The organism is Brevibacillus panacihumi (assembly GCF_003710985.1).
Classification (GTDB): Bacteria; Bacillota; Bacilli; order Brevibacillales; family Brevibacillaceae; genus Brevibacillus; species Brevibacillus panacihumi.
Genome location: NZ_RHHT01000002.1, coordinates 1 through 115,343 on the forward strand (window position 1 = coordinate 1; position 115,343 = coordinate 115,343).

The 115,343-nt window shown below is 52.5% G+C and carries 108 protein-coding genes (1 of these 108 running past the window's edge); 74 read left to right on the plus strand and 34 right to left on the minus strand.

The genetic code is table 11. From position 1 onward, the window contains the following. Nucleotides 1-241 precede the first annotated feature (241 nt). Nucleotides 242-445 carry a hypothetical protein gene (locus EDM58_RS00075; protein ID WP_122911509.1) on the plus strand — a complete coding sequence of 68 codons (204 nt, stop codon included), beginning with the start codon at nt 242-244 and terminating at the stop codon, nt 443-445. 340 nt (nt 446-785) lie between these two features. Here the strand turns inward: EDM58_RS00075 and EDM58_RS00080 are convergent, their stop codons facing one another. Beyond that, entirely contained in the window at nt 786-1,121 is a 336-nt protein-coding gene (locus tag EDM58_RS00080) for a hypothetical protein (protein ID WP_122911510.1), read from the minus strand. 155 nt (nt 1,122-1,276) lie between these two features. On the opposite strand from EDM58_RS00080, the gene mscL reads away from it, so the two are divergent. Continuing rightward, a complete protein-coding gene (gene mscL, locus EDM58_RS00085; RefSeq protein ID WP_122911952.1) occupies nt 1,277-1,735 on the plus strand; it encodes a large conductance mechanosensitive channel protein MscL in 459 nt (152 codons plus the stop codon). 65 nt (nt 1,736-1,800) lie between these two features. Here mscL and EDM58_RS00090 read toward each other — a convergent pair whose 3' ends face one another. Then, complete coding sequence (locus EDM58_RS00090) at nt 1,801-2,400, minus strand: undecaprenyl-diphosphatase (RefSeq protein WP_122911511.1); 600 nt, start codon at nt 2,398-2,400, stop codon at nt 1,801-1,803. Nucleotides 2,401-2,651: 251 nt separating this feature from the next. Here EDM58_RS00090 and EDM58_RS00095 point away from each other — a divergent pair, with 251 nt between their 5' ends. The 11 genes from EDM58_RS00095 (at nt 2,652) to EDM58_RS00140 (ending at nt 14,221) form a co-directional block, all read left to right on the plus strand. Further along, nucleotides 2,652-3,872 (plus strand): anhydro-N-acetylmuramic acid kinase, encoded by a 1,221-nt coding sequence (locus tag EDM58_RS00095; RefSeq protein ID WP_122911512.1) that lies wholly within the window; start codon nt 2,652-2,654, stop codon nt 3,870-3,872. A gap of 23 nt (nt 3,873-3,895) precedes the next feature. Then, complete coding sequence (locus EDM58_RS00100) at nt 3,896-5,314, plus strand: ABC transporter substrate-binding protein (RefSeq protein ID WP_246000451.1); 1,419 nt, start codon at nt 3,896-3,898, stop codon at nt 5,312-5,314. 15 nt (nt 5,315-5,329) lie between these two features. Further along, nucleotides 5,330-5,464, plus strand: a complete 135-nt coding sequence (locus EDM58_RS26350) for a hypothetical protein (protein ID WP_281275072.1) — start codon at nt 5,330-5,332, stop codon at nt 5,462-5,464. A gap of 93 nt (nt 5,465-5,557) precedes the next feature. After that, a complete protein-coding gene (locus tag EDM58_RS00105) occupies nt 5,558-6,499 on the plus strand; it encodes an ABC transporter permease (protein WP_122911513.1) in 942 nt (313 codons plus the stop codon). A 16-nt stretch (nt 6,500-6,515) separates the two neighbouring features. Then, nucleotides 6,516-7,349 (plus strand): ABC transporter permease, encoded by an 834-nt coding sequence (locus tag EDM58_RS00110; RefSeq protein ID WP_122911514.1) that lies wholly within the window; start codon nt 6,516-6,518, stop codon nt 7,347-7,349. A 15-nt stretch (nt 7,350-7,364) separates the two neighbouring features. Beyond that, on the plus strand, nt 7,365-8,585 hold the full coding sequence (locus tag EDM58_RS00115) for a serine hydrolase domain-containing protein (RefSeq protein WP_122911515.1): 1,221 nt from the start codon (nt 7,365-7,367) through the stop codon (nt 8,583-8,585). Nucleotides 8,586-8,602: 17 nt separating this feature from the next. Beyond that, complete coding sequence (locus EDM58_RS00120) at nt 8,603-9,577, plus strand: ABC transporter ATP-binding protein (RefSeq protein WP_122911516.1); 975 nt, start codon at nt 8,603-8,605, stop codon at nt 9,575-9,577. After that, a complete protein-coding gene (locus tag EDM58_RS00125; protein WP_122911517.1) occupies nt 9,574-10,536 on the plus strand; it encodes an ABC transporter ATP-binding protein in 963 nt (320 codons plus the stop codon). Before EDM58_RS00120 ends, EDM58_RS00125 begins: the two co-directional genes overlap by 4 nt. 45 nt (nt 10,537-10,581) lie before the next feature. Next, nucleotides 10,582-11,487: an N-acetylmuramic acid 6-phosphate etherase gene (gene murQ, locus EDM58_RS00130; RefSeq protein ID WP_122911518.1), complete on the plus strand. Its 906-nt coding sequence runs from the start codon at nt 10,582-10,584 to the stop codon at nt 11,485-11,487. A 21-nt stretch (nt 11,488-11,508) separates the two neighbouring features. Next, nucleotides 11,509-12,924 (plus strand): FAD-binding oxidoreductase, encoded by a 1,416-nt coding sequence (locus tag EDM58_RS00135; protein ID WP_122911519.1) that lies wholly within the window; start codon nt 11,509-11,511, stop codon nt 12,922-12,924. Next, the gene (locus EDM58_RS00140) at nt 12,917-14,221 is read left to right on the plus strand and encodes a (Fe-S)-binding protein (RefSeq protein ID WP_122911520.1); all 1,305 of its coding nucleotides are present in this window, start codon (nt 12,917-12,919) and stop codon (nt 14,219-14,221) included. The genes EDM58_RS00135 and EDM58_RS00140 overlap by 8 nt, the downstream gene beginning before the upstream one ends. Nucleotides 14,222-14,296: 75 nt before the next feature. Here the strand turns inward: EDM58_RS00140 and EDM58_RS00145 are convergent, their stop codons facing one another. Then, entirely contained in the window at nt 14,297-15,532 is a 1,236-nt protein-coding gene (locus EDM58_RS00145; protein WP_122911521.1) for a pyridoxal-phosphate-dependent aminotransferase family protein, read from the minus strand. Nucleotides 15,533-15,784: 252 nt separating this feature from the next. Between EDM58_RS00145 and EDM58_RS00150 the strand changes: the two genes are divergently transcribed. Further along, complete coding sequence (locus tag EDM58_RS00150; RefSeq protein ID WP_122911522.1) at nt 15,785-17,053, plus strand: cation:dicarboxylate symporter family transporter; 1,269 nt, start codon at nt 15,785-15,787, stop codon at nt 17,051-17,053. Nucleotides 17,054-17,129: 76 nt separating this feature from the next. Here the strand turns inward: EDM58_RS00150 and EDM58_RS00155 are convergent, their stop codons facing one another. Both EDM58_RS00155 and EDM58_RS00160 read right to left on the minus strand, forming a co-directional pair. Beyond that, nucleotides 17,130-17,996, minus strand: coding sequence for a MurR/RpiR family transcriptional regulator (locus tag EDM58_RS00155; protein WP_122911523.1), 867 nt, complete (start codon nt 17,994-17,996; stop codon nt 17,130-17,132). Nucleotides 17,997-18,080: 84 nt separating this feature from the next. Beyond that, the gene (locus tag EDM58_RS00160; RefSeq protein ID WP_122911524.1) at nt 18,081-19,439 is read right to left on the minus strand and encodes an aspartate aminotransferase family protein; all 1,359 of its coding nucleotides are present in this window, start codon (nt 19,437-19,439) and stop codon (nt 18,081-18,083) included. 98 nt (nt 19,440-19,537) lie between these two features. Here EDM58_RS00160 and EDM58_RS00165 point away from each other — a divergent pair, with 98 nt between their 5' ends. Both EDM58_RS00165 and EDM58_RS00170 read left to right on the plus strand, forming a co-directional pair. Further along, on the plus strand, nt 19,538-20,776 hold the full coding sequence (locus tag EDM58_RS00165; RefSeq protein WP_031305452.1) for a dicarboxylate/amino acid:cation symporter: 1,239 nt from the start codon (nt 19,538-19,540) through the stop codon (nt 20,774-20,776). Nucleotides 20,777-20,905: 129 nt separating this feature from the next. After that, a complete protein-coding gene (locus EDM58_RS00170) occupies nt 20,906-21,862 on the plus strand; it encodes a Gfo/Idh/MocA family protein (protein WP_122911525.1) in 957 nt (318 codons plus the stop codon). A gap of 303 nt (nt 21,863-22,165) precedes the next feature. Here EDM58_RS00170 and EDM58_RS00175 read toward each other — a convergent pair whose 3' ends face one another. After that, nucleotides 22,166-23,056: a LysR family transcriptional regulator gene (locus EDM58_RS00175; protein ID WP_122911526.1), complete on the minus strand. Its 891-nt coding sequence runs from the start codon at nt 23,054-23,056 to the stop codon at nt 22,166-22,168. A gap of 139 nt (nt 23,057-23,195) precedes the next feature. Here EDM58_RS00175 and EDM58_RS00180 point away from each other — a divergent pair, with 139 nt between their 5' ends. Together EDM58_RS00180 and EDM58_RS00185 are read left to right on the plus strand one after the other, a co-directional pair. Beyond that, nucleotides 23,196-24,125 carry a dipeptidase gene (locus EDM58_RS00180; protein ID WP_122911527.1) on the plus strand — a complete coding sequence of 310 codons (930 nt, stop codon included), beginning with the start codon at nt 23,196-23,198 and terminating at the stop codon, nt 24,123-24,125. A gap of 42 nt (nt 24,126-24,167) precedes the next feature. Beyond that, nucleotides 24,168-25,232, plus strand: coding sequence for a DmpA family aminopeptidase (locus EDM58_RS00185; RefSeq protein ID WP_122911528.1), 1,065 nt, complete (start codon nt 24,168-24,170; stop codon nt 25,230-25,232). A gap of 65 nt (nt 25,233-25,297) precedes the next feature. On the opposite strand, the gene EDM58_RS00190 is transcribed toward EDM58_RS00185, so the two are convergent. The 3 genes from EDM58_RS00190 to EDM58_RS00200 all read right to left on the minus strand — a co-directional run bounded on the left by EDM58_RS00190 (nt 25,298) and on the right by EDM58_RS00200 (nt 27,490). Continuing rightward, complete coding sequence (locus tag EDM58_RS00190; RefSeq protein WP_122911529.1) at nt 25,298-26,062, minus strand: SDR family oxidoreductase; 765 nt, start codon at nt 26,060-26,062, stop codon at nt 25,298-25,300. A 101-nt stretch (nt 26,063-26,163) separates the two neighbouring features. Further along, nucleotides 26,164-27,000 (minus strand): MerR family transcriptional regulator, encoded by an 837-nt coding sequence (locus EDM58_RS00195; RefSeq protein WP_122911530.1) that lies wholly within the window; start codon nt 26,998-27,000, stop codon nt 26,164-26,166. 40 nt (nt 27,001-27,040) lie between these two features. Beyond that, the gene (locus EDM58_RS00200) at nt 27,041-27,490 is read right to left on the minus strand and encodes a hypothetical protein (RefSeq protein WP_122911531.1); all 450 of its coding nucleotides are present in this window, start codon (nt 27,488-27,490) and stop codon (nt 27,041-27,043) included. Nucleotides 27,491-27,733: 243 nt separating this feature from the next. On the opposite strand from EDM58_RS00200, the gene EDM58_RS00205 reads away from it, so the two are divergent. The 6 genes from EDM58_RS00205 (at nt 27,734) to EDM58_RS00230 (ending at nt 34,470) form a co-directional block, all read left to right on the plus strand. Beyond that, nucleotides 27,734-28,807 carry a branched-chain amino acid aminotransferase gene (locus EDM58_RS00205; protein WP_122911532.1) on the plus strand — a complete coding sequence of 358 codons (1,074 nt, stop codon included), beginning with the start codon at nt 27,734-27,736 and terminating at the stop codon, nt 28,805-28,807. 138 nt (nt 28,808-28,945) lie between these two features. Beyond that, nucleotides 28,946-29,575, plus strand: a complete 630-nt coding sequence (locus tag EDM58_RS00210; RefSeq protein ID WP_122911533.1) for an NUDIX hydrolase — start codon at nt 28,946-28,948, stop codon at nt 29,573-29,575. 42 nt (nt 29,576-29,617) lie between these two features. After that, nucleotides 29,618-31,060, plus strand: a complete 1,443-nt coding sequence (locus EDM58_RS00215; protein WP_122911534.1) for an MDR family MFS transporter — start codon at nt 29,618-29,620, stop codon at nt 31,058-31,060. A gap of 83 nt (nt 31,061-31,143) precedes the next feature. Continuing rightward, a complete protein-coding gene (locus EDM58_RS00220; RefSeq protein WP_122911535.1) occupies nt 31,144-32,397 on the plus strand; it encodes a GNAT family N-acetyltransferase in 1,254 nt (417 codons plus the stop codon). A 315-nt stretch (nt 32,398-32,712) separates the two neighbouring features. Next, nucleotides 32,713-33,192 (plus strand): PilZ domain-containing protein, encoded by a 480-nt coding sequence (locus EDM58_RS00225; RefSeq protein ID WP_122911536.1) that lies wholly within the window; start codon nt 32,713-32,715, stop codon nt 33,190-33,192. 147 nt (nt 33,193-33,339) lie between these two features. Continuing rightward, nucleotides 33,340-34,470, plus strand: a complete 1,131-nt coding sequence (locus tag EDM58_RS00230; RefSeq protein ID WP_122911537.1) for a DUF2087 domain-containing protein — start codon at nt 33,340-33,342, stop codon at nt 34,468-34,470. Nucleotides 34,471-34,551: 81 nt separating this feature from the next. Here EDM58_RS00230 and gerQ read toward each other — a convergent pair whose 3' ends face one another. From gerQ to EDM58_RS00245, 3 genes are all read right to left on the minus strand, one after another. Further along, nucleotides 34,552-34,992, minus strand: coding sequence for a spore coat protein GerQ (gene gerQ, locus EDM58_RS00235; protein ID WP_122911538.1), 441 nt, complete (start codon nt 34,990-34,992; stop codon nt 34,552-34,554). Nucleotides 34,993-35,022: 30 nt separating this feature from the next. Then, nucleotides 35,023-35,445, minus strand: coding sequence for a cell wall hydrolase (locus tag EDM58_RS00240; protein WP_122911539.1), 423 nt, complete (start codon nt 35,443-35,445; stop codon nt 35,023-35,025). A gap of 146 nt (nt 35,446-35,591) precedes the next feature. After that, complete coding sequence (locus tag EDM58_RS00245; RefSeq protein WP_122911540.1) at nt 35,592-36,158, minus strand: YqaA family protein; 567 nt, start codon at nt 36,156-36,158, stop codon at nt 35,592-35,594. Between the two features lie 257 nt (nt 36,159-36,415). Between EDM58_RS00245 and EDM58_RS00250 the strand changes: the two genes are divergently transcribed. The 3 genes from EDM58_RS00250 (at nt 36,416) to mqnC (ending at nt 38,872) form a co-directional block, all read left to right on the plus strand. Beyond that, complete coding sequence (locus EDM58_RS00250; RefSeq protein WP_122911541.1) at nt 36,416-37,312, plus strand: spore coat protein; 897 nt, start codon at nt 36,416-36,418, stop codon at nt 37,310-37,312. Between the two features lie 77 nt (nt 37,313-37,389). Continuing rightward, nucleotides 37,390-37,608 (plus strand): hypothetical protein, encoded by a 219-nt coding sequence (locus tag EDM58_RS00255; protein ID WP_122911542.1) that lies wholly within the window; start codon nt 37,390-37,392, stop codon nt 37,606-37,608. Between the two features lie 157 nt (nt 37,609-37,765). Then, nucleotides 37,766-38,872, plus strand: a complete 1,107-nt coding sequence (mqnC, locus tag EDM58_RS00260; protein ID WP_122911543.1) for a cyclic dehypoxanthinyl futalosine synthase — start codon at nt 37,766-37,768, stop codon at nt 38,870-38,872. A 75-nt stretch (nt 38,873-38,947) separates the two neighbouring features. Here mqnC and EDM58_RS00265 read toward each other — a convergent pair whose 3' ends face one another. The 3 genes from EDM58_RS00265 to EDM58_RS00275 are packed head-to-tail and all read right to left on the minus strand — an operon-like array spanning nt 38,948 to nt 41,314. Beyond that, nucleotides 38,948-40,354 (minus strand): nucleoside recognition domain-containing protein, encoded by a 1,407-nt coding sequence (locus tag EDM58_RS00265; RefSeq protein ID WP_122911544.1) that lies wholly within the window; start codon nt 40,352-40,354, stop codon nt 38,948-38,950. Further along, entirely contained in the window at nt 40,332-41,063 is a 732-nt protein-coding gene (locus EDM58_RS00270) for a FeoB small GTPase domain-containing protein (protein WP_122911545.1), read from the minus strand. Before EDM58_RS00270 ends, EDM58_RS00265 begins: the two co-directional genes overlap by 23 nt. Beyond that, a complete protein-coding gene (locus EDM58_RS00275; protein WP_122911546.1) occupies nt 41,060-41,314 on the minus strand; it encodes a FeoA family protein in 255 nt (84 codons plus the stop codon). Before EDM58_RS00275 ends, EDM58_RS00270 begins: the two co-directional genes overlap by 4 nt. A gap of 316 nt (nt 41,315-41,630) precedes the next feature. On the opposite strand from EDM58_RS00275, the gene ytxC reads away from it, so the two are divergent. The 3 genes from ytxC (at nt 41,631) to cdaS (ending at nt 45,543) form a co-directional block, all read left to right on the plus strand. Next, the gene (gene ytxC, locus EDM58_RS00280; RefSeq protein WP_122911547.1) at nt 41,631-42,548 is read left to right on the plus strand and encodes a putative sporulation protein YtxC; all 918 of its coding nucleotides are present in this window, start codon (nt 41,631-41,633) and stop codon (nt 42,546-42,548) included. 325 nt (nt 42,549-42,873) lie between these two features. Then, a complete protein-coding gene (gene thrS / locus EDM58_RS00285; protein WP_122911548.1) occupies nt 42,874-44,787 on the plus strand; it encodes a threonine--tRNA ligase in 1,914 nt (637 codons plus the stop codon). 141 nt (nt 44,788-44,928) lie between these two features. Further along, nucleotides 44,929-45,543, plus strand: coding sequence for a sporulation-specific diadenylate cyclase CdaS (cdaS, locus tag EDM58_RS00290; RefSeq protein WP_122911549.1), 615 nt, complete (start codon nt 44,929-44,931; stop codon nt 45,541-45,543). A gap of 11 nt (nt 45,544-45,554) precedes the next feature. On the opposite strand, the gene EDM58_RS00295 is transcribed toward cdaS, so the two are convergent. From EDM58_RS00295 to EDM58_RS00310, 4 genes are read right to left on the minus strand one after another with little or no spacing between them, the layout of a single operon-like run. Continuing rightward, the gene (locus EDM58_RS00295; RefSeq protein WP_122911550.1) at nt 45,555-46,295 is read right to left on the minus strand and encodes an ABC transporter ATP-binding protein; all 741 of its coding nucleotides are present in this window, start codon (nt 46,293-46,295) and stop codon (nt 45,555-45,557) included. Nucleotides 46,296-46,299: 4 nt separating this feature from the next. Next, a complete protein-coding gene (locus EDM58_RS00300) occupies nt 46,300-46,959 on the minus strand; it encodes an ABC transporter permease (RefSeq protein WP_122911551.1) in 660 nt (219 codons plus the stop codon). Between the two features lie 12 nt (nt 46,960-46,971). After that, the gene (locus EDM58_RS00305; RefSeq protein WP_221175395.1) at nt 46,972-47,850 is read right to left on the minus strand and encodes an ABC transporter substrate-binding protein; all 879 of its coding nucleotides are present in this window, start codon (nt 47,848-47,850) and stop codon (nt 46,972-46,974) included. A 40-nt stretch (nt 47,851-47,890) separates the two neighbouring features. Then, nucleotides 47,891-48,808: a helix-turn-helix transcriptional regulator gene (locus tag EDM58_RS00310; RefSeq protein WP_122911553.1), complete on the minus strand. Its 918-nt coding sequence runs from the start codon at nt 48,806-48,808 to the stop codon at nt 47,891-47,893. A 254-nt stretch (nt 48,809-49,062) separates the two neighbouring features. On the opposite strand from EDM58_RS00310, the gene EDM58_RS00315 reads away from it, so the two are divergent. Continuing rightward, nucleotides 49,063-50,874: an aldehyde ferredoxin oxidoreductase family protein gene (locus tag EDM58_RS00315; protein WP_122911554.1), complete on the plus strand. Its 1,812-nt coding sequence runs from the start codon at nt 49,063-49,065 to the stop codon at nt 50,872-50,874. Nucleotides 50,875-50,914: 40 nt separating this feature from the next. Here the strand turns inward: EDM58_RS00315 and EDM58_RS00320 are convergent, their stop codons facing one another. Both EDM58_RS00320 and EDM58_RS00325 read right to left on the minus strand, forming a co-directional pair. Continuing rightward, nucleotides 50,915-51,211, minus strand: a complete 297-nt coding sequence (locus EDM58_RS00320; protein WP_122911555.1) for a MoaD-like domain-containing protein — start codon at nt 51,209-51,211, stop codon at nt 50,915-50,917. Nucleotides 51,212-51,213: 2 nt separating this feature from the next. Next, nucleotides 51,214-51,489 (minus strand): ubiquitin-like small modifier protein 1, encoded by a 276-nt coding sequence (locus tag EDM58_RS00325; protein ID WP_122911556.1) that lies wholly within the window; start codon nt 51,487-51,489, stop codon nt 51,214-51,216. 100 nt (nt 51,490-51,589) lie between these two features. On the opposite strand from EDM58_RS00325, the gene EDM58_RS00330 reads away from it, so the two are divergent. The 16 genes from EDM58_RS00330 (at nt 51,590) to EDM58_RS00405 (ending at nt 69,592) form a co-directional block, all read left to right on the plus strand. Next, on the plus strand, nt 51,590-52,822 hold the full coding sequence (locus EDM58_RS00330) for a molybdopterin molybdotransferase MoeA (protein ID WP_122911557.1): 1,233 nt from the start codon (nt 51,590-51,592) through the stop codon (nt 52,820-52,822). Between the two features lie 43 nt (nt 52,823-52,865). Next, entirely contained in the window at nt 52,866-54,779 is a 1,914-nt protein-coding gene (locus tag EDM58_RS00335; protein WP_122911558.1) for a molybdopterin biosynthesis protein, read from the plus strand. A 51-nt stretch (nt 54,780-54,830) separates the two neighbouring features. Next, on the plus strand, nt 54,831-55,847 hold the full coding sequence (moaA, locus tag EDM58_RS00340) for a GTP 3',8-cyclase MoaA (protein WP_122911559.1): 1,017 nt from the start codon (nt 54,831-54,833) through the stop codon (nt 55,845-55,847). 347 nt (nt 55,848-56,194) lie between these two features. Beyond that, nucleotides 56,195-56,698, plus strand: coding sequence for a translation initiation factor IF-3 (infC, locus tag EDM58_RS00345; protein WP_122911953.1), 504 nt, complete (start codon nt 56,195-56,197; stop codon nt 56,696-56,698). Between the two features lie 30 nt (nt 56,699-56,728). After that, nucleotides 56,729-56,926, plus strand: a complete 198-nt coding sequence (rpmI, locus tag EDM58_RS00350; protein ID WP_023555667.1) for a 50S ribosomal protein L35 — start codon at nt 56,729-56,731, stop codon at nt 56,924-56,926. A gap of 90 nt (nt 56,927-57,016) precedes the next feature. Further along, nucleotides 57,017-57,376: a 50S ribosomal protein L20 gene (gene rplT, locus EDM58_RS00355; RefSeq protein WP_023555666.1), complete on the plus strand. Its 360-nt coding sequence runs from the start codon at nt 57,017-57,019 to the stop codon at nt 57,374-57,376. Between the two features lie 145 nt (nt 57,377-57,521). After that, nucleotides 57,522-57,881, plus strand: a complete 360-nt coding sequence (locus tag EDM58_RS00360) for a hypothetical protein (protein WP_122911560.1) — start codon at nt 57,522-57,524, stop codon at nt 57,879-57,881. A gap of 239 nt (nt 57,882-58,120) precedes the next feature. Continuing rightward, nucleotides 58,121-59,056: an alpha/beta hydrolase gene (locus EDM58_RS00365; RefSeq protein WP_122911561.1), complete on the plus strand. Its 936-nt coding sequence runs from the start codon at nt 58,121-58,123 to the stop codon at nt 59,054-59,056. Between the two features lie 153 nt (nt 59,057-59,209). Next, the gene (locus tag EDM58_RS00370; RefSeq protein WP_122911562.1) at nt 59,210-59,911 is read left to right on the plus strand and encodes a phosphoadenylyl-sulfate reductase; all 702 of its coding nucleotides are present in this window, start codon (nt 59,210-59,212) and stop codon (nt 59,909-59,911) included. Then, nucleotides 59,893-61,098 carry a sulfate adenylyltransferase gene (gene sat, locus EDM58_RS00375; RefSeq protein WP_425455591.1) on the plus strand — a complete coding sequence of 402 codons (1,206 nt, stop codon included), beginning with the start codon at nt 59,893-59,895 and terminating at the stop codon, nt 61,096-61,098. The genes EDM58_RS00370 and sat overlap by 19 nt, the downstream gene beginning before the upstream one ends. 693 nt (nt 61,099-61,791) lie before the next feature. After that, nucleotides 61,792-63,528 (plus strand): biosynthetic-type acetolactate synthase large subunit, encoded by a 1,737-nt coding sequence (ilvB, locus tag EDM58_RS00380; RefSeq protein WP_122911563.1) that lies wholly within the window; start codon nt 61,792-61,794, stop codon nt 63,526-63,528. Continuing rightward, nucleotides 63,529-64,035 carry an acetolactate synthase small subunit gene (gene ilvN / locus EDM58_RS00385; protein ID WP_122911564.1) on the plus strand — a complete coding sequence of 169 codons (507 nt, stop codon included), beginning with the start codon at nt 63,529-63,531 and terminating at the stop codon, nt 64,033-64,035. 58 nt (nt 64,036-64,093) lie between these two features. Next, a complete protein-coding gene (gene ilvC / locus EDM58_RS00390) occupies nt 64,094-65,086 on the plus strand; it encodes a ketol-acid reductoisomerase (RefSeq protein ID WP_122911565.1) in 993 nt (330 codons plus the stop codon). Between the two features lie 34 nt (nt 65,087-65,120). Beyond that, the gene (locus EDM58_RS00395; protein ID WP_122911566.1) at nt 65,121-66,653 is read left to right on the plus strand and encodes a 2-isopropylmalate synthase; all 1,533 of its coding nucleotides are present in this window, start codon (nt 65,121-65,123) and stop codon (nt 66,651-66,653) included. 52 nt (nt 66,654-66,705) lie between these two features. Next, nucleotides 66,706-67,794, plus strand: a complete 1,089-nt coding sequence (leuB, locus tag EDM58_RS00400) for a 3-isopropylmalate dehydrogenase (RefSeq protein WP_122911567.1) — start codon at nt 66,706-66,708, stop codon at nt 67,792-67,794. A gap of 553 nt (nt 67,795-68,347) precedes the next feature. Further along, nucleotides 68,348-69,592: an MDR family MFS transporter gene (locus EDM58_RS00405; protein ID WP_122911568.1), complete on the plus strand. Its 1,245-nt coding sequence runs from the start codon at nt 68,348-68,350 to the stop codon at nt 69,590-69,592. Here EDM58_RS00405 and EDM58_RS00410 read toward each other — a convergent pair. Continuing rightward, the gene (locus tag EDM58_RS00410) at nt 69,589-71,031 is read right to left on the minus strand and encodes an aminotransferase-like domain-containing protein (protein ID WP_122911569.1); all 1,443 of its coding nucleotides are present in this window, start codon (nt 71,029-71,031) and stop codon (nt 69,589-69,591) included. The genes EDM58_RS00405 and EDM58_RS00410 overlap by 4 nt on opposite strands. Nucleotides 71,032-71,211: 180 nt before the next feature. On the opposite strand from EDM58_RS00410, the gene EDM58_RS00420 reads away from it, so the two are divergent. The 7 genes from EDM58_RS00420 to EDM58_RS00450 all read left to right on the plus strand — a co-directional run bounded on the left by EDM58_RS00420 (nt 71,212) and on the right by EDM58_RS00450 (nt 78,694). Next, the gene (locus EDM58_RS00420; protein ID WP_122911571.1) at nt 71,212-71,718 is read left to right on the plus strand and encodes a MogA/MoaB family molybdenum cofactor biosynthesis protein; all 507 of its coding nucleotides are present in this window, start codon (nt 71,212-71,214) and stop codon (nt 71,716-71,718) included. A gap of 123 nt (nt 71,719-71,841) precedes the next feature. Then, nucleotides 71,842-73,623: a B12-binding domain-containing radical SAM protein gene (locus EDM58_RS00425; protein WP_122911572.1), complete on the plus strand. Its 1,782-nt coding sequence runs from the start codon at nt 71,842-71,844 to the stop codon at nt 73,621-73,623. Nucleotides 73,624-73,735: 112 nt separating this feature from the next. Continuing rightward, on the plus strand, nt 73,736-74,347 hold the full coding sequence (locus EDM58_RS00430) for a DedA family protein (protein ID WP_122911573.1): 612 nt from the start codon (nt 73,736-73,738) through the stop codon (nt 74,345-74,347). A gap of 3 nt (nt 74,348-74,350) precedes the next feature. Next, entirely contained in the window at nt 74,351-74,716 is a 366-nt protein-coding gene (locus EDM58_RS00435; protein ID WP_122911574.1) for a DUF1294 domain-containing protein, read from the plus strand. A gap of 138 nt (nt 74,717-74,854) precedes the next feature. Further along, the gene (locus tag EDM58_RS00440; RefSeq protein WP_122911575.1) at nt 74,855-76,390 is read left to right on the plus strand and encodes a spore germination protein; all 1,536 of its coding nucleotides are present in this window, start codon (nt 74,855-74,857) and stop codon (nt 76,388-76,390) included. Then, nucleotides 76,387-77,547 carry a GerAB/ArcD/ProY family transporter gene (locus tag EDM58_RS00445; protein WP_122911576.1) on the plus strand — a complete coding sequence of 387 codons (1,161 nt, stop codon included), beginning with the start codon at nt 76,387-76,389 and terminating at the stop codon, nt 77,545-77,547. Before EDM58_RS00440 ends, EDM58_RS00445 begins: the two co-directional genes overlap by 4 nt. Next, on the plus strand, nt 77,540-78,694 hold the full coding sequence (locus EDM58_RS00450) for a Ger(x)C family spore germination protein (RefSeq protein ID WP_122911577.1): 1,155 nt from the start codon (nt 77,540-77,542) through the stop codon (nt 78,692-78,694). The genes EDM58_RS00445 and EDM58_RS00450 overlap by 8 nt, the downstream gene beginning before the upstream one ends. A gap of 55 nt (nt 78,695-78,749) precedes the next feature. Here EDM58_RS00450 and sspI read toward each other — a convergent pair whose 3' ends face one another. Continuing rightward, nucleotides 78,750-78,986, minus strand: coding sequence for a small acid-soluble spore protein SspI (gene sspI / locus EDM58_RS00455; protein ID WP_122911578.1), 237 nt, complete (start codon nt 78,984-78,986; stop codon nt 78,750-78,752). A 177-nt stretch (nt 78,987-79,163) separates the two neighbouring features. On the opposite strand from sspI, the gene EDM58_RS00460 reads away from it, so the two are divergent. Together EDM58_RS00460 and EDM58_RS00465 are read left to right on the plus strand one after the other, a co-directional pair. Next, nucleotides 79,164-79,820 carry a potassium channel family protein gene (locus EDM58_RS00460; RefSeq protein WP_023555643.1) on the plus strand — a complete coding sequence of 219 codons (657 nt, stop codon included), beginning with the start codon at nt 79,164-79,166 and terminating at the stop codon, nt 79,818-79,820. Beyond that, nucleotides 79,821-80,645, plus strand: coding sequence for a TrmH family RNA methyltransferase (locus tag EDM58_RS00465; RefSeq protein WP_122911579.1), 825 nt, complete (start codon nt 79,821-79,823; stop codon nt 80,643-80,645). On the opposite strand, the gene EDM58_RS00470 is transcribed toward EDM58_RS00465, so the two are convergent. Then, nucleotides 80,642-81,367, minus strand: coding sequence for a DUF2225 domain-containing protein (locus EDM58_RS00470; RefSeq protein WP_122911580.1), 726 nt, complete (start codon nt 81,365-81,367; stop codon nt 80,642-80,644). The genes EDM58_RS00465 and EDM58_RS00470 overlap by 4 nt on opposite strands. A 476-nt stretch (nt 81,368-81,843) precedes the next feature. Here EDM58_RS00470 and pheS point away from each other — a divergent pair, with 476 nt between their 5' ends. From pheS to zapA, 3 genes are all read left to right on the plus strand, one after another. Beyond that, nucleotides 81,844-82,878 carry a phenylalanine--tRNA ligase subunit alpha gene (pheS, locus tag EDM58_RS00475; RefSeq protein WP_122911955.1) on the plus strand — a complete coding sequence of 345 codons (1,035 nt, stop codon included), beginning with the start codon at nt 81,844-81,846 and terminating at the stop codon, nt 82,876-82,878. 15 nt (nt 82,879-82,893) lie between these two features. Continuing rightward, nucleotides 82,894-85,317 (plus strand): phenylalanine--tRNA ligase subunit beta, encoded by a 2,424-nt coding sequence (pheT, locus tag EDM58_RS00480; RefSeq protein ID WP_122911581.1) that lies wholly within the window; start codon nt 82,894-82,896, stop codon nt 85,315-85,317. A gap of 96 nt (nt 85,318-85,413) precedes the next feature. Further along, nucleotides 85,414-85,683 (plus strand): cell division protein ZapA, encoded by a 270-nt coding sequence (zapA, locus tag EDM58_RS00485; RefSeq protein WP_023555638.1) that lies wholly within the window; start codon nt 85,414-85,416, stop codon nt 85,681-85,683. Nucleotides 85,684-85,756: 73 nt separating this feature from the next. Here zapA and EDM58_RS00490 read toward each other — a convergent pair whose 3' ends face one another. Then, on the minus strand, nt 85,757-86,119 hold the full coding sequence (locus EDM58_RS00490) for a phage holin family protein (RefSeq protein ID WP_122911582.1): 363 nt from the start codon (nt 86,117-86,119) through the stop codon (nt 85,757-85,759). 197 nt (nt 86,120-86,316) lie between these two features. Here EDM58_RS00490 and EDM58_RS00495 point away from each other — a divergent pair, with 197 nt between their 5' ends. From EDM58_RS00495 to EDM58_RS00505, 3 genes are all read left to right on the plus strand, one after another. After that, entirely contained in the window at nt 86,317-88,674 is a 2,358-nt protein-coding gene (locus tag EDM58_RS00495) for an endonuclease MutS2 (RefSeq protein ID WP_122911583.1), read from the plus strand. 16 nt (nt 88,675-88,690) lie between these two features. After that, entirely contained in the window at nt 88,691-89,101 is a 411-nt protein-coding gene (locus EDM58_RS00500; RefSeq protein WP_122911584.1) for a DUF350 domain-containing protein, read from the plus strand. Between the two features lie 298 nt (nt 89,102-89,399). Further along, complete coding sequence (locus EDM58_RS00505; RefSeq protein ID WP_122911585.1) at nt 89,400-90,698, plus strand: nucleotide sugar dehydrogenase; 1,299 nt, start codon at nt 89,400-89,402, stop codon at nt 90,696-90,698. 60 nt (nt 90,699-90,758) lie between these two features. Here the strand turns inward: EDM58_RS00505 and EDM58_RS00510 are convergent, their stop codons facing one another. Further along, on the minus strand, nt 90,759-91,586 hold the full coding sequence (locus EDM58_RS00510; protein WP_122911586.1) for a M55 family metallopeptidase: 828 nt from the start codon (nt 91,584-91,586) through the stop codon (nt 90,759-90,761). Nucleotides 91,587-91,783: 197 nt separating this feature from the next. Between EDM58_RS00510 and EDM58_RS00515 the strand changes: the two genes are divergently transcribed. After that, nucleotides 91,784-92,269, plus strand: coding sequence for an NUDIX hydrolase (locus EDM58_RS00515; RefSeq protein WP_122911956.1), 486 nt, complete (start codon nt 91,784-91,786; stop codon nt 92,267-92,269). 98 nt (nt 92,270-92,367) lie between these two features. Here EDM58_RS00515 and EDM58_RS00520 read toward each other — a convergent pair whose 3' ends face one another. Further along, nucleotides 92,368-93,516 (minus strand): glycosyltransferase, encoded by a 1,149-nt coding sequence (locus tag EDM58_RS00520; protein WP_122911587.1) that lies wholly within the window; start codon nt 93,514-93,516, stop codon nt 92,368-92,370. 144 nt (nt 93,517-93,660) lie between these two features. Between EDM58_RS00520 and EDM58_RS00525 the strand changes: the two genes are divergently transcribed. From EDM58_RS00525 to EDM58_RS00535, 3 genes are all read left to right on the plus strand, one after another. Further along, complete coding sequence (locus EDM58_RS00525; protein WP_122911588.1) at nt 93,661-95,031, plus strand: glycosyltransferase; 1,371 nt, start codon at nt 93,661-93,663, stop codon at nt 95,029-95,031. 65 nt (nt 95,032-95,096) lie between these two features. Further along, nucleotides 95,097-96,257: an MFS transporter gene (locus tag EDM58_RS00530; protein ID WP_246000452.1), complete on the plus strand. Its 1,161-nt coding sequence runs from the start codon at nt 95,097-95,099 to the stop codon at nt 96,255-96,257. Between the two features lie 67 nt (nt 96,258-96,324). Further along, nucleotides 96,325-97,569: an MFS transporter gene (locus EDM58_RS00535; protein WP_183187368.1), complete on the plus strand. Its 1,245-nt coding sequence runs from the start codon at nt 96,325-96,327 to the stop codon at nt 97,567-97,569. Nucleotides 97,570-97,635: 66 nt separating this feature from the next. Here EDM58_RS00535 and EDM58_RS00540 read toward each other — a convergent pair whose 3' ends face one another. Genes EDM58_RS00540 through EDM58_RS00550 form a run of 3 tightly spaced genes read right to left on the minus strand, consistent with a single transcriptional unit; the run spans nt 97,636 to nt 101,336 of the window. After that, a complete protein-coding gene (locus EDM58_RS00540; protein ID WP_122911590.1) occupies nt 97,636-98,451 on the minus strand; it encodes a hypothetical protein in 816 nt (271 codons plus the stop codon). After that, entirely contained in the window at nt 98,444-100,069 is a 1,626-nt protein-coding gene (locus tag EDM58_RS00545; RefSeq protein WP_122911591.1) for a hypothetical protein, read from the minus strand. The genes EDM58_RS00540 and EDM58_RS00545 overlap by 8 nt, the downstream gene beginning before the upstream one ends. Before the next feature lie 4 nt (nt 100,070-100,073). After that, the gene (locus EDM58_RS00550) at nt 100,074-101,336 is read right to left on the minus strand and encodes an O-antigen ligase family protein (RefSeq protein WP_122911592.1); all 1,263 of its coding nucleotides are present in this window, start codon (nt 101,334-101,336) and stop codon (nt 100,074-100,076) included. Nucleotides 101,337-101,504: 168 nt separating this feature from the next. Between EDM58_RS00550 and murJ the strand changes: the two genes are divergently transcribed. Continuing rightward, a complete protein-coding gene (gene murJ / locus EDM58_RS00555; protein ID WP_122911593.1) occupies nt 101,505-103,031 on the plus strand; it encodes a murein biosynthesis integral membrane protein MurJ in 1,527 nt (508 codons plus the stop codon). Here the strand turns inward: murJ and EDM58_RS00560 are convergent. Continuing rightward, complete coding sequence (locus EDM58_RS00560) at nt 103,006-104,382, minus strand: phenylacetate--CoA ligase family protein (protein ID WP_122911958.1); 1,377 nt, start codon at nt 104,380-104,382, stop codon at nt 103,006-103,008. The genes murJ and EDM58_RS00560 overlap by 26 nt on opposite strands. A 183-nt stretch (nt 104,383-104,565) precedes the next feature. Between EDM58_RS00560 and EDM58_RS00565 the strand changes: the two genes are divergently transcribed. Continuing rightward, a complete protein-coding gene (locus EDM58_RS00565) occupies nt 104,566-106,203 on the plus strand; it encodes a putative polysaccharide biosynthesis protein (protein WP_122911594.1) in 1,638 nt (545 codons plus the stop codon). A gap of 76 nt (nt 106,204-106,279) precedes the next feature. Here EDM58_RS00565 and EDM58_RS00570 read toward each other — a convergent pair whose 3' ends face one another. From EDM58_RS00570 to csaB, 3 genes are all read right to left on the minus strand, one after another. Beyond that, the gene (locus EDM58_RS00570; RefSeq protein WP_246000453.1) at nt 106,280-106,669 is read right to left on the minus strand and encodes a RidA family protein; all 390 of its coding nucleotides are present in this window, start codon (nt 106,667-106,669) and stop codon (nt 106,280-106,282) included. A 317-nt stretch (nt 106,670-106,986) separates the two neighbouring features. Continuing rightward, complete coding sequence (locus EDM58_RS00575; protein WP_122911596.1) at nt 106,987-107,838, minus strand: class I SAM-dependent methyltransferase; 852 nt, start codon at nt 107,836-107,838, stop codon at nt 106,987-106,989. A 34-nt stretch (nt 107,839-107,872) separates the two neighbouring features. Further along, nucleotides 107,873-108,976, minus strand: a complete 1,104-nt coding sequence (gene csaB, locus EDM58_RS00580; RefSeq protein WP_122911597.1) for a polysaccharide pyruvyl transferase CsaB — start codon at nt 108,974-108,976, stop codon at nt 107,873-107,875. Between the two features lie 327 nt (nt 108,977-109,303). Between csaB and EDM58_RS00585 the strand changes: the two genes are divergently transcribed. The 6 genes from EDM58_RS00585 to EDM58_RS00610 form a co-directional block, all read left to right on the plus strand. Next, nucleotides 109,304-110,245 carry a 50S ribosomal protein L11 methyltransferase gene (locus tag EDM58_RS00585; RefSeq protein ID WP_122911598.1) on the plus strand — a complete coding sequence of 314 codons (942 nt, stop codon included), beginning with the start codon at nt 109,304-109,306 and terminating at the stop codon, nt 110,243-110,245. Between the two features lie 45 nt (nt 110,246-110,290). Beyond that, nucleotides 110,291-111,466, plus strand: a complete 1,176-nt coding sequence (locus tag EDM58_RS00590; protein WP_122911599.1) for an acetyl-CoA C-acetyltransferase — start codon at nt 110,291-110,293, stop codon at nt 111,464-111,466. Nucleotides 111,467-111,569: 103 nt separating this feature from the next. Continuing rightward, complete coding sequence (locus tag EDM58_RS00595) at nt 111,570-112,562, plus strand: LCP family protein (protein ID WP_122911600.1); 993 nt, start codon at nt 111,570-111,572, stop codon at nt 112,560-112,562. A 188-nt stretch (nt 112,563-112,750) separates the two neighbouring features. Further along, nucleotides 112,751-114,451 carry a long-chain-fatty-acid--CoA ligase gene (locus tag EDM58_RS00600; RefSeq protein ID WP_122911601.1) on the plus strand — a complete coding sequence of 567 codons (1,701 nt, stop codon included), beginning with the start codon at nt 112,751-112,753 and terminating at the stop codon, nt 114,449-114,451. A gap of 166 nt (nt 114,452-114,617) precedes the next feature. After that, nucleotides 114,618-115,205: a fatty acid metabolism transcriptional regulator FadR gene (locus tag EDM58_RS00605; RefSeq protein WP_023555110.1), complete on the plus strand. Its 588-nt coding sequence runs from the start codon at nt 114,618-114,620 to the stop codon at nt 115,203-115,205. A gap of 111 nt (nt 115,206-115,316) precedes the next feature. Continuing rightward, nucleotides 115,317-115,343 carry the 5' end (the start) of an enoyl-CoA hydratase gene (locus EDM58_RS00610; protein WP_122911602.1) on the plus strand. The gene runs 747 nt beyond the window's last position, so only the first 27 of its 774 coding nucleotides appear in the window; it begins with the start codon at nt 115,317-115,319; its stop codon lies off the right edge, out of view.

Genomic DNA, 115,343 nt, shown 5'->3' on the forward strand with positions numbered 1-115,343 from the left:
CTCTACACCCTGAATCACTTCTTCGAAATGGCTGCTTTTGGCCGCGGTTCCGCCTTTGGAGTGGAGCCGGTCATGGCCAGCCCCCAGCAAAGATCCCAACCCGCCTGAAGCATTTTTCCCTTTTTCCTCCCTTCCACTACAGCCGGAGGACTACAAATAAACGGACGCAGTTTTTCTCATCCTAAATGGCATGAAATGGTACGGAAATCGGGCATACTAGCGGCATTGAGGTGATGCCGATATGGAACAGTATGCAGAATTTTTTACAACCTGGAGGGAAGCGGCAAGTATCCGCAAGAAGATGAACAGCAGCAATATCCCGTACTCCCTTCGGCAATTGCCGGGGAAATCCAATCTTCTCTTTGTGTTTCCAAAGGTAAGCATCAGCCAATACGTCTATTTGCATATCATATTTGGGACCAAAGCGGGGGGAGCAAAACGGTGATAATGGCAGAAAAAAGGGGAAAATCGAGTTATATTTCAAATATTTCGTTAAAAAACAAAAGCTGACACTTTTCGATAGAAGAGTTTCATAGTACAATGCCTGTATGAACGAACTTGGGGAAGTTCGGGATGGCGGCTCAAAACTGTGCAGCAGAGTCGCCTCTTTTTTTTGCCCAAATTCCTTTTCCAAAATCCTAAGGCATAGGTTAAATTAGGTTGCAATACCTAAATGTACTGCTAGAATAAATGGGTCAAAGGATATAGTATTAGGTTATTCACGTGAATACTTCCGTACTACCCTCTCCCAGGTTCGAGAAACCTGGGACTTTTTTTCTTTTGTACTAACAGGAATCCGGGAAACGAGGGGCGAAACTTCCTTGCAGCAGTGCGTCGATCAATTGTTCCTGCGTCAATGAGATGGTGATGCCTGGTTCCGGCAAGTCTGCGAGATACTGCTTTTCTCGAAATACATACCAAAGCGTACCGGAGGGATAGACCGAATAGATCCGTATATTTTCTTGTTTGCGTTCTCCCAGCTTGGCGATTTCCCGCAGAGCGGAAAATAGTTCTCCCCAGACGGGCAGATACGGTTTATGCTTGTATTGGACGAGCGCCTGGATGAGCTGATCTCTTGCAAGGTCTAACCAGGGATCATGCTGTTGCTCGAGGGAAATCATCGCTGATCGAACTCCTTATCAAAAACAATGCTGAGGTCCACTAAATCGTTACAGAATTTGTCGAATTCAAAAATAAGTGTAGAATAGAAGAGGATTGGATGCAAGACGCATTACCTGCATGTCTGCCCTGTCCTTTGTATGAGGAGGAGAAGAAATTGCTGAAAGAGTTTAAAGAATTTGCCCTAAAAGGGAATGTGATCGATCTTGCCGTCGGTGTCGTGATCGGGGCGGCCTTCGGAAAGATTGTATCATCGCTCGTCAATGATTTGATTACGCCAACAATTGGCCTTCTGCTGGGGAAGGTGGACTTTTCCAATCTTTTCATTGCTCTCGGAGATGGCACCTACAAAACGCTTGAGGAAGCGAATAAAGCAGGTGTCGCTACGATCAATTACGGTTTGTTCCTCAATTCCGTGATTGATTTCTTGATTATTGCCTTCGCGATCTTTATCTTCATCAAGCAATTGAATCGGTTCAAGAAAAAGCAGGAAGAAGCCAAGCCGCCTGTTACCACCAAGGAATGTCCGTTCTGCATCACAGAGATTTCGTTGCAGGCGACGCGTTGCCCCAACTGCACCTCTGTGCTGGATGCGAAAGAGAAGGAGCTTGCGTAGAGATTTTACCAAAAAAAGGATAGACCAGGGTTCCGAACTGCGGACCTTGCTCTATCCTTTTTCTTTTACATGTCTTTTGCCTTGTCTTTTCCCGGTAAAACAGCCTGTTCCGCCTTGTTGTAGAAGGCCAGGAGTTTTTGCGTCAGAAGAGCTCCAGGCACAAATTTGTAGGCAAAAATAGCCGAAATCATGCCAAACAGGGCACCTGTCAGCACATCGAACGGATAATGAACCCCAACCCCGATTCGGGAAATCGCCACACAGCATGCGAGAAGCAGCCAGGCAAGCCGAAATTTCTTGCCAAACAGCCAAAAGGTAAAGCAAAAGGTGAAAAAGAGAATGGTGTGGTCGCTGGGAAACGAATTGTTGACCGTCTTCTGGACCAGCTGATGGACGTCGGGCAGCTCGGCAAACGGCTGGCTGTTATAGTGGATCAAGCCGGCGATCTTCGCCAAGATTTCCGCCATAATAAAGGAAAGGCCGCCGCTGATGACCATGACCCGATTGTCGTGACGTCTCGTAAACCAATAGCAAAGAACAGCGAGAGCCAGCAGAAAAACGGTATGCTCGGCTAGCGTGTAAAAAACGGGATCGAGGAAGCTGTATGTTTTTCCAAGATCATTAATGCTGCGAAAAAAAGAGATATTGATCTCCCAAAGATTCATTCTAAATGCCTCCTTGATTTTTCCAGGTAGCGGATAATAATGAAAATACCCTATATAGACCCCCTATTCAAATCGAACAATCTTACGTCTTCCTTACAAAACTGTAAGGAAGCCAAAAATTTTCTTTTTCGTTGGAAATATTGTTTACTACTATCTGATTGACCGGTGTAATTTTATTTCATATAATGAAAACGTAATCATTGAGAAAATCGTAGAATCTTGGTAAAGAATCCCGTACAGGGGGGAGTAGGATGAATCAACCTGCGAGTTTGCTGGACTACCGTAGGAAGAGTGATCATTTGCTCATCGGTCTGATGTCAGGAACATCGCTGGATGGGATTGACGCCGCACTGGTAGAGATTCGCACCAATGCGAGTGGGGAGATCGAGCAGGCATCATTGAGAGAATTTACGTACCTGCCGTATTCCGATGAAGTGCGCGAGTACGTGCTGAATCTGTGCAGTGTCGAGTCGGCACGAATCGATCAGCTGACGACAGCGCATTACGGCTTGTCCGAGTGGTATGCCTGCGTCGTTGAGCAATTGATCAAGAAGGCAGCCATCCAGGCTGTCGATGTAGATGCGATTTGCATGCATGGGCAGACTGTCTGGCATATCGCTGGCCGTACTCCTTTTCCGGGACCGACTGGCCCGACAGAGGTTCGGGCATCACTGCAGATCGGAGATTTGTCCCTTTTGGCTGAGCGTACAGGGATCCCGGTGGTCGGGAATTTTCGCGCCAGAGATCTGGCTGCAGACGGTGAAGGAGCGCCTCTCGTCCCGTATGCAGACTACATTCTTTTCCGCGATCTGCAGAAGGGAAGGCTTTTGCAAAATATTGGCGGAATTGCCAATGTGACCATTCTTCCGGCAGGCGCAGACATCGAAAAAGTCGTCGCTTTCGACACAGGACCAGGCAATATGATTATCGATCAGATTGTTCACCTGGTTACAGACGGAAGAATGCGGTATGACGAAGGGGGCAAATGGGCTGCAACAGGCCAGGTCTGCAAGGAAATGCTTGACCGCTTGCTCCAGGACCCGTACTATCAACTCCAGCCGCCGAAAAGCACCGGGCGGGAAGTGTACGGCAAAGCATTCGCACAGGAGCTCATGGCGCAGGCCAAGCAGCAGGGGATCAGTGACGCAGACTTGATCGCTACGGTGACAGCATTGACGGCGTCGACTATCGCCCAAGCGTATATCCAGCATGTGCTGCCGCATACGAAAGTAGAAGAAGTGATCGTCTCAGGCGGAGGGGCTCACAACCAAACCCTTCTGCGCATGCTTCAGGAGCAATTGCCTGCGGGCATGAAGGTGATGACGACGCAGCAGTTCGGTATGCCGGACGATGCGAAGGAAGCGGTCGCTTTTGCCATTCTGGGCCACGAGACACTAATGGGCCGGCCTTCCAATGTCCCGTCTGTTACGGGAGCAAAAAGAGCCGTGCCGTTAGGAAATATTTGCTTTTAAAAGAAAACGTAGGGGGTAACATCGTGAAGAAACGCGTGTTGGCAGGAATTTTCCTATCTATGTCCCTTGCTCTTTCGGCTTGCTCCGGGGGAGGAACCGCTCCGTCTGAACAGGCGAAGCCGCAAGAACAACAAGGTCAGACGCAAGAACAGCCGCAAGCTTCAGGAAAAACAGAGCTGATCGTGGCTGCCGAGCAGGAGCCGGTTGGCTTCGATCCGCACAAGGTTCCGGCGGCTTCCAGCGTACGCATCTATTCCCTGATTTACGACAGCTTGACCAAGCTGGATGAAAACATGGAGCTCATCCCGAATCTTGCAGAAAAATGGGAAACGTCTGATGATGGCAAAACCATTACCGTCACCTTGCAAAAAGGCGTGAAATTCCACGACGGCAAGGATTTGACCGCGGAAGACGTGAAATTTACGTTTGAGCGCATTTTGAATCCGGACACAGGCTCGATCTCCAAATCGTATTTCTCCAGCCTGGAGTCCATCGAAGTGAAAGACCCGACTACTGTCGTGTTCCACCTGAAAAACCCTGATGCAGCTTTCATGGCAAACACAAGCAGCGCTTCCACCTCGATCGTGCCAGTTGGCTCCGAGGATCTGACCAAGGATACAGCGGGAAGCGGACCGTACATGCTGGAGAAATATGAGCCAGGCCAATACGTACTGCTGAAGAAAAATCCGAACTACTTCCGCAGCGATCTCGCGAAGGTAGAAACGATCAAGTTCCAGATCATGAAAGACGAAGCAGAGCGTCTGGCTGCGATTCGCGCAGGCAAAATCGACGTCTCCATGGTTTCCGCAGATTCGGCGACTCTCTTGCAAGGCAAGCCGGGCGTGGAAGTAAAAGGCTATCAATCGCTGGAATACAGCTACCTGGGCATCAACGTGAAGAAAAAACCGTTTGACGATCCGAAAGTGCGTCAAGCGATCAGCTATGCAGTAGACCGCAACCAAATCGTACAAACAGTCTGGAAAGGCGAAGCTGCTCTGACTGGCCCAATCGCTCCTGCTGTAAAAGGATGGGCGCTGGATACCAACAGCTATGACTCTTACAAGCTCAACGTAGAAAAGGCAAAAGCTTTGCTGGCTGAAGCAGGCTATCCAAATGGCTTCGAGACGCAAATCGATACAGCTGCAACGTACCCGGATATGGTCGAGACCGCGCAAGTTTTGCAGCAACAGTTGAAAGCAATCGGCATCAACGCCAAAATCAACCAGCTTGAGTGGGGCAACTACATCGATGTCTGGAAATCCAAAGACGGCAATCTGATGGTAGGACGCAACACTTCCGGTGTGGACGCTGACCGCTCCATGCGTTTCTTCTTCCATACGGAAGGTTCCGCCAACGTATGGAACTACTCCAATCCTGCTTATGACGAGCTGGTACAAAACGCTCTGATGGCTGTCGACCAGACAGAACGCAAAGCAATGTAAGAGAAAGCTCAAAAAATGCTTGTAGAGGAAGATGTTCCAAACCTGTTCCTGGCATCGCCGAAGAATTTCTACGCTGTACGCGACAACATCGAGTTTTCACCATCTGCAGCGGGAGAGAGCTTCGCGCTGGTCAGAGCCTCAATCAAGTAGCATAATTCATTGTGGCTCCGCCTACTGATTTGGCGGAGCCATGTTTCTAACTGCCTGCCTCCACGCGAGGTTTGAAAAGAGGGAGGGACCTTAGTGGGAGCCTATCTGTTCAAACGACTTGTCAGCTTGATCCCGATCTTGTTTGGAATCTCTGTATTGGTTTTTACCATCCTGCATCTGGTGCCGGGTGACCCTGCCTCGATCATGCTCGGGACCAACGCGACAGAAGAGTCGATCGCGGCTTTGCGCAAAAGCATGGGACTGGATGAACCGCTTGTCACGCAATACCTGACCTGGGTGGGGGGACTCCTGCAGGGGGACTTCGGCGTATCAGTCCACTCCGGCGAGGAAATTTTGCCGCAGATCATCAAACGCTTTGGCATTACGCTGCAATTGACTGTTTTTGCTGTCGTGATCGGGTGGCTGGTCGCCATTCCTTTTGGGATTATTTCCGCGATTCGCGCACATTCCAAGACAGATATCGCAGTACGTGTCGCGACCCTGCTGGGAATTTCCGTACCGAACTTTGCGATCGGTACACTCTTGCTGCTGGTGACGTCCTTGTATTTCAACTGGTTTCCGCCGATTGACGTGGTCAGCTTTTGGGAGAATCCGCTCGAGGCATTCAAGGTGTTCGTCCTGCCGGCTACGACGATGGGGATTGTGGTCGCTGCCGGGGTCATGCGGATGACCCGTTCAGCTTTTTTGGAAACCATGGACAAGGATTTCATTCGTACGGCAAGAGCCAAAGGGAACAGCAAATGGACCGTCGTCATGGGTCATGCTTTCCGCAATTCATCCATTCCGATCGTGACGATCGCCGGCATGCAGATTGGGTATCTGCTCGGAGGGTCCGTCATCGTCGAGCAGCTTTTTTCGATTCCTGGCCTGGGCCAGTACGTACTTGAAGCGATTTACCAGCGTGATTATCCGGTCGTGCAGGGAGGCGTGCTCTTTGTCGCCCTGGTCTTTGTTCTGGTCAATCTGCTCATCGACCTGATCTACACCTGGATTGATCCACGAATCAAGTACTGACACGGGGGGATAAGACATGAGCACTTTTCGTAAACGATTTTGGGCCAATAAAACGGCCGTTATCTGTTCCATATTGCTCGCCTTGCTTTGTGTAATTGCGGCTCTTGCCCCGGTACTGGCTCCCCATGATCCGACCGAGATGTTTCAGAACAACCGGATGGAAGGCAGCTCGGATACCTTTTTGCTGGGGACGGATCAGTTCGGGCGCGATTTGTTGAGCCGGGTCATCTACGGCGCACGGGTTTCCCTGGTTGTCGGGATCTCCGCCGTCATGGTCAGCGTTATTTTCGGGACCATTTTTGGCTTGATTGCCGGGTACTTCGGCCGTTGGATTGACGGCTTCATTATGCGCGTCATGGATGTCCTGTTCGCGTTTCCCGAGATCTTGCTCGCGCTGGCGATTGTAGCCGCGCTGGGGCCCGGGACGTTCAATACGATTATGGCGATCGGAATCGTAAACATTCCGATTTTTACGAGAACGGTGAGGGGGGCGGTCCTCTCGATCAAAAACCTCGAATTCGTGGAGAGCGCCCGCGCCATCGGAGCCAGCACGCCGCGTATTCTGTTTAAAGAGATTTTCCCCAACGTGACGGCACCGCTGTTGGTGCAGTCTTCTCTGGCCATCTCGGGTGCGATTTTGACGGAATCTGCGCTCAGCTTTCTCGGACTGGGGATTCAACCGCCTGATCCGTCGTGGGGCGGCATGATTTCGGAAGCGCGCCGCTATATGGAACTGGCTCCCGGCATGATTATTTGGCCATGCGTTGCCATGACGGTAACCATTTTGTCCTGCAATATGTTCGGAGATGCTGTTCGCGATATTCTGGATCCGCGTCATCGCGGCAAATAAGCAGGAGGGAAGCGAATGGACGAGTTGGCGATCGTCGAGCAAATCGAAAAGAGCCTGGATCTAGGCATCAGCCAAGGAATTTTCCCCGGTGGAGCGGTATGGCTGCATCGTGAAAACAAGCCGGCGATTACGGTTTGCCGGGGCAAGGCAGGGAGCGGCGAGCAGGAACCTGTGGTGACGGAGCGTACTCTGTACGATCTGGCTTCCTTGACCAAGGTCGTGGTGACTCTGCCGCTGATCCTGATGAGTGTGCAGCAAGGCAAGCTGTCTTTGACGGACAGCGTCGTGACGCATCTGCCGCAGCTGGGAGAAGGACAAGGAAGGGCGGAGAAGGAAAAAATCAAGATCATCCACCTCTTGACCCATTCTTCCGGTCTGCCCGCATGGAGACCCTTTTTCCTAAAAGGCTCCGGAAAGCAGGAATACCTGCGCATGATCGCGGAAGAGCAGATGATCTACAAGCCTGGCGAACAGGTCGTGTACAGCGATCTTGGGTTTATGCTGCTGGGCTTCATTCTGGAAGAGGTCTGGCAGACGGAGCTGAGCGCTTTGGCCAAGCAATGGATCTTCGAGCCGAGCGGGATGACGCATACCGGTTATCGGCCGCAGTCGCATTCCGCCTTGCGCGATTGTGTCATCGCTCCTGCGGAAGAAGGCACTCCATTCGAATGGAATATGGCCGAGCAGTATATTTGGCAGCTGGAAGCTGCAGAGAACCCGCGGGCAGCAGGCTGGCGAGCGGCATGCGAAGGGTTTGCCTGGAGGCAGGACGTCATTCGCGGCGATGTGCATGATTGCAATGCCTACCATGGACTTGAAGGCGTGAGCGGCCATGCCGGCTTGTTTTCCACCCTGACAGATGTGGCGCGCTACATGCGCATCTGGACAGCGGAGGATGCACCTGTGCGCATCGACCCCCTTCTGCTTTCGTTCGCAGCCCGGGCCCAGACAGGGTCAGCCGTCCCGCGAAGAGCGGTAGGCTGGGAGGCGTCGGCGACAGGCGGGACACTGGATCAGATCGCGCACGGCTGTACAGGTGGAGACCTTTTATCGGAAAAGGCCTTCGGACACACCGGCTTTACGGGAACCTCCATCTGGTCTGACCCGGTGCGAGGGGCTACCCTTATTACCTTGACCAACCGCGTTCACCCGATTGTGCATACAGCGATGAACGCCTGGCGTCGCGCGCATCACAACCAGATTTTCAGCCGTATCAAGCCTGTCGGCACATCCTGAGCAAAGGGGGAGCACCCATGACAGCCATGCTACAAATCAGTGATTTACGCACTTCTTTTCTGCAAGCAAAAGAAAAGCTTACCGTCATCGAGGGGGTAAGCCTGACTGTAGAGCCGGGCGAGACTGTCGGCGTCGTAGGCGAATCGGGCTGCGGGAAAAGCGTCACCAGCCTGTCTGTGATGCAGCTATTGGGACGAAATGTACAGCTGGAGGGGAGCATCCGCTTTCAGGGGAAAGAACTCCTCTCCTTGACAGATAAACAGATGGAAGCCATTCGCGGCAATCAGATCGCGATGATTTTTCAGGAGCCGATGACCTCGCTCAATCCGCTCCATACGATCGGCAAGCAAATCGGAGAACCTCTCCGCCGCCACCTGGGAATGAACCGGCAGCAAGCCAAGGAACGGACGATCCAGCTTCTCAAAGAGGTCGGCATCCCGCGTGCGGAGGAGATCATCAACGACTACCCGCATCAATTATCCGGCGGCATGAGGCAGCGCGTCATGATTGCAATGGCGATGGCCTGCACGCCCAAGCTGCTGATCGCCGACGAACCGACGACCGCTCTGGACGTAACGATCCAGGCGCAAATCCTGGAATTGATGAAAAAGGTGCGGGATGAGCATGGCACCTCCATTCTGCTGATCACCCATGACCTGGGTGTCGTTGCCGAGATGTGCCATCGCGTCATCGTCATGTACGCCGGACAGATCGTCGAAGAGGCAGACGTCAAACAGCTTTTCGACGAGCCCAAACATCCCTATACGCGCGGACTTTTGGGTTCGATGCCAAGTCTGGACACCAATCAGGAGAGATTGGATGCGATACCGGGAGCTGTTCCGCTGCTGCAGGAAATGCCTGCGGGATGCCGTTTTGCACCGCGCTGCCCGGAGGCGATGGAGATCTGCCGGAACAAAAATCCGGAGCTGTTGACCATCTCGGATACGCAAAAATGCCGCTGCTGGCTGTACGGTGAGGAGGATGCGCAATGACCCAACCACTGCTGGAAGTGAAGGCATTGACCAAGCATTTTACGAGCAAGCAAGGGTTTTTCAGCAAAGAAAAAGTAGTTCGGGCAGTCGACGGGGTCAACCTGACTGTCTATCCGGGAGAAACCGTCAGTATTGTCGGCGAATCCGGCTGCGGCAAATCGACAACCGGCCGCTGCATCCTCCGCCTGATCGAGCCAACGGACGGTGAGATCTGGTTCGAGGGGGAAAATATCCGCAATCTGAATGAGACCGAGCTGCGCAGGGCACGCCGCAATATGCAGCTGGTTTTTCAAGACCCGTTCGCCTCGCTGAATCCCCGCAAGACGATCGGTCAGATCCTGGAGGACCCGTTGATCGTCCACGGGATCGGTTCGGCAGCCGAACGGCGCAAGCAAGTGGAGGAAATGATCGGAATCGTCGGTTTGTCCAAGCAGCAGTTGAACCGGTTTCCGCACGAATTTTCCGGTGGACAGCGGCAGCGGATCGGAATCGCCCGTGCGCTGATCCTGCGCCCCAAGCTGATTATCGCGGATGAGCCTGTCTCCGCCCTGGACGTATCCATCCAGGCGCAAATTCTGAATCTCATGCAGGATCTGCAAAAAGAGTTCAAGCTGACCTATCTGTTCATTTCCCACGATTTGAGCGTGGTACGCCATATATCGGACCGGGTGGCCGTCATGTACCTGGGGAAAGTGGTGGAGGTGGCGGACAAGAAATCCTTGTATGAAAAACCGACCCATCCCTACACGCAGGCGCTGCTCTCCGCAGTTCCCGTGCCCGATCCGAATCAGACAACCCAGCGCATTATTTTGGAGGGAGACATGCCGAGTCCGGCGAATCCGCCTGCGGGCTGCACGTTTCACCCGCGCTGCCGTCATTGCATGGAGATCTGCAAAACAACAGTTCCTCCGCTCAAAGAACAAACAGCCGGCCACTGGGTCTCTTGCCATCTGGAGTAACGAGAGCTTGCCGCGAGTATGAGAACAGAGGAGGGTGGAGTGAAGATGATGGAGAACTTGCAAGGTTTGATGACTGAGGAAAAAAATAGTAATACGGCGGATCTGGATCGTTTAAGCTCCAGAGAGATCGTACAACGGATGAACGACGAGGATAAAAAGGTTCCCTACGCCGTGGAAAATGTGCTGGATGAAGTCGCCAAAGCGGTAGACATCATCGTAGCTTCTCTAGAAAATGAGGGGCGTCTCTTTTACTTCGGCGCAGGAACGAGCGGCCGGCTGGGCATTCTGGATGCCTCCGAGTGTCCGCCGACCTTTGGGACCCCTCCGGAGCTGGTGCAGGGTGTGATCGCAGGGGGACAGAAAGCCATGGTCCGCGCTGTAGAAGGTGCGGAGGATTCCGCAGAGCTGGGACGAGATGATGTGCGCATTCACGGGGTTACGGAGCGGGATGTCGTCGTGGGCATCGCCGCCAGCGGCCGGACGCCGTACGTACTGGGTGCGCTCAAGGAAGCCCAGGCGATTGGAGCCAAGACGATTGCCGTCTCCTGCAATGAAACAGCGGTCATCAACGAAGGTGTCGACGTCGCGATAGGAGTGGTGGTCGGCCCGGAAGTATTGACGGGATCCACACGCCTGAAAGCAGGAACCGCGCAGAAGCTGGTGCTGAACATGCTGACTACCGCTAGCATGATTCGCTTGGGAAAAGTGTACGGCAACCTGATGGTCAACGTACAGGCGACCAACCAGAAGCTGCGGGAGCGGGTAAAAAGAATCATCATGGAAGTGACCGGAGTCAGCTACATGGAGGCGGAAAAGCTCTCCACGCTTGCAGACGGAGATGCCAAAACAGCGATTTTGATGCGATTGACCGGGACGAGCAGGGAAGAAGCCATGCGTCTGTTGAAACTAACCAAGGGAAGAATCCGGGAAGCGATCCAGCAGTACAGTTAGAAAAAGGAGAGGAGGATTCCCATGTTGTCAGATGCGATAAAAGCCGAGCTTCGCGCGATCGTCGGCGAGAAGAACTGCCTGGACCGGCAGGAGGCGCTGGTCGCCTATTCGTATGATGCGACGCCGATGCAGCAGGCTTTGCCTGACGCTGTGGTGATGCCCGCAAGCACAGCGGAGGTGCAAAAGGTCGTGCAGGTGGCAGCCCGCCATCAGATTCCGATCGTGACGCGCGGAGCCGGCTCCAACCTGTGCGGAGGGACTGTCCCAGTCGGCGGGGGAATCGTCATGAGCCTGCATCGGATGAACAAAATCGTCGAAATCGACGAGCAAAACCTGACCATTACCGTACAGCCGGGTGTTCGCACCGTGGATATTCATCAGGCGGTCGAAGCAAAAGGTTTGTTTTATCCGCCTGACCCGGGAAGCATGGTCATCTCCACGATCGGCGGCAACATCGCGCTCAACTCTGGAGGGCTGCGCGGCTTGAAATACGGGACGACAAAGGATTATGTACTCGGTCTGGAAGCTGTCTTGCCCAATGGAGAAGTGATTCGCACCGGAGGCAAGCTGATGAAGGACGTCGCGGGATACGATCTGACCAAGCTTTTGGTCGGGAGCGAAGGGACATTGGCAATCATCACGGAAGCGATTCTCAAGCTGATTCCCAAGCCGACTACCCAGCGCGTCATGTTGGCGATGTTCGCAGACATGGAGCAGGCCGCCCGCTCTGTGTCTGACATCATCGCCAACCGGATCATTCCCGGGACGCTCGAGTTTTTGGATCAGGGAACGATTCGCGTCGTGGAGGATTTCAAGCAGATCGGTCTGCCGACGGATGTAGCCGCGATTCTTTTGATTGGGCAGGATGGCGAAGCGGAAATCGTGGATCGGGACATGGAGCGGATTGCTGCGATCTGCCAAAAAAATCAAGCGGTTCAGATCAAAGTGGCAACGACAGACGAAGAAGCAGACGAAGTCATGACCGCGAGAAGAAGCGCCTTGGCAGCCCTGTCGCGGATGCGCCCGACGACGATTCTGGAGGATGCGACAGTGCCGCGTGCCCAGATTGCGCCGATGGTCGCAGCCATTCAGAAAATTACAGATCGTTTTGGTCTCAACATCTGCACGTTTGGACATGCGGGGGATGGCAATCTGCATCCGACCTGCATGACGGATGCACGCAATCATGAAGAGATCGAGCGGGTGGAGCAGGCGTTTGAAGAGATTTTCGCTGCCGCGATCGACTTGGGCGGCACCATCACGGGAGAACACGGTGTGGGCATCGTCAAGGCGCCGTACCTGGAATGGAAGGTAGGTGCTGCCGGGATGGAAGTGATGAAGGGCATCAAGCGCGCCTTTGATCCGCATAATCTGCTTAATCCCGGCAAGATGTTCGCCAAGGAATCCCGGAACAGAGTGGTGGTCAACCGTGCTTAAAGAAGCCTTGCAGAAAAATCTCGACTATGAAGAACTGGCGAACTGTATGCGTTGCGGCTTCTGTCAGCCCGCTTGCCCGACTTTTCGCGAGACTGGCTACGAGGCGGCTTCCCCACGCGGTCGGATCGCCTTGATGAAAGCCGTGGCAGACGGCGTCATGGAGCCGGATCAGGATTTTGTCGACCAGATGAATCTCTGTCTGGGCTGCCGCGCCTGCGAGCCTGTCTGTCCGGCAGGCGTCCCCTACGGACAATTGATCGAACAGACCCGGGAAGCAATCGAACAGGTGCAGGAGCACCCCTGGTATGTTCGCCTGGTGCGCAAGACGGCGTTCACCCATCTGTTTCCGCATCAGTCGCGGCTCAACCGATTGGGGGGACTGCTTGGCTTATACCAGCGTTCCGGGCTGCAGACCGCTGTGCGCAAGCTGGGGATTTTGAACATCCTGCCGAAACAAATGCGAGAGATGGAAGCCATCATGCCGGATGCTTCAGCGAGGAGTTTGACGCAGCGACTGGGAGCGACCGTCATCCCGGCTGTTGGAGAGCGCAAGCGGCGTGTAGGTATGTTTCACGGCTGCATCATGGATGTCCTGTTTCAGGAGACCAACGTAAATACGGTCCGCCTGTTGGCAGAAGCGGGCTGCGAAGTGGTCATAGCCCCAGGTCAGGTGTGCTGCGGCGCCCTCCATGCCCACAGCGGGGAGCGTGAAGCAGCGAAAAGCCTGGCCCGCAAAAACATCGCGGCCTTCCAGGAGGCCGAGGTGGATCTCATCATCTCCAATGCCGGAGGATGCGGAGCCTTGCTGCAGGAATACGACCACCTCCTCCACGACGATCCGGAGTGGCAGGAGCAAGCCAAATGGTTCGCGTCACGGGTCAAGGACGTAAGCGAGGTCTTGGCGATGTCCGCAGAGCCCCAAGCTTGGGATTCCCTGCCGCAGCGCGTCACCTACCAAAGCTCCTGTCATCTGCGCAATGGCATGAAGGTGACAAAAGAGCCTGTGAACCTTTTGCAATCCATTCCGGGCGCAACTTATGTGCCGTTGAAAGAAGGCGACCGCTGCTGCGGCTCGGCCGGCATCTACAATCTGGTGCAGCCGGAGATGGCAGGCAGCCTGCTGGATGAAAAAATGGGTCATGTGGCAGCGACCCAGGCTGATATTCTCGTTACCTCCAATCCCGGCTGTCTTTTGCAGATGAAAGCAGGCATCAAGCGAGCAGGACTGGAGGAGCGGATGGAAGCCGTTCATCTGGTCGACCTGCTGGCCCGAGTGCAGAAAATGAAAGCGAACTAAATACAGCCCTGATCGAATTCCCGTTCATTGCCGGAATCAGATCGGGGCTGTTTTTTGTGGTCGTGCTCAGTGGAATCAGATATTTTGCTTGGTCTCGTGATAGACGTCAAGCGCAGCCTGGACTGCTCTCCCCAAGTGGATCTTGGCTCCATGGCGCTGCAGTACGGCTTCCAATGCTCCCAGCAGATGCAGGATGTTTTTCTTGCGGCAGCTGTAGCCCATCGTGCCGATCCGCCAAATTTTCCCCTTGAGCGGACCGAAGGAGCTGGCGATCTCGATGTGAAAATCATCGAGCAGCATGGCTCGGACCGATTCACCGTCCACTTCATCGGGAATCGCAATGCAGGTTACGACGGGAAGTTTGCAGGCTGGATTTCCGTAGAGCGTCAACCCCATGGCGTCAAGCCCGCGTACCAGGGCCTTTTCATGCAGCCGATGACGGGCGAATCGCTCCTCAAGCCCTTCCTCCAGTACAATCCGCACTCCTTCGTACAGAGCGTACAGCATGGTTGTCGCTTCCGTGTGATGATTGAGCCGCGTCGGACTCCAGTAATCCATCAGTTGGCTCAGATCAAAGTAGTTGCTGCGGATCATCCGCTCTTGTCCGAGCAAAGCAGCTTGCGGCTCTGCCAATCCCCGCTCGATCTTTTTTCGTTGGCGCAAGACCGCCTCTACCCGTTCATTGAAGGTAATCGGTGCCATCCCCGAGGGGATCGACAAGCATTTTTGCGTCCCGCCGATGCACGCGTCGATTTTCCAGTCGTCCACCTTGACTTGCGTCCCTCCGATGGTAGCGACCGCATCGACGACGAACAGAACATCCAGCATGCAGCAGGCTTCCCCGATCTCCCGCAAGGGCTGTATCCGTCCTGTCGAGGTTTCTCCATGAACCATAGCTACGATCTTCGGCCGGATGCGCTGGATCTCTGCAATCACCCGCTCCGGCTCAAAAACCTCCCCCCAATCCGTCTCCATCATTGCCACCTGCGCACCGTAGCGCTCCGCAATTTCCACCAGCAGATGTCCGAAGCGCCCATAGATTGGGACCAACACCAGATCGCCAGGTTCAATCAGACTGCACAAAACCGCTTCGATGCCCGCCCGCGAGGTTCCATCGATGGGGAAGCACCACTCGTTCTCCGTCTGAAATAGCTGCCTCAGCATCTGCATCGTTTGATTCATGATGTGAGTAAATTCTGGGTCGAATTGACCCAGTATCGGAGTGCTCATCGCACGCAAAACTCTTGGATCAGCCTCGACTGGACCCGGTGTCAGGATTGTCCGCAGGGAAGGAGAGAGCTCTTTGAACATACGTACCGCCTCCTCGATCGATTATCCTTGCCAGAAACGTTGTAAAAGACTTACACATTGCGGACCAAAGTCCTTTAAAAACGATAAAAATTTCAGTATATTTTTAATTTATATAAATAAGTTTAATATAGTTTAAAAATTCAAAAACAACGGTTTTGTTACAAATTCGTGATATATTAGAGACCTCCCTAATTCGTCACTAGTGTCAGCGGCCTACTTGCAGATTTACATCATGGATAGTGAGGTGTCAGGATGAAACGATTTGGTTTAGCGATTCAAATTGTCGTTGGTCTCATTCTGGGTATTCTCGTGGGTGCTATTTTCTATGGCAACCCGGCCGTGTCTACCTACTTGCAGCCGATCGGCGATATTTTTCTTCGCCTGATTAAAATGATTGTCGTTCCTATCGTTATTTCCACTTTGATCGTGGGAGTAGCCGGTGTAGGGGATGTAAAAAAGCTGGGGAAAATTGGCGGTAAAACCATTCTCTATTTTGAAATCGTTACCACGATTGCAATTGTGATTGGTTTGCTCGCAGCCAATGTGTTCCAGCCTGGTGTAGGCGTAGACATGTCAAGCCTGCAAAAAACAGATATCCATACTTACGTGGAGACAGCGGAGACAACCCAAAGCCACGGATTTGTGGAGACATTCGTCAACATCGTTCCGAAAAACGTGTTTGATGCTATTGTACGCGGCGACATGCTGGCGATCATTTTCTTCTCCGTTCTGTTTGGATTGGGGATTGCCGCGGTAGGAGAGAGAGGCAAACCGGTGCTTTCTTTCTTCCAGGGTGTGGCGGATGCCATGTTCTGGGTCGTGAATACGATCATGAAATTCGCTCCATTCGGGGTATTCGCGCTTATTGGCGTAACTGTTTCCAAATTTGGTTTGAGTTCCCTGGTTCCATTGGGCAAACTGGTTCTCCTAGTTCATTTCGCGATGATCTTCTTTATTCTGGTGGTTTTGGGCATCATCGCCCGGATCAGCGGGATTCGCATCACGCAGATCATTCGCATTTTGAAGGACGAGCTGCTGCTTGCCTACTCGACGTCCAGCTCTGAAACCGTTTTGCCAAAAATCATGGAAAAAATGGAGAAGCTGGGATGTCCGAAGGCGATTGCCTCGTTCGTTATCCCGACTGGGTACTCGTTCAATCTGGATGGTTCCACGCTGTATCAAGCACTGGCCGCATTGTTCATCGCCCAAATGTACGGGATTCACATGCCGATCAGCGCTCAGATCACGTTGATGCTCGTCTTGATGGTGACATCCAAAGGGATTGCCGGTGTACCGGGCGTATCGTTCGTCGTTCTTCTGGCTACACTCGGTTCGGTCGGTATTCCACTCGAAGGACTTGCCTTTATCGCGGGTGTTGACCGTCTGATGGACATGGCACGCACCGTGGTAAACGTAGTCGGAAACTCTCTGGCTGCCGTTGTCATCTCCCGCTGGGAAGGACAGTTCGACACAGCCAAGGCCAAGAAGTATATCAGTGAAGTTTCAGGGAAAGCCGCTTAACACTATGTTGATTATAGAAGAAGAAAAGGCGTGTTTGGGCCATGAAAAGCTCAAACGCGCCTTTTTTGTCGTTCATTCATTTCTTCGGATCATAATAAATCCCCAGCTCCTGCCAGGACTCCTCCATCTCATTCAGCAAATTCGTCGCCACATCCGCATCCTTAAGCGACATCGAGCGCAGGATGGCGGTCAGCAAAGAAATAGGCGCAACGAAGGAATCCATGTGCGACGCGATGCCTGTGGGGGTAAACAACACCTCATCGGCGTATTGGCAGAGAGGGGAGGAGGGGTAGTCGGTGATGACGACGATCCGGGCTCCTCTTTTTTTCCCTGCCGCCAGACAATCTACGATAAAGCGCGTGTAGCGGGCAAAGCCGATTCCCACGAGGACATCTCCGGGAGCGAGCCGCAGGATGCGGTCTACCGTGCGCGGCTCGCCACTGAAGAGATACGTTTCTTTGTTCAACAAATTCAGGTAAAAATCGAAAAACATTCCGAGCGACAAGGAGCCGCGAGAACTGGCAATGCCGATGCGGTTGGCTGTCGTCAGCAGCTGTACGACCCGCTCCAGGACGTTCAGATCGATTCGCTCCATCATCAGCGCCAGATTGTTCATATCTTCCTCAAAATGCTGCAGGACCGTTTGCTGCTCGGCCTTCGTCGCATTTCTCGTAAGCTGGAAGCGTTCCCCGGTCGTCAGCCGAGAGCGAACCAGCTCCTGCAGCTCGCGGGAAAGAGCGGGAAAGCCGGAATAGCCAATAAATGTGGCGAATCGAGTGACCGTAGATTCGCTGACGGCAGCTTCTCTTGCCATTTCTGCTACATTATAAAAGGCCGCAGACTCTGGATCGCGCAGGATGAGATCCGCAATCGCCTGCTGCGACGGACTCATCTGGGGATAGAGCTGGGAGATTTTCAAGAGTACGGTAGGGCCTTGACTCAAATGGGATCACCTCGTATACAGTCCAACAAATGCTGGGTTAAGTATACGATAGGATGCACATGGAGACAATCATCAGCCCAACCCTTATGCCAATGGATCTTGCTTCAGCGCGGCCATGCTTTTTTCAAAAGCGTCGAGAGTTGCCTTGATTTCCTCAGGTCCGTGCGCAGCCGACAGCGAGAAGCGATTCAAAGGCTTGGAGTAGACCCCGTTTTCCATCAGCAAATAATCCAGCGCCAGCCGAAGCTGGTTGCGGTTGGCCCCGAGATCACGGTAGTGGTGAACATCTTCCTGCGTCGTCAACACGTTGAAGATTGTGCCTGTTCCGAGCGTCTGCAGCGGAAGGCCGTACTCCTTCGCCAATTCGTCAATGCCTGTGCGCAGCTCGAGGGTACGCTGGACGATTTGATCAAAGTTGCCGGGCTGTTTCAGATAGCGAATCGTCGCCAAGCCTGTTGCGATGGACAGCGGATTGCCGTTGAAGGTGCCGCTGTGGAAGACGACCTCGCTCTTTTTATGGGAACGCAGAGGAGATGCCAGCTCCATGATCGAGCGCTTTCCCCCTACGATGCCGATCGGGAATCCGCCGCCGACCACTTTTCCCAGCGCGGTCAAGTCAGGTTCTACATCGTAATAGGTTTGCGCGCCGCCTACCTCGATGCGGAAGCCGGTTTTCACTTCATCAAAAATCAGGATGATTCCCAATTGTGTGGTCAAGTCGCGCAGGTTTTTCATGAACTGCGGCTCTGCAGCGATATAGCCGGAAAGCATCGGTTCCATGATGACCGCGGCGATTTGAGCTGCTTTTTCGGTGAGTATGCGCTCGCACGCATCCCAGTCGTTGAACGGCAGGATGACGCTGTGCTCACGGTAGTAGTCCGGGGTTCCGAGGGATTCCGGTACAGGCAGTGGGGCCGCAGCTTCACCTGCTGCTCCCAACTCCGGATTCACGCTTTGCAGGACGTGATCGTGGGCCCCGTGATAGTGGCCTTCAAATTTTGCCACATGTGTCTTGCCGGTGGCCGCCAGTGCCAGACGCAGGGCGAACAAAGTAGCTTCCAGTCCGGAGTTGGTGAAGCGGATTTGGTCGAAGCTGGGGAACAAGGCGACCAGTTCTTCCGCCATTTCCAGTTCCAGCGGATGAGTGGCCCCGAAGCTGCTCGTCCCTTGCTCGTCCCACACTCGCTGAACGGCTGACAGTATCTCAGGATGATTGTGACCGAGCATCAATGCCCCATAGGAGAGAAGATAGTCCACGTAGGCGTGACCATCTACATCGTGTAAAGTCGCGCCTTTTGCTTTTTCAAAAATGATCGGAAACGGCGCAAAATAGCGAAGATTGCCATTCACGCCTCCAGACATGGTTTGTTTGGCTTTTTCAAAGAAAGCAGAGGATTTGGGACGGTTCGATTGAAAGGCTGTCTGCAGCGATGAAATTTTCATTTCATTACCTCCTTGTTTGTGAAATTATTATTGCATGAATGCATTTCTTTTGCAATAATCACTTCAAGGGCGTGAATTTTTTGAACAGGAGGAATGTTATGAAGACGAGATTTGCCTTTTATATTTTAGCTGCTACCATATTGGGCGCCATATTTGGTCACTTCTTTCCCGAGATCGGAAAAGATATCAAGATTTTGGGCGACGCTTTTATCCGTTTGCTCAAAATGATCGTGATTCCCGTCATTGTCACGACGCTGCTGGTAGGGATCGCGGGGATCGGCGACATCAAACGGATGGGCCGGATCGGAGTCAAAACGGTGATCTGGTTTGAGTTCATCACGACGCTAATCCTCTTCATTGGCCTTGCCATCGCCAACCTGGTACAGCCGGGAAAGGGACTTGACCTGAGCAATCTACCACAGGCTGATATCTCCAACATTTCTGCCAATACCTCCAAAGTGCTGGACGGAAGCACCTTGCTGCTCAACATCATCCCCACGAATATCATTGATGTCATGGCAAAAAATGATCTTCTCGCCGTCATCTTCTTTTGTATTATGTTTGGGATTGCCCTAGTGAAGCTAGGGAACGAAGCAAAACCGTTTGTCTCGATCATTGAAATTGCCTCAAAGGCTTCCTTTCAATTGGTAAACATGGTCATGCTGGCGGCGCCCATCGGCGTATTTGCGCTCATGTCTGCGACGATTGGCACGTATGGAATCGGATTGATTATTCCTCTCTTGAAACTGATTGGAACCGCTTACTTGGGACTGGCTGTCGTCGTGTTCGGGTTGTTTACCGTGATCGCGTTCCTGCTGCGAGTACCGCTGAGAGAAATCTACAAAATGGTGTGGGACCTGATGATCGTAGGGGCATCGACCGGAAGTACGGAAACAGTCGTCCCGCAGCTCATGCAGCGCCTCGAAAAGTACGGGGTCCCGAAGTATATCACTTCGTTTGTCATCCCTGCTGGAATGCCCTTGAATTCCGACGGAACGACGCTTTACCTGACGATTGCAGGACCTTTTATTGCCCAGGCATTCGGCATTGACATGACCTGGTCGCAACAACTCATGATGGTCTTGTTCTTTATCGTGACCAGCAAAGGAGTCGCCGCTGTACCGTCATCATCGATGGTAATCCTGCTGGCGACGATCACGGCAGTCGGTCTGCCGCCGGAAGGGGTCGCCTTGATCATCGGGATCGACCGCATCATCGATATGGCTCGTACAGCAGTCAATGTGTTTGGACATGTCTTCTCGTGCATCGCTGTGGCCAAGTGGGAAGGCGTCTTCCGCAAAGAGCCTCACCCGGTTGAAGAGCAGGTTGCCGGCTAGGAACTCAAAAGCAAGAGCCTGGAGAATGTGTCCAGGCTCTTTTGCTGATTTGGAAAGGAAAGCAGGAAAGCTTTTACCCAATCTCGAAGGGAGGGGGGAGTAAAAACGGACAGATTCGGAGGATGGAAAATGAGCGAAAAAACATACAAAGTCGGGATCATCGGTGCGGGAGTGATGGGGGATCGGATGATTCAAGCCATTGCGAACCACTCGCGCTGCCAGGTGGCGGCTATCAGCGACGTCTCGGAGGAGCGGGCCAAGGAAGCGGCGAAGCAGGCGGGAGATGCCGCTTGGTACACCGACTATCAGGAGATGCTGGATGACATGCACATCGATCTGGTCTATCTGGCTGTGCCGCCCAAGCACCATCATCCGATCGCTTTGGAGGTATTGAAGCGCAAGAAGCATCTGCTGTGCGAAAAGCCGTTGGCCAACTCGCTGGCAGAGGCCCAGGAAATGCTAGAAGCTGCAGAAGCGGCGGGGGTCGTCCATGCGATGCACTTCCCGATGTACTACCAAACCGTATTGCCGCAAATGATTGCCCGTCTGCCCGAGCTGGGCACGATTCGCCGCATCGATATTCTCACCCACTTTCACCAATGGCCGCGCCCCTGGCAGCAGGCTGCCTGGTTGGCGGGACGGGAGCAGGGCGGATTCATCCGAGAGGTGCTGCCCCATTTCGTCCATCTTACTTATGCGCTGTTTGGAGATTTGCAGGTGATCCGCTCCGATGTGGATTACCCAGCTGATCCCGAAGCGTGTGAGATCGGGGTAGCAGCTTATCTGCAAGGTCCCGACGGAACTCCGGTCACCATTAATGGCTTGGCAGGAATCGCCCATCAGGAACACCTGGACTACCGCATTTACGGGACCAAGGGGACGCTTAGTCTTGTAAACTGGACGAACCTCCATTTCGGAAAAGAGGGAGAAGTGCCCCAGCCCGTCACCGTCCCTCTCAACGAGCGCCTAATCCAGCTTCTGGACGAAATAGTGAAGAAAATGAACGGGGAAGAGGCGAGACTCGTGACCTTCGATACGGGTGTAAAAGTGCAGAAGGTGCTGGAGGATTTGCTTGGTAAGGCTTAATGCAAAAAATGAGAGTGCGCTCAGCACTCTCATTCCTATATATTCATTCATTGTTGATAGCTATTAGCTACGAGGGAGAATCAGGTTTCCGGTCGCAGCCCATTGCGTAGTCCCACCCAGCGGAGCGACGATTGGCGGGAAAAAGAATCGCAACCCTGCGCTACTTCGTAGCGTCGGCTGCTTTTGCGATTCCCCGCCAAGCGTTGCGGAGCGGACAGTCAAAACGTCCTTGCGGACGAAGAACGGGGCAAAGACGGGAAACCTGATTCTCCCCACTACAGCCGCAATACTTGACCCACCCAGCTACTGCAACAGCTTGCTCTGCATCAAAAAATCGATAAACGTCCGCATTATCCCATGAAACGGCGTATCCTTCAAATAGATCAGCTCAAAATTGCGGTTGATTTGCGGCAGGTTCAGCACCCCTACCTCGTGCAGCTCGCCGCTTGCCAAATCCTTTTGAATGGAAAAGCGGGGGACGAAGGCAATTCCGAGTTTTTGCTTGACCATGCGCTTCACAACCTCGATATTGTCTACCTCCATGACCACCCGGTTTTTTAGCTGGTAGTGCGTAAAGGCGCTGTCGATCAGCTTCCAGTCCAGCGACCCCCGGTTGAACAGGATCAATCGTTCGCGAGCCACGTCTTCAATCGTTACTTGCTGACGCGAGGAAAATTCATGTTCCGGGTAGATAGCCAGCACCATTTGATCCGACATCAATTGAATCTGGTTGATCTGCGGGTGAGTCACCGCTCTGGCAATGCCAAACGAGACCTCGTGATTGAGCACCATGTCCAGCACCTGATGCGAGTGTCCGGTCAAGATCGTCAGCTTGACTTTGGGATATTGCTTTTGAAACTGCTCCACGAGATCTGGCAGGATGTAGAAGGCCGCGACGAACACCGTCGCAATCGTCAACTCGCCCTCGATGTCCCCGTACGAGCGTTGGATCGCCTGTTGCCCCTCCTGCAGAGAGTGGAGGATGCTTTTGGCGTAGGGAAGGAAGATCTCGCCCTCCTTGGTCAGGCAGATCATATGGCCAGATCGTTGAAACAGCTTGCAGTCCAGGGAGCTTTCCAGCGCTTTGATCCGCATGCTTACGGTTGGCTGGGAGAGATACAAGAGCTCCGCTGTCTTGCTGAAGCTTCCTGTCAACGAGACGAAAATAAACGCTTCGATTTGCTCCATGTTCATAGGCTGTGCGCTCCGTTATGTGAATTTTTAATGATGGATATGGTAATCTTTTATTTGCTTTCTATATAAAAATACATTACCTTACAACTTAATAAGTAGCAATGTATCTAAAAATTCTGATCAAGAGGATGGCGAATCTATGCATATTATCGACCTTCATTGTGACGCCCTGTTAAAGCTTTGGTACTCGGACGGAAAGTTGTCCTATGAAAATGGGGAAGAGCTGGATACAAACAAGCAGCGTTTGCAGCAGGGGGGCGTGAAGGTACAGGCGTACGCGATCTACACCCCGGATAAAATGAAGTCAGAGCAACGCTTCCAGTGTGCATTGGATCAGATTGATTACTTTTATAACGAAGTCCTGGCAAAAAATCCAGAGATGAAGCAGATCAAAGAATGGAGCGATTTTGACCGTTTGCAGGATGGAGAAATCGGGGCCTTTCTGACGCTCGAGGGAGTAGAGCCGATCGGCAATGATCTCGGCAAGCTGCGACTTCTCCATCAATTAGGCGTACGTTCTGTCGGTCTGACCTGGAACCATGCCAATTTGGCAGCAGATGGTGCGGATGAGACAAGAAACGGCGGATTGACGTTGTTTGGCAAGGAGATTGTGAAATTTCATAATGAGCACAAAATCCTGACAGATGTTTCCCATCTGTGCGAGGGCAGCTTCTGGGATGTAATCGAGCTGGCAAAATACCCTGTCGCGAGCCATTCCAATGCAAGAGCTCTGTGCGATCACCAGCGAAATCTGCGTGATGATCAGGCGCAAGCGCTCTTTGCCAAGGGCGGCATGCTACATATCACTTATGTGACGATGTTTATCAAAAAAGAGGAAGGCGAGGTCACGATCCCTGACCTGATCAAGCATATCGACCATTTCTGCGCCCTGGGCGGCGAGAAACACATCGGACTCGGCTCTGATTTCGACGGGATCAATACCAAGATCGTAGGATTGGAGCACGCAGGGGATTCGCAGAATCTGATCAACGAGCTGCTGAAGCAGTACTCCGAAGACCAGGTGCGCGGATTCGCAGGAGAGAACTTCTTGCGCAATCGCCCGGTGTAAAGGAACTACGATTCCACAGTGAAAGGAAAGGAAGCAGCTTTTATGGTGAAGGAGAACAGACAAAAGATTCGTACGCACGGTTTGATCGTAGGCAAATTGCCGACTGGTGAAAAAAATGACATCACGGATGTGGCGGGTGTGCGTGTGGGGCATGTAACACTGGACCATCCTCTTGACGTGGGGGAAGGTGAATACGCTTGCACAGGCGTGACTGCAATCCTCCCGCATGGCGGCAGCCTGTTCCGCGAAAAAGTAACCGCAGCAAGCTATGTCCTGAATGGCTTCGGCAAAACGACCGGGCTCGTGCAGGTAAACGAGCTGGGTGTGCTGGAATCGCCGATCATGCTGACGAATACGTTCTCTGTTCCGGCAGTCACGCAGGGGACCCTGCAATACATGCTGGACGGACATGAAGAGATAGGAGATACGACCGGGACAATCAATATTGTGGTGGGAGAGTGCAATGACAGCCATCTGAACTCTATCCGCCACTGCGCCGTTACTCCGCAGGATGCCATCGAGGCAATCCGCTGCGCTTCTGAGGGGCCTGTCGAAGAAGGCGCTGTCGGTGCGGGCAAGGGCATGGTCGCGTTTGGCTACAAAGGAGGGATCGGCTCCTCCTCCCGGATCGTGAGGGTTGATGATGCGTGCAGCTATACAGTAGGGGTTCTGGTGTTAAGCAACTTCGGACGAAAGGAAGATCTGCGTATCGAGCTGTTGAAGTCAGGGAGCCCTGTCCTTCAGGAGCCTGCTGACGGCTCTATCATCATCGTTCTGGCGACAGATGCCCCTGTAAGCGACCGGCAATTGCTGCGTCTCGCCAAACGGACGGGGATTGGTCTGGGGCGGACAGGAAGCCACTTCGGCCACGGGAGCGGAGATATTGTGATTGCCTTTTCGACCGCACACAAGATCCCGCACCAGGCGACAGGATGGACGGAGACGCGCACGCAGCTTCGCGAGGATCACCCGCTGATGAACGAGCTGTTTGCAGCAAGTGCCGAAGCGACGGAAGAGGCGATCTACAACTCTCTCTCCCAAGCGGTGACCACTACGGGAAGAAAAGGCAATACGATTCATGCCCTGAGCTTTTCATCAACCAATTGACATCGCATAGAAAGCAGAGTACAGCAAAAGCCCCATCCAGATTGGATCGGGCATTTTTCATTGTCTTACAGATGTGAGCCGCCAGTGGCGTCAAGCAGTTGTGCAGTAACCCAGCGGCCATCCTCTGAGGCGAGAAAGGCGACTGCGTCCGCAATGTCGGCAGGAGTCCCGACTCTCCCGAGAGCAGACATCTCGCTGGCATGCTGCTGTCCCTCCTCGGTGTGCAGCCAAGAAGCGTTTACATCCGTATCGACAATGCCAGGCAATACAGCATTGACAGTGATACCGCGCGGTCCAAGAAGCTTAGCCAGATGAAGCGTGAATGTGTTGATTGCGCCTTTTGTCATATTGTATGCCATGATATGGGGATAGGCAATTCGCGTGACACCGGAGGAAAGGTTGATGATGCGTCCTCCGTTTCGCAATAAAGGCAATGATTTTTGGACGAGGAAAAAAGGGGCCTTTACGTTTACAGCAAACACCCTATCGAACTCTTCCTCGGTGGTCTTCTCCAAATCGTTGGAAGTCCCGATTCCTGCATTATTTACTAAAATATCGAACTGTCTTTGTCCTGTCCGATTGCAAAGCTCGCTTTCGAGGGACGCAATCAATTGCTCAACTCCCGAAGTGGTGTCCAGATTCGCTTCGATGGGGAAGGCTTGACCTCCTGCTTGGGTAATGGTTTCCACAACATCCAGAGCTGCTTCTCGATTTTTGCCATAGTGAACGGCCACCAATGCACCTTCTTTTGCCAGACGCAGGGCAATGCCTCTTCCGATTCCGCGGCTTCCTCCCGTTACCAACGCAATCTTTCCTTCCAATCTTGTCATCTCCATACACTCCTTTGACGATTTTCTGAGTTCATCCTATACCCTCCAGTCAAGGGGAGAGTCAAGACTGTTCACAAAAAAATCCCCTGATGATGGAAATGTCAGGGGAGATTCGTTGACTCAGCTTGTATGGGGATGAGCAGTTCTGCCATTTGCTGTCGGCCATACATATTTTTGTCGGGGGTCATGATAATCTCGCGGATTGCTTCCAGCGGAGACTGCAAGTAACCATTTGAGACCACCCATGCCTGCACGTGCGAGATCTTCGGACAGAATAAAGCGTAAGGATCGCACGCATGAATCAGGCTTGCCGCACTCTGTATTGCCGGCAGCCAAACGGCCCTTACCTTACCGGTTTCCGGGATGGAGCTAGACACCGGAATGGCTACCTCTACATCTACAAGGCCATCTTCCGGGTTTCTCCGATGCCAAAGTACAGTGAGCGGGCGGTTTTCATTTTCGCCATGCTTGCGAACATGCTGTTTGATTTCATCTAGCAGCAAGCACAGGCTGGACATCGGAATCTGGTCGCGCAAGGATGCGACCAAAACGGACGGTTCACTGCGAATCGTAATTTGCGAGACTTCATCCAATGATTTGATATCGCTCAATTGATTGATTCGCTCGTTAATTTCATCGAGCTGACGTTGTGCTTCATGGATGGCATTTTTCAATTCCGAGTGTTTGGTGAAGAGGGCCGTCTTCACTCCCGGGGATGAGGTGTCCTCATTCAGGAAAGTTCTGATTTGTTCAAGAGTGAAACCTTCTTCCTTAAAATAGGCAATTCTTTTGATGGTCAAAAGCTGATCGGCCGAATAATAGCGATAACCGCTCCTCTCGTCTACACGAGCGGGTTTCAAGAGCCCCAGTTCATCGTAATAGCGCAAGGTTTTTACGGACACGCCGCTCCGTTTGGCAAAATCCCCGATCTTGAGCATGGGTGAACGCTCCTTTCTTCACGGACCAAAAACTCACACCCTACCCGTTCCACTCGATACGAATGACTGACTCACCCGACTTCGACAGACGTTCCATCTCCACGATCCGCCAGTTGCCGGAAAGCGTAGAACGCAGCCAAGCCACATCCTTTTCTGCCAGCCGGATACCGATAAATGCTGTCTCTTCGGTCTCATAATCACGAGGCGGCTCCAGGTTATAGCGTTTATTTAAAATAAATTTAATTCCATTAAAAGTTGTGTATTTGATCGCATATCCTTCGCGAATGGCTTCTTCCAAAAGTTCACGATTCTCTTCGTACAAGGCAAAAAGCGGTGAAAAATCGTATTTTCCTTCTTCGATTTCCAGAAATGGTGCAGGGTTTCCCCCTCTCAGCTTGTGGATGATCTCCTCATCGACAAAACCGTGGGCTCTTGCCGCTTCGAGCAGCATAGCTTCGCGCTGGGAGAGCTTTATATGTGAAGTCGACATGCGTGAAATTCTCCTTTCTTGAAGCTGTTTGCAGGCTTTCCTTCTAGTATAATGGAGGGAAGACAGAAAAACCAACGAGCAGGGTGTCTGGATGAGCGGACCAAAGCATTTCGCGCCATGTTCACAGACCTGGTAAAAAATCAGGCAGTGGTTGGCAGTCTGGATAGACTAGCAATCTGTCAAAATAGTTGCTATGTTAGTACTAGTACACATAGGATCACAATAGTGAGGGAGATGTAGAAAATGGAGTGTCAGTTAACCATTGCTTTGACAGACCAGAAAAAAGAGAAGCCAGCTCATGACAAGCTTGCGTTCGGGGTGCATTTTACTGACCATATGTTTGTCATGGAATACACCGAGGGAAAAGGCTGGCACGATCCGAGAATTGAACCGTATTCCCCGCTGACGATTGATCCGGCTGCGATGGTTTTCCACTACGGTCAAGCCGTATTTGAAGGATTGAAAGCATATCGCAATCAAGATGGAGAAGTACGACTGTTCAGACCTGATCAAAACTTCAAACGCCTCAATCGTTCCTTGACCCGGTTGGACATGCCGACGGTGGATGAAGCGTTTATGGTAGAAGCATTGAAGAAGCTGGTCAGTGTGGAGAAAGAGTGGATCCCTACCGCAGAAGGAACATCTCTGTACATTCGTCCCTTCGTCATTGCGACGGAGGCTTGCCTGGGTGTAAGAGCTTCCCATACTTACAAGCTGATCATTCTGTTGTCGCCAGTAGGAGCTTACTACGCATCCGGAATGAAGCCAGTCAAAATTCACGTGGAAAACAGCTATGTCCGTGCTGTCCGCGGCGGAACGGGCAATGCCAAGACCGCTGGCAACTACGCAGGCAGCCTGAAAGCGCAGACAGAAGCCCATGAAAAAGGGTACGAGCAAGTGCTCTGGCTGGATGCGATTGAGACCAAATACATTGAAGAAGTAGGCAGTATGAACGTCTTTTTCAAAGTAAACGGAGAAGTATGGACACCGATGCTGAATGGAAGCATTCTCGAGGGGATCACGCGTGACTCCACCATCCACTTGTTGAAGGATTGGGGCCTGAATGTCGTCGAGAAGCGCATTTCCGTGGAAGATTTGTTCCAGGCATACCAGAACGGTGAACTGGAAGAAGCATTCGGCACCGGAACCGCCGCCGTCATTTCACCGATCGGCGAAATGAGCTGGAACGGTAACAAAATGGTAATCAATGACGCGAAGACCGGAGAGTTGACGCAAAAGCTGTACGATACCATGACAGGAATCCAGTACGGTGTGGTCGAAGACAAATTTGGCTGGTCGGTGAAAGTAACCGAGTAGGCATCTCTATCCAAAAAAGGCGCGGTTCCCCATGCTAGAACAAGGGAACTGTGCCTTTTTCATTCATTTTTATAGATTTTTCGCGATTGGGCTGTTAACGTAGTAAGACGAAGAGCAGGTAGGGGTGGAGGAGAACAGATGCTTGGGGAAAAACTCGATATTTATGATGAGCAAGGTCGGCACATTGGCGTCAAGCCCAGAAGCGAAGTGCACCGGGCAGGGGACTGGCACCAGACGTTTCACTGCTGGCTGTATCGCAGGGCGGGGGAGCAAATCCACCTGCTTTTTCAAAAACGGCATCCTGAGAAAGATACTTGCCCCAACCTTCTGGACATTACTTCGGCAGGACACCTTCTGGCAGGGGAGAGACCGGAGGATGGCGTACGCGAACTTGCAGAAGAGCTGGGGCTTCACATCGCCTATGAAGCGTTGGCTCCCGTCGGTGTCATCCGGGATGTGATGACGGGGCCGCAGATTGTGGACAAGGAGATGTGCCATGTCTTTCTCTACGAATGCGACCAGCCTTTATCCGACTACAAGCTTCAGGAGGAAGAGGTTGTCGGCCTTCTATGGGTAGAGCTGGACGAGATTGTGGACCTTTTTGCGGGGAAAACCACAAGTATACAAGCGAGCGGCTTCCTGTTGCAGGAGGATGGCGCAGCACGGGATTGCGCATTGGAGGTTGGGCTATCGGATTTTGTTGCCCATGAGCCCCACTATTACCATCAGGTATTCACCGCGTTGCAACGACGCGGGGGTCGAGCATAGGACGGGGCTGCGGGGTGGTTTGTACAGAGAGAGGAGTTACGTATGAGAGTAAAAATCATGATCGCGCTGATGCTTGCCACATTTCTTGCCGCGATGGAAGGCACGATTGTAAGCACAGCCGTACCGCGAATTACCAGTGAATTATCCGGCTTCGAGCAAGTGAGCTGGGTGTACGCCATATACATGCTGGCGACGGCCGTTTCCGCCCCAATCTACGGAAAGCTGGCGGATTTGTTCGGGCGTAAAAAAATCTTTTTGATAGGGATCGGTATTTTTCTGGCAGGCTCCGCTTTGTGTGGAATTGCGATGTCGATGGAGCAATTGATTATTTTCCGGGCGATTCAGGGGCTTGGAGCAGGGGCGGTCATGCCGATTACGATGACGATCATCGGCGATCTGTACTCCGACCTGTCTGCCAGGGCCAAATCCCAGGGCTGGATCAGTGCCGTATGGGGCTTTTCCGGTGTGGCTGGTCCTTTAGTCGGCGGTTTTCTCGTCGATACCGTCTCCTGGCGCTATATCTTTTTTCTGAATCTGCCTTTTGGACTGATATCCTTTTTGATGCTTATCTTGTACTACAAGGAACAGAAGATGAATAAAACCAAGCGCCATATCGATTACGCCGGAGCGCTGATCTTCTCCGTCGGAACGATTGCCCTGCTGTACGCCTTGCTTACGGGAAGCCAGGATCAAAGCTGGCTGAATCCCACGATTCTTTCTTTGATCGGTTTCAGCCTGATCTCGTTCCTGTTCTTTTTCTACGTCGAAAGAAAGTCGCCCGAACCGATGATTCCACTGAACCTCTTCACCAATCGCAATATCTCCATGATTAATCTGTTGAGCCTGGTGATCAACGGCATCGTCATCAGTCTTGTCGTCTATCTCCCCATCTGGACACAGGGCGTGCTGGGAGAGAGTGCGACTGTAGCCGGCTTCGTCTTGACGCCGATGTCCGTATGCTGGACATTGGGAGCTGTCCTTTCGGGACAATTGCTTGGACGCCTTCGTGCAGAGCAATTGATCATCACAGGTACAGCCGTTCTCACAGTGGCTGCTTCCCTTCTGTCCTGGCTGTCAGAGAGCTCTCCCGACTTTCTTGTCTACGTAGGCGTAGGTTTGATTGGCTTGGGCATGGGCTTGATCACGCCGATCGTCATGGTCAAAATTCAGGCATCCGTCGCGGTTGAACAGCGCGGGACAGCTGTTGCCCTCAACACCTTTACTGGTACCTTCAGCCAGACGTTTGGCGCAGCCGTTTTCGGAATGGTGTTCAACCTTGTGACGATCGGGAGCGGACACAGCAATCTGGGCTCCTCGTTTGAGACTGGGGCTATTTCTGCAGAGCAGTTACGCGAGGTGCGAGAAGTGTTGGCTTCCGGGGTTCATGTTGTCTTTACCGGAACATTGCTTCTTGCTGTATGCAGCCTCTTCCTGGCGATCGTCCTCAACAAGCTGGGCAAACAGCAAGTTTTTGCCAAAAAATAAAGAATTCTGCTTGCCGAACCCCCCTGGCATTCGTTACCATTTTTTTGTAACGACAACGATTCCAGGGGGCAGGTGTGTCTAGGATGTATGAAGAAATTCGCCCAATAACGGCAGAAGAAGTCGAGGAACTGGTACGAATCGCAGCCATGGCTTACCCGGGGAGCAATTTGTTGGCGCCTGAGGGGAGAATGCGTTTCACAGAACGCGTGAAGGATACCTTGCAAAACGACCCGTATGCCAGCTTCCACGGTTGGTACCGGGAAGGAAAGCTGGCAGGGATCATGCGGTGGGATGATTTTTCCATGAATGTCCACGGAATCAAGCTGCTGACAGGCGGGATCGGCCTGGTTGCCGTTGACCTTTTGCACAAGAAAGAGAAGATCGCCAAGCAAATGATTCTTCATTTCCTCAAATCCTATCGCGACCGCGGCGTCAGTCTGGTCTCGCTCTATCCATTCCGCGTCGACTTTTACAAAAAGATGGGGTTTGGGATGGGCACCAAAATCAATCAATACCAGGTTCTTCCATCCAGTCTGCCGTACACAGCCAAGGACAAGGTGGTGTACCTGGGCATGGAGGACAAAGAGGAGATCCTGGCCTGCTACCAAAGAGTCGTGCGCAAGACACACGGAATGATGATCCGGAGGGAGCGCGGGCTGCAAGCGTTCCTGGAGCAGCCCGAGCTGATCGTGGTAGGATGCAGGGAAGAAGGAAGGATCAGCGGCTACCTCGCCTTCCAGTTCCAGAATGGGCATGAGAAAAACCGCATGTTCAACCATATGATCGTCAAGGAATTCTACTATGAGAATCGGCAAGCATTGGGGCAGCTTCTCTCCTTCCTGCACAGCCAGGCCGATCAGGTGCAGCGCATCATCCTGACTGTACACGACGAGGATTTTCATCTGCTGCTCCAGGATCCTGGCAACGGCACGGCCAATATATTGCCGAGCGTCTACCATGAAAGCAATGTGTCCGGAGTCGGTCTGATGCACAGAATCATCGATGTGCCGCTCTTTTTCAAGCAACTCTCGCGGCGCAGCTTCAACAAGGAGAATGGCGTCGTTCGATTGACGATTCGCGACTCCTTTCTACCTGAAAACGAGGGTTCCTGGTTGATTCACTTTACGGAAGGACTCCCGGAAGTGATAGAAACAGGAGAGGCGGATGTTGAACTGAGGATGGACATTTCCGAGTTCTCTTCCTTGCTGATGGGAGTCGTCAATATTGGCAAGCTGCACACCTACGGGCTGGTCGAGCTGGACAACGAATCCGCTCTGCCGTGGCTGGAGCGTCTGTTCCACGTCCCCCAAAAACCGGTATGCACGACTCCGTTCTAAGTCGAATTTCACAAAATTGACACAATGTAATCGCTTTCCCGTATCTTTAGACGCCTTCTCCCATACGATGGTAAAAAGGGGGAAGGCTGTTATGATCTATTTGACCTTGGTTGTCTTTTTTGGTTTCTTGCTTGTGGTCTGGTTTGTAGTCGAACTCCTCTTCCGCTTGCAAAAGCATGACTCTTATCAGCACGATTTGCGGTACCTTTGGGAGAATTACAACATAAAAAAAGAGGATATGAATCACCCAAAGAAGAAATAAATTGAGTTACACCTGGGTGAACAGGCGTTTGTCTGTCGAAAAGAGGTGAGGGTATGAATGGCGTGCAAGTGGAACATCAGCGGGAATATTTTCGACTAAGACTGGAGCATCCGCTCTGTGCAGAGATGACAATTGTACTTGTCAAAGGCAAGACGATGGAAATCGGCAGCACCACGGTCCTGATTGAAGATATAGGTGCAGGTGGTCTGCGCTTTCTTTCTCATTTGAAAATGCCCGCCAGTGATCAACTCGTCCTTCAATTCGAGACAGAGCTTTGCTCACAGCCTTTGACCATGTACGGTCATGTGGTCCGCAGCATACCTTGGGAAAACGACTATTATGAATATGCAGTCCGCTTTACAATGGAAGAAACACAACATTTGGAAATTAATCGACTGGTAAACCGCCTGGCCATTCGCTACCGCAACAAGCGAGTGCCAAGTGATGGCCGCTTCTGGAAGGGAGATCGCCGCCAGTTTTTAATGGAATTGGCACAAGCACAAGCCAAGGATGAGCCGAATGAAGAGGAGTAACTCTGCGTTGACGACGCGGAGTTTTTTTTGTTCTAGAATGGCATGAAGGGCTCACGGGTAAACAATATGATTATTCATGTTGAATGTGAATAGATGTAATGTTATATTATCTACATAATGACAAACTAAAACAGGGCGTGTTTATTTATGGATGTTCTAGATGATTTTTGGTCCGCCACTTCCGCAGAACAGAAACAGGGGTTTGTAGAACGCCAGGATCGCATTCTCTGCTTGCTCTGTGGAAAAGAGGCCGAACAAGGCGTGATCTATCCGGTAGACGGCTTTTTCTATGACGCGCGTCGTTACATGCGCCATCATATCGAGCAGGAGCATGGCTCTGTATTCATGCACTTGAGCCATTTGGACAAAAAGCTGACAGGACTCTCGGAGCATCAAATTACGCTGCTGCGGCTGTTTTATCAGGGATTGAGCGATGTTGAGGTGCAGCAGCAGACCGGTATTGGAAGCACATCCACGATCCGCAACCACCGCTTTGTGCTGAAAGAAAAAGAGCGGCAAGCAAAGGTTTTTCTGACTATGATGGAGCTGTTGAAGGAACGGGATCACCAGGCAGATGTACGCCCATCCCTGTCCGGGTGGGAAGGGAGTCGGAAACCCAATGCCGTGCTGGCAGAGCGCAAGGCTATCCTCTCCAAATATTTGCCGGAGCGAAGCCATGGTGGGCTGATCAAGCTGCCGCGCAAGCAAAAGGAGAAAAGGATCGTTCTCGAGGAGGTTGCCAAGCGTTTTGAACCGGACCGCCTGTATACAGAACCAGAGGTCAATGAAATTCTGCAAGCCGTCTACGAGGATTATGTGACGGTGCGGCGGTATCTCGTCGATTTCGGTCTTCTGGATCGGGAGGCGGATGGCAGCAACTACTGGCTTCATCAGAAAAGGGAGCAGGAAGGGGACGTCGAGATGGACAGAAGACAAGTCTTAAAAATGCAGTATAAAGAAACCAAGCCGCAGGCAGGGGTGTATCAGATCAAAAACGTGAAGAACGGAAAAGTGCTGATCATGAGCAGCCCCAATCTGAAGACGATGAATGGAAAGAAATTTATGCTTCAGCAAGGTACGTTCCCCAATCCTATGCTGCAAAAGGACCTGGAAGAATGGGGCGCAGATGCTTTTGAATTCGAAGTGCTGGAAGTATTGGAAGATAAAAACGAGCCCGGCTTTCGAGTGAGCGACGCCTTGGAAAAGCTGGAGGAGAAGTGGCTCGACAAGATAAAGCCCTACAATGAGCGGGGATACAATCAGGAAAAGCGCAAGTAATCGGTTGAAAACATACAGGAGCCACTCCTTCGCTGCGTTCTTACAGGCAGGCAGGAGTGGCTTCGCTGTGTATCTATCTGCTTAACGGGGCATACCAGGGATTTGAGGAGGGATGTAGTTCAATTCTTCATCTGACGTGATGTAATCGGTGTTCACCATGAGCAGCAGGTATCGTCTGCCGGTTTGGGGATCACTTAGAATGATGTGGTCGCGGCCAGCCGTCTCTAGTACGCCACGGAAAATTTTTGCATTCCATTGGGTGTTGTTTTCAAAGGTTTGGTACACAGTGATCACTTTTCCGCGATTCAGACGCAGGATGTTCTCGATATAGGACTCCTCGACAACTGGTTGTTGCCCGGGCATAAAGGGGATACCGGGGATCATCGAGCCGCCGGGCTGCATGGGAACCATTTGCGGCTGCTGAGCTTGCGGTTGTTGTTGGAAGCCAAATGGATACTGGGCAGAAGGGTACATGTCATATCCGTATTGGGTATAAGGATTGAAAGGCATTTGTTGACTCATGATGAACTCGCTCCTTTAACAATCTGTTCTCTAGAAAACACGTGGACAATCTTCACGCGACGGTACGAAGAAGCAATGAGCTTTATAACGGCCAGAATTCGATTGATTATACCAGGTGGGCGGACAATTGCCGGCAGGGCGGAAAAACCAGAGCGCATTTGATGCGGGATGTGTTCGTTCTCCATTGATCGTGCGCCTGGCCAGTCGTCTTTCCCTGTCCCGAGCGCGCTGGTAGAAATACGATTTTTGCACCGCTTCATAACCTCCAGGGGATTGGAACACCATGTCCCGCATGGAGCGGATATTTTTAAAGTCCAGGCAATTGGAAAGAATCCGGTTTACCCCGACATTTCCCACCATCAGCATGCCTAGCTCGCCCTCTGCCTCCGCCTCCGCGCGAATCAATCGCGCTAATAAATCCACATCGCCCGAATTCACCTTTATGACAGCCAATGCTTCACCTCCTCGCAAAAACTCACAATAACACTATATGGCCTGCCGTTAGATGGGTGAGTGTACCAAAGAAATTTTCCCCGGGAGCATGGCCTATGCCGCAGAGTGCTTGGCGAAAATGAAAAACGTCCTTGCGCCAAAAGGCTTTAAGGACGTTTTTTTCTACGTCTGTCCCACCAGAACCAGAGAATGGCGACGACTACGGCCACGCCTAGCAGGCTGACCTCCAGATAGTCATCGAGCAGAACTTTTGCATGCTTTCCGTAGAGATAGAACAAGATTCCTATCAGAAAGAACTTCAAGCCGCGACCCAAAATCGCGAATAGCAGCAGCTTGACCAGTGAGTAGTTGAACACGCCGCTCAACAGGGTAAACACCTTGAAAGGAATCGGCGTGAAAGAACCGATGAGGACGGCAGCATCGCCGTTTTTGGCGAATTGTTCCGTAGCGAGAACGACCCATTTTTCAGGGATGATCTTTTGAAGAATCGGTTTGCCCAGCCACTTGCCCAGTATGTAACCAATCGGAGCCCCAAGGACGGAGCCGGTGAACGCGATCAGCGCAATTCGCAGGGATGCCTGCGGATCTATAAAACTCAAGCCGATCTGTACAAAAAAAGGCGGAATCGGAAGAATGAAGGAATCCAAGAACGCGACGACAAACAAGCCCCAAATTCCATAATCCATAAAAAATTGTGTCAGTTGTTCCAGCATGGGCGTCTCCTTAGGGGTTCTACTGTAATATTCTTATATGATTCTGTCCCAAAACAAAGACCGAACATTTTCCTTCTCCTATGATCATATCATAGTCCGCTTATGAATTTCACCTGATGACTGGACACTACTAGGATGGTCCGTTTTCGGACATACTGTTAGGGATTTTGTCTGATAGTACATCCTCGTCGGCACCCGCTACAGGCGGTCACAGATGCTAGGATGATCCGAGCAGTGAGAAGAAGGAGGAGATCTTGATGATGCATTCCCATCCGCATGGGGCCCATGAAGTCATGGAGCTTCACGAGGTGTTAAACTGTGCCGTAGATGCGTTGAATACGATTCAACTGTACTCTCCGCATGTCACCGATCCCGAATTGGCGCAGCTTGTTTACCACCAAATGACCTTCATGCAAAATGAGTACAACAGCATGGTACATACGGTGCAAGGTGTAGGGGCAGGGGAAAGTCTGCCGTACAGGCCGAAGCGTCAGATGCAGGCGCCTTTTTCCGGCATGCCCAATCCTGCAGCATTTTCGATGCAGCAGCAGCCCAATCTCCACCCCTCTGAGGTGAATGATGCCGATGTGGCCTCGGCTTTATTGGGCATTCATAAAGCGGGCGCCAAAGGAAAGCTGCACGCTTCCCTTGAGGCTTCCCATCCCCAAATCCGGGAAATGCTGCTCCAGGGAGCGATCAACTGTTCACATCAGGCTTATGAGGTGTGGCAGTACATGGAGCGAAAAGGCTATTATCCGCTGGCAGTATTTCCGCATACGACGAGCTCGCAGCTGCTGCGTGCCTACCAACCGCTCAAGCAAGCGATGCCCCAGCCTATGCCGAACAATGTCCAGCCCGTCAATCCAGCCATGGCCGGAGGCATTTCGGCACAATTGGCGCGCGGCATGACAGAGTCCTATGCTGCATCCCAGTCAATGGGGGAGCCTTCACCGGTGAATGCTAGCCAGATCTTTTCATCTCCGGCCTACCGTGAGCAATATTCGCATCAGCCAATAGGAAATACGTCAATGATCACGGATGAGTTACAGACGGCCGGTGCAGAACCAACAGGAGTTTTGTCCCAAAACGTGGAAGAAAAGGCGGCGCGCGGGCGTAAAAAAGCGACTTCCTCTGACATGAATATCGGTCATTAAGTCCCGCCCCTCCCATTGACGTTAGGAAAGAATATCCACTACTATAGAAGGAAAGACAAACGTCATTGGGAGGAGCCATGAAAACACTAGGTTCGGGGAAAGTGGTCTACTACGCCCCAGATGGTACCAGTCTGCAATTGTCAGGGGAAATCGATGTTCGTGGGGATCGGGTCTCGGTTACGGAGATCATATACTTTAACGGTCAACCAAATGGAGCCCGGGAGACAAATCTGCCGCTTGCTCAGTCCGTTATCTACTGGGAGCCGGAAGTGTACGAACAGATCGGTTTTGAATAAGCGCTACGCGTGCGTTACCTCAACAACCTTGTCCTTGGGCAAGGTTGTTTTTGCATTGCGCAAGAACCTTTGTCAAACCCTGGACTATAGCCGGGGTCCTGGAGATATGGTATCATGTGGGGTGGAAATGAATGTATGAACTCGAGGAGTGATCCTGGTGATCGACAACATATTAGAACGAGCCCTAGCTGGGGAACGCCTGGGTCTCGAAGATGGATTGGCATTATTCGAGAGCGATCAGATTGAAAAGATGGGGCACTATGCCAATTTGATCATGCAAAAATGGCATCCAGATCCGATCGCGACATTCGTCATCAGCCGCAACGTCAACTATACGAACGTTTGCGACACCTATTGCCGCTTTTGCGCATTTTACCGGCCGCCTGGTTCCGCGGAAGGCTACGTGCTTCCCAAGGAGACCATTTTCCAAAAAATTCAGGAGACGGTAGATGTTGGAGGAACCGAGATCTTGATGCAAGGCGGTACCAACCCTGATCTCAAACTGGAGTACTACACCGATCTGCTGCGCTCGATCAAGCAGCGCTTTCCGCAGATTACCATGCACTCGCTATCTGTGGCAGAGGTTCTGAAAATCGCCGAAGTCTCCAACATGAGTGTGGAAGACGTTCTTCGTGAATTGAAAGCAGCGGGTCTTGATTCGTTGCCGGGTGCGGGCGGAGAGATTTTGGACGACCGTACGCGCCGCAAGATCTCCCGCTTGAAGGGCTCCTGGAAAGACTGGATCGATACGCAAAAAGCCGCACACCGCGCTGGACTGCCTGGTACAGCGACGATGGTAATCGGCTTCGGGGAAGAGATGGAGGAGCGCGTGCTGTCTCTCATGCGCATTCGTGAAGCCCAGGATGAGACTGGCGGCTTCAAGGCGTTTATCGTCTGGACCTTCCAGCCGGACAACACCAATATGAAAGCGGTCAACAACACGCCTGAGGAATACCTGAAAACCTTGGCGATCAGCCGTTTGATGCTGGACAACGTGGAGAACCTCCAGGCTTCCTGGGTGACCATGGGACCCGAATACGGCCAGTTGTCGCTGTCTTATGGGGCCAATGACTTCGGACAAACCATGATGGAGGAAAACGTCGTCTCCGCTGCAGCATGTACTTACAAGGTCAACACGAACCAAATCCTCGAACTGATTCGCGGAGCTGGCAAAATTCCGGCTCAACGCAACACGCAGTACGACATTTTGCGCGTCTTCAAGGATGGCGAAATGGCGGAGAAGGATTTCGTAATGCAGAACTGATTCTTCAGCCAATCACAAAAAGCCTTTGCAGGTACCGGTACGAACCGGTTCCTTGCAAAGGCTTTTTGATTGAATCTATACCCAGCCAAGAGCGCGAATCACTTGAGCCGTAACGAACGTCACCGCGATTGCAATCGCCAGCGGAATCACCGCGGACAATACTGTCCATTTCACGCTTTTGGTTTCCTTGTAGATATTGAACAAGGTTGTGCCGCATGGATAATGAAGCAGGGAGAACAGCATCATGTTCAGCGCGGTCAGCCAGGTCCAGCCGTGCTGGAGGAAGATCTCCTTGATGTTGTCGATCCCATCCGCATCGACCATCGCTCCGGAGGACAAATAGCCCATCAGCAGGATCGGGAGGACGATTTCATTGGCGGGAAGACCGAGAATGAAAGCCATCAGGATGTACCCGTCGAGGCCGATCAATTGCGCGAACGGATCAAAAAAGGCAGCCATATGACCGAGGATGCTGTCATTGCCGACCGTGATATTGCCCAAAATCCATGTCAGCACCCCGGCAGGCGCTGCGACGACCACAGCTCTTTTCAATACGCTCCAGGATTTGTCCTTGGATGCGATCAGGATTGTTTTCCAAAATTGCGGGCGTCGATAAGGCGGCAGCTCCAGCGTATAGTGGGTCGGCACTCCGCGCAGGGCGGTTTTGGACAAGGCCCAGGAGACAGCCAGAGTCACGACGATGCCGATCAGCACCATTCCCATCACGATAAGAGCCGTTGTGAGCGTATGCCAGCCGCCTACTGCGCCAGTCGCCATGAACAGCGAGGAGAGCAGGATCAGGGTAGGCCAGCGCCCGTTGCAGGGAACGAAGTTGTTGGTCAGAATCGCCAGCATCCGCTCCCGTGGCGACTCGATGATCCGGGTGGAGAGGATGGCAGCAGCGTTGCAGCCAAAGCCCATGGACATCGTCAAGGCCTGCTTTCCGTGCCCTCCTGATTTTTTAAACAAACGGTCCATATTGAATGCGACGCGCGGCAGATACCCGAAGTTTTCCAGCAAAGCGAACACCGGGAAGAAAATAGCCATCGGCGGGAGCATGACGCTGACAACCCATGACGTGCCGCGGAAAAAACCGAGTACGAGAATCCCGTGCAGCCAATCTGGCGCGTTTACTGCTTGAAAGCCAGCCGTGAGGTAGCCCTCGACGACGCCAAACATGCTGGCTATCCAGGCAGACGGCACATTGGCCCCGGCGATCGTAATCCAAAAGACAGCTCCCAGGATCGCCAGCATGATCGGGAAGCCCCAGATTCTCGACGTGACCCATTTGTCCAGCTTGTAGGCAGACGCCAATTTTCGCCTGTCTTCATAGGTGACAGCCTCTTTGCAAATCGAGCGGCTCAGCCGGTAGATGTCACTGACGATCGTGTCGCGGATGGCATTTCCCTCTGCAGCGTTTCGCGTCACAGCCAGCAGCGCATCCAACGGATCAGACGAATTAGTGGCATATGGTTTGCTCATGTCCGATCCTCTCCCTTTTTACAGGCACAGTTGGTTCTTGCATCCGCTCCCGCAGCGATTTCAACAGGCCTTCGTCTCCGTCGAGGAGCCGCAGTGCAATCCATCTGGTCGGAAAACGAGTACCCAGCGTTTGCGCGATGATCGGCTGCAATTCCTTTACTTTTTCTTCAATCTCTTTCGAATAGGGGATTTGTACAGGCTCCGGAGAGATTTCTCCGCTGGCGACCTTCTCGACTTGCTCCATTAAGGCATCGATCCCGATTTTGTTTCGCGCAGAGATGGCGACACAGGGGACGCCCAGCCTCTTCGAGATCATCTGCAAGTCGATCCGCACACCCCGCTTTTTGGCTTCGTCGATCAAATTGACGCACACCACCACTCGGGAGGTCATTTCCAGAACCTGCAAGGCGAGATTCAGGTTTCTTTCCAACGAAGTAGCGTCCAGGACGACAATCGTGACATCCGGCTGCTCAAAGATAATATAGTCTCTCGCGACTTCCTCGTCAGCGGAGTTGGAATACAAGGAATACGTACCTGGCAAATCAATCATGCGAAAAGCGGATTTTCCGTACGTAAATTCGCCTTCCGCCATCAGAACCGTTTTGCCCGCCCAGTTTCCGGTATGCTGGCGCAGTCCGGTCAAGGTGTTGAACAAGGTGCTTTTTCCGGTATTCGGATTCCCGGCAAGCGCGATGGTGTAGGTTCTCACAACGAATCGCCTCCGACATACTCCCCGAAGATGAGGGAGCTTTCCTCCTTGCGCAATGCGATCATGGTATGGTTGACCCGAAAGGCGATCGGATCGCCCAACGGACTTTTTTGTACAACCTCTACTATATTGCCAGGGACGAATCCCAGGTCGAGCAATCGTCTGCGCAATACACCCTGAACTTCGATGCGATCCAAACAGATCTGACTTCCTGTCGCAGCGTCAGATAAAGGAATGCTGGAAGTTGACATGACGTTCACGCTCCTTTTCTTTCGTCAAAGACAAACTGTTGTATGAGGGCAAACTTTTGCGAAAAAAAATACTTCTCGATTTTATTATGAATGTAGTGTAAACGAAGATTCTTTCCTTTGCAACAAAGTTTTTACTGAGGGAAACTTTTTGCGGCAAAAACGTCTTGGAGATGGGTTTTCGAGTAGTGTATGCGCAAATGGGGGCTTTTGGTGAGGGAGGTACTTGCAACCTTCTCGTTGTTTCCAACCGTTTAAAAGTATATCGCTTCTGACGGGACATATACTGTAACTACAATTGCGGTTGGGAGGGATGATCATGCAGACATTCCGCGTCTGGCTGGAGAATATCCCCACGCTTTGTAACACGTACCGGGATATCGTGAACGAGATGACGGATCGGGTAAATACTGCTCCAGTACGGATTCAATACAAGGATCAGGAACAGGACGGCCTACACCTATTTCTCTTCCAGAGCTGGTGTGAACAGGAGTACGACGCCCAAACCATCGACTGGGCCAGAGCCTTCGTAGCCTTGACGATCGCAGAATGGGTCATGCAAGTGAAAGAACCGGAAGTCATCGAGGAGATGGCTGCCGACTTGCTGCAGGTGGAGCAACTAGAGGACGAATGGGAAGAGATGCTGCCGACAATCCTTTTGCGGTGTCAGGAAAACGATCAGATGAACGAAGGCTGGTTCACGGCGACGACGAGAAAGGCCAAGGTGTATCAAAAGGCCTTCCAATACCTGGAGACCGAGCGATCCATTCATTTGACTGGCTTCATACGATTCCGCCTGCAAGAGCATTGGAATGAGCTGTTTGAACTCGTCGAGGCAGGAATCGATGATTTTCTCGAGGAAAAGCAGTATGAGGAATTTGTAGAGCTTCTGCGCTATTTCATCTCCGCCCAGGATAGCAAGCAGGAAGTGGTTCACATCGTTCCTAGTGTGGACAAACCCTTCCATCTTTATGATGAAAAAGGGGATCGTCTGTGGCTGGAGCAATTGGATGCGGTTCTGAATCTGGATGAACAGCAGTGCCGCGACGAAGACTATCTGGTAAGCGCCTTGGTCACGCTTGCCCCGCAAAGCATTGTTTTGCATCAGGCAGGGGATAAGCCGGGTCTCGCCAAGACGATCCAAAGCATTTTTGACAGCCGCCTGATCACCTGTCATTCCTGTCAGCTTTGTCGGGGAAAACGCGTGCTTGACGCGCACAATCCGACTAAACTATAATAGCTTTTATAAGTTCACATGTTGGAAATACGATGAGAAGGACACGGACAGTATGCAGGACGCGACAGAGAGGCGGGACATCGGCTGGAAGCCCGCTGCGGACGTATAGTGATCTACCCCCTTCAAGTAGCTGCCGGGAACGAAGCGTATGCTTTTACTAACGGCATGCCGGTGAAAAGCCGTTATTGCAACGAAGGAGTTTGGATGCCGCAAGTGCGCGCCAACTCGAAGTAGGGTGGTACCGCGAGACTGCACTCGTCCCTTTTTGGGATGGGTGTTTTTTTATTTTCTCTAAAAAATGGCAATCAGGAAGGAAGAAACCAAAGTGGCACAGATTAATGTTACTTTTCCAGATGGTGCAGTCCGTCAGTATGACGCGGGCATTACAATCGAAGATATCGCAGGCTCCATTAGTTCGAGTCTGAAAAAGAAAGCCGTAGCCGGCAAAAAAGACGGCAAAGTGGTAGACCTCTACACACCTCTTCATGAAGATGCTGCTATCGAAATCGTCACTCTCGATTCGGCAGACGGACTGGAAGTGTATCGCCACAGCACAGCGCACTTGCTCGCTCAGGCAGTAAAACGCCTCTACGGCAAGGAAGTAAAATTCGGGATCGGGCCGGTCATTGAAGACGGCTTCTATTACGACATGGATATTCCTGTATCCCTCTCCCCAGAAGATCTGAGCAAGATCGAAGCGGAGATGGAGAAAATTGCAAAAGAAGACCTGCCGATTCGCCGCAAAGTCGTAAGCCGCGAAGAAGCGACAAAAATCTTCCAAGAATTGAACGATCATCTGAAGCTTGAACTGATCCGCGACCTGCCGGAGGATGCGACCATCACCCTGTATGAGCAAGGCGAATTCTTCGACCTGTGCCGCGGTCCGCATCTGCCATCGACTGGCTACATCAAAGCCTTCAAACTGATGAGCGTTGCGGGTGCCTACTGGCGCGGCAATTCGGATAATCAAGTGTTGCAGCGCGTCTACGGTACAGCATGGCCGAAAAAAGCTGAGCTGGAAGAATACCTGCACTTCATCGAGGAAGCGAAAAAGCGCGATCACCGCAAACTGGGCAAAGAGCTTGAGCTGTTCATGTTCTCCGAGGAAGCTCCTGGCATGCCGTTCTACCTGCCGCACGGCTTTACTGTGCGCAACGAGCTGGAGCAATTCTCCCGCCGTCTGCAGCAGTTGGCTGAGTACACAGAGGTTCGCACGCCGTTCATCATGAACCAGCGCCTCTGGCAGAACTCCGGCCACTGGGACCACTACCATGAAAACATGTACTTCTCCGAGGTAGATGATACGACTTACGCGTTGAAGCCGATGAACTGTCCTGGTCATATGATGATCTACAAAAACACCATGCATTCCTACCGCGACCTGCCGATACGCTACTCCGAGTTCGGTCAGGTTCACCGCCACGAGTTTTCTGGCGCTCTGAACGGCATGCTGCGGGTGCGCACCTTCTGTCAGGATGACGCACACGTATTTGTCCGCCCTGACCAGATCGAAGGCGAGATCAAAAACATGATCAAGCTGATCGACTCCATTTACAAGGTGTTCGGCTTCGAGTACAGTGTTGCGCTGTCGACTCGTCCAGAGGATTCGATGGGTTCAGACGAGCTGTGGGAAGCAGCAGAGAATGCTCTGCGCAAAGTGCTCGAGGAATCCGGCATGCCGTATGACGTCAAAGAAGGCGATGGAGCTTTCTACGGTCCGAAGATCGACTTCCAGATCACAGACGCGCTCAAGCGCCGTCATCAATGCGGTACGATCCAGCTCGACTTCCAGATGCCGGAGAAATTCGACCTCTCCTACATCGGCCAAGACAATGAGAAGCATCGCCCAGTCGTATTGCACCGTGCGATGTACGGTTCGATGGAGCGCTTTATCGGCATCCTGATCGAACACTACGCCGGCGCATTCCCAACCTGGCTGACTCCGGTCCAGGCTCGCATCATGACCATCAACGACGTACACGTTCCGTATGCGGAAGAAGTGAAGGCAAAAATGGTGCAAGCCGGAATCCGCGTCGAACTGGATTCGCGCAATGAAAAAATCGGCTACAAAATCCGTGAAGCACAAGTGCAAAAAATCCCGTACAGCTTGGTTATCGGGGAAAAAGAAATGGCGGATGGCACGCTGTCTGTACGCCGCCGCGGCGTTGGCGATGAAGGTGCCATGTCTGTAGACGCGTTTATCGAAAAAATCCGTGCTGAAATCAATGAAATGAAATAAAGCAAAACAAGCTGAAAGAAAGAGCGGGCTGTCCTTCCCACAGAAGGAGCAGCCCGCTTTTACTTGTTTGGGGATGATTATTTCATGATAGGGAACCTTATGGATGATGTCCGAGTTGGGTAGGGAAGGGGCGGTTCTTTCATGAATCAAGCGGATTGCGACTTTTCGCCGATGAAACTAGCGATTAAAGAAGATATTCGCCGGGTGATTACGGAACTCCAGAATAACTTGGCAGCTATGGACGATGAAAACAATTGTCTGCTGGGCAGTTTCCAGAAAATAAAAGAGCATTTCATTCAAATCCAAATGGCAGCAGCGAATTTCTATTTACATTGTTATTTGTCTCCCTATACGAATAAAAACCCGGAAATATCCATTAGTGTCCAAAATATGTCGATTCGCAGACATGGCGGATTGATCGTCATACAACGAGAAGATTCTTTGGACGCATTGATTCATCCGGGTATTTTACTGAGAGCTGAATTGACCCATTCGCTGTTGGAATCGATCTTTTTCCCCGGAAACCCCCTTCATGACGGCGCTGTCATGGTAAACCGGGATCAGATCGTGTCTGCCGCGAATATTCTTCCGCTATCAGACCGATATACAGGGGATAAAAAGCTGGGTACAAGACATCGCGCCGCACTGGGATTAACAGAGCGAAGCGATGCCCTAGTACTCGTTGTCTCCGAGGAAACAGGCAGGATTTCCTTTGCCCTGAACGGTCACCTCTATCCGATTAATACCATGGGCTGATCATGTTCGAGTCAACAAATCATCCGCCCCGAGATGAAATCCGCCAGTTCCGTACACCGCGGACGATGGAAAAACGCTTCCGTGTCAGAGCGTTCCACGATTCGTCCATTGTTTACGAACAGGCAGGTTTGAGCCAGTCGCCTGGCTTGGGGCAGGTTGTGCGTAATCATCAGAATCGTCGTTTGCTTTTGCCGATGTATGGTCTGGATCACCCGTTCAAAAATGGAGATATTGTACGGATCGAGGCTGGCAGTCGGTTCATCAAGCAATAGCAGGGACGGATCGCAGACGAGTGTACGGGCGAGGGCGATGCGTTGAGCTTCACCGCCCGACAGCGTATTGGCTCGCTGATCGCGAACATGCGACAGCTCGACCAGCTCCAGTGCCTCTTCCACCAATGCTTGCATTTCCATCCGGCTTTTTTTTCGGTAGCGCAAGCCCAAAGCGACATTGTCGTAGACCGACGCCTGGAACATGGACGGTTTTTGCGCCACAAAACCCATTTGCCGTTGGAGGGGCAAGCCTTTCGCATAGGAGAGGGAGGTCAGGTCCACTTCCGTACCAAACAGATGTAGCTGCCCGCTCACTGGCCTTTCCAAGAGATTCATGATGCGAAGCAGTGTGCTTTTCCCCGCTCCGCTAGGGCCGACGATCCCGTAAAAGCCGCCCCGCTCGAATGAAACGCGATCCACGGCGAGAACCGTTCTATTTCCGTAGGTTACTTCCAGATTCCGTACTTCCACGCGGTCCATGCGCTCACCTCCGCCTGGATTTCATTTGGTTCAAGACGCCAGCCATCAGAAAGCTGTTGAACAGAAAACTGATGGCGAGCAGGACAAGCCCCAATTGCAGCCCCGCTGTGAAATTCCCCGTCCGTGTCTCCAAAATGATCGCGGTCGTCATGACGCGAGTGTGATGCTCGATATTGCCCCCGACCAGCATCACGGCTCCGACCTCGGAGATCGCCCTGCCGTATGCGGCAGCTACCCCGGACCAAATGCCGCCGCGCGCTTCACGGACGATGGTGATCATCATCTGCACAGGACTGGCGCCCAGACTTTTCGCGGTCTCCCAATACGCCCGTTCCTTGGCCTGCACAGCCGACATCGTCAGGCCAGCGAGGATGGGTGTAACCAGAATCACCTGGGCGATGATCATCGCTTCCGGCGTGAACAGCAGCCCGAGCGAACCAAGAGGCCCGTAACGGGAGAGCAGCAGATAGACGACGACGCCGACCAGCACGGGAGGAAGTCCCATGCAAGTGTAGATGAGAGCGACGACGAATCGTTTGCCGCGAAACGAATAAAGCCCGAGCAGGGTGCCGGTCGGGATTCCTGCCAGCATCCCGATCGCGACCGACACCGTCGTTACCTGCAGGGAGAGCCAGATGACCTCCCAGACATCCTGGGTCATCATAACGGAATACTCCTAGCGCTTTTTGGCATCAGGAACGAACAGCCCTTTGCCGTAGGTTTCCTTGCCGAATTCGCCGATCAGCTTCTGTCCCTGCTCCTCTGTGAAGAAGCGGATCAACTGCATGCCTTCCTCCGGTTTCGCGGACGATTTGACCTGGATGATGCCATATGGGTTCAGCAGCGACTTATCTCCTTGCACCAGCACCTCCAGATTCAGCTTGCGGGAGAGGAAGGTGGCTTCGTCGGTCAAGGTGTAGGCCCTCATCTCATCTGCCATCTGCAGGGTTTCGCCCATGCCTTGGCCGGAGGAGACATACCAGCTGCCCTCTGGAGTGATGGCAGCTTCCTTCCAGATGCTTTTTTCCTTCTTGTCGGTACCGGAATCATCGCCGCGCGAGACGAACGGGGATTGTTTCTCGGCGATTTTGGCCATGGCTTCCTTGGCGCTCTGAACGCCTTTTATCCCGGCGGGGTCTTCAGCAGGCCCCACGATATAGAACTGGTTGTACATCACATCGAAGGCGTTGATGCCGAAGCCTTTCTCGACGAATTCGTCCTCGGCTTTGCGAGAGTGGACCAAGAGGACATCCGCATTTCCTTCCTCGCCCAATTTGATGGCTTGTCCGGTGCCGACCGCGATTACTTTTACGGTGATGCCGGATTGCTGCTCAAAAACAGGCAGCAAGGCATCCAACAGGCCGGAATCCTGGGTGCTGGTAGTGGTAGCGAGAATAATCTCTTTCTTTTCGCCTGCGGAGGGTGCCGGTGCAGGTGCTGCAGCGGGCTGATTGCCCTGTTCGGGTGCGGCGGCAGGCTGCGAAGAGGAACAGGCAGCAAGCAGGAGGAGGAGCGCCAAACAAAATAGTGTTGTAATAGATTGGATGGTTTTCATTCTTCTCATCTCCCTTGAATAGGATAGCAATCATGATCATCTACAGGGGAATCTCTTTTCCGGTCAGGGAAACATTATATCCCCCTTGCCCGACGACCGCCTGTTTGAAGGCCGGGTCACGCAGCACTGCCAGCAGTTGCTGAAAGCGTTCCTGCTCCCAGAGGCGTGCGGGAATCACCAGATCGTAGCGTTCTTCCTGAATCGGAAAGAAATCAAGTCCCAGCCCCCTGGCGACGCTTTCGATCCCGAGGGAGACATCCGCTTTTCCTTGCAAGACATGAGAGGCAGTCGCATAGTGGGTGGTCATCTCCAGATCGTAGCCGGGAAGGGTTTGGGATGATCGGCCGGTCTGCCGCAGCTTGTAGTCCAACAGCAAGCGAGTCCCCGAGCCTCGCTGCCGGTTGACAATCCGGTGACGTCCGCTCAAAAACTCCTCCCAACTGGTGATCATCCGCGGATTTCCTTTCGGGACCACGAATCCTTGCCAGCGGTTGACCAGATTGACGACCCTTATCTCATCATGCGGCAAAAGGCAGCGAACATGCGGCAGGTTGTACTCGCCTGAGGCTGTGTCCAGCAGATGGCATCCCGCCATTTCGACACGTCCTTTGTACAGCTCGATCAGTCCGTCCAGACTGCCCGAGAAGGCGGGGAGCAGCGTAGTTCCGCGCCGTGCCAGCATGCGCGTCAAGAGGTCGATTGTCAGGTCGTGGCTGCCGGCGAAGAGAATTTCCCAGGTGGCTTCGGACTGGCTGGCGTGTCCCGGGGGATAGGGAGGGTGTTCTTCTCGCGACTTGTTGCGTTGCATGAACACGTCCAGATCGCTTCGCAGGATGCGCAGGGTTCGTCCGATTTTGGCTGCCGGCAATTCTTTGCGCTTGATCATTTCGTAGACCGTATAGCGAGTCAGCTTCAATTCGACAGCTACCTCATCCGGGGTCAAGTAGGAATCATCCACAGTAACACCTCCTTCCGAGAAAAGGAAATCTTTAGTTTGGTTGAATTTGGTCTAGTTGGTTTTTGTTTGTTTTACATGATTTGAGCCTATCTTTAACATACTTTACCAACTGCAAAGAAGCAACAAAATAATCGAAAAATTAGGCATATTCGGCTTTTTTCACGATATATAGGAAGGAAAACCCAATCTTGAGTCGAAGTAGGTAACCAATATTTGCGTTTTCAATATGAATGAAGAACAGGAGGAATCGTACCGTGAAACTAGGTGGCTTCAAGAACCGTGAAATGCTGGTTGACCTCTCTGCAGGTGTCGTGGACTATCGGGAAATCAATGAGGAGTTGGCGCGCAAGTTTATCGGCGGCCGGGGTTTGGGAGTGAAGTACGTCTACGACAACGGACCGCAAGTCGAGCCGTTTTCCGAAGATAACATCCTCTGCTTGATGACTGGCCCCGTCACGGGCTCCAGATCCTCGATGAGCGGACGGCTTTGCATGGTAACCAAATCGCCGTTGACAGGAACCGTGACAGATTCGCACATGGGCGGATGGTCAGCCGCCCGGCTCAAGTGGTCCGGGATCGACAACATCATCTTCAAGGGAGCCAGTGACAAGCCGGTCTACCTCTATATTGAGAACGGCCAGGGAGAACTGCGCGATGCCAGTGATCTGTGGGGAATGGGGACGCGAGGGACGGTCAAGGCCATGCAAGACCGCTATGGAAAGGAAGACCTGAGTGTGATCTGCATCGGACAAGCGGGAGAAAACCTGGTTCGCTATGCAGGCTTCATGAACGAGCACGATCGGGCAGCGGGACGCGGCGGAACGGGTGCGGTAGCAGGCTACAAAAAACTGAAAGCCATCGTGATCAAGGCAGCGCAAAAAGGCAATATGCCTCAGCCCGCCCAGGACGAGGAATACAAGAAGGCCAATCAAAAGGCGCTCAAGGCGATCATGGAAGGCGGCTTGACCGCGCCGAAAAAAGGCGGCCTCTCTGTCTACGGGACGAACGTCTTGACCAATATCATCAATGAAGTCGGAGCGCTTCCGACGATGAACTCCAAGTATACGCATTTTGATGGAGCGGAAGGGCACAGCGGAGAGACGGTAAACGCTACTCTGCTGGTCGCAGACAACACCTGTCATGCTTGTCCGGTCGCCTGCAAAAAGGAAGTAGAGGTCAAGGAAGGCAAGTACAAGACAAGGGTGGAAAGCTTCGAGTACGAGTCGGGCTGGGCGCTGGGCGCCAACTGCGGAGTCAGTGATGCAGCGCCGATCTCATACCTGATCAATCTGTGCAACGAGCATGGAATGGATACGATTGAGCTTGGCAATACCCTTTCCTGTATGATGGAGGCTTATGAGCGGGGGCTGACAGAGGAAAAAATCGATTGGGGCGACGCCGACCGAATGATCGAGCTGACGGAGATGATGGTGTTCCGCAAGGGAATCGGCGACGTTCTCGCGGAAGGGACCGCACGCGCTGCCAAGTATTTTGGCGACGAGAATCTGGCGATGTGCGTCAAGGGCCAGGCGATCCCCGCGTACGACCCGCGCGGCATTCAAGGGATTGGTCTCGGTTACGCGACGAGCAATCGCGGAGCCTGCCACCTGCGCGGCTACACGGTGGCCAGTGAAATCGCGGGCATCCCGATGCCGACAGACCGCCTCAAGCCGGAAGGAAAAGGCGAGCTGCTGAAGATCTTCCAGGATCTTTTGGCTTTCTCCGATTCCATGAACATCTGCAAATTCTCCTCCTTCTCGGAAAATGCGGAGAATTATGCGGAGCAGTACGCTGCCATGACAGGTGTGCCGGTGACAGCCGACGACGTCATGAAAATCGGCGAAAGAATCTACAATCTGGAGCGCCACTACAATAATTTGGCAGGCTTCAACAAGCGCGAGGACGATCACTTGCCCAAACGCTTTACCGAAGAGCCGGCCACAGGCAACAGCGCGGGCCATCTAAGCCGGATGGATGTCATGCTGGATGAGTATTACCAAGTGCGGGGCTGGGTGGATGGTGTCGTGCCGGAAAGCAAGCTTAAGGAATTGAATATCGTTTCATAAGAAAAGGAAAAAGGTGGAAGACCAAACTCCACCTTTTTCCTTACCCTCCTACACGGATGACCTTGATTCGAAAGCGCTGCAACAGTTGGGTCAAGACGTCTTCCCGCTCCGAAGTGAAGCGGATGAAAACGGCGTTGACGTGGAAGCGGGAGGTGATGGCGACCGTCTCCTCCCGCATCAATTCCGCTTGCCACTGGTTGCCGCATACGACAAGGGGGAGATCCTCCCGCCCCGGTTCATCAGCGGCTTGTCCGTTGATCTCGCCACCGCATTCGACCAGATAGGTCAGCAGATGGGAGATGCGAATCCCGCGCAACTCCAGTGTTTGCTCATGCATGCTCAGCCCCCGGCTACCGGAGGGAACAGCGCAAACTGATCATCCTCTTTGACGCGCGTTTGCAGGCCCTGGGCATGAATGATATTTTGTCCGTTGAGAAAGACATGCACAAATGGCTTGAATGTTCGCTCCGCTGTGAAGACCTCGTCTTCCAGAGCAGGATACATCCGGATCAACGTCTCCATGATGTCGATGACGCGGTCCCCGTTATCCAGCGGGACTTCTACGGAGTTTCCCTGACAGATTTCTCGAAAGTTGGCAAATACTTTTACTTTCATCTGGAAAAATCTCCTTTTTCTTTCCATTATACTATCAAATCAAAGAAAAAGTCAGCGTAGATGCGAAAGACGAAATGCTTACCGGAAAAGGGGAAAGGCTATGAAATTTTTTCAAGTAAAAACGGTGACTGAGACATTGGAAATCATACACAAGCATTATGCTCCGGTTCGTCAGCCCGTTACGCTTCCACTAGGTCAAGCGCTCGGCATGGTTCTGGCGGAGGACATCCGATCGACAGAGCAGGTTCCGCATTTTGCCCGTTCGACCGTTGACGGGTATGCGGTGCGGGCGCGTGATACCTATGGGGCCTCTGATTCACTGCCTGCTTTTTTGGATATTCAAGGAAAAGTCGAGATGGGCAAACCGGCGAGTCTGCCTCTGAAAGAAGGACAGGCGCAGGGGATTCCGACCGGGGGAATGATTCCCGATGGGGCAGACAGTGTCGTGATGATTGAGCATGTAGAAGAGGTGGGAGAATTGCTCAACGTCTTCCGCCAGGTGGCGCCGGGAGAAAATATCATCCGGGCCGGGGACGATGTGATGGCAGGCGAGCTGGTCATGTCCGTCGGGCAGCGCCTTCGGCCACAGGATCTCGGCGTGCTGGCTGCGATTGGAAAGACTCGTGTGACGGTGTACCCAAGACCTGTCGTCGCCATCTTGTCCACAGGGGATGAGATTGTCCCCGCAGACAAGGCGCAGCTGGCTCCCGGAGAGGTGCGGGATATTAACAGCGTGACGATTGGAGCCGCAGCCCGCGCATGTGGGGCAGAAGTAATCGACGGCGGCATCGTCAAGGATGATTACGCTGCTTTTCTGACGCGAGCGCAGGAATTGTTCGAGCAGGCTGATTTGCTGCTTTTGTCTGGCGGCAGTTCAGTCGGGACCCGAGATTATACCGAGCAGGTGATGCAAGCGCTCGGGGAGCCTGGCGTGCTGGTCCATGGCGTCTCCATCAAGCCTGGCAAACCGACGATTCTGGCCAAAGCGGGCCAAAAGCCGATCATGGGACTGCCGGGCCACCCCGCGTCCGCATTGATCATTTTTCATCTGTTTACAGCGCCCTTGATCGCCAGACTGGAAGGTCTAGCGCCTACAGAATTGGACAGACGAATCGTCGCACGGATCTCGCGAAATATTCCGTCCGCGGTAGGACGCTCTGATTATGTGCGCGTCAAGCTGGAGAAGCGCGGCGAGGAGTGGTGGGCACATCCTGTATTTGGAAAATCAGGCCTCATTTCAACGCTTGTCAAAAGCGATGGCATGGTGGAGATCGCCGCGCAGAAGGAAGGCATCCTGGAAGGCGAATTTGTCCATGTACATCTATTTGCATAGTTTGGTAGAGTGATTGGTAGAAGGGTTTGGCAGGAGGAAAACGATGCGCAAAATCTACTTGGAAGACACGCCGCTGCAAGACGCCCAGAAGAGAATTGTCGACAGCGTTCGCTTTTCGCCGCAGGTCGAGATCATTCCCACCCGCGAGGCATTGGGAAGGGTCACCGCAGAGCCGATTTATGCAAAGGTTTCGATGCCGAATTTCCATGCTTCTGCGATGGACGGCGTCGCAGTCAAGGCGGAGATGACGTACGGAGCCGACGAGCAGCACCCTGTGCGGCTGAAGCGAGGGGAAGGGTATATCGAGGTAGACACGGGCGATCCGATCCCGGACGGATTTGACGCCGTCATCATGATTGAGAACATTCACCAGATTGACGATGAGACGATCGAGATCCTGGAGGCGGTCGCACCCTGGCAGCATATTCGTCCCATCGGAGAGGACGTGGTCGTCGGGGAAGTCATTATCCCGGACCGCTTCAAACTGCGTCCGGTCGATCTGGGGGCCTTGCTTGCGGGAGGCAATGTGACGGTTCCCGTCTTGCGCAAGCCGCGTGTCGTCATCATCCCGACAGGCAGCGAGCTGATCGAGCCTTCCGATTCGGTGGCAGAAGGAGAAATCATCGAATTCAATGGAGCGGTATTCGCGGCTTATTTGCAAGAGTGGGGAGCCGAGCCGATCTACCACGGGATCGTCCCAGACGATTACGCCATGATCCGCGACGCCGTAAAGACTGCCGTACAGGATGCGGATCTTGTTTTGTTGAACGCAGGGTCTTCGGCTGGACGGGAGGATTTTACGGTCCATATCGTCGAGGAATTGGGAGAGGTGCTGACACATGGCGTAGCGACTCGTCCTGGCAAACCGGTCGTGGTCGGCATGGTAGACGGGAAGCCCGTCATCGGATTGCCTGGCTATCCCGTCTCTGCTTATCTCAATCTGGAATGGTTTGCCCGCATGCTCGTTCACCACTATTACGGTTTGCTGGAGCCGCAGCGTCCGCGGGTCAAGGCGACGCTGGGACGAAGGATCGTCTCTGTCATGGGGGCAGAGGATTTTATCCGTGTGACGATCGGCTGTATCGACGGGCAGTACATCGCCAATCCGCTGACGCGGGCTGCAGGTGTTACCATGTCGATGGTACGGGCAGACGGCCTGCTGCGCATCCCCCCTGGTGATCTCGGCTATGAACAGGGAGAGTGCGTGGAGATTGAGCTGTATCGTCCGCTGGAGCAAATCCAAAATACGATTGTCGCGACAGGCAGTCATGACCTGACAATGGACGTGCTGCATTCCTTGCTGAGAAAAACCAATCCGGAGCGTTTTCTCGTCTCTTCCCACGTCGGCAGCATGGGCGGCATTCTGGCGATTCAAAAAGGGGAAGCGCATGCAGCAGGCGTCCATCTGTTTGACGAAGCGACAGGTACGTACAATCTTCCTTTTGTGCAAAAATACCTCCGCGGTCAGGATGTCGCGCTCATCCAGCTGGTCTATCGCCAGCAAGGCTGGATCGTAAAGCCGGGCAACCCCAAGGGCATCACCTCTGTACATGATCTGGTCAAACCGGGGATTACCTATATCAATCGGCAGCGTGGAGCCGGAACCAGGCTGTTGTTTGATTACCTGCTGGCACAAGAGGGGATTGACAGGGAGCAGATCTACGGCTATTCGCGCGAGGCGGTTTCTCATTTGAGCGTCGCTGCTGCGGTTGCTGGTGGAACCGCAGATGCCGGCCTGGGCATATACTCCGTCGCTGCCGCGATGGGACTTGATTTTATTCCGGTATCAGAGGAACGGTATGATTTGTTGCTCAGCGGCTCTTTTCTGCGCAGCGCACAGGGGGAGGAATTGCTCGCCTGCATTCGCTCGGAGGCTTTTGCCAGAGAGGTGGAGGCGCTGGGCGGTTACAGCTGCCGCGATGCGGGAAAAATCGTGTACGCCATGTCTGCGGATTGACGATTGGATTGGCCTTGCTTCATACTCATAAGAAAAGGAGAGTGGTCATCCATGGCTGTACAAACGCTAGATTCACAGAAACGTCCTCTCCGGGATATCCGCATCTCCGTTACTGATAAATGCAATTTTCGCTGTCAATACTGCATGCCTGCAGAAATCTTCGGGCCTGATTACCCCTTTTTGCCGCAGCATAAGCTGTTGAGCTTCGAGGAGATTACGAGGCTGGCTGGAATCTTCACCTCGCTAGGTGTGGGCAAAATTCGGATCACCGGAGGAGAACCGTTGATGCGCAGGGATTTGCCAGCGTTGATTCGCATGCTGCGTCAGGTGGACGGCGTACAGGATATCGCCATGACTACCAATGGGTCGCTTTTGGCGAAGCACGCAGAAGCGCTGAAAGCAGCCGGGCTGGATCGGGTGACGGTGAGCCTGGACAGTCTGGACGATGAACGCTTTGGGAAAATCAACGGCCGGGGCTACAAGGTGGCAGATGTTCTGGCAGGGATCGAGGCGGCTGCGCAGGCCGGCCTCGGAGTGAAAATCAACATGGTGGTTCAGCGCGAGGTCAACGTCGATGACATCCTGCCGATGGCACGCTATTTCCGGGAGCAGGGACATATCCTGCGTTTCATCGAATTCATGGATGTGGGCAACACCAACGGCTGGAGACTGGACCAGGTGGTGCCATCGCGGGAAATCGTCGAAATGATCAATGAGGAGATGCCCCTGGAACCGATCGACCCCAACTACTACGGAGAAGTGGCATCTCGCTATCGCTATGTGGGGAGCGAAGCGGAGATCGGCTTGATCTCGTCCGTGACCCAGGCGTTCTGCTCGACCTGTACGCGTGCAAGACTTTCGGCGGAAGGCAAAATGTACAACTGCCTGTTTGCGTCGAGCGGATTTGATTTGCGCGAGCCTTTGCGAGCGGGAAGCGACGATGCGAAGATTCGCGAGCTCATTCGCGAGTACTGGGGGCAACGCGCCGACCGCTATTCGGAGGAACGCCTCCTGCATACTCCGGGGCTGACTCGCGACAAGGTAGAGATGTCCCATATTGGCGGATAAGCAAGAATCGCGTGAGCAAGCCTTGACAATCGTTTAGACTCACTGTATGATAAAAGGCGTGTATAAACACTTCATACTTCGAGAAACAAGCAGAGGCGCCCAGCTTCTCACCTGGGTCGACGTCGGTGACCGATTGTTGACAGGTAACTCTTATGCAAAGATCTTTGGATCTGCTTATTTGCAAGGTGAGATAGGTGCGGGCGCGTAATGCGTTCGCACATTTTTTGTGAAAAACCGTTTGCTGTTTTTCATGAACTGAGATGTGACCGCTCGTGGTCAACAAAGCGGCAAGTCCGTTTTGTTCCTTCTCGAAATTGACGGGGGTGGCAAGTATTAGCAAGGATCAAATGTTAGTTAACGAAGCGATCCGTGCCCGTGAGGTTCGTTTGATCGGAGCCGACGGGAGTCAATTGGGAGTCGTTCCCTTTAGGGAAGCATTGCGCATCGCTCAAGAAGCCGACTTGGATCTGGTAAATGTTGCTCCTACAGCCAAGCCGCCTGTATGCCGTATCATGGACTACGGAAAGTTCAAATACGAGCAGGCGAAGAAGGAAAAGGAAGCACGCAAGAACCAGAAGATCATCGAGCTGAAAGAAGTGCGTTTTTCTTCCAATATCGAGGAACACGATTTTCAGACGAAGCTTCGCAACGTCCGCAAGTTCTTGGAGGATCACCACAAGGTGAAGTGTACGATCCGTTTCCGTGGACGTGAAATCACCCACTCCGAAATCGGACTGTCGGTTATGGAACGTGTGGCGGCCCAGTGTGAAGATCTCGCAACGCCTGAGCGCAAGCCGAAGATCGAGGGACGCAGCATGATCATGATTTTGGCTCCGAAGACGGAAAAGTAAGCTAGTAGTTGAGACAGGAGGATTTTTCAGATGCCTAAAATGAAAACTCATAGAGGCGCAGCGAAGCGTTTCAAAAAAACCGGAAGCGGCCAACTGAAGCGTGACCGCGCATATGGTAGCCACTTGTTCGCCAACAAATCAACCAAGCAAAAACGCCATCTGCGTAAAGCTGCCCTTGTTTCCAAAGGCGATCAAAAGCGCATTGAGCAAATGCTCACTTATCTGTAAGTTTCGCATCATTACACACCATCACGCAGCATGAGCTCCCTAAGCGCCTCGTAGCAGGCCGCCATGCTGGAAAGACCAGGAGGAGTTAGTATGCCAAGAGTAAAAGGTGGCATTATTGCACGCCGTCGTCATAAGAAAATCCTGAAGCTGGCGAAAGGTTACTTCGGTTCCAAACATCGCCTCTTTAAATCCGCGAATGCTCAGGTAATGAAATCCCTGATGTACGCATACCGCGACCGTCGTCAAAAGAAACGTGATTTCCGCAAACTGTGGATCACTCGTATCAACGCGCAAGCTCGCATGAACGGCCTGTCTTACAGCCGCCTCATGCACGGCCTGAAAGTAGCTGGCATCGAAGTAAACCGCAAAATGCTGGCTGACCTGGCTGTCAACGACAAAGCAGCTTTCAACGAGCTGGCTGCTGTCGCAAAAGGCAAACTGAACGCGTAAAACCACAAGACACCGATCTTCCTCCATGGAAGGGTCGGTGTTTTTTATTGTGCAAAAATAGTTGTCCAACCTACAACACCTGTCCAAGCGGGAACCTTTCTCCTTTCATACGCTACGAGTAGAAAGAGGAAAGGAGTGAGAGAGTATGGCTAGATTAACGTTATTTGATGGCCGAAATTTTCAAGACAGACGTCTTCAGATTCGCAGACGTGGCTTAGCGATCCGAAACATGAGCGCAATTCGTTTCGACAATGACCTCTCCAGCTTTCGTTTGCGGCGGGATAATGCCGCCAATGTAACACTCGTCCTGTTTTCCCAGGCAAACTATCAAGGAGCGTTTCGCGTATTTCGCGGGAACGCGGCAATTGCCAATCTGAGCAACTTTAACTTTAACAATCGTACGTCGTCACTGATTTTCATCCTCCGCAATCTGACGGACGCGCAGATTCGCAATATCCAGTCAAATGCCCGTGCCCCGAGAGGCATCGCGGAAATCCGTAGATAAGTGCAAAAGCTCTAAGGCGAGCCGCACTTCTGAAAAAATAGGCCAGAATGTGGGAACAAGCTGACACCGATCAACGGTGCTCTGCTTGTTCCTTTTTTTCGTGACAATCAATGAATACTGGGGAGGATTAAAAGAAAAATATCAGAATAATGAATTAATGGTAGATTTTTTATCGGCTTTACCTGTTTACTCTGGGAAGAGAAGACCCATTTGGGATTGGGAAGAAGGAGGAGAAGGCGATGGCATTGGATCCGCAAGCAAAGGCTTTTTTGGACATGAATGAGGCGGCAGGAGTACCCGCGACCAGCACGTTGACTCCGGAGGAGAATCGGCTGCGCACGGCGGATTTCGGTAAGCTGGCGGGAATCCCTAAAGCAGTTGCGCGGGTGGAGAATCGACTGATCCCGGTAGAAGGTGCACAGATCGGAATTCGCATGTATACCCCGAAGGGAACCGGGCCGTTTCCCGTGTTTGTCTATTTTCACGGCGGAGGCTGGGTCATCGGCGATTTGGATACCGTGGATACTGTGTGCCGCAATATTGCGCATGAATCAGATTGCCTGGTTGTATCCGTCGATTATCGACTGGCGCCGGAGCATAAATTTCCGATCCCTGTGTATGACTGTTACGCGGCAGTGGAGTGGGTAGCCCGTCATGCGGCAACATTCCAGGGAGATCCCGAAAAAATCGCGGTTGGCGGAGACAGCGCAGGAGGGAACCTGGCGGCCGTGGTCGCGCAGCTTGCGAAGGAACGCCAGGGACCGGCTCTGTCTTTTCAGGCCTTGATTTACCCTGCCGTACAGCTTGGCTGTGACACGGAATCGTACCGTGAAAATGGAGAGGGTTATTTTCTGACTGCTGACAGCATGAACTGGTTTTTCCAGCAATATCTGAACGGGGAGGAAGACAAGCAGAACGTGCTTGCGTCACCGCTGTTGCAGGAGGATTTGACTGGCTTGCCCCCGGCGCTTGTGATCACGGCTGAGTATGATCCGCTGCGGGACGAGGGAGCCATGTACGCACAAAGGCTTCGAGAAGCAGGAGTCCCCGTCGAGCACACCTGCTATGAGGGCATGATCCATGGATTTTTTTGGATGGGCGGGATCATGGACAAAGGAGCCCAGGCCGTCTCACAGGTAGCCAACAGCCTGCGCAGCGTCTTTTTGCGATTATGACCCAAGCGGGGGGCGCGAAGCATTCGCAATATTGCCTCGTCCAGCATATCTTCGGAGTGTTGGACGGGGTTTTCTTTTCTGGGGACGATGCTCCACTTGCTTCTTCTCCACATATGATGGTGGGGGAAAGCTAGCAAGAGAGGAGTTTCGCAGATGAGAAATCGCCAAGCGAAGATGGAAGAAGAGCTGCAAGTGATGGCTTATCGGCTGGAATCGAAATCTCCGCAGGATGTGTTGGTGTGGGCCATGGAGGAATACGGTTCCGGTCTCGTTCTCGCCTCCAGCTTCGGCGCGGAGGACGTTGTATTGGTTGACATGCTGCATAAGCTGGCTCCAACTGTGCCCGTCTTTTATCTGGATACCAACAAGCATTTCAAAGAGACCTACGAGACGCGAGACCGTCTGCAAGAGCGCTACGGGGCTTCCTTTCTCCAGGTTTTGCCCCAACTGACTCTGGAAGAGCAAGCTGCCAAGCACGGTGATCGGCTGTGGGAGAAGGACCCCAATCTCTGCTGCCAAATCCGCAAGGTAGAGCCGTTGCAGCGCATTTTGGCAGAGTACGAGGCGTGGATTACAGGGATTCGCAGGGAACAGTCGCCGACGCGAGCCAATGCGAAGAAGGTAGAGTGGGACGAAAAATTTAACCTGGTCAAGTTCAATCCGTTGGCGGACTGGACGCATAATCAGGTATGGGAGTATATACATCAGCATGATGTACCCTACAATCCGCTGCATGATCAGCATTACCCGAGTATTGGCTGCGAGGTCTGCACGCGTCAGGTCATGCCGGGTGAGGATCCTCGCGCAGGGCGTTGGTCCGGTTTTGCCAAGACAGAATGCGGGTTGCACAAATGAGTGAAGAGATGGGGGAAATCAACATGTGCGCGATTGCGCCCCACGGAGGAAAACTGATTGAACGACTGTTGCCGCGAGGAGAAAATGCAATTTCAGTAAAGACTGATCACGTCGTCGTTGTAGATAAATGGACGTTGTCTGATTTGGACTGCCTGGCAATCGGCGCCTTTTCGCCGTTGACGGGGTTTTTGGGTGAAGCGGATTATCAATCTGTGGTAGAGTCGATGCGTCTGACGGATGGGACGGTCTGGCCGTTGCCTGTCACGTTGGCCGTTGACCCTTTCCGTTACCAGGGAGTGCGGCCCGGCGACCGTGTCTTGCTGCGAGGGGAAGATGGCGTGGATTACGCACTGCTCCAGGTGGAGAGCTGCTATCTGCCCGACAAGCAGAAAGAAGCGTCGTTCGTCTTTCGGACGACAGACGAAGCGCATCCGGGAGTACAAAAGCTGTATGCAAAACCAGCCCTTTACCTGGGCGGACCGGTAGAAGTATGGAGGCGTCCGGAGCCGGAGCGCTTTGGCGATTATTACCTGACACCGGCACAGACGCGCGAGAGGTTCGCAGCAAATGGCTGGAAGAGTGTGGTCGGCTTCCAGACGCGCAATCCGATTCATCGGGCACACGAGTACATCCAGAAAGCAGCGTTGGAAATCGTCGATGGACTGTTTCTCAATCCCTTGATGGGCGAGACCAAGTCCGACGACGTGCCTGCCGCTGTGCGCATGAAAAGTTACTTGGCGTTGCTGGAACACTACTACCCCAAGGACCGTGTGCTGCTGGCCGCTTTTCCGGCTGCCATGCGCTATGCGGGACCTCGTGAGGCTGTTTTTCATGCACTGGTGCGAAAAAATTACGGATGCACGCATTTTATTGTCGGACGGGACCATGCCGGAGTCGGCGATTACTACGGCACGTATGACGCCCAGCATATTTTCCGGCAATTCAAGCCGGAGGACTTAGGGATTCAATTGCTCTTTTTCGAACACAGCTACTACTGCCGCTCTTGTCAGGGCATGGTGACTGCCAAGACATGTCCGCATGATGCGAGTCACCACATAGCGCTGTCGGGGACGAAGGTGCGCGCCATGCTGCGTGAAGGACAGACGCCACCGCCGGAATACAGTCGTCCCGAGGTGGCCAGGATCTTGATCGAAGGCATGCGGGAGCAGGAGGTTCGCAGCCACTGATATGGTTTTTGACAAAAGGTCGCTCTTTTTGGAATGGTGGGCGGATCTCCCGCATTCTTTCAAGGAGCGATTTTTTGTGTCTCGAGAATTTTCTCCACAGCGGATACGCCTTCCATAGATACCCATTTTTGCAGAAAAGCCTGTTCGTTGCCGAGTGAAAAATGAGGAGCCATTGTATGCGCTTTCACGCATAAGCAGCGTGGTGATGCGGTTTTTGGCTGAACATTCGTTCGGACGAAAGTCATTATAATTCTTGAGTTATTCGTTGACACCCCCATGGTGCCTAGCTATAATCAGACGTAACACTTTATTTTCTGACAACTACAATATTGGAAATATTGTATGAATAGCAGGCTTTGACGAGGATGGTGCACGACTACTCTTTCCCAGAGAGCCCGGGATGCTGCGAACCGGGTAAAGAGAGCGATGCATTGCTCACCTCTGAGCCGTTTTGCTGAAAGCTGCGAGGGCAGTCAGTAGGCAAAACCGTTTAACACCCGTTAGCGTGTTACAGTCCACAAACAATGTGACTGGCTGAGATCGGCCGACCGTGAGGCGCCGATGAAGTTGGGTGGTACCGCGAACCCTTTCGCCCCAAAAGACATGGAACAAGAACCGTGTCGGGGCGAAAGGGTTTTTCTATGTGGTTATAGTTAAAAACAATACCTGTTGAAACTGGGAGGGGGAGAGAAAATGAGTGTTGAAATCGCTGAATTGAACAGTAAAAGAAGCATGCCGCCAATTCAGTTCGGTGAAGAAGTATCCGGTGCTGAAACGCTGCTGCGCTGTCTGATCCTGGAGGAAGTTGAGCACATTTTTGGTTATCCCGGCGGGGCTGTACTGCCCATCTATGACTCATTGTACGGGAGCTACTTTAAGCACATTTTGACCCGCCACGAGCAAGGAGCGATCCACGCTGCAGATGGATATGCTCGCGCTACAGGCAAACCTGGCGTATGTATCGCTACTTCCGGTCCGGGCGCTACCAACCTGGTGACAGGGATTGCAACTGCACAGATGGATTCTGTGCCGCTGGTCTGCATTACCGGGAACGTCGCTCAGAACCTGATCGGAACGGACGCTTTCCAGGAGGCGAATATTACCGGCATCACGATCCCGATTACCAAGCACAGCTACTTCGTGCGAGACGTGCGCGATCTGCCGAGAATCGTCAAGGAAGCGTTCCATATCGCCACGACAGGCCGTCCCGGCCCCGTGCTGATTGACATTCCAAAAGACGTAGCCAATGCGAAAGCGCCTTTCTACTATCCGGAGGAAGTGAACATCCGCGCATACCGCGCTTCGCTTGTACCGAGTGATGAAGAAGTAAACACATTCGTTAAGGCGATCAGCTCCGCAAAAAAACCAGTGATTCTCGCTGGCGGCGGAATCATTGCAGCCGGTGCTGACAAAGAACTTCTGGCATTTGCCGAAAAGACCCGCATCCCTGTGATCAACACTTTTATGGGATTGGGCGGCTTCCCTGGCGTACACGAACTGTCGCTTGGAATGCCGGGCATGCACGGAAGCTACACAGCCAACCAGGCGATCCTGCAAGCAGATTGTGTAATCGGACTTGGCGCTCGTTTTGATGACCGCATCACGATGGGACGCACCAAAGAATTCGCTCCGAATGCACGCATCGTTCACGTGGACATTGACCCTGCTGAGCTGGGGAAAAACGTGGCGACAGCAGTCACCGTCGCTGGAGATGTGAAAAGCACGCTGCAAAAGGCCTTGCCGCTGGTGTCGGCATGTGACTCGCAGGCTTGGATCGACCAGCTGAAAGAGTGGCAGCAGCAACAGCCGTACAAGTATAAGAAGGAAGACGGCGTCTTGAAGCCGCAAGCGGTAATTGAGCTTCTGTACAACACGACAGAGGGCGAGGCAATCGTCACGACTGACGTGGGACAGCATCAGATGTGGACCGCTCAGTACTACAAATTCAAGCACTCTCGCTCCTTCATTTCTTCCGGCGGCCTCGGCACGATGGGCTTTGGCTTCCCTTCCGCGATCGGAGCGCAAATCGCGAATCCAGACCGGACAGTCATTGCAGTAGTAGGGGATGGCGGCTTCCAGATGACCAATCAGGAGCTGGCGATTGTCTCCCAGTACAACATTCCGGTCAAGGTAGTCATTCTGAACAACCAGTGCTTAGGGATGGTTCGCCAGTGGCAAGAGCTCTTCTACGACAACCGCTACAGCGAGATCGATCTGACCTGCAGCCCGGATTTCGTCAAGCTGGCTGAAGCCTACGGTGTCAAAGGCATGCGCGCAAGCACGCAAGAAGAAGCAGAGCGCGTATGGGCGGAAGCACTGAAGCACGACGGCCCTGTAGTCATCGACTTCCGCGTAGCACAGGGAGAAAATGTCTATCCGATGGTTGCGTCAGGCAACACCTTAGATCAGATGGAATTGGGGGAAGAGTAGATGCAGCGACATACGATTGCCGTACTAGTAAATGATCAGCCCGGCGTATTGACCCGTGTCGCGACTCTGTTCGGCCAACGAGGCTTCAACATCGACAGCATCACAGTCGGTGGGTCCGAGGAGGCAGGCTTGTCCCGCATGGTCATCAGCACCGGGGGGGATGATCAGCAGATCAATCAGTTGATGAAGCAGCTGTACAAACTCATCGACGTGATCTCGGTCACCAATCTGAGCGCCAATCCCTTTGTATCGCGGGAACTGGCTCTGATCAAGGTAAGTGCCACTCCAAGTCAATTGGCGGAACTCAACGGAATTGTGGAGCCGTTCCGGGCAGCCATTGTCGATGTGGGACCAGAATCGCTGATCATCCAGGTGACGGGTGATACAGAGAAAATCGACGCTTTGCTCATCCTTTTGCAAAGCTATGGTGTACTCGAATTGACTCGAACCGGGTCAGTGGCGATGGCACGCAGTATCGTACCAGCAGATGCAGCAGCAACTGTATAGTACAAAAAATTCTGAATTAAAATTCAAACTAAACAACATTTCAGGGAGGCTATACAAAATGGTAAAAATGTACTATGAAGCAGACGTAAACAAAGAGGCACTGCGTGGCAAAACAATCGCAATCATCGGTTATGGAAGCCAAGGGCATGCGCAAGCACAAAACCTGCGCGACAGCGGCTATAAAGTAGTAGTGGGCCTGCGTCCAGGGAAATCCTGGGACGTAGCAGAAAAAGACGGTTTTGAAGTTCTGACTGTAGCGGAAGCAACCAAACGTGCAGACGTGGTACAAATCCTGATGCCGGATGAGCGTCAAGCGCAAGTATACCGCGATGAGGTAGCTCCTAACCTGAAATCCGGCGCAGCTCTTTGCTTCTCCCACGGCTTCAACATCCATTACGCGCAAATCGTGCCGCCGGCTGACGTAGACGTCATCATGTCCGCTCCAAAAAGCCCGGGCCACCTGGTGCGCCGCGTATACCAAGAAGGCTTCGGTGTTCCTGGTCTGATCGCAATCTACCAAGATGCGACTGGCAACGCAAAAGAAATCGCATTGGCATACTCCAGCGGAATCGGCTGCACCAAAGCTGGCGTCATCGAAACTACCTTCCGTGAAGAGACAGAGACAGACCTCTTCGGTGAGCAAGCAGTACTTTGCGGTGGTGCAAGCGAGCTGGTAAAAGCCGGTTTCGACACTCTCGTAGAAGCAGGCTACGCTCCAGAGATCGCGTACTTCGAGTGCTTGCATGAACTCAAGCTGATCGTTGACCTGATGTATGAAGGCGGCTTGGCACGCATGCGCTACTCCATCAGTGACACGGCTGAATACGGTGACTACAGCGTAGGCCGTCGCATCATCACAGACGAAACACGCAAAGAAATGAAAAAAGTGCTGTCCGAAATTCAAGATGGTACATTTGCTCGCAATTGGATCTTGGAAAACCAAGCAAACCGCCCAGGCTTTACTTCCCGCCGCCGTCTGGAAGCAGAGCATGGCATCGAGGTAGTCGGGGAACAACTGCGCGGCATGATGTCTTGGCTGAACAATAAATAATAGCGTTAGGGAAAAATGTGGAGGTGAATAGTTCATGCGGACCATTGAGATTTTTGATACAACATTGCGTGACGGGGAACAGTCTCCGGGCGTCAACATCAGCACGAACGAAAAGGTGGAGATCGCCCTTCAACTGGAGAAACTGGGCGTTACGAGAATCGAGGCAGGCTTTGCTGCTGCCTCTCCCGGTGACCAAAAGTCAGTGGCCGAAGTAGCAAAGCGCGTCAAAAACTCCACGATCGTCAGTCTGGCTCGCGCCGTCAAAGACGATATGGATAAGGCTTACGAAGCGCTGCGCAACGCGGAAAACGCATCCCTCCACGTCTTTCTCGCGACGTCTCCGATCCATCGCGAATTCAAGCTGAACATGAGCAAGGAGCAGGTCCTGCAGCGCGCGGTAGAAGCTGTCACCTATGCGAAAAAGTACTTTAAGGAAGTCCAGTTTTCGGCAGAAGATGCGGCTCGTACGGAGATCGACTTTTTGAAGCAGGTGGTAGAGGCGGTCATCAAGGCTGGAGCGACTACAGTGAACATCCCTGATACCGTGGGCTACATGACGCCGATCGAGTACGGAAACATTTTCCGCGAGCTGAAAAAGGTACCCGGTGCAGACCTGATTCGCTTGAGCTGTCACTGCCATGACGACTTGGGAATGGCCGTAGCCAACAGCTTGGCTGCCATCGAAGGCGGCGCGACGCAGGTGGAAGGAACGATCAATGGCATTGGGGAGCGTGCAGGGAACGCAGCATTGGAGGAAGTAGCTCTCGCGCTGGAAACACGCAAGGACTACTATCAGGCAACCACGAAGCTGAACCTGAAAGAAATCGCTCGTACCAGCCAGCTGGTCAGCCGCTTGACCGGGATGATCGTGCCTGGAAACAAAGCAGTTGTCGGCGCCAACGCCTTTGCGCACGAATCGGGCATTCACCAGGATGGCGTGCTGAAAAACGTCACCACCTACGAAATCATTCGTCCCGAATCGGTGGGCTTCAAATCCAACAAACTCGTCCTCGGCAAGCATTCCGGCCGTCATGCGTTCAAGGAGAAGCTGGTTGAGCTTGGGTTCACCCTGGAGCAGGAGGAAGTAAACGCGGCGTTTGCAGCGTTCAAGGTCCTCTGCGACAAGAAAAAAGAGATTACGGATGACGATATTCTCGCGCTGGTGGATACCAAAATGGAGCGCGGTCCAGAAGCGTTCCAGTTGGAATCCGTGCAGCTCGCATACGGGAATATCTCAGTGCCGACTGCAAGTGTGCGCCTCCTTCGCGCAGATGGTTCTGTCTGTGAAGAAGCGGCTTGCGGCAACGGTTCTGTCGATTCTATCTACAAGGCAATTGACCGGGCGACAGGTGAAGATGTGACGCTGGTTGATTACAAAATTCTCTCTGTTACACACGGCAAGGATGCACTGGGTGAAGTATACGTCCGTCTGCAGCAAGGCGATTTGAGCGTGACGGGACGGGGTGTCAGCACGGATGTCCTGGAAGCGAGTGCTGTTGCCTATATTCGTGCCGTCAACAAGATTTTGGAGCGTCGCAACGAGTCGATGCCGGTAGCTGTCAACTAGTTGTAGGAGCTACGGATACAAAAACCACTACAGAAGAAAAGCGGGATAAAAGATGAAGAAAAACTATCGCATCGCTGTTCTGCCTGGGGACGGGATTGGACCGGAGATTATGCAAGAAGCCGTTAAGGTCCTCACCCTTGTAGGGGAGCGGGAAGGCGTCACGTTTACATGTGAAGAAGGCCGAATCGGCGGCATTGCCATCGATACGGATGGAACACCACTGCCGGAGGAAACCTTGAAGCTGGCCAAGGAAGCAGATGCTGTGCTGCTTGGAGCAGTCGGGGGACCAAAATGGGATCAAAACCCTGGACATCTTCGTCCGGAAACGGGACTGTTGGGAATTCGCAAAGCATTGGGGCTTTTTGCCAACCTCCGACCTGCCACAATGATCAACTCCTTGGTGGATGCTTCCTCCCTCAAGCCGGAAGTGGTATCCGGAGTCGACCTGATCGTCGTCCGTGAGCTGACCGGCGGGATTTACTTCGGAGAGAAAAAACGCTACGACGGCCCTAATGGCGAAGTAGCGGAAGACCAATGCATTTATCATGAAGCAGAGATCGAGCGAATCATTCGTGTAGCCTTCGATGTTGCACGCAAGCGTCAAAAGCGCGTGGTGTCGGTAGACAAGGCAAATGTACTGGAAAGCTCCCGCCTCTGGCGCAAGGTAGCAGAGCGCGTGGGTGCCGACTACCCGGATGTAGAGCTGAGCCATCAGTTGGTCGATTCCTGCGCGATGCAGCTCGTGCGTGATCCGAAGCAGTTCGACGTCATCGTGACAGAGAATATGTTTGGGGACATCCTGAGCGATCAGGCGGCTATGTTGACGGGTTCGATCGGCATGCTGTCCTCGGCAAGTCTGGCTGCAGGCAGCTTCGGTCTCTACGAACCGGTGCATGGCTCTGCGCCTGATATCGCTGGAAAAGGCATCGCCAATCCACTGGCAACAATTCTCTCCGTAGCGATGATGCTGCGTCTGTCCCTGGGGATGGATAAAGCGGCTGACGCTGTGGAAAAAGCGGTCGGAAATGTATTGGAAGCAGGACATCGCACAGGCGATATTGCTTCGGATCGCAGCAAAGCCATCGGTACTGTAGAGATGGGTCAGCTGGTTCGTGATGAGTTGAGCAAAATCTTGAATTAAGCATAGCCCTGCCAAGTCTCTTTTGAGGGATGAACTGGCAGGGTTTTTGTTGTCTTCATGCTCTAGCGGCGGGGAGGAAAAAGGAGAAAACACTTCAGGCGGGTTGGGATCTTCGCTGTGGGTCATTCCTGGTCGGCTCCATTCCAAAGGCGTAACCGCGGCCAAAAGCAGTCGACTTCGAAGAAGTGAATCAGGGTTGGCCGCTAAAAGCGGGTTCCGCCTTTTCCATTGCGCCTGGGTCAAGATCCCAAATGCCTTCCGCTTTTTTCTCCTTTTTCCTCGACCAACTGTTAGTTGTCGACCAATCTTGATTTCGTGGGCTTCTCAAGAAGTTTGCTTTGATAATCAAAAAAGACGCTTCCACAGGGAGCGTCTTGGTCATTTTCGTAACAGAACATATGTTCGTTTTCTCGTACAATCAAAGTAGGAGCTAGTATCCTTAACATCTATACTATTAGTTTAATTCAGACAAAAGAAAAAGTCTATATTTTGTAAGAAATTTGCTCTATAGTTTTTTTACCTGGCCGGGAATCTTCACAAATGGGGGGCATAGATGCAAATTCGCTTATGGAATAACAACCTGAAAGTCCGTTTATTCGGAGAAGCGCTGTTCAATATGCTGTTTTGGATGTACTTTCCGTTCATAACGGTCTATTTTGGTGCAGCATTGGGCAATCATATCGCAGGCATTCTGATGACGATACCGCCGATCTTCAGCCTGGTGGGGAGTCTGCTCGGTGGAGCATTGACGGATCGAATGGGAAGGCGCCAGGTGATGCTGATGGGTGCAGGTCTGCAAATGGGGATGTTTGTCTTGTTTGCGGTCTCGCCATCGCATTGGATCGATTACCTCGCGTTTATCGGCATTGGGGTGGGAGGAGCCATTTATCGGCCTGCGAGCTCCGCTATGGTCGCTGATCTGGTTCCTGCAGAAAACCGCCGGGAGATTTTCGCGACCTTTATGACCGCCAATAACATTGGTGCTGTTCTTGGTCCCGCTCTTGGCGCCATTTTTTTCTTCCATTACAGGCAAGAGCTGTTGTGGACCTGCGCATTGGTCACGCTTCTGTATTTGATAGCGATCTATTTCATCGTTCATGAAACATTGCCGCATTCGGAGAAAAACAAGGTAGGCTCCAACTCAATCACCCATGTATTCAAGGAGCAATGGAAGGGATACGGCATTATTTTTCGCGACAAAGTGTTCCTGATCTATACCCTGGCAGGCATCTTTGCCCTGGTACCGATTATGCAATTGGATCTCTACTTTCCGGTGTATGTAATCAATGAGGTACCTGCCCAAGCATTGTTCACCTGGAATGGCGATTCCCTGATGCTGACAAGTACGGAGATTTACGGGTGGCTCCTTGGATTTAACGGGCTTTTATTCGTTCTATTTATCCTTCCGGTGACGAAATGGTTCCACAATTGGAAAGAGCGTGATGTGTTCATTTTGTCATCATTGCTGTCAGGAGTAGGCACATTTGCCTTGGGACTGAACACGAATTTTTGGTTCCTATTTTTCGTCACCATCATCTTCACATTTGGCGAGATGGTTCGCTCTCCGGTGACACAGAGCTTCATCAGCCGCTATGCCCCGGAGCATGCGAGGGGACAGTACATGGGAGCCGACAGCCTGCAAGGCACCATCGGGAAATTTTTGGCCCCGGTGACGGTTTTCCTGTCCAACTGGATGACACCCATGGGGATATTCAGTATTATCCTGGCGTTTGCCTTGATCAGTGTCGTGTTGTACATCCAGTTATTTCGTATCTATAAGGAGGAGCAACCGAATTAGCGGATCAGGGCTGCTCCCAGCCGATAGAGCCAATGCTTCAGCTCGCGCTCGTCCATCGGAGCCAGCGGAAAGCGCACGGCAGGCCGGCGCTCGATGTCGGCCGGCTCGTCTGGGACGCGGAATGCCTGCCCAGGTGTCAATTCCAAGCCGTCTTCACGCAGGTAGGAGATGACTCTGTTTTCAAGTGCCGCCGCATGGGCAGTCGGTTCTCCCCACTCGATCCAGGTATTGAGTCCGCCGATAATCGGATACATGCGGGCATGCGCAGGCAGTGCGTGATGTTTTTCTTTCCAGACAAATTGAAAACGGGATTGGAACAACGCCCGCCTGTCAGCCAGATACACATCTCCGAACCAGGTGTCATCCAAAAGCCGAACCGCCGCATCGACGACCAGCAGGGAAGGCTCGGCACCAGTCATGGCGACGAGTTGCCGATTGCGCTCCAGCTCCTCCGTATCCAGATCTGAGGGAAGCATCAAGACGCCCAGCTGCAGATCGCGTGCCAGCGTTTTGGAGAGCGAGTGCAAATAGTAGACTTGCACGGACATTTGCTCTTGCAGCGCCATCTGGTAGAGAGTCAGGCTGGGACGCTGGAACCACAGATCGCCGTAGTGGTCATTTTCGACCAGCCTCACATTGTGGCGGGACGCCCATTCGAGCAGCTCCTCCTTGCGCTTTCGGGAGTAGCTGATGCCCGTCGGAAAATGATAATGCGGGTTGGCGAGAATCCAGTTGGCGGGATAATGCTTCTGTTCCTCCTCCAGCGCTTCGATGGAGATGCCTTCCTCGTCCATGCGAATCGGCCGTACCGTGATTCCGCATTGACTGAGCAGACGCAGAAAAACTGGATAGGAGTACTCTTCCACGTATACGACATCGCGCGGCGTCATTGCTCTCTGTGCGAGGAACGCAAATCCGCTGGTGCTGCGGTTGAACAGCATGACTCTCTCGGGAGCATGCGGCAGGCCGCGCCGTGTCAGGTGGTTGGCAAACACCCTGTCCGCCTTCGCACGGCGGATTTTTTTCTGTGCAGAAGGCTCATCCAGCACGGTCAGGCTTTCGTAGAACGCGCTGCGCAGGCGTTTGACCAGCTCTTCGCCGGGACGCGGCGAGGAATCGGAGAAGGAGGCGATCGGAATATCCGTCAGCGGAAGACGGTTCTCCATTCGGGCTTCCTTTGCATGTACTGTCAAATAGTAGCCTTTTCCGTGGACAGCTTCCAGCCAGCCTTCTGCCGCCAAATAGTCATAAGCCTTCTTGACCGTCTCCAGGGAGCAGCCGCTGGCGGTTTTCATCTCGCGCAGTGAAATCAGTTGTTGTCCGTCTACGAGAAAAGCGCCACGCAAAATAGCCGTTTGTAACTGTTCGGCGAGTTGTACGTATATAGGCGTATGGGATTGTTTATGGAAATGAAACGAGAAAAAAGGGCGGTTGGCCATCTGGGCTCGCCTCCATTCATGTCGAAAAATAGCAGTCATCATCAGCATTATAGCGGAAAGCCTGCGGGAAGGGATAGGGGAGAAGGCGAAAATCTTCCCGCTCTGTCAGCGCAGGAGGCATCCGCTCCCGGAACATGGTATCATGATGCAAGAAAAGTCGTGGGTCGAGGAGATGAGAATATGAGCACGCAAGAACACAAGGCACAGGCGCCAAAACAGGTAGGGTGCATGGTGATTACGGTTTCCGATACGCGGACAGAAGAGACGGACAAAAGCGGGAAGCTGATGACCGAGCTGCTGGAAGAGGCTGGACATCGGCGCATTCGCTATCAGATCGTCAAGGACGAGCCGTCTGAGGTGGTTGCCGCTATAGAGACAGGGATACACGATCCGCAGGTGCAGGTGATTCTGTTAAATGGCGGAACCGGAATCTCTCCTCGTGACAACACTTTTGAAGCGGTATCCGGACTCTTGGAAAAGGAAGTGCCGGGATTTGGCGAATTGTTCCGGATGCTGAGCTATACCGAAGACATCGGTTCAGCCGCGATGCTGAGCCGGGCTGTAGCCGGAACGCGCCAAGGCAAAATGATTTTCTCGACACCGGGCTCTACGGGTGCGGTTCGTCTGGCAATGACAAAGCTGATCGTGCCGGAATTGGGGCATGTCGTGCGTGAACTGAATCGGTAGGTCAGAATTGCTCCCTTGACCTTGTATGTGGTACTGTTACGACAGGGATTTGATCGGCAATGCCCCAACAGCAAGGAGAAAAGCGAGATATTTGCCGAAATGTGCAAGGAGAGTAGCCTAAAAATGAAAATTGTACTTTCAACGTTAAACGCGAAGTTTATCCATTCATCACTTGCCTTACGCTATTTGCGAAGCTATGCCAGGCCGTCTTTTCCACAGATCGAGCTGGTAGAATATACGATTAACGATGTGACGATGAATCTTGTCGCGGATTTGTACAAGCGTGAGCCGGATGTCGTCGCCTTTTCCTGTTATATCTGGAACATTCGCGAGACGCTTGATGTCGTTCGCAATCTGAAGAAGGTGCGTCCCGACTTGCCGATTATCCTGGGTGGGCCAGAGGTCACCTATGATGCCGATCACTGGATGAAAAAACATCCCGAAATCGATGTGATCGTGATCGGAGAAGGGGAACAGACCATTCTGGAGCTGCTGCAAGCCTATCAAAAGGCGAAGGAGACCGGACAGCCTCCTGCGCTGCGCGATGTAAATGGCATTGCCTACCGCGACGAGGAAGGGATCGTTCGTTTTTCCATGCCGCGTGCCCAGATCGAGGATCTCGATTCGATTCCGTCCCCGTACGAGGATGATCTGGATGAGCTGAACAACCGCGTCGTCTACTTCGAGGCTTCCCGAGGCTGCCCTTTCAAGTGTCAATACTGCTTGTCCTCCATTGAAGACGGGGTGCGCTACTTCAGTCTGGAGCGGGTAAAAGCTGATCTGCTGCGCCTGATCAACCATGGCGTGAAGACGATTAAATTTGTCGACAGGACGTTTAATATCAATAAAAAATATGCGCTGGAGATCTTTCAGTTTTTGATCGACAACCATCGCGGAACCGTGTTCCAGTTCGAGATTACCGCCGATATTTTGCGTGCGGACGTCCTTGATTTCTTGACCGAGAATGCACCTCCCGGGATCTTTCGCTTCGAGATCGGGGTTCAGTCGACCAATGATGAAACCAATCGTCTCGTGCAGCGGATTCAGCGCTTTGACAGGCTTTCGCGCACAGTGACGCAGATCAAGGAGTCGGGGAAAATCGATCAGCATCTCGATTTGATCGCCGGCTTGCCGGAGGAGGATTACCACTCCTTCCGCAAAACGTTCAACGACGTGTTTGCCCTGCGGCCGGAGGAGCTGCAGCTTGGATTTTTGAAAATGCTGCGCGGGACAGGCGTGCGCGCTCGGGCTGCCGACCACGGCTATGTCTACATGGATGAAGCTCCTTATGAAATCCTTGGGAACAACGTGCTTTCCTTTGCTGACATGCAAAAAATCAAACGTGTCGAGGACGTTTTGGAGAAATACTGGAACGATCACCGCATGGACTACACCTTGGAATGGCTGTTGACCCATGTGTTCGAGACGCCTTTTGACTTTTTTCAGTCCTTCGGCGACTACTGGGAGAACCAGGGGTGGAGTCGAATCGGGCATCAGTTGGAGGATTTGTTTACCCGCTTGCTCAGCTTCCTGGAATTCAGCGGTGTAGAGGGTCTTGAACACATCCTCAGCTTGATGAAATTCGATTACCTGCGCAATCAAAAACATCGGCCACGCAAACTGTGGTGGGATGACGTGCTGGAAAAGCAAGAGATGCAGCAGGTTTATGGGCTTGTCCAGCAACAGGCTGGCCGCTTGCGCCACGACTTTGCCGAACATGCTGCGACCCAAAAGGATTACTTCAAACATACCTTGAGCGCCAAGGTATCCTTTGATATCGAGAAGTGGATCAAAACAGGAGAACGCATCGAGGGTTCCTACATCCTCGTCTTGTATTATCCGTACAAAGATGAGCAGGGGAATGCGTTTGTCGTGGTAGAACAGGACATGAGCGTGGCACACTAAGGAGACATAGGCCTTACAACCATCACGCTTCATTAGAATCAGGGTGCATACAAGCCGCTCGCTCTCTTACGGATGAATGCAGACTAGCGGCGAAGATAGGGGATTTTGCCGGATGGAAGTTAACCTTCTGATGTCGATCATAGAACAATACGGTTATTTGGCCATCTTTTTTCTTCTGTGGCTCGGAATCGTAGGATTGCCAATTCCGGATGAGCTGGTAGTAGCGACGGGGGGATTTTTGGTTTCCATTGGAATCCTGAACCCCGTCTACTCCTTTTTGACAGCTTATCTAGGAGTGGCATCTGGGTTGACGATCGGGTTTTTGCTGGGAAAATATTTTGGGAAACCTATACTGGGCTGGTTGTCTAAAAAAGAGAAAATGAAGCACAAGGTGGAGCAGGCGACAGCGATGCTGGAAAAACATGGAACTACCGCGCTGTGCATCAGCTACCTGTTTCCTGTCGTGCGTCATCTGGTGCCGTATCTGGTCGCGATGGGCGGAATGTCGTATCGCCGCTACGCGCTGCTTTCCTATCCGATCGGGTTGGTCTGGACCTTTGCTTTTTATCTGATAGGATACATCTTTGGACGAAATGTCGAAACCATCATTGGCATGATTCGTTCTTATGGGGCTTACACCCTGTTGATTCTGGTCGTGGTTGTGGGAGCTTATCTGCTGGTACGCAAGCTTCGCGCCCGGACCTCCCAAGCCAAAGGAGAGTAGAGCATGGTACAGGCACAATGGCGGCGTCACCGCAGAAATCGCAATCTTACGCTGGGAGCGGCATTGCTTTTGATGGCGGCAGGCTTTCTCCCGGTTATACCCATCTGGGTGTCCGTTGCCGGGTTCGCTCTCGTCAATGTGTACGCTTGGGTGCTGATGGCGTGGGACAAGCAGCAGGCGATCCAGCATCGTTTTCGCATCCCGGAGGCGAGCCTCTTGCTCGCGGCTGCGCTCGGAGGCGGGACAGGGGCGCTTCTCGGGATGTTTGTCCATCGCCATAAGACCAAGCATCTGCGGTTTGTCCTTTTGGTCCCTCTTTTTACACTAATCCAAATTTTGCTGCTAGTCTATCTCTGGATAGATGCATAGGGCACGGGTAGAGATTTCTACCTGTGCTCTTTTTATATTTTTAGACACCCTGAAATTTTGATCGGATAACTTTACCATCCCCGGGTAAACTAACCTACAACTCAATCGACTTTCGTGGACGTGAGAGGAGGAGGTTGTTTGAGCCAATTCTGGAATGCCTGGAACAAACGGAAGGATAGACTTCGCAATCAGACGCTTGAGCAGCATGCCAATAAAAGTATGGATAGCGTCAAAGACAGTCCCGTGACCTCTGTATTGGAGGATAATATAGTATTGATCGAACAGCAGTTTGGAAAAAGCGATGATCTCGTGGTGCGCAGATTTCAGATCACAACCGGTAAAGACGCTGCTGTCATATTTCTGGATGGGATGGTTGACCGGAATGTCATCAGTGATTTTGTCATTCGCTCATTGACGACAGAGAACGTCACATACCTATCGCCTGCTAGCAATGAATTGGAAACAACGAATCAATTGCGCCAGATCGTTCGCAATATCTTGTCGGGTAATTCAGTTTTGTTCATAGATGGAAGCACAGAAGTCTATCTGATCAATTCCAGGGGCTGGGATCGCAGAAGCGTGATGGAACCGCAGACAGAGTCGGTGGTGCGGGGACCGCGAGACGGATTTACCGAGACGCTTAGCGTCAATGCGGCGTTAATCCGCTTTCGCTTGAAAGACCCGAATCTGCGTGTCAAGCACTTGATTGTTGGTCAACGTACGCAAACGGATGTATTTGTGATGCATATCGATGGGGTTGCCCATCCCCCGATCGTAGAGGAAGTAATCAGGAGAATCGAAAACCTGAATCTGGATGCTATATTGGAAACCGGCTATATCGAACAGATGATTCAGGATCATCGGTACTCGCCTTTTCCTCAAATACAGAATACGGAACGACCTGACAAAATCGTAGCCAATTTGCTCGAGGGAAAAGTGGCCATCCTCGTAGATGGGACTCCCTTCGTGCTGATTGCACCCGCTGTTTTGTCCCAATTTTATCAAAGCCCGGAGGATTATTACGAGCGTTTTTACATCGCTTCCTTGATTCGCTTCATTCGGGTCATCAGCATATTGATCGCCTTGCTGCTGCCATCGTTGTACATTGCTTTCAGCTCCTTTCATCCAGAGATGATTCCCTCACGCCTCGTTATTGCGATGGCTGCTGGACGTTCCACAGTTCCATTTCCTTCCTTGGTCGAAGCGATGTTTATGGAGATTGCGATCGAGATATTACGGGAAGCCAGTGTCCGCCTGCCGGGACCGATCGGACCGACCATCGGCATTGTAGGTGCCTTGGTTGTCGGAGAAGCTGCTGTTTCGGCGGGATTGGTCAGCCCAGTCATGGTCATCATCGTGGCGGTGACGACGATTGGCTCATTTGCTTCTCCCAGCTACAGTGCAGCCATCGCGATCCGCATGCTGCGCTTTCCTGTCATGTTCATGGCTGGGTTGTTCGGATTGTACGGGATTATGTTGTTTATCATTGTCATGCTCGTCCATCTGTCCTCGATCAAGTCCTTTGGCGTTCCGTATCTGTCTCCGATCAGTCCGCTCAATTTGAAGGGGATGCGTGATTTATTCCTGCGGTTCCCGCATCATCTCATGAAGTTACGTCCATCCATGTTTCGGGTGCATGACAAAATACGCATGAGGGAGGATGACCAGTCGTGAAGAGACAGGACAACGGCACGCCGCGGTACGGCTTCACCACCTGGCAGCAGACCTGCCTGATCACCAGCACGTTGATCGGGGTAGGGGTACTTACGCTGCCCAGGACTTCGAGCTCCCGATTGCTTGAGGCGGGGTGGATGGCTCCGTTGGTTGGATCACTGGGCGCTTATATCTCCATCTGGATGATCGCAAAATTAAGCCGCCGTTTTCCTGGAATGACCTTTGTTGAATACAGTCCCTTGGTTTGGGCTTCGAAGGAATCGCCAAAGCTGGGGAAACTTCTCAGCATTCCCTGGATTTTCGTATACTTGTCCTTTATCTACGTGGCGACCGGGATGGTTTCCCGCATCTTTGGCGAAGTGGTGGTTACTTCTGTCCTGCTGAATACTCCTTTGGAAGTCATCATGATCACGATGTTTTTGCTAGCCTTTTTCTTGTCCCTGCACGACGTGGATGTAGTGGCTCGTGTCAATGAAATCCTCTTTCCACTCATTATTTTTCCGGTGCTCTTCATCGCCATAGCCTCCTTCCAGAAAGCAGACTGGAGCTATCTCTTTCCGCTGATTCGAGTATCCGGAAAATCAATCTTCGAAGGGGCCTACGAAGCGGTCTATTCTTTTTCCGGTTTTGAAATCATGCTGATCTTCTATGCGTTTACCCAGCATAATTCCGGAAAAGAAAAAGCGGGCTTTGTGGGAATCCTGATGACGATGGTGGTCTACACCTTGATTGTCGTGGCGGGTATTACTGTATTTGGATATGAAGAGCTGCAACGCTTGACCTGGCCGACGCTCGAATTGGTCAAAACGACGCAGGTGCCAGGACTGATCCTCGAAAGGCTGGAATCGGCCTTTCTGGCAGTCTGGGTTGCGGCCGTCTTTACGACTGTTGCCAATGCGTATTACGCCGTCATATACGGTTTGCGCCAATGTTTCAACAAAGGGATGGTCTTTCAGAGAATAGCCTCGGCATTCTTGTTTATTCCCCTGTTTTTCATCGCATTGATCCCGCAAAACATCGTGGAAATATTTCAGATCAGCTCGTATATCGGCATAGGCAACCTAGTCTTGAATCTCGGGGTGCCCACCATTTACTGGATTGTTCTGTTTCTACGGGGCAAGGCAGGGATTCCAAAGGAGCGGAAGGCGGATGGATAAACGATGGAGTTATCTCTGCCTGCTTCTCCTGTGCCTTTCCTTTCTGGCCGGGTGCTGGGACCGAAGAGAGTTGGAGGAGAGAGCCTCGGTTCTGGCAATCGCTATCGATGCGGGCGGAGAAGATGAAGAACGATACCGGGTGACCGTGCAGATCCCGATCCCGATCAAGATCGCAGGGAGCAGCGGACAGGGAGGCGGCGGGAATTCGAATGCCGTCAAGGTCATGAGTGTGACCGGGCGCACAATAACGGATGCGACCAATAATCTCCAGCTTCGTTTGAACCAGCGGTTGTTTTTGGGACATACGCGCGTAGTTGCCATAAGTGAAGAGATAGCCCGGGAAGGCATTGAAGATATTCTGGACGGTTTTCGCCGCGAAGCGCTGATTAGACGCTTGCTCTGGCCCATTATCGTAAGGGGAAAGGCGTCGTCCCTTTTGGAGATAAAGCCGCAACTGGCGCAGATTCCGGTCGTTTTCATCATGGATCTGGTAGAGAACGGGAGGAAAATGGGAACCATCCCCGACAAAACGTTGGGAGATTACCTCAACGAAACCTCGAATAAGTCGATGCAGCCTTTCCTCAACTATGTAGAAGCGACGAAACGAGAAGTGAAATGGATCGGGACCGCTATTTTCCACGATCATAAAATGGTTGGCTCACTCACGCCGATTCAGACCTGGTCACTCATGCAGCTGAGGAATCAGAAGAGGGGGGGCGATGTGATCATGCCTCTGGCGGGTCAAGAAGATGCTTATGTCACCTTGCGCCCGCGGTTTGTGGATACGAACCTGACCATTCAACCGAATAAATTCAAAGGAGGCGGGTTGGAAGCCGTATTTTCCTGTGAAGTACAAGGGGACATCATGGAATATGTGCCTGGGAACATTCGTTTTGCTTCGCCGGAAAAATTTATTGAGGCGATGCAAAAGGAGCTGAAGCAGGAGATGGAAAAACGGGCCCGGCAAATGATTCAAAAGCTGCAGAAGCACAACAGTGATGTTCTCAAGCTGGGATTGCATCTGCGGTCTTACCACTTTCACGATTACTGGGTCCATCACGATTGGAACAAAGCCTTCAAGGACTTTCCGATACGAGTGGAATATACGATCAAGCTGCGGAGGCTTGGGATGGAGATGGAGCAATAAAAAGCGTAGAAAGGGAAGGTCATCAGGACCCTCCCTTTTTGTGTTAATACGGCTCCTACATCGGTTTGGCGGTCTGAGCAGGCATGTGTTCCGCGATGGTTTGGACCATCTGCTGACGAATGTTTTCGTTGCTGTTTTGCCAAAGGACTTCGAACAGGACACCAAGGCCGGGCAGCGTTTTTTCCTGGCCACTGGAGATCGCGTCGCTAATGGTTTCTTCTACGGCATTTGCGTCTGAACCTTGCATTTTATACATGATCGCTTGACGCAAATTCAGGGAGGCGATATTCATGTGCAGTCGGACCCCTCTCTTGTAATGGTGGTTTCCGGGTTAGTATTTGTTGTGCAGGGTACCCTCATACCCTTTTGTAGCAGGGGAATGGGGTGTGTTATAATGCTTGTTATGAGTAAAGGCCCTTGGGGGAATCGGTAATGATTTGCTCGGGTGATAAAAGGAGTAGGTGCAGGCATGTCATCGAAGCAATTTGCGATTATCGGGATGGGGCGATTTGGTTCCAGCGTGGCACGCACGCTGTATGAACTCGATTTTGAAGTAATGGGCATAGATGAGAACGAAGAGCGGATCAACGAAAACATTCAGTATGTGACGCATGCCGTAGTGGCGGATACGACGGATGAACGCGCCTTAAAAGAGCTGGGAATCCGCAACTTCGATGTCGTGGTCGTGGCTATTGGCGTCGATATACAGGCAAGCATCCTCACCGTTTTGACCCTAAAAGAGCTGGGTGTCAAGAAAATTGTGGCCAAAGCGCAAAATGAACGCCATGGACAGGTTCTCTATAAAGTAGGAGCGGACCGTGTTGTTTTTCCGGAGCGGGACATGGGAGTTCGTGTGGCGCATAACCTGATTTCTGCCAATGTTCTCGATTTTATCGAGCTGGCTGAAGATTACAGCGTGGCCGAGGTGATGGTCTCTCCGCGTATGGTCGGAAAGAGCTTGCGCCAGTTGAATCTACGCGCGCTGTATGAAGTGAACGTCATTGCGATCAAAAGCGGTGATAAATTCAACATTACTCCCAATCCGGACGATTTGATTCAGGTAGGGGATGTCCTCGTCGTGATCGGCAATAACAAGGACCTACAAACCTTTGAGGAGCAAGCGTAAATGGCACATGAACGAATTACATCCGCGCAGAATCCGTTGGTCAAACGGCTGCAGCTTTTGCTGGAGAGAAAAGGAAGGGAAGAGTCGGGCAGTTATCTGATCGAAGGAGCCCACTTGGTGGAGGAAGCCTTAAACAGCGGGGCCGCCGTTACAACGATTCTGTATGACAGCGAGAGAGAATTGAATGCAGCCTGCCGTCAGGCGCTGACGAACATCAGCCCGGACGTGCATGTCGTGGCGGCGTCCGAGGCGGTTTTGGCCAAGCTGAGCGAGACCAAGTCACCGCAAGGAATCGTCGCTGTCGTGAAAAAAAATCAGCAAAATTGGGAAGAATGGACGGAACAGCTCCTTCAGGCAAAGCGGGATCTTCTTCTCCTGTTTTTGGACGAGCTTCAGGATCCCGGCAATCTGGGGACGATCTTGCGCACAGCGGAGGCAGCAGGTGTAGACGGAGTCGTTCTTGGAAGGGGCAGCGTTGACCTGTACAATGGAAAAGTAGTACGGGCTACGATGGGGGCGATCTTTCGCCTGCCCGTCTTCACGCAAGATTTGACGGTCGCGGCTGACCAGTGGCGTCAAAAAGGGGGCCGCATGCTGTGCTCGACACTCCGGGAAGACAGCCGCTCCTACGACAGCGTAGACTATAGTGGAAAAGTCGCGATCGTCATCGGCAATGAGGGCCGAGGAGTCTCCGATGAGATGATCACGCAGGCGGATGAACTGGTGCATATCCCGATCTACGGTCAGGCTGAATCGCTTAATGCAGCCGTAGCCGCAGGCTTGTTGGTTTACGAAGCGCGCAGAAAAAAAGACCGGTCTCATTAACCGGTCTCCTGCCCGATTGTTTGCTTCTTGTTTTTATACTCTTCACGCGCAAGCTGCCATTGGTCCTGCGCCATGCGTATGATACCGCTTTCCATTGTACGGCCGCGAAACTCCAATGCCTTGCCGAAGTAGCGGATGGCGTTGTCAAATTCGCCAAGCCGCCGATGCAGTTCGCCAATGAGGTATAACAATCGCACCTCCGACATTTCCTTGTCCCCGACCGTATAATCCGAGTGGATGTAGGATTGCTCGTATTCGTCTACAGCCATGCCGATAAAGCGAAGCTCTTCCGCAGTGTTTTCAGCAAAGCGGTACAGCCAGGCCAGGCGTAGATACAACCCTGCTTTGACAGAGTGCGGTTGATCAGTCAACGCAGCTGCATAGATCGCCAATTTATAGCAGGCAATCGCTTCTTCCTCTCGACGGAAGGAGCCAAAATGCTTGCTGGTCCACTTGGCAGTGATGTTCTTTTGCACGCTCTTGGCTTGTGAGGGTGTCAGCTTGAGATTGAACTGGTCGGTAAAAGAGAAGCCGCATTGCGGGCAGACGTGAACGGAGTACAGGATCGGATTCAGCGATTTGTCCTTGAATTGTGTACAAAAATCGGTATCCCGGTGCTGGACTGCGAGGGAGCCGCTGCGAACTCGCTTGGTAGTAAAAGGGGTCTCACAATGGCGACAGTTGACGGATTTGTCGTAAAGCACGTTATGAAGATCGATCATTTCAGACTTCCCCTTTTCTGCGTGATGCCTGTTTTTACTTGTCAATTAGGGTGGACTTGTTATGTATCGTTGAAAGTTATTCTCCGTTACGCTATAATTTCCATACGGATTCATTATAACCGAAAGCGATGATAGAGACTAGTACGCAGGAACTACGTGTTCGCAGGGAGAAGGTGCCGGGGACTGGAAGCATCTTTAACGCGCTAGCTGCCGAATTCACTCTGAAGCCGCACTCTGAACCGCTTAAGCGAAGTAGGAGCAAGCCGGGTCATTCCCGTTACCAATGATCTAAGTGAGACTGCAGGCATATGACTACAGCCTGTCTGTCTAACAAGGGTGGTACCGCGAGAAAAAGTAACTCGTCCCTTTTGGGGGCGGGTTTTTCTTTTTTTGCAGCAGGGCTTCACCAAACTTTCGGGGAGCCAAGACTTTTGCATGAGAACCAAACGATGTTAAAGAAAAAGGAGCGATTCAACGTGCAAACTCGGTTGCAAGAGATGAAGGAGTCCGCGCTCGGCCAGATCAGCCAAGTGACGGATTCCGCCCAACTCCAGGATTTGCGGGTCAAATACCTGGGGAAGAAAGGTGAGTTGACAGAACTTTTGCGTGGAATGGGCAGTCTGTCACCGGAAGAACGTCCCCTCGTCGGACAATTGGTCAATGAAGTGCGGGGAGCCCTGGAAGCCGCTTTTACCCAAAAGCAGTCTGCCTTGGACGAGGCGGTTCTGCATGCCAAGCTGGCATCCCAAACCATTGACGTGACATTGCCGGGACGTCCGGTTCCGACCGGGACGATGCACCCGCTCTCCCGCATCATTGAGGAGATCGAGGATATTTTCATCGGTCTTGGCTTTGAGATTGCGGAAGGACCGGAAGTGGAGATGGATCACTTCAACTTCGAAATGCTCAATCTGCCCAAAGACCATCCGGCTCGCGACATGCAGGATTCCTTTTACATGACTGACGAGATCTTGCTGCGTACGCATACCTCTCCTGTGCAGGCACGTACGATGCTGAAGAAGCAGGGAGATACGCCAGTGAAGATCATCTGCCCTGGGAAAGTGTATCGCCGCGACGATGACGATGCGACGCACTCCCACCAGTTCACGCAGATCGAGGGTCTGGTGGTGGACAAAGGAATCGGGATGAGTGACCTGAAAGGAACACTGCTAACCTTTGCCAAGCAAATGTTCGGTCCGACCCAACAGGTTCGTCTGCGTCCCAGCTTCTTCCCGTTCACGGAGCCAAGTGCGGAAGTGGATCTGCAATGCTTCAACTGCGGCGGGGATGGCTGCCGGGTGTGCAAACAGACGGGCTGGATCGAGATCCTGGGCTCTGGCATGGTACACCCGCGGGTACTGGAAATGGCCGGCTACAATCCGCAGGAAGTAAGCGGTTTTGCCTTTGGCATGGGTGTGGAACGGATTGCGATGTTGAAATACGGAGTGGAAGATATTCGCCATTTTTATACCAATGACGTGCGTTTCCTGCGTCAATTCAACCGAGGATAGAGAGGAGAGGCGAAGATGAAGGTATCGTATCAATGGTTATCGGAATATGTCGATCTGAGCGGCATCACACCGCATGATCTGGCGGAGAAGCTGACGCGCAGCGGGATCGAAGTGGACGCGGTGGAATCGCGCAACGCTGGGGTTTCCAACGTTGTCATCGGCTATGTGAAAGAACGCAGCAAACATCCGGATGCTGATCGTCTGAACGTATGCATCGTCGATGTTGGGCAAGAACAGGACTTGCAGATCGTATGCGGGGCGCCGAACGTCGCACAGGGACAAAAAGTGGTGGTCGCACTGGTAGGTGCGCATCTGCCGGGAGATCTCAAAATCAAGCGTTCCAAACTGCGCGGTGTCGAATCGCAAGGCATGATCTGCTCCGCCAAGGAATTGGGCCTCAACGACAAGCTGCTGGCGAAGGATCAGCAGGAGGGCATCATGGTCCTGCCGGAGGATGCCGAAGTCGGAATGGACGCCGTCTCTTATCTGGGAATGGATGATTACGTGCTGGAATTGGGACTCACCCCTAACCGTTCGGACTGTCTCAGCATGCTCGGCGTCGCTCATGAGGTAGCGGCGATTTACGGCAAGGAGGTTTTGTTCCCTGCCATCGAGATCGAGGAGAATGGCGAGGCCAACCCGGTTCAAGTACGGATTGATGCAAAAGAGGAATGCCATCAGTACCATGGACGTCATTTTACTGATGCCAAGATCACCAGTTCTCCGCAGTGGATGAAAAATCGCCTGATGGCCGCAGGAATGCGCCCGATCAATAATGTCGTGGACGTAACCAACTACGTCCTGTTGGAATACGGTCAACCGCTGCACGCTTTCGACGCGAGCCAAGTGACAGACCGCTCCATTATTGTACGTCTGGCCCAAGATGGTGAAGAGATTGTTACCCTGGACGATCAAATCCGCAAGCTGGATGCCCAAACGCTGTTGATTACCGATCCGCAAAAAGGCTTGGCCATCGCAGGGGTGATGGGGGGAGCCAACTCGGAAATCAACGATGATACGAAGGAAATTATTTTGGAGGCAGCCTGGTTCACACCGCAGACGGTTCGCAGCACTTCCCGCAAGCTGGGAATGCGAACAGAAGGCTGCGTGCGTTGGGAAAAAGGGGTAGACCCGTTGCGCGTAAAAGAAGCCGGGGAGCGCGCTGCAGCTTTGATCCAGCAATTGTCTGGCGCAAAGGTTTCCCGGGGAGTAGCGAGCACCGTCGTTTCGGAGGGCAAACCTGCTGTCGTAAGCATTACCTTGGACAAAATCAACCAGCATCTGGGTACATCCTTGAATGCTTCAGAGGTATCGCCGATTTTTGACCGCCTGCAGTTCCCTTATGTCGTAGAGGGCAATACTTGGACGGTAACGGTTCCTACCAGACGTGGAGATATCACATTGCCGGAGGACCTGGTGGAAGAAGTTGCCCGACTGTATGGCTATGACAAGATTCCGACCAGCCTGCCGACAGGAGTGACTACCCAAGGACAGCTTACTGCAGATCAGCAGCTGCGCCGGACGATTCGCCGCCACCTGATTGGCGCGGGGCTGAATGAAGCCATTTCTTACGCTCTCGTCTCCCCGGAACGCGTGGAGGACGTGGCCGGATTGCACGAAGGCAAGACAAACCCGGTCGCCCTGCTCATGCCAATGAGCGAGGAACACAGTGTCCTGCGCACCAGTCTTCTGCCAAGCCTGTTGAGTACTGTGGCTTACAACAAAAATCGACAAAATCATGATGTTTCGATCTTTGAGCTGGGACGGGTATTCCTCAATCGTGAGGCTGTATTAAACGAATTGCCGGAAGAACGCGTATACGTAGGCGGAGCCATGACGGGTCAATGGATGCCGCAAAACTGGATGGGAGCCAAACAGCCTGTCGATTTTTATCAGATCAAGGGTGTGGTCGAATCTCTGCTGCATGCACTGGGCATCCAGAATGTCACCTACAAAGCAGCTTCCGATTTGGCGGGCATGCATCCGGGACGCACTGCTGAAGTGTGGTCGAAAGAAAATCGCCTGGGATTCCTGGGTCAAGTCCATCCGGGAACGGAGAAGGCCTATGATCTGTCCGAAACCTATGTCTTCCAGTTGGATATTGCGAAGCTGGGCGAAGCGGCGAGCGACGTGGGGCATTACAACCAACTGCCGAAATTCCCTGCCGTGACGAGGGACCTGGCACTCGTCGTGGACCGCGATGTCAGCGCAGGGACTCTTCAGGCTACGATTCGCGAAGCAGCCGGAGACTTGCTTGAGTCGTTGACCCTTTTTGATGTCTACACGGGTGAACGCATTGCCCAAGACAAGAAAAGCATGGCCTTTTCCCTGGTGTTCCGTCATCCGGAGCGCACCTTGCAAGATGAGGAGATTCAACAAGTTACGACAGCAGTGATCGAAGCACTGAAAACAGCAACAGGCGCAGAATTGCGCATGTAGGCTGTTGAATGAAAGGACAGCTTGACGAATTATGACATTTTCAGTAACCTAAAAAGGATACAGTAGAGCAAAGGTCGCAGTAGGGAGGAACCCTTCGTGCAAGGTGATGGAAAAAATCGTTTGACGGTTGATATCTATGGCCAACAATACCGGTTGAGTGGCAAGGCGAGTGTAAATCACATACGTACGGTGGCCGGCTTCGTTGACGACAAGATGAACGAGATCGCCAACGGGAATCATCGTTTGGACACGGCCAAGATCGCCGTACTTACTGCAGTCAATATCGCGGATGAGTACTACCGCCTTCGCCAAGAGTACGAAGAACTGCTGAGACTCCTTCAGGAAGACGCAAAAGAAAAGTTATAAATTCGTGAAAACACAAAAAAGAGAGGCCTATGCCTCTCTTTTTCACATTTGCATGTCGTATGGAATCAAGTGATCAAGTTTCTTGGCGATTGCGGGGCTCCCCGAGATTGTTCTTGATGGGGATAAACAAGTCGATGATCCCGATGACCAGTGAGGCTAGAAGCGCTCCCAGAATGGTGACGCGGAAACCAGCGACGAAAAACTGTGTGATGTAGATGACTACAGCACTGACGAGAAAACCGACAATCCCACGGTTATAGGGTGAGATGCGATCCCCGAACAGGGATTCAACAATCCAACCGATGACGGCGATAACAACAGCCGCTAACAGCGCTGTCCAAAAGCTGTTTACAGAAAAGCCGGGTACGAGAAAACCGACAAACATCAGTACGACAGCGGCTACAATAAAGCGGATGACATGGCGCATGAATGTCAAGTCTACTCCTCCTTTTTGTGTTGTATCAGTCTCATTCTGGCTTAATTGAAAGCTGTTTATCCATCTATAGGATGTGTAAAATTATCCTTGAAGAAGTCGGCGTGCTATAATGGTGGATAATCACCGATGAAGAAGCTTGACACCCTGCGGCATAAGCTATGTTGGCGAGGCCGAAGGAGGATATGAGGAGGATCAAAGTGGAACAACGGGTCTTAAAAACCTTGGAATACGACAAAATTATCGCCATGTTGATCGACAAGGCGTCCAGCACATACGGCAAAGAAAAAGCGGCAGAATTGATCCCGGCCACGACCCTGGAACAGGCAAATATCGCTCAGCGTGGAACAGCAGAGGCCGCGACGGTATTGCGTCTGAAAGGAAGCGCGCCACTGGGAGGAATACGCGACATCCGTGGTCCTGTTCAACGCGCCAGGCTCAATGCAATGCTCTCTCCAAGCGAACTGTTGGACATCGCCAGCACGATCGGCTCTGGACGCAGGCTGAAAAACTTTCTGCTGGATATGGCAGAAAACGTGGAGCTCCCCCTGATGCAAGTCCAGGCTGAGCGAATCGAGGGATTGCGTGATCTGGAGTCTGAGATTCGCCGCTGTATCGACGAAAACAGCGAAGTGCTGGACAGCGCCAGTGTGGAGCTGCGCCAGGTTCGCCAGGAGATCAGGCAGGTCGAATCGCGCATTCGGGAAAAGCTGGATCAGATGACCCGCTCTTCCTCCTACCAGAAGATGTTGATGGAAAACATCGTAACGATCCGTGGAGACCGCTTTGTCATCCCGGTCAAACAAGAGTATCGCCATGTATTCGGAGGCATCGTACACGATCAGTCAGCGTCGGGAGCTACCTTGTTTATCGAACCGGAAGTCATCGTGACGATGAACAACAAGCTGCGTGAGCTTCGCCTGCGCGAGGAGCGTGAGGTAGAGCGGATTTTGTATCTGCTGACCGAACAGGTTTCCTTCGCGGTGGAAGCATTATTGGAAAATGTGGATGCGTTGACTGAGCTTGACTTCATGTTTGCCAAGGCTCAATTAGCCTGGAGCATGAAAGCGGTCTGTCCGCGCTTGAACGACAGCGGCTATTTGCGCATGAAAAAAGCGCGTCATCCGCTGATTCCGCGTGAGGTAGTCGTCCCTGTAGATGTAGAGCTGGGCGGCGAGTATCAGGCGATTGTCGTCACCGGACCGAATACCGGGGGGAAAACGGTATCGCTGAAAACGATCGGGCTGCTGTCCCTGATGGCGATGGCGGGATTGCATATTCCGGCAGAGGAAGAGAGTGAAATGACGGTCTTCTCCTCAGTCTATGCCGACATCGGGGATGAGCAGTCTATTGAGCAAAGCCTTTCTACCTTTTCCAGCCATATGACCAACATCATTCACATCCTGGCTTCGATGGATGAGCGCAGCCTGGTCCTCTTCGACGAGCTGGGCGCCGGTACGGACCCGACAGAGGGAGCGGCATTGGCGATGTCCATCATCGATCATGTGATCTCCTCCGGAGCTAGGCTGGTAGCCACAACGCACTACAGTGAGCTGAAGGCGTACGCCTACGACAGGCCTGAGGTCATCAATGCCAGCGTGGAGTTTGATGTCGAGACGCTGCGCCCGACCTACCGGCTGCTGATCGGTGTCCCGGGTCGTTCCAATGCTTTTGCCATTGCTCGACGCCTCGGGCTGCCCGAGGAGATCATCGAAGTGGCGCGCGGCTCCATCAGCGAAGAAGACAATCAGGTGGAGAGCATGATTGCTTCCCTGGAGCGCAATCGCAAGACCGCAGAAGCCGAGCGGCAAGAAGCAGAGAAGCTGCGCCGGGAAGCAGAAGAATTGCGCCGCCAGCTGGAAGAGGAAAGGGCACGTTTTGCCGAAGAAAAAAACAAGCGGATGGAGCAGGCGGAGGACGAGGCGCGAATCGCTGTCCAGTTAGCCAAGGAAGAGGCCGAAGCGATCATCCGCGAGTTGCGCGACATGCGCGACGAGGGCGTCGAGATCAAGGAACACCGTCTCATTGAAGCGAAAAAGCGACTCGGCAATGCCGTGCTGGAGCTGGAAAAGGAAAAGGTGAAAAAACCAGCGAAGGCCGTCCGTGCCACACAAGTCAAAGTAGGGGACGAGGTCATGGTCACAAGCTTCGGCCAAAAGGGCTTTGTTCTGGAAAAAGTGAATAACGACGAATATCTGGTGCAAATCGGCATCATGAAAATGAAAGTAAAACGGGATGACATGAACGTGGTGAAGCCAGCCAAAAACGAGCAGCAGGCAGCCCCGTACACATCTGTAAAACGCAGAAGCGACTCCATCAAAATGGATTTGGACCTTCGCGGCTACAACGTGGAGGACGGCATTCGCGAAATCGAACAATTTTTGGACGATGCCCTGTTGGCCGGACTGCATTCTGTCTCCATCATTCACGGTCATGGCACAGGCGTTTTGCGCAAAGGCGTGCATGAATACCTGCGCCACCATCGCAATGTTAAATCCTTCCGTCTAGGCGGACAGGGAGAGGGCGGCGTTGGAGCTACCATTGCCGAACTGAAATAAAGGTGGAGGAGAAGCTATGGGGGACCTTCTACACAATCCATACTTTGCGACAGCGGCCAATTTTGCGGTTACGGGACTGGCGATGATCGTCTTTTTGTCCCTGTTTGAGCTGGTTACGCGCTACCAGGTATGGGAGGAGCTAAAAAAAGGAAATCTGGCTGTTGCCTTGGCAACAGGCGGCAAGATATTTGGGATAGCCAATATATTCCGCTATTCGATCTCCGAGCATGTCTCGATCGGGCAAGCGCTGATCTGGGGAACGTTTGGCTACGTGCTTTTGCTGGTCTGCTATTTTATCTTCGAGTTTATGACACCCGGTTATAAGATTGACGATGAAATCGCCAAAGGAAATCTGGCAATCGGCTTCATAGCCATGATGATCTCGATCGGATTTTCCTATGTGATCGGTGCCAGTCTCGTGCGTTAGCGGGTGGAGTCCCGCATCGGGTTGAACCTCTGGGAAATCGAGAGTATAATAATCCATTGGCAGAGCCTGCGGGACACATCCGAGAGATTCGCAAAAAGAAGACCCGGCGATTGAATCGATGCTGATTATTTGGTTGGGGAGGAGCGCGTCGTTGGAAACCTTGTACAAGGTGCTCATTGTGATGTGCGCACTGTTTATCATTGCAGGCGTTTACTACCTGATGTAATGGATGCCAGACAACACCTGCGCTACTATGCGCAGTTATATGCCAAGAGAGAATGGAAAGAGGAGATACGCAATGACACAGCCTGTACGCGTCGCTGTTGTGGGATTGGGGTTTGTCGGTTTGCCGTTGGCTTTGACTTATGCCATGAAAGGGGCAAAGGTTGTCGGGATTGATGTATTGCCCCGTGTCGTGGAAGAAATCAATGCAGCCAATTCTCACCATTTGGAATCCTATAAAGGAAAGACCTTGCGCGAGATCCTGCGCGAGCAAATCGACGCCGGCCGCTTTTATGCAACAACTTCTTATGAAGAGGCAGCGAAGGAAGTACAGCATTACATCGTTACAGCCGGTCTGCCTGTACACAATGGCGACCCTGATCTGGAGCCTTTGAAAAGATGCGCCCAGACCTTGGGGAGCGTTTTGAAAAAAGGCGATACCGTGATGATCCGCAGTACGGTAGTTCCGGGTACGACAGAGGAAGTCGTCCTGCCGATTCTGGAGGAAGCGAGCGGACTCGTCGCAGGGGTCGATTTTTACCTGACTTATTGCTCGGAGAGGATCGCAGAAGGGCGCGCTTTTGAGGAGTTCATTCACATGCCGCTCGTCCTGGGGGGCATAAATGAAGCAAGTGCGCAAAAAGGCCTGGAACTGCTATCGTTCATCAGCGAGACGGAAGTGACGATTTCAGACATTCGCGTCGTCGAGACTGCGAAGGTCATCGAAAATATTCAGCGTGATGTCAATATTGCCATGGTTCAAGAATTTGCCCGCTTTGCGGAATCCTTCGGCATCGATACCTTTGAGCTGATTAAAGTGGCCAACACGCATACACGGGTAAATCTTTTGACTCCGGGACCGGGTGTTGGTGGTTTCTGCCTGCCGAATGCGCTCTACTACCTGCAGCCTAAAGCACGCGAGCTGGGCGTCTCTTTGCCGCTTCTGCAGCAAGCACGCCAGATCAATGACGGAGTTCCTAATGTGCTGGTTGACATGCTGGAAAAAGCATTGAAGGAAAAGGGAAAAGCGCTTGCGGGCAGTCGTGTTGCCGTTCTCGGGTTGGCGATGAAGGACTTTTCCAACGACGATCGCGTCAGTCCCGTGCATGACCTCGTGAATCGTCTTCAAGCCCGCGGCGTCGAAGTGGTATCTTATGATCCAGCAGTTCCTACCCATTACGAACACAAGGCACAGACCCTCGATGCGGCTGTAGCTGGTTCAGATGCCCTCATGCTGACCGCTGTGCAACAGGAGTTCGCTGATGCGGATTGGACAAGTCTAATCGCCAAAATGGCGGATTCCCCGGTTCTTTTGGATACCAAAAACCGCATTCCGCGAGAACTGGACCAAAAAGTAACGGTCGTCCGCATCTAAACAAAAAGAAGCAAACCTCGTCAATCGGTTGAAAAGCCGTGGTTGACGAGGTTTTTTTCTTTAGAAGAACTCTGCACCGGAAGCGAGATTCAGCATCGCGCGCATGGTTTTGTACATTTCCACTTGATCGGCTGCCTGGAAAGAGACTGTGCAGGTTGAGGTCTCGTAATGGGAGCCTGGTACGATGGCCGCCAACTCTGCTTGCCCTGCATGAGAAAATTCGATGGCTACCTCCAAGGGAGTCGCAGTTTGGACAGGAGCAATCGTTTTTAGCTGCGAGAGGGCAGCCTTCGTTTTTTGCTTCAGCTCGGAAGTCGCTTCTTCGCGCGAGAGGCAAAGCGCGGCTGTACGGGAGACAGCCTGCTTGACGATGGCGGTACTGATGCCTGGGATCAGTTCGCTTGCCTCAACAGCAATCAGGTTGTCGCCGGATACCATACAGACAGGAACTTGATAGAGGCCGGCGTAGATGGCGTTAAAGCCAAACTCGCCGACGACGCGCCCATTGACGTACAGATTGTGGATCACGCCGGACATGGTATGGCTGAGAACGCCAGGGATGCCTTGGCGAGTGTGGTAACCAATAAACATGGCGGCGTCGAAGCTTTCATCCAGGCCTTGCACCATGGAGCAATCGCGAGGAGTTCCGGCGATTAGGCGCGCTGCCGGATGAAGCGATTCCCAGAGGATGTTGTTCATCGTGTTGTGACTGTCTGCTACGACGATCTCTTTTACTCCCCACTCAAGTGCTGCTTCTATCACGGCATTGGCATCCTGCGTCATGAACTGCCGGCCTCTCTGATAGTTGACGCCGGAGTCGGGATTGATATAGCTCGTATCCACGATTCCGGAGATGCCTTCCATGTCCACGGAAAGAAAAAGTTTCATATAAAATCTCCAACCTTTCATAGGGGTTCCTAGAATCATCGTTTCAATTCTATGTAACCAAATTGTGGATACAGAGGCAACTTAAAAATTGTATTCATGACGTTCCGAATTTTTATGCTCATTCGATCTCTTTACGTACAAGCAGATCAGCAATACAATTAGGGAGGAAATATATGGGAATGGGAGGGGGAATGTATATGTATAACTATACATTGTGTTTAATTAGACAAAATCATCGCTTACTAATGTTGAATAGAGATTTTGCCCCAACAAAAGGGCTTTGGAACGGTGTAGGGGGAAAAAGAGAAGACAACGAAACCCCATTGGAGTGTGCATTAAGAGAAGCGTTCGAGGAAACGGGAATTGAATTAAAGGATGCTATTTTTAAAGGGATTGTTACATGGGAGGTGGATGGGACATTCTCAGGTGGAATGTATGTGTTTTTATCGGAACTACCACAGGACTATGTGTATGTAACCCCCCGAAAAATAAATGAAGGTATATTAGATTGGAAATCGATAGATTGGATTTTATCCGATGACAATTTTGGAGTAGGAGAAATGATTCCGCTCTTTTTACCAAAGGTTTTGAATAGTAACGAATGTTATGAGCATAAGTGCACCATTTCGAATAAAAAAATCACGAACTATACGTTAACTCCGGTACATCATGTTATCGACTGAGTATATCGGAATTTCTAATGGAGGAGAGGCTGAAAGATCCACCTATGTAAGAAGGCACGATGGCTTGCCTATAGGGCAAGACGCATCGTGCCAGATCATCATGATAGCAGTTTTTTGTACAAATCGAGGATATGCCGGGTCATTTGTTCGATCGTAAACGTGTGCTCTACGTGTTCGAGAGCATTCTTCGCCAGTCGGCTGCGCAGTTCCTTTGATTGCAGGAGGCGATCCATCTCACGGGCCAGTCCGGCTGTATCGCCAGGCTGGACAACCAAACCTGTCCGCTCATGAAAGACGAACTCCGTGACTCCTCCGACGTGACTGGCGACGACAGGCACCTCGGAGGCCATCGCCTCAATCAGCGTATAACCGAGACCCTCGTAGAGCGACGAATGAACAAAGGCATCACAGGCATGCAGACAGGCCGGAATATCCTGTCGAAAGCCGGCAAAGCGGACACGTTCTTCCAAGCCCAATTCACGCACCTTGTTCTCCAGCAGGGAGCGTTCGGAACCATCTCCGATCAGAACGAGGTAAGGCAACGAATCCTTTGCATCCCCAGTTCGTTCTCGCAGCAGGCGGGCAAAGGCATCGACCATGAGCGGCAAGCCTTTTACCGGAACAAAACGAGCAGCTGTCCCAAACAGGAAAGCATCCTGCGGGATCTCCCATTCCGCACGCAGTCGACTTCGATCGCTCTCACGCAGCTGGTTTTGCCGGTAAGGGGAGAGATCTGTCCCGTTGTAGATCACACTGATCTGCTCGTCTGGCACGCCCTGCTTGCGCAGAATCTCCGCAATCGCCCTGCTGATCGCGATGTAATGCCGATTCCAGAGGCGGGTTCCCCGCTCCATCAAACTGACGATCACATAGGCCAAGGCTCCTGCGTAGTCGTAACGCAAGGAGCTGTGTACGGTAGTGACCAGAGGGATTTGCATGGCTCGTGAGGCAAGCCGGGAAAAAAAGTTCGCCTTGATGCCGTGGGTATGTATGATTGTCGGCCGGAATGTCTGGAATGTACGCCGCAGCGCAAGCAAAAGACGCAAGTCAAAACGGCCGAATTGATCCAGCGTAATGACCTGGATTCCCGCCTTTTTCAGCTCGCCGGCAAAAAGGGCATCATAAAAACAGACAACCGCCACCTCCACCTCATCAGCGGGAAACGTGGAGGCGAGATTGAGAATATGCTGTTCTGCGCCGCCAAATTCACCTCCGCCGATCACGTGGAGGACTCGTAGTTTGCTCATCTAATTTCACCCAAATCGTAGTTACAAAGCCATTTTCACTATAGCAGATGCTTGATAGATTCGCAATAAGACGCCACTTGTGGTATCGTAGGTAGAAGGAAAATCACCTGCAATCAGACGCTTTTGGACAAGGAAGGTTACCAAATGAAAGACCGCAACGTGTTACTCATATGCTATGGATTTCCTCCCATCGGGGGTGGCGGGGTTCCACGCCCTCTCAAGATGGCTAAATATTTGGGGGAGTTTGGCTGGAAGGTGCATGTCCTGACTGTCGAACCGGCTTACCATGCTACCCTGGACCCTACTCTGCTGGCACAGTTGCCGCCTGAGGTACAGATCTATCGTGCGAAAGAAATGCCCCTGATTCCCAAAAGAGGGGCTGCTTCTGCTGCTGTCCCTGCTGGTGCGAACCAGACTGCCGTGGACGCTTCGCCTCCGCGCCAATCCCTGAAGGCGGCATTAAAAAAGCAAGTCGTGTCCATTTTGAAGCAGGTCAAGCCGTACCTCTTGATCCCGGACGATCAGATTCTATGGCTGCCCAATGCACTGAAACTGGGGCGAGAGATCATGCGCCGTGAAAAGATCGACGTGATTTTTTCGACGTCGGGCCCCGTTACCAATCATCTGGTAGCTCGCAAGCTGGCGAAAGAGACCGGCTGCAAATGGGTTGCAGATTTTCGCGATCCCTGGACGCAAAATATGCACACTTCCGGGATTGCCTGGCGCGAACGCTTGGAGGAGGGAATGGAGACTGGAGTGATGTCAGAGGCTGATGCGATCACGACAGTTACCGCTACCTTCGCAGAGAATTTCCGGAAAAAACACGGTGCCTGGATCAAACGGCTGGAACTGATTTACAACGGATTTGATCAGGCGGATTTTGAGGATTTGCAGCCCTTGCATGCCGCTCCTGAAAAATTCCATGCTGTCTATGCGGGAATTCTGTATCAGAAACGAAATCCGCGCCTGCTTCTGGAAGCGATCCGCGAGCTGATCGACGCCAAAGAAGTGGATGAGAATGATTTGCTGCTCAGCTTTGCCGGAGTGTTCGACTACCCGGGCTACTCGGAAAATCGCGACTGTGTCGAGCGGCTGCGACTGAATGAATTCGTGAGACAGATGGGCAACCTGCCGCACAAGGAAGCGCTGGGCTTGATGAAGGGTGCCGATGCCCTGCTGTTGATCGGGGATGTCTCCGCAGATGCGGGGGCTTACATTCCAGGCAAGCTGTATGAGTACATGGGGATCGGCAAACCGATTCTCGCCCTGAACAAAGCGGGTGAGGCGACAGAGATCATCGAGCAGTTCCATCTCGGACAGGTGGCTGACCCACAGGACAAGGCAGCGATCAAGCAGGCGTATTTGCGGCTGTATCGCGAATGGAAGGATCGTGGGGTTGCTGCGGATGGCCAACCGGATCGCGGAGCTGATTTTGCCGAGCGCGTGAAGCCCTATGAACGGCGCGAGCAGGCCAGACAATTGGCGCAGCTTATGGACGAACTGATCAACGTATAATATTCCACCCAATCCCCCGCGACGCGATGTTGCGGGGGATTTTGGGAGATAGGTGAGATGTGAACGTGAATCTTGAGGTACAGCGCTTGCGGGCGTACAATTTTTTTTATTTTTCCATTCTTTCCATGTTTATTTCTTTTCTGCCAGTTTATCTCTCCTTTCGCGGAATTGCCCCGGGGGAGCTTGGGCTGCTCGTTGGGATAGGCTCGTTCATCGGAATTTTGTCACAACCCTTTTGGGGGATGTTGAGCGACAGGGCAAAGACGCTCAAGCGGATCATTCTCATAACTGTTGGCTGTTCGGTCGTGATCGGCTTCCTCTTGTTCACCAGCAGCCAGTTTCTGGTTTTGCTCTTTCTGGTGGCAGCGATGTATTTTTTCTTGATGCCGACAGACCCACTTACGGAGAGCTTAAACTATCGGGTTGCAGAGAACCATCAGATCAGCTTTGGCTCCATTCGGACGTACGGAGCGATCGGCTTTGCTACGTCTTCCCTCGTCATCGGCTGGATGGTGGACTTGTGGGGGATGGAATCACTGGCGTGGCTGTTCGTGGGATACGGGGTGTTGACGTTTGGCTTTTGCGTGTTCGTGCCTGATGCGCCTGCCAGCAGCAAAAAGCTCTCTTTTCAGGATTTGAAGCAATTCTTTTTCTATCCCCGGACGCTGCGCTTTTTTCTGCTCGTCCTGCTGGTGTCCACACCGCATCGAACCAATGACAGCTTTCTGGGGGTCTATGTGCAAAGCTTGGGCGGCACCACAGGAGAGGTAGGACAAGCCTGGTTTCTCGCTGCTGTCAGTGAGGTGGTATTTTTTGCCATCAGCACCTGGATACTGCGGAGATGGAGCGAAATGAGACTGATCATGATCGCGGCTGCTTTGTACACCCTGCGGTATGTGCTGTGTGCGATCGCTCCCAGCCCGGATTGGGTCGTTTATTTGCAAATCTCGCAGGGCATTACCTTCGTCATTTTCTACACAGCGTCCATTCAGTACCTCTATCGGATTATTCCGGAAGAGTGGAAAGCGACGGGACAGACAGTGCTGGCCGTCCTCTTTTTTGGGATATCCGGCATCGTCGGCTCGATTGCGGGGGGCTGGGTGTTTCAGCAGATCGGAGGAGATGCTCTGTACTGGGCCATGGCCTGCTTTTCGTTCGCTGCATTCCTGTACAGCCTGCTCCTGAGAGCGAAGCTGACAGACCAAACTGAATGTTCCCATCAATAAGTCATTTGATACGGCTCTGACATTCCTCTGTTACGTTTGGAAGACGAACAGGAAAGGATGACTGACCGTGAAACGACATGTCTTTTCTCCGCTGTCTAACCGCTCTTACCGAACCTTCTTTTTTTCACAGGTTTTTACCGATCTTGGTAATTGGATGGACTTGTTGGCCTTAGGAGCGCTGATTACTTTTACCTGGAAGCTGGGACTGGAAGCGAACTCAGCGGCTGTGATCGCGATGGGCGCTCCCTTTTTATTGATCGGCCCCTTTGCTTCTGTCTGGGTGGATCGGCTCTCCAGCCGAATGGTCCTACTGCTCAGCACATTTTTGCGCGTCTTGGTGATCATAGGTTTTTTGCTGGCACAAAATCTGTATATGCTGCTTCCGCTGATCTTTCTGAAATCGACTCTGGCCTCCATCAGTGAACCAGCCCGTCAGTCCCTGCTACGTCATCTCGTGCCGGCAGAGGAGATGGCAGAAGCGAGCGCTTTGGGGCAAATGGTTTCAAATGGAATGAAAATGATCGGTCCCGCCATCGGAGGCCTGCTGCTGACTTTTTCATCTCCGGCAGCCGTTTTTGCGGTAGAGGGGGTGCTTTACCTTATTGGCTGGTTCATTATGCTGGCTCTCCCGCGCGTACAAGCCGCTGCCGATTACTCGCGAGACGAGAAGCACGGTTTTCTGCGTGATGTTGCGGAGGGGATCCGATTTTTGTTTGGCAATCCTCTGATCCGTTCTGCCGTGATGATCGTAGGTCTGTCCATGTTTATCATTTTTTTGTATGACGGGTTTTTCCCACCGCTTGTTCAAGCGTTGGGAATGGACACGCTGGGATATGGTCTTGTCACCGGGGCTGTGGGAGCAGGCTCCGTGCTGGGTGCATTGCTGACGGGGCAGTTTACGCAGTGGCGGAATTGGCCGATCCTGTTCATGGCGGTGGGAAGAATCGTCTCCGGCTTGCTGTTGCTGGTAGCGGCGGCTGGAGTTCTCTACGGTTTTGCTCATGGGAACACCGCTTTCTGGGTCGTACTATTTGCGGTGACAGGCGCGGTCGGAGTGGGAATGACGGTTCCGTATGCGTACCTGCTCCAGACCCAGACACCGAAGGAATTAATTGGGCGGGTCTCAGCGGTCGCCATGGCTGTACAGGGAATCGCGATTTTTACAGCGCCATCTATCGGGGCGATTCTGGGAAATTGGCTGGGGCTTGGATGGGTGTTTGTGCTGGCTGGCGGCTTTACGGTGCTGCTCGGTGCTGCAAGCATGTGGCGTGCACAGGAAAAGAAACGCCTGACAACCAGCGCGAATATGTAGCCAAAGAAAAGAAGAAGAGCAGTCGGGAAGATGGTTGATCTGTCCGACTGCTCTTTTTGTTGTGGTTCAATACAGCAAATATCGTTCTACTTCTGACGGGTCCTTGATATGGATGCCCGGATCGTTGTACTTGTACAGCTGGAAAAATACTTGCTGGTCCATGGTTCCCGCTTCTGGCAGAGGGAGGATGATCCAGGTCTCGTACTGGTGGATCAGCCGGTCTTCTTTGCCGATCCAGAACGTCGTCTTGATCGTGGATTCATTCAAGATGTAATTCAGATCAGGACGATCCCCCAATTGCTTTTTCAACGGTTCAAACAAGGGGCTTTGGCTCTTGGCCAGCCACTCTGCGCCTGTCATTTTTAACTGGAATGTCGCCGTTTCGGTCCCGTATACCTTGTCATCCGGCAGTTGAACCGCTTTGTCCATAAAGGGGAGCCAGTCTTCAAAGCCTGCCAGGACGTCGAAGGCGAGCGGTTCGTCTCTCGCGGTCACCCAGTACTCCTTGGCACGGATGTAATGCTTGTCGTCGATCCGATAGTACTGGTAGGGCTGGGCGGCGATTCGCGCATCGACGTTGTAGCCCTTGTCATTGATTACCGCTCCGTTGAACATGCTGTTCACCTGACGAGCGAGAATATTGTTTTTTACATGTCCCTTGTACCAGTATTTTTGCGCGTCGGGATCGGTTTTCGCCTTTTCCAGCGCAGTCTTCAGCCATTCCGCCCCTGATTCATTCAAACCTTCAGGAGGCGCTGCGGGAGTCGTATCGAAATTCGTGGAAGCAAAAGCTTTCGGTCCTGATTCATAGGTGCAGCCGCCAAGCAGGGCAGCGACGCAGACAGAAGCAAGCAAGGCAAAGATTTTTGTTTGCTTACGCATGGCGAACCCTCCTTACGACTCCGTAAGCTACCAATCCGACAAACACGGCAATGGTCAGCGGCAGGACTGGGATGTTGTGTCGTTTGAACACCAAAATGCGGTGTGAGTTGTACATATTGCCGATGATCTCGTTCTGGCCGTCGCCGTCGATGTCGCCGATCTGTACGTTGATGAGCGGAAGATAGATGCGCCAGTTCTCCGTAAGCCCGTCCGGCGTATAGGAAAAACCGCGCAGATATCGGCTGTCTGTCGTACTGATCCAGCTTTTCGCTTTGGCGATGATTTCAGGCTCTCCGCTGCCTACCGCTGCGAAGTTCGAGAAACGGAAGCTGGTATCGCCCTCGGCGCTGGACCACAGGATGTCCCAGGTTCCTTCCGGCGTTGGTTTCAGGATGTAGGACGGCTTGCCTGCGAGCAGCAACTCATCTACCTGATCGTTGTCGATATCGGCAGGGATGAATTCGGCAGTCGCCAGCTCGGCTTCCTTGCGTGTGAGCGTATAGGCTTCCTTCAGCGAACCGTCTGCTTCCACGACCATGACGCTGATATGTTGGCCCATGATCATCAGGCCTTCCCGTCCATCGGGCAGCATCATTGTTGTCAGCAGCTTGGTGGCGTCTGTTTTCCCGCTAAAAGGCTTGCCGTCGTAAGTTCCACTCAAGACCCCATTGATGATATGCAAATCTTTGTAATGGCGCCCCAGCTCATGGCGCAGGTCCATGCTGCCTTTGTTCTCTTCCAGCTTGTTGGCGATGTTCTCAATATCCAGCATGAATGCGCGATAAGGCGTAGTACCAATCTGCATCATGCCTTCTGCGAAGTTTTGCCGCTGCACATTGGGAACGAGCTGGTCATCCTTCATCGTGTAGTAAGGGAAGCCAGGCAAGTCGGTCGGCATCTGGTGCTTGATGCGTTCCAGGGTCTCCGCAGGGAGCTCCTTGTTATCCATACGCACCAGCTTGCCGTTTTCCCAACGCATGACATAGAGGGAGAGAGGCTCGGCTTGCAGGTGCAGCAGTTTTTCAGCGAGCGCTTTTTTCTCCTCTTCGGTTTCCGGTTTTTCCACCGTTTCCGGCAAAGGCAGCTCCATTGCATTGCCGTAGGTAATCACTTCTTGTTTGCCATCCCCGTCGACGTCGTAGAGCGTGATCGGGAAGTAGTCGACCCACTCGCCATTGTAGAGACGAGCCGTTTCTTCCTGGACGGTGAAATGGCTCAAGGCGGTCAAGGTATAGCGATTAAACGTGACATTGGCGAGCAGGGCGATGACGACCAGCGCACCTACTGCTTTCCAGTTGAGGCGTCCATACCATTTGACCAAGAGGGCGATCACAATCACGGCGATCGCACCGCCGATCAGAAGAGCCGCTGTTGTTTTCACATCAACGCGAGTCAGGGCACGGTCCAGCAGCAGGAAACCGATTGTGAAGACCAGCACCTGACGTCGTTCACTTGGATGGATCAAGAAGTAGAATCCAGCCAGCACCGGAATGAAGATGAGCAAGGCAATCCAGCTCAGATCAAGAAACGCGGGCTTCACGAGCAATTGGTAGATTAGAAACAGGGCGATGGCGTAAACGGCCCAGCCCAAAGTTGAAAGAATGGAACGGCTGCGCATGGATTCACCCCCTTTTTGATTGTATGTGATCGGCGTACAACGCACTGAAAATGCCGCCAAACAGCCAGAAGTAGAGCGCCATGAACGGCACCTCGAAAATGTTTTCTACGAAATTGTGAAACGCGACAGCGAAAATGCCGCAAAACAAGCCGAGAAGCAAGAAGAAATGGGGGGAATTGCGCCATGCCTGGACGGCCTTGACCCCGTTTCTCAGCATCATCGTGACAAAGATGAGAAGCAGTGTGATCCCTATCAAACCGAATTCGGCCAAGCTTTTGAAGAAGTAGCTGTCAGAGTATATCGTACCGAAATGACGATATCCTACGGCTCCCCCATGATGGCCAAGACCAACGCCGAAGAGCGGCTCAATCCGCATCTTGTCATACGCATCTCCCCAACGGTCGAGACGACCTGCTTGCATACTCGATTCCAGGTATTCTTTCGTGAAGATCCCAAAAACCCGATTTTTCAGCGAGCCCAGCCCAGGAACAGCGTCGGGGACGTTGTACAAGCCAATCACGCCGATAATGCCGACGAGGACGAGGACCAAGGCGACGCGTTTTTTCCATATATAGACACAGATGAACAGGGAAAAAGCGAGCGCGAACCAGGCACCCCGTGATGCAGTCAGCAGCAGCGCCAAGAGAGTAATCAGCGTTACGCCTGCCCAGAGCAGTTTTTCTTTGCGATTGGTCACCTTGATAAACAATCCGGTTGCGATCGGTGCGATCAAGGCCATGTAGCTGCCCAGTACGTTGGGGCTTGTCACGAAGGAAAAGGCGCGAGTCGTGATCGCTTCGCCCTCTTGTACCCATGATCCGGGAGTTTGGACACCCAGTACAACCTGGATGACTCCGTACAGGCCGGTTACAAAGCCTACCAGGACAAGCACTTTTAAGAGTTTTTCCAATTGATCTACTGACTTGAGCAGATAGAATCCCATGAAGAAGGCAATCAGGTATTGGTAGATGGAGCGAAAGCCCTCTACGCTTGCTTTCCAAACCGCCATGTCCGTCACAGTCAGGGCGATTCCCAGAACAAACAGGGCGGAAAGCACATGTTTGATTTTGGGCATGGTGCGATTTCCTTCCAGATAGGCAAGGAGCGTAAACACCGACAGGATCATCAGCAAGACCTCATCCCAAAATGACGAAACGACTGGAATTGGTAGAATGTTCCGCAACAGGTAATCGATAAGGGGGTAAGCCAAAAACAAGTATAGCCACGTGTTTGCTTGACTTCCCCACTTCAACACGGTTTCTTTCATTTGATTTGTAGTCCTCCTACGCAGGGATTAACCAATCCATTATAATGAATTTCACAACCTCCTAGCAAGTTAGGAGGGAAAGGGATTGGTAGGATCGCGAGAAATGAGATATGATAGCAAAGTATTTGACGCGCAGGTTGGTTGAACGCCGAATAAGGAGTTTTGGAAATGAGTCTGATCAGAATTGCTTCCATGATCGTCGTATTGACGCTGGTGGGAAGACTTTTGGGTTTTTTTCGAAGCGTGTATGTATCCGAATTATACGGGACGGGGATGGAGGCCGACGCTTTTAACATCGCGGCGACGATTCCCCTCACCCTTTTCCTTGTCGTCCCAGGCGCTATTAACGCGGTCCTGATTCCGACGATGCGCGGTCTGATGGAAAAGAAACAGCCGACAGATGGGCTTTACCACAAGATGCTTGGCATTGTATTGGCTGTTTTCGGACTGGTCGCCGTAATGGGAGTCGTGTTTGCCAAAGAGGTAGCTGGGCTCTTTGGCTTGACAGGCGTCAAACTCGACCTGACTGCAGACATGCTGCAGTGGATGTGGCCATCTGCAGTATTTATCGGCTTGGCCGGGCTTTGGACCAGCATGTGCAATGCGCATCAGCATTTTTTTACCCCTACTTTGGGCACCGTCGCCAATGGGGCAATCGTCATCGGGAGCATGTACTTCCTCGTTCCCGTCTATGGGCCGCAGGGGCTGGCGATTGCGACAACTCTTGGCTATCTGGCAGCAATGGTTACGATGCTGCCGACTTTGCACCGCTTTGGATACCGGCACCGCCTCTCCTTTTCCTTTCAAAAGGATGAAGCTCTGGCAGGAATGGGAGAGCGGGTTGTGCCGATCCTGATCGGAGCAGTCGTGGCACAGGCTACGACGTTCCTGGAGCGAGGCTTTGCAGAATCAGTTGGTACTGGTGCGATTTCAGCCCTGGCCAATGCCAACCAGATCGTGCAGATGCCGATGGCGATTTTTGTTGGAGCCTTTACACTGCCGTTGTTTCCGCTGCTTGCTACCCATGTGAAGCGGGGAGAGATGACAGAGATGAAGCTGATCCTGCAAAAAGGACTGGCGTATCTGTTCATCCTGCTGGTACCGGTTACTGTCGGGCTCACCTTGTATGCGGAGCCGATCATTCGCCTTGCCTTTGAGCGCGGCGCATTTGACGAGCTTTCCGTATCGATGACCGCGTGGGCGCTGCCTTTTTACGCTTTGGGCTTGTACGCGCTGGGGGCGCGGGATTTGCTGACTCGTGCCTTCTACGCGCTGGAAAACACACGTACACCCGTCACCATCGGGATTGTCGGGATCGGGGTGTACATCGCAGCCAACTGGCTGTTGATTCCGCATCTCGGACACGGCGGAATCGCATTGGCCCAGGCCTTGTCTGCCTTCAGTCAGGCTGCATTGCTGTTCGTCTTGCTTTGGCGCGCTGTCGGCGTGCCTGTGAAGGCCAGCTTTTTGTGGACGATGGTAAAAACACTGCTGGCATGCGCAATCATGGGAGGAGGCATTATTTTGCTGGATCCTTGGCTGTCCCAACTGCCAATCTGGATCTACCTGATCATCGGCGTAGCAATTGGCATGCTCTTGTACGGCGCAGCATTGATCGTGATGCGCGAACCGCTGGTAGCCGAATTGCTGCAAAAAGTGCGCAAACGCTCTATTCCATCCGGGGGGCAGTCGTAAGCGGGCATTCGCGAATGGCATAGCGGACTTTTCCGGAAGCGCTCGGAGGAATGTGGTCCACGTAAGCGACCTGGACGCTGACATCGCCCAATGCAGCCTGGATGCCAGCCAATAGGCGGGATTCGTCTGCGGGCAGATAGGTGTCCGGATCCTTCACGAGCTTTAAGCTGAGCCGGCTGGGTTCATGCTGCACGATCTGAAACGTGCGAAAGCTGTCCATGCCGCGAATGATATGATTAAAATAGTGGCCATGAACGATTTTTCCGTGCGTGGAGATGAACATGTCATCTTCTCGTCCGTCGATCTTTTCCAATACGGGAAAATTGATCCCGCAGTCGCAGCTTTGGGGGGAGAGGGCGATCATGTCTCCCAGCTGATAACGAAGACGCGGCATGACGCTATTGTGCAAGTCAGTCACGAGCAACGCCCCGGTTTCGCCCGGATAGAGCGGTATGCCTGTGAGCGGATCGACGACCTCGAGGAAGCAGTTTTCACTGAAGATGTGCATTCGCCCGCTCGGACATTGATAAGCGATCATTCCGCCGTCGCGAGCTCCGTATTCATTGATGACCGGTGCCTCAAAAGCCGATTCGATCGTCTGCCGCTGGTGGGCATGCAGGCTTTCGGCAGTGGAGACGACCGCTTTCAGTTGGATGCCTGGCGACAAGCCGCGCTCCAGCATCATTTCTGCCAGGCTGTGGAGTGCCGAGGCGTATCCATATAAATAGACAGGTTGAAAACGCTGGATCAGGCGCAGATAGGCAGGAAGCTGCTCTGTGTCCAGCTCGTAGGCGGAAAGGATGAGGCGATTCTTCAACCAACGTTCTTTCCAGCGATGACGCCGTTCCTGTTGTTGATTCAATTCCAGCGGCGAACCCCAAATCATGACACAGGGGTCGCCGATCTGAATTCCGTGCCAGGAGAGGCCGAGCCAACGCGCGGCTTCGTAGCGTTCGACAGCCGGGCGGTCGAGATAAAAACGGGTGGGCTCGCCGGTAGAACCGCCCGTTCGGTTTCCGATCAACTTCGCTGGATTTGTGTGTTGGGAGAGGTATTGATCAGCGTTCTGGCGAAAACGGGATTTGCTTAAAATGGGGAGGCGCTGCAAAAAGCGTTCGGGCTGCTCGCGATGAGTCTCCCATTCCGAAGCGAATTCGGTATACGCTGGGACATCCCGGGTCGCATGATCCAGCAGCTTGCCCAGCTTTTTTCGTTGGCTTTCTAGCAAAGCATCTGTTTGCAGGCTTTGAGCACGCCGCAATTCTGCCATGTAATGACGTGTTCGATTTTCTTTGAGCAGCTCCATCATCGGCCACTGTATGCGGCGAATCCAGAAACCGGTTGCGGGCACGACCATCTCCTCCTTCTTGGGCAGACGATTCGAAGAAGTCATTGGAATCTGTTTCCACCAGTATTCCTGCCTATTTGCATCGTTATACCTGTTTGCTGGAACGGGCAAATGATAGTAGGATAGAGGGTGGATTCATGCCGTTTGGGAGAACCATCATTCCGGGACATGACAAAGGAGTTACCCATGTTGAAAAAAAGCCATTTCCTTGCGGGCGCGCTAATCCTCGCCATAGCAGGTGTTTTATCAAAAGTAATCGGGATGTTTTACCGGATCCCCTTGCAGGAGATCGTCGGGGATAATGGATTGGGTCTCTATCAGGAGGTTTATCCGCTCTATTTGACCTTCCTCGTACTGGCGACAGCGGGTGTGCCCGTTGCCTTGTCCAGGGTGATTGCGGAAGCGCTGGCGGAAGGAAAAAAGGGAAGTGTAGGCCAAATTATGGCCCGCAGTATGGTTATGATGGGGGCTATCGGGATCGGATTGTTCGCGATTCTCTACGTCTGCTCGCCATTGATTGCCAAGCTGATGGGCAATCCCCATCTGATCCAGCCAATTCGGGCAATCTCTTTATCCCTGTTATTCGTGCCATTGATTGCGGTGATCCGCGGTTTCTTTTACGGTCACCAGAAAATGATGTATGTCGGCTTGTCTCAGATCGTGGAGCAAACGCTGCGTGTAGCCTTTATTCTCATTGCCTCTCTATACCTGGTCCGCCTTGGGGAAGATACGGATTCTGTCATTACCGGCGTCAACTTCGGGACGATGATCAGTACCTTTTTAAGCCTGGGATTTTTGGGATTCCTGCTGTGGCTGCACAACCGCAAGAACGCGGTCTTTGTCGGGGCGCAGTGGAAGCGACTGGACTGGTGGTATGATCGAGCCTTTTTCTCCAAGATGTGGCGAATTGCCTGGCCGATCTGCCTGAGTGCTTTGGTGATTCCGATTTTCAGCTTGACCGACTCGTTTCTCGCGATCAATATTTTTCGGTACATCTGGCAGGTAGACGGGCTGACGGCAGATACCTGGTTTGGAATTTACAGCCGCGGCGGCCCGCTGCTGCAAATGGCCAGTCTCTTCGGCTCCTCGATTGCGCTTTCCATCGTGCCGGCGATTGCGGAAGCGAAAGGACAGGGAGATACGGAGCGCGTCACGACCTTGACCAAGCTGAGCTTGCGTTTTGCCTGGCTGATCGGTCTGCCGGCCGGATTGGGGCTGACGGCAGTAGCTGAAGGGGCGAATCTCGCTTTGTACGGAGATGTCGAGGGGACGCGGGCTATGGCTATCTTGGGCGTGACTGCCATTCCATTGTCGCTGCTGCTTGCAACCAATGGAATATTGCAGGGAATCGGCAAGGAGAAGATTCCCGCCCGCCACCTGGTGTATGGTGTAATCGTAAAAATTGCCGCGACGCTATTGTTTACATCCTGGTTCGGGATGGATGGACTCTCGCTGTCCTGGCTGTGTGCGACCGCATTTGTCTGCATTCTTAATATGCGAACCATCAGCCGTCTCGTCTTCGTACCGATCAACTGGCGTTTTGACACGCTGTATCCCCTGCTCGTCGCCAATCTGATGCTGGTTCTGGCTTGGGGGACGACGGAAGCGACTGGCTATTTGCTCGGCTGGGGTGACAAGCTGCGCTTGTTGGGTGCAGTGGAGACCGTGGCTGGCGTAGCGGTAGGGATGATCATTTACTTGGGCTCGCTGCTTTTGATCCCGCTGATCGACGACAAAGAGCTGGATTGGCTCCCGGGAGGCAACAAGCTGCGCTCGTTTATGAATTTGATTCGGAAAAAGCAGGCGTCGTCCAAGTCATCGTAGGAATGAAAAAAATAAAATGCTCCCCGTAAGGCAGGTTGCAATGATGAACCTGCAGCCGATTGGGGAGCATTTTTTGTTAGCGAGCGGCCCAAGCCTCTACCTCAACCTTAAAAGCCGGTTGGGCCAGAGCAGACACATAAGCTAATGTCGTGGATGGCGGCTGACCGCCGTGGAATTCGTTCCACATCTCAATAAAGCGATCCCGGTCGATCTCCTCAGTCAACCAGAGATTGATTTTCACAATCCCATCTGAGGCAACGCCTTCACTATTCAAAATACGCGTCACATTTAGAAGTGCATTCCGAAGCTGTTCATTCACATCTGCCGGCACATTTCCTTCAGAATCCGTCCCGACTTGTCCAGCCAAAACCAGGATATCCTTATCTCTCGGCACAATAGTAAGGTGCGAATAAGAGCCAACCGGGGCAGCAACAACATCTGGATTTTTGCGGATGATCGTCATCATAGGTACCTCCTTCTCTCATTGGAATCATTATACTGCAATGGTAGAAACAGATGATAGAAAACTCCATGAGATACCCGCAAACAAAGAGGCAGGGGGATTAAGAAATGCTGGCAGAGGAAAAATGGGAAAAAAGTGAAGATCCCAACCCGCCGGAGCGTTTTCCCATTTTTCCTCCCCACCACCGCAGCTCGATGACCACCAAAAAAATCCTCTGAGCCTGCCATGAGAGAATCACCATAGTTGTCATTCCCCATAAAAAGAGGTGCCCTTCGTAGCAAATCTACGATTGGGCACCCTTGTTTTATTTACTGCAAACATCATACTTCCTTGCGATAGACACAGACCACCATCTTGACAAAAAATTCGCGCAGTCCGGGCAGTTTGGCCAGCGGCTTCAACTGATTGCGCAATGGAATTTCCCGCTCGTAGACGGCTGGCTGAGTAACTCCCTGCTGAATATTCCGGAAGCGTTTGATCGTCATCTGATTGATATAAGAGATTGTCTCCCGTCCATCTGGTCCAGTGCTGAAGCGGAACGAGATGCGGTCAGCGCCGTCCGGCAGATCGCGAACCAGTTCTTTGTAGGCGCGGATCAGGGCTTGCTCGGGAAAGAAAGCATGCACCCAGGGAATTCCGATGGCATCAGACAAATGAGCCCCGTACGGGTGATAGTAGGGCGGAAAATTAATGTAGAGATGCCCGCCCGGCTTGAGCACACGAAAACATTCGGCAAGCGTTTTCTCCGGCTCGCCGACATGTTCCATCGCGTCGTTCATGATGATCGTGTCAAAGGTGTTGTCGGCAAAGGTCATATTCGCCGCATCGCCAGTCATAAAGGACACGACATCCGCCAAGCCTTTCTGCTTGGCAAACTCATTTCCCTCCTCCGCATAGTGGGGGACGATATCGATGCCGATCATTTTTTCGGGTTTGAAAGTGGCGTAGTAGCAGGTCTTGCCGCCACCGCCACAGCCGATGTCCAGAACCGTCTTGCCTGTAAACATCTGCTCTTGAGAGTGGTAGGGGAGGAAAAATTGAATCGTCTGGTCCCCTTTTTGAAACTGCCATTCCGTGTAGCTCATCTGCCCGTCGTTCGCCAGGTTAAAGGGATGAACGGGCAGGGGAAAGAGTCGGTTCAAACCGAGCAACATTTGAGAGGATACGGACATGTTCCAGACTACCTTCCTTCCTGTTATGATCTCGTTATCGCTTTCGGTGCAGTGCCTTCAAGACCAGCTCACTGCTCTTCGCAGCTTCTTGTTCCAGCAGAAGCGCTTGGCGTGTGATTGTTTCCCGCTCTTGATCGAGCATCTTCAGCCGTTCCGCCAAAAGGGTGAGCAGCGAGCTGGCATCCAATTTCGTAATATGGCCGGCGTTGGGCATGCCAGCTCTTTCGACAAAACGATCGATTTTGGGATCGTAGGATATTCCGGTAAAAGGGATGCGCAGCATGCAAGCGAGAATGAGCGAATGCAGCCGCATGCCGACGACGTAGTCACATTGCTTCAATACGGACATGATATCGTGAAACGTGACGGGAACATCGAGAAGCCGGGCTCCCTGCTGCGTCATCTGGTCCATGATTTGTCTGGACGGAGCCAGATCACTGGGGACGTGCATCGGGAGGAACAATACATTCCAGCCCTGCTCGACAAACCAGTCTGCGGCCTTTGCCATGCTTTGTTTAAAATGCTGCTCCTGTTTCCAGTCACGTACCGAGATGGCGACAAGCGGCTTCGAGGCATCCGCAAACATGCCTTCCAAGAGCGTTTTGCCACGCTCGTCCGATATGTCATCCGCCGAGATCGTCAAAGCGGGGTCTGCCGTGACATGGATGGGGGCACGCTTCACTCCGCAAGCCTTGAAGTCTTCGCCTGATTCGTGATCGCGTACAGTGATGATATCGACGCGATTGACGACCCGCTTGATCATGGAGCGGCTGAGCGACTTCAAGATCGGTCCGAACCCTTGGGCGTAAAAGACGACGGGTTTTCCGAGGAGCTTGGCAATCATGACGATCCCCAGATAGTAGAGGACGCTGCGGGGACTGGTCACGTCCTGCATCAGGGTTCCTCCCCCCATGACCAACATGTCGCTTCGCTTCAACTCACGGATAATCGTACCCAGGCTCCAGCGATCATAAGCCTCGATCCCGAACAGCTCGGCGGTACGCTCTGGCGTGTTGGAGAGCACAGCCAGGGAAATATTCGGTTGTTCCCGCACTAGCGAGCTGATGATGCCGTATAGGACCACATCGTCTCCGGCATTGTTGAAGCCATAGTACCCGGAGATGAGAATTCGCGACATGGAGTGAACCTTCTTTCTATATCAAACGTACAGGAAAAACACATTCTCAAGTATAATCGAGTAAACAATGGGAAGTAAAGCAACCCCCTAGCGCAAAAAGAGAATACCCATGGCAAGCATGCCAACGCCAAGGATGGCGAAGATGATCATCAGGATCAACATCCCTTTGTTTTTGCGCCGCCGATAAAAGAATTCGTCAAACATGAGCAACCTCCCTGCGGTAACTGATCCATTCTAGTATCATACCATGCAGCCTATGATCCCGCTATGTGCAGTTGTGAACATGGGAGGAAGAGTATCGGAAACGAAGAAAAGGAGAAGAGGAAAGTGGAGCAAAAATGGTTGAAATACACCTTGCAGGTAGATCAGGAAATCGAGGATGCATTCGTCGCGGAATTATTGGACAGCCCGTATACGTTCGGCTGGTCGGAGCCGCCGTTTGAGGTGCTGACCACTGAGAACGGCTATGACTTTGCGAAAAATAGTGCAGATGACGTCACCGTCTACGTGTTCGAGCCGATGCAGCATCAGGAGGAGGAGCATCTGCAGCTCTTGCGGGCGTATCTTGAACGTTGGCCTGGTGCCGTCACGATCCGGGAGGTAGAGCAGGTAGCCGAAGAGAATGATTCCTGGAAAGAGGCCTTTCGCGAGGTACAGGTGGGAGAATGGTGGATCGCTCCGACCTGGACGGAGCCGGATCTGTTGAAGGAAGCCCGGAATATTTTATGGATCGATCCAGGAGCCGCCTTTGGGACAGGCTACCACGGCACAACCCAGGATATTTTGCTTTTCCTTCAGGAGATCCCGGTGGCAGGCAAGGTCGTAATCGACATTGGCGCGGGCTCCGGCATCCTTTCCTTATACTGTGCCGTCAATGGGGCAAGTCAACCCGTCTACGCCATCGATATCAACCCGCAAAGCGAGTATCAGATCGAGGTGAATGCCGCAAATAACCAAGTGCCGGAGACAGCCTTGAAGGTTCTCATAGGGGATGCGCTGGAAGAGGCTGTTCGCGAAAATTTGCCAGAGCAAGCAGACTTGATCCTGCTCAACATCGGGGGAGAGGAAGATGTAGCCATGCTGCCTGTCGTGACAGAGAGAATCGCCGCTGATGGACATGTGCTCCTGTCCGGAATCGTCGAGTGGAACCGCGAAATGGTCCTGTCTGCATACGAAGGAGCGGGCTTTGAGGTCCTGGGGGAGCGGCGCAGCGAGGAGTGGGTGACGCTACTGATGAAAGCATCCGCGAACAAGTACCCGCAATTGTAACCAATAGATGGTAAAATAGGAAAAAACGAAGGAGGGGGAAGCGGAATGGAGCAAGTCGTCATCGCGGCTGCCGGACGTACACCAATCGGTACGTTTGGCGGGGTATTAAAGGATGTAAGCGCACGAGGCTTGGCGCAGACGGCAGTGCAAGGCGTGTTGGAGAAGGCTGGACTGGATGGAAGACAGGTAGAGGAAATCATTTTGGGCAACTGCATTCAGCGTACCGATGAACCCAATATCGCCAGGGTCGTCGCCATCGATGCTGGTCTGGGCCATGAGGTCACCGGTTTTACGGTCCAGCGCCAATGTGCTTCCGGTATGCAGGCCATTGTCAGTGGAGCATCACAGATTCTGCTTGGAGAACATGAAATCGTCCTGGCAGGAGGCGTGGAGAGCATGAGCAATGCTCCATACGTCTTGAAAAACGCTCGCTGGGGCAAACGGCTTACGCATGGAGAGATGACCGACGCGATGTGGGAACTGCTCACCGATCCGCACCACCAGATTTTGATGGGCGAAACAGCGGAGAGACTGGCAGACCGCTATGGCATCACCCGGGAGGAGCAAGACGAAATCGCCCTGCGCAGCCAGCAAAACGCGATACGTGCCATCGACAGCGGCATTTTTGAAGAAGAAATGATTCCGGTCTCTGTGAAAAAACGAGGGGAAAGCCTTCTGGTCAGTACCGACGAGCATCCTAGACGGGGAGTCACGATGGAGAGCTTGGCCAAGCTGCGGCCCGGTTTCCGGGAAAACGGCACCGTGACGCCGGGAAATTCCTCCGGCCTAAATGACGGCGCTTCCGCTGCCCTGCTGATGAAGGAGAGCAAAGCGAAGGAGCTCGGCATCGAACCGCTCGGGAGCATCCTCTCTTGGGCTGTTGCAGGCGTAGAGCCTGACCTGATGGGGTACGGTCCAGTACCAGCCGTTCAAAAGGCGCTGGCAAAGGCCGGCCTCACGCTGGCAGACATCGACCTGATCGAGGTGAACGAAGCATTCGCCGCGCAGTATTTGGCTGTCGAAAAACTGCTCGGATTGCCGCGCGAGATCACGAATGTAAATGGCAGCGGGATCGCACTCGGCCATCCTGTCGGCTCGACGGGCTGCCGCATTGTCGTGACACTGCTGCATGAGATGAAACGGCGCCAGGTGAAGCGCGGGCTGGCTGCCCTCTGCGTAGGCGGCGGCATGGGCATGGCCCTGATTGTGGAACGTCCCTGAATCCAGCAGGTTTAAACCAGATCTCATCCGTTAAAACTGGAAACAAGTCCCTGTCCAAGCTTCTGCCTGACAGGGACTTGCTTTTACGGGGGAGGTCACGCACGTGTTCAATCAATCCTTTTTCAAACGGTATGGAAAACAAATTGCCTTTCATCTGGTATCCTGGTGCATTCTTCTCTTGCTTGCAGCCGTCGCGTATACAGTGATGGAGTACAGGCAGCTCGCCGAAAAATGGTACATGCCGATAGACGGACAGGTTCAAGATTCGCCAAAAGCCAACCCGCAACCATTACCGCCTCGCTCTCTGGCTTCTGCCACTACCCCGATGAAGCCGTTCGTCGCGCTGATCTTGGGAATCGACAGCAGAGACGGCGAGGCTGCACGCTCAGACACCATCATGCTGGCAGCGATCCACCCGGCCAAGCAATCCGCCTATCTGATCTCGATTCCGCGCGACAGCTACCTGAACATCCCGGGGCGCGGGTATGACAAGGTGAACCACGCGATGGCCTTTGGAGGTCCCAAGCTGGTCAAGCAATCCCTGGAGCAATTCCTGGGCATCGAGATCTCGCGGTATGTGACGGTAGATTTCGAAGGCTTTCGCAAGGCGGTCGATGAGCTGGGAGGAGTCGCGATCGATGTGAAAAAACGGATGAAATACAGTGACCCCAGCGATGATACCTTCATCGATTTGCAGCCCGGCTTGCAGAGACTTACGGGCGAGCAGGCGCTGGATTACGCCCGCTATCGCAAAAGCGACCTAGGCAAAGAGGACAGCGACTACCAGCGGATCGAACGGCAGCAGGAGATTATGGAAGCGTTGGTCTCGAAGGGGACTTCTCCCGAGGTATTGCCCAAAATGCACAGCCTGCTTGCGATCATGGGCGACCACGTCAAAATGGATTTGACCGAGGGCGAGATCGCCTCGCTGCTGTTCTCCTTCTCAGATCCGAAAGACAATCTGCTCAAGACCGATACCTTGATCGGAAGAGATGAGAGAATCTGGCACAACGGTGTGCTGGGCTGGTACCATTTAGTCCCGTCTGCCGAGAGAGAGCGGGTTCAGCAGCAAATCAGGCAGGTTTTATCGCCTTGACTCATAAAAAAATAGGAAGGGAGGCGAGATTTGCACCGCTTCCCTTCTTTACATTTCAGAAAAAATTTCCATATCGAAACATTTTGTTGGAAAATTAACTATTTTTCGAATAGAATGGGTACTAGGAAGAGGTTATGAATGCTGAGCATACGGGACGGCAAGGCCATTACGCGATGGAGGGATAACCCATGTCAAATGCCAAGCCTTGGATTGCCAGTTACCCACCCGAAACTGCCCCGTCATTGGAATACCCCCGTGTTTCATTGACGCATTTTCTGGAGCAGTCAGCAGCTACATATCCCGATAACAATGCTGTTTATTTTATGGGAAAGCGGATTACGTATCGTGAGCTGTTGGATTTGTCGTACGAGTTTGCCAACGGACTGATCAAGCGCGGCGTGAAAAAAGGCGACCGAGTCGCCATTATGCTGCCTAATATTCCGCAAACGGTGATCAGCTACTACGGTGCCCTGTTTGCTGGAGCGACCGTCGTGATGACCAATCCCCTCTATACCGAGCGGGAGCTCATTCATCAGCTAAACGACTCCGGGGCAGAGACGATCATCACACTGGACCTGCTGTACAAACGCGTCACTTCCGTTCGTTCTTCGACCCCGCTGAAAAGACTCATCATTACCAGCATCGGCGATTATCTTCCTTTTTTCAAAAGGATGCTGTATCCGCTGGTGCAAAAAAAAGACGGGCACAATCCGCAAGTCATGTACGGCAGCGATGTTGAGCCTTTTCTTTCCGTGCTAAAAGAAAGCGCTAACAATCCGGTGAAAATAGAGGTTGATCCCGAGCATGACATCGCCTTGCTGCAATACACCGGAGGCACAACAGGCGTCGCCAAAGGCGTCATGTTGACGCATGCCAATCTGATCGCCAATGCCGTGCAGTGCAAAGCCGTTTTATACAAGCTGAAGATGGGAAGCGAGCGCATTCTCGGCGCTTTGCCGCTCTTTCACGTTTATGGCATGACGACCGTCATGAACAAAGGCATTTCCATCGCAGCAGAAATCATACTCGTACCCAAATTCGACGTAAAGCAGATGCTGGAGTTGATCAGCAAGACCAAGCCGACTTTGTTCCCCGGAGCACCGACCATGTACATCGGACTGATCAACCATCCCGATCTGCAAAAATATGATTTGTCATCCATTGAAGCATGTGTAAGCGGTTCTGCGCCCTTGCCGGTAGAAGTGCAAAATCGTTTCGAGGAGCTGACGGGCGGCAAGCTGGTCGAGGGTTACGGCTTGACCGAAGCTTCCCCTGTTACACACTCCAATCCCATCTGGGGCAAGAGCATCACAGGCAGCATCGGTTTGCCCTGGCCGGATACGGACAGCTGCATTCTCGACCCTAGCACAGGAGAAGAGCTTCCCACTGGCCAAATCGGCGAACTGGCTGTCAAAGGCCCGCAGGTCATGGTCGGCTATTGGAATCGTCCGGAGGATACGGCTGCGATCCTCAAGGATGGGTGGCTTCTGACTGGCGACATGGGATACATGGATGAAGACGGGTATTTTTATATTGTAGATCGAAAAAAGGACATGATCATCGCTGGCGGCTTCAACATCTATCCGCGTGAAGTGGAAGAGGTATTGTTCGAGCATCCGGCTGTTCAGGAAGCTGCGGTCATCGGTGTGCCAGACCCGTATCGCGGGGAAACAGTCAAGGCCTTCGTCGTTTTGAAGCAGGGGATGGAGGTCAGTGAGGAAGAGTTGGAGAAGCATTGCCGAGAAAAGCTGGCAGCCTACAAGATTCCTCGTCTGTACGAATTCCGCAGTGAATTGCCGAAAACGATGGTGGGCAAAGTGCTGAGACGCCAGCTCCAGGAAGAGGACAAAAAACGAAGAGAAGCTGAGGAGCAGATCAAAACCAGCTAAATGGATTGACAAGACTGTTTTCTTACAGGAAGACGGTCTTTTTTGTATTTTTGAAAAATGACCGATTGCTTAGGATTGACGCCGGAAAAGAAGTATAATACACTTATTATTGTGAATGAATGATCATTCATTTTATCATCGGTGCGAGTAAAACGTGGAGGTACATATGGCAAAAAAAACGGGGGAAAAGTATCAAGCCATTATCGATGCTGCGGTTCGCGTCATCGCCAGGCAGGGCTACCACAATGCCCAGGTTTCCAAAATAGCCAAAGAAGCGAAGGTGGCGGACGGTACGATCTACCTCTACTTCGAAAACAAAGATGATATTCTTATCTCCTTGTTTAACGAAAAGATGGGGAATTTTATCGAAACATGCAGAGCACGCATCTCGGAAGCGACGTCGGCGGAGCAGAAGCTATTTGTTCTCGTTCATGCGCATTTCAGCCAGCTTTCCCAGGATCATGAATTGGCGATGGTGACACAAATTGAACTCCGCCAATCCAATCCGATAATCAGCGAGGGCATCGGGAACGTCATGAAGCAGTATTTTTCGCTGATTGACGAGGTCATTCGCGAGGGGATGGAGTCTGGGATGTTCCGTCCTGATCTCGATGTGCGCTTGGCGCGAAAAATGATTTTCGGCACGCTGGACGAAGTGACGACAGCTTGGGTCATGAAACAGTGCAAGTACGATCTTGTCTCCTATGTTCACCCCATTCATAATCTCTTCCTGCACGGTTTGATGGGGAAATAGGAAAGAAAAGCTTTTGTTGCATACGTACCTTTGCTACAATAAAAGTGCAAAACTGAGCGACCGTTCGGAGGATGGTTGTTCCTTCATTTTTGATAGAGTGGAGGGTGAGAGATGACTGCACATTGGAATGTACAGGTG

Excerpts from the sequence above, each read along its gene's own strand:
- rpmI (WP_023555667.1), top strand. The coding sequence starts at position 56,729 with ATGCCTAAAATGAAAACTCATAGAGGCGCAGCGAAGCGTTTCAAAAAA.
- EDM58_RS00550 (WP_122911592.1), bottom strand. The coding sequence starts at position 101,336 with ATGAAAGAAACCGTGTTGAAGTGGGGAAGTCAAGCAAACACGTGGCTA.
- EDM58_RS00255 (WP_122911542.1), top strand. The coding sequence starts at position 37,390 with ATGAAAACACTAGGTTCGGGGAAAGTGGTCTACTACGCCCCAGATGGT.
- infC (WP_122911953.1), top strand. The coding sequence starts at position 56,195 with ATGTTAGTTAACGAAGCGATCCGTGCCCGTGAGGTTCGTTTGATCGGA.
- EDM58_RS00405 (WP_122911568.1), top strand. The coding sequence starts at position 68,348 with ATGCAAATTCGCTTATGGAATAACAACCTGAAAGTCCGTTTATTCGGA.
- EDM58_RS00180 (WP_122911527.1), top strand. The coding sequence starts at position 23,196 with ATGCATATTATCGACCTTCATTGTGACGCCCTGTTAAAGCTTTGGTAC.
- EDM58_RS00590 (WP_122911599.1), top strand. The coding sequence starts at position 110,291 with ATGGAGCAAGTCGTCATCGCGGCTGCCGGACGTACACCAATCGGTACG.
- EDM58_RS00545 (WP_122911591.1), bottom strand. The coding sequence starts at position 100,069 with ATGCGCAGCCGTTCCATTCTTTCAACTTTGGGCTGGGCCGTTTACGCC.
- EDM58_RS26350 (WP_281275072.1), top strand. The coding sequence starts at position 5,330 with ATGCTTGTAGAGGAAGATGTTCCAAACCTGTTCCTGGCATCGCCGAAG.
- EDM58_RS00370 (WP_122911562.1), top strand. The coding sequence starts at position 59,210 with ATGAGAAATCGCCAAGCGAAGATGGAAGAAGAGCTGCAAGTGATGGCT.
- EDM58_RS00295 (WP_122911550.1), bottom strand. The coding sequence starts at position 46,295 with ATGGACCGCGTGGAAGTACGGAATCTGGAAGTAACCTACGGAAATAGA.
- EDM58_RS00175 (WP_122911526.1), bottom strand. The coding sequence starts at position 23,056 with ATGAACATGGAGCAAATCGAAGCGTTTATTTTCGTCTCGTTGACAGGA.
- EDM58_RS00120 (WP_122911516.1), top strand. The coding sequence starts at position 8,603 with ATGACAGCCATGCTACAAATCAGTGATTTACGCACTTCTTTTCTGCAA.
- EDM58_RS00215 (WP_122911534.1), top strand. The coding sequence starts at position 29,618 with ATGAGAGTAAAAATCATGATCGCGCTGATGCTTGCCACATTTCTTGCC.
- EDM58_RS00460 (WP_023555643.1), top strand. The coding sequence starts at position 79,164 with ATGTCATCGAAGCAATTTGCGATTATCGGGATGGGGCGATTTGGTTCC.
- EDM58_RS00505 (WP_122911585.1), top strand. The coding sequence starts at position 89,400 with ATGACACAGCCTGTACGCGTCGCTGTTGTGGGATTGGGGTTTGTCGGT.
- EDM58_RS00075 (WP_122911509.1), top strand. The coding sequence starts at position 242 with ATGGAACAGTATGCAGAATTTTTTACAACCTGGAGGGAAGCGGCAAGT.
- EDM58_RS00305 (WP_221175395.1), bottom strand. The coding sequence starts at position 47,850 with ATGAAAACCATCCAATCTATTACAACACTATTTTGTTTGGCGCTCCTC.
- EDM58_RS00575 (WP_122911596.1), bottom strand. The coding sequence starts at position 107,838 with ATGTCCGTATCCTCTCAAATGTTGCTCGGTTTGAACCGACTCTTTCCC.
- EDM58_RS00565 (WP_122911594.1), top strand. The coding sequence starts at position 104,566 with ATGTTGAAAAAAAGCCATTTCCTTGCGGGCGCGCTAATCCTCGCCATA.
- EDM58_RS00515 (WP_122911956.1), top strand. The coding sequence starts at position 91,784 with ATGTATAACTATACATTGTGTTTAATTAGACAAAATCATCGCTTACTA.
- EDM58_RS00135 (WP_122911519.1), top strand. The coding sequence starts at position 11,509 with ATGTTGTCAGATGCGATAAAAGCCGAGCTTCGCGCGATCGTCGGCGAG.
- EDM58_RS00115 (WP_122911515.1), top strand. The coding sequence starts at position 7,365 with ATGGACGAGTTGGCGATCGTCGAGCAAATCGAAAAGAGCCTGGATCTA.
- EDM58_RS00450 (WP_122911577.1), top strand. The coding sequence starts at position 77,540 with ATGGATAAACGATGGAGTTATCTCTGCCTGCTTCTCCTGTGCCTTTCC.
- EDM58_RS00185 (WP_122911528.1), top strand. The coding sequence starts at position 24,168 with ATGGTGAAGGAGAACAGACAAAAGATTCGTACGCACGGTTTGATCGTA.
- EDM58_RS00275 (WP_122911546.1), bottom strand. The coding sequence starts at position 41,314 with ATGTCAACTTCCAGCATTCCTTTATCTGACGCTGCGACAGGAAGTCAG.
- EDM58_RS00600 (WP_122911601.1), top strand. The coding sequence starts at position 112,751 with ATGTCAAATGCCAAGCCTTGGATTGCCAGTTACCCACCCGAAACTGCC.
- murJ (WP_122911593.1), top strand. The coding sequence starts at position 101,505 with ATGAGTCTGATCAGAATTGCTTCCATGATCGTCGTATTGACGCTGGTG.
- EDM58_RS00225 (WP_122911536.1), top strand. The coding sequence starts at position 32,713 with ATGAATGGCGTGCAAGTGGAACATCAGCGGGAATATTTTCGACTAAGA.
- EDM58_RS00360 (WP_122911560.1), top strand. The coding sequence starts at position 57,522 with ATGGCTAGATTAACGTTATTTGATGGCCGAAATTTTCAAGACAGACGT.
- EDM58_RS00165 (WP_031305452.1), top strand. The coding sequence starts at position 19,538 with ATGAAGACGAGATTTGCCTTTTATATTTTAGCTGCTACCATATTGGGC.
- csaB (WP_122911597.1), bottom strand. The coding sequence starts at position 108,976 with ATGTCGCGAATTCTCATCTCCGGGTACTATGGCTTCAACAATGCCGGA.
- ilvN (WP_122911564.1), top strand. The coding sequence starts at position 63,529 with ATGCAGCGACATACGATTGCCGTACTAGTAAATGATCAGCCCGGCGTA.
- EDM58_RS00605 (WP_023555110.1), top strand. The coding sequence starts at position 114,618 with ATGGCAAAAAAAACGGGGGAAAAGTATCAAGCCATTATCGATGCTGCG.
- EDM58_RS00525 (WP_122911588.1), top strand. The coding sequence starts at position 93,661 with ATGAAAGACCGCAACGTGTTACTCATATGCTATGGATTTCCTCCCATC.
- EDM58_RS00540 (WP_122911590.1), bottom strand. The coding sequence starts at position 98,451 with ATGCGTAAGCAAACAAAAATCTTTGCCTTGCTTGCTTCTGTCTGCGTC.
- sat (WP_425455591.1), top strand. The coding sequence starts at position 59,893 with ATGCGGGTTGCACAAATGAGTGAAGAGATGGGGGAAATCAACATGTGC.
- EDM58_RS00125 (WP_122911517.1), top strand. The coding sequence starts at position 9,574 with ATGACCCAACCACTGCTGGAAGTGAAGGCATTGACCAAGCATTTTACG.
- EDM58_RS00430 (WP_122911573.1), top strand. The coding sequence starts at position 73,736 with ATGGAAGTTAACCTTCTGATGTCGATCATAGAACAATACGGTTATTTG.
- EDM58_RS00420 (WP_122911571.1), top strand. The coding sequence starts at position 71,212 with ATGAGCACGCAAGAACACAAGGCACAGGCGCCAAAACAGGTAGGGTGC.
- murQ (WP_122911518.1), top strand. The coding sequence starts at position 10,582 with ATGATGGAGAACTTGCAAGGTTTGATGACTGAGGAAAAAAATAGTAAT.
- EDM58_RS00265 (WP_122911544.1), bottom strand. The coding sequence starts at position 40,354 with ATGAGCAAACCATATGCCACTAATTCGTCTGATCCGTTGGATGCGCTG.
- EDM58_RS00330 (WP_122911557.1), top strand. The coding sequence starts at position 51,590 with ATGAAATTTTTTCAAGTAAAAACGGTGACTGAGACATTGGAAATCATA.
- EDM58_RS00080 (WP_122911510.1), bottom strand. The coding sequence starts at position 1,121 with ATGATTTCCCTCGAGCAACAGCATGATCCCTGGTTAGACCTTGCAAGA.
- EDM58_RS00300 (WP_122911551.1), bottom strand. The coding sequence starts at position 46,959 with ATGATGACCCAGGATGTCTGGGAGGTCATCTGGCTCTCCCTGCAGGTA.
- gerQ (WP_122911538.1), bottom strand. The coding sequence starts at position 34,992 with ATGAGTCAACAAATGCCTTTCAATCCTTATACCCAATACGGATATGAC.
- EDM58_RS00245 (WP_122911540.1), bottom strand. The coding sequence starts at position 36,158 with ATGCTGGAACAACTGACACAATTTTTTATGGATTATGGAATTTGGGGC.
- EDM58_RS00160 (WP_122911524.1), bottom strand. The coding sequence starts at position 19,439 with ATGAAAATTTCATCGCTGCAGACAGCCTTTCAATCGAACCGTCCCAAA.
- pheT (WP_122911581.1), top strand. The coding sequence starts at position 82,894 with ATGAAGGTATCGTATCAATGGTTATCGGAATATGTCGATCTGAGCGGC.
- EDM58_RS00110 (WP_122911514.1), top strand. The coding sequence starts at position 6,516 with ATGAGCACTTTTCGTAAACGATTTTGGGCCAATAAAACGGCCGTTATC.
- EDM58_RS00570 (WP_246000453.1), bottom strand. The coding sequence starts at position 106,669 with ATGATGACGATCATCCGCAAAAATCCAGATGTTGTTGCTGCCCCGGTT.
- EDM58_RS00145 (WP_122911521.1), bottom strand. The coding sequence starts at position 15,532 with ATGTTCAAAGAGCTCTCTCCTTCCCTGCGGACAATCCTGACACCGGGT.
- EDM58_RS00425 (WP_122911572.1), top strand. The coding sequence starts at position 71,842 with ATGAAAATTGTACTTTCAACGTTAAACGCGAAGTTTATCCATTCATCA.
- EDM58_RS00200 (WP_122911531.1), bottom strand. The coding sequence starts at position 27,490 with ATGTCGACTTCACATATAAAGCTCTCCCAGCGCGAAGCTATGCTGCTC.
- EDM58_RS00325 (WP_122911556.1), bottom strand. The coding sequence starts at position 51,489 with ATGAAAGTAAAAGTATTTGCCAACTTTCGAGAAATCTGTCAGGGAAAC.
- sspI (WP_122911578.1), bottom strand. The coding sequence starts at position 78,986 with ATGAATATCGCCTCCCTGAATTTGCGTCAAGCGATCATGTATAAAATG.
- EDM58_RS00465 (WP_122911579.1), top strand. The coding sequence starts at position 79,821 with ATGGCACATGAACGAATTACATCCGCGCAGAATCCGTTGGTCAAACGG.
- EDM58_RS00435 (WP_122911574.1), top strand. The coding sequence starts at position 74,351 with ATGGTACAGGCACAATGGCGGCGTCACCGCAGAAATCGCAATCTTACG.
- EDM58_RS00170 (WP_122911525.1), top strand. The coding sequence starts at position 20,906 with ATGAGCGAAAAAACATACAAAGTCGGGATCATCGGTGCGGGAGTGATG.
- EDM58_RS00410 (WP_122911569.1), bottom strand. The coding sequence starts at position 71,031 with ATGGCCAACCGCCCTTTTTTCTCGTTTCATTTCCATAAACAATCCCAT.
- EDM58_RS00090 (WP_122911511.1), bottom strand. The coding sequence starts at position 2,400 with ATGAATCTTTGGGAGATCAATATCTCTTTTTTTCGCAGCATTAATGAT.
- EDM58_RS00250 (WP_122911541.1), top strand. The coding sequence starts at position 36,416 with ATGATGCATTCCCATCCGCATGGGGCCCATGAAGTCATGGAGCTTCAC.
- EDM58_RS00190 (WP_122911529.1), bottom strand. The coding sequence starts at position 26,062 with ATGACAAGATTGGAAGGAAAGATTGCGTTGGTAACGGGAGGAAGCCGC.
- ytxC (WP_122911547.1), top strand. The coding sequence starts at position 41,631 with ATGCAGACATTCCGCGTCTGGCTGGAGAATATCCCCACGCTTTGTAAC.
- EDM58_RS00365 (WP_122911561.1), top strand. The coding sequence starts at position 58,121 with ATGGCATTGGATCCGCAAGCAAAGGCTTTTTTGGACATGAATGAGGCG.
- moaA (WP_122911559.1), top strand. The coding sequence starts at position 54,831 with ATGGCTGTACAAACGCTAGATTCACAGAAACGTCCTCTCCGGGATATC.
- leuB (WP_122911567.1), top strand. The coding sequence starts at position 66,706 with ATGAAGAAAAACTATCGCATCGCTGTTCTGCCTGGGGACGGGATTGGA.
- ilvB (WP_122911563.1), top strand. The coding sequence starts at position 61,792 with ATGAGTGTTGAAATCGCTGAATTGAACAGTAAAAGAAGCATGCCGCCA.
- EDM58_RS00510 (WP_122911586.1), bottom strand. The coding sequence starts at position 91,586 with ATGAAACTTTTTCTTTCCGTGGACATGGAAGGCATCTCCGGAATCGTG.
- EDM58_RS00320 (WP_122911555.1), bottom strand. The coding sequence starts at position 51,211 with ATGCATGAGCAAACACTGGAGTTGCGCGGGATTCGCATCTCCCATCTG.
- EDM58_RS00335 (WP_122911558.1), top strand. The coding sequence starts at position 52,866 with ATGCGCAAAATCTACTTGGAAGACACGCCGCTGCAAGACGCCCAGAAG.
- EDM58_RS00210 (WP_122911533.1), top strand. The coding sequence starts at position 28,946 with ATGCTTGGGGAAAAACTCGATATTTATGATGAGCAAGGTCGGCACATT.
- EDM58_RS00205 (WP_122911532.1), top strand. The coding sequence starts at position 27,734 with ATGGAGTGTCAGTTAACCATTGCTTTGACAGACCAGAAAAAAGAGAAG.
- EDM58_RS00520 (WP_122911587.1), bottom strand. The coding sequence starts at position 93,516 with ATGAGCAAACTACGAGTCCTCCACGTGATCGGCGGAGGTGAATTTGGC.
- rplT (WP_023555666.1), top strand. The coding sequence starts at position 57,017 with ATGCCAAGAGTAAAAGGTGGCATTATTGCACGCCGTCGTCATAAGAAA.
- EDM58_RS00470 (WP_122911580.1), bottom strand. The coding sequence starts at position 81,367 with ATGATCGATCTTCATAACGTGCTTTACGACAAATCCGTCAACTGTCGC.
- EDM58_RS00220 (WP_122911535.1), top strand. The coding sequence starts at position 31,144 with ATGTATGAAGAAATTCGCCCAATAACGGCAGAAGAAGTCGAGGAACTG.
- EDM58_RS00230 (WP_122911537.1), top strand. The coding sequence starts at position 33,340 with ATGGATGTTCTAGATGATTTTTGGTCCGCCACTTCCGCAGAACAGAAA.
- EDM58_RS00195 (WP_122911530.1), bottom strand. The coding sequence starts at position 27,000 with ATGCTCAAGATCGGGGATTTTGCCAAACGGAGCGGCGTGTCCGTAAAA.
- EDM58_RS00500 (WP_122911584.1), top strand. The coding sequence starts at position 88,691 with ATGGGGGACCTTCTACACAATCCATACTTTGCGACAGCGGCCAATTTT.
- ilvC (WP_122911565.1), top strand. The coding sequence starts at position 64,094 with ATGGTAAAAATGTACTATGAAGCAGACGTAAACAAAGAGGCACTGCGT.
- EDM58_RS00095 (WP_122911512.1), top strand. The coding sequence starts at position 2,652 with ATGAATCAACCTGCGAGTTTGCTGGACTACCGTAGGAAGAGTGATCAT.
- EDM58_RS00395 (WP_122911566.1), top strand. The coding sequence starts at position 65,121 with ATGCGGACCATTGAGATTTTTGATACAACATTGCGTGACGGGGAACAG.
- cdaS (WP_122911549.1), top strand. The coding sequence starts at position 44,929 with ATGAATCAAGCGGATTGCGACTTTTCGCCGATGAAACTAGCGATTAAA.
- EDM58_RS00150 (WP_122911522.1), top strand. The coding sequence starts at position 15,785 with ATGAAACGATTTGGTTTAGCGATTCAAATTGTCGTTGGTCTCATTCTG.